The organism is Actinomycetospora sp. 2LY8.5 (genome assembly GCF_057180585.1).
In genome coordinates this window covers 226469-340860 of the sequence record NZ_JBXUHE010000001.1, presented here as the reverse complement: position 1 = coordinate 340860, position 114392 = coordinate 226469, and the positions used below count along the sequence as shown (strand labels likewise).

The following is a 114392-nucleotide window of genomic DNA, read 5'->3' as shown; positions in this document are numbered from 1 at the left end:
GCTGGATGTGCTGGGTGTGGGTTTCGGTCCGTCGAATCTGGCGTTGGCGTTGGCGGTGCAGGAGCACAACGAGCGGTCGCCGGAGTCGGCGCGGGTGTCGGCGTCGTTCGTGGAGCAGCAGGCGGCGTTCGGGTGGCATCGGGGGATGTTGCTCGAGGGCGCGACGATGCAGGTGTCGTTCTTGAAGGATCTCGTGACGATGCGGGATCCGACGAGTCCGCGGTCGTTCTTGAACTATCTGCAGGGTCAGGGGCGGTTGGCGGACTTCATCAACACGAAGACGATGTTTCCGTCGCGGGTGGAGTTCCACGATTATCTGGAGTGGTGCGCGGCGGACGTGCGGCATCTGGTGAGTTACGGGACGCGGGCGGTCGCGGTGCATCCGGTGGTGGGTCCGGGTGGTTCGGTTGATGAGCTCGAGGTGGTGTTGCGGGATGCGGCTGGTGCGGGCGTTCGGGTGGTGCGCACGCGGAATCTGATTCTGGCCACGGGGTTGGTGCCGTGGTTGCCGCCGGGTGTGGAGCGCGGTGAGCGCATCTGGCACAACAGCGAACTGCTGTTCCGGTTGGCCGACCTCGCGCCCGCCCCGCCGCGCAGCCGCCGCTTCGTGGTCGTCGGTGCGGGGCAGAGCGCCGCGGAGGCGACCGCGTACCTCCACGACCGCGAGGACGCGGCCGCGGTGCACGCGGTGTTCTCGCGGTACGGCTACAGCCCCGCCGACGACACCTCGTTCGCCAACCGCATCTTCGACCCGGATGCCGTGGACCATTTCTACGAGGCGCCGGGCGAGGTCAAGCAGATGCTCATGGACTACCACGCGAACACGAACTACTCGGTGGTCGACCCGGAGCTGATCAACACCCTCTACGCCCGGGCGTACCAGGAGAAGGTCGCCGGGACGCAGCGCCTCCACGTGCACGGCGCGAGCCGCGTCGCGGGGATCCCGACGGCGTCCGCCGGGTCGACCGGGTTCGCGGTCGACGTCGAGTTCCTGCCCACCGGGCAGACGCACACGATCGACACCGACATCGTCGTCTACGCCACCGGCTACCGGCCGATCGATCCCAGCGGGCTGCTCGGTGACGTCGGCGCCTGGTGCCGGCGCGCCGATGACGGCGAGCTGCTGGTCGAGCGCGACTACCGGCTCCACACGGTCCACCCGCTGCGGGCGGGGGTCTACCTGCAGGGACCCACCGAGCACACCCACGGCATCAGCTCCACGCTGCTGTCGACCACGGCGGTGCGCGCCGGGGAGATCCTCGACTCGGTGCTGGGACACCGCCGGCCCGAGCCCGACCGAAGGGTCGCGCACGACGCGGCGGGCGCGCCCGCGTCGCTGGGCAACGGCTTCGGCGATCCGGGAGTGATCACCTCGTGATGGGAGACGTCGAGCAGCGGAGCTCGACCCGGGCGATGGGTGCGGCCCTGGTCACCGGGGCGGCCGGTGGGATCGGGGCCGCGGTGTGCCGCCGCCTCGCCGACGCGGGCGCTCCCGTGGCGCTGCTCGACCGCGAACCCGACGCCACCGAGGCCGCCGCCGACGCGCTGCGCGCCCACGGCGCCACCGCCGTCGCGGTGCCGGCCGACGTCACCGACGTCGGCGCGGTGGAGAAGGCGGTCGCGGCGGCCGAGGACGCGCTCGGAGCCCTGGGGACGCTGGTCAACGTGGCCGGCGTGCTGCGCGTCGGCGCGGTCACCGAGATCGACGACGCCGACTGGCGCCACTGCCTCGACGTCAACGCCACCGGGGTCATGCACGCCTGCCGCGCCGTCGGGGGTCGCTTCGCCGAGCGGGCCCGCGGGTCGGTCGTCACGGTCGCGTCGAACGCGGCCGGCGTGCCCCGCACGGGCATGGCCGCCTACGCCGCCTCGAAGGCCGCCGCCGTGGCGGTCACGCGATGTCTGGGCCTGGAGCTCGCCGGGCGGGGGGTGCGGGCCAACGTCGTGTGCCCCGGGTCGACCGACACCGGGATGCTCAGTGCCATGGGGGCGACGGGCGACCTGCCCGCCGACCACGCCACCCTCGTCCGCGGCTCGGCGGAGACGTTCAAGCTCGGCATCCCCCTCGGCCGGGTCGCCGCCCCCGAGGACGTCGCCGAGGTGGTCGCGTTCCTCGCCTCGCCTGCGGCCCGTCACGTGACCTTGCAGACCGTCTACGTCGACGGTGGCGCCTCGCTCGGTCCCTGACCGCGCTGTTCTCGCACGACCACCCCGCCCCGCAGTGTGAGAGGACACCCATGACCAGCATCCCGACCAGCGCCGGTCCGGATCCCGACGTGTCGGTCGACGTCCCGCCCGGCCCGGGCTCCGGCCCGGGCGCCTTCCTCTTCTCGACCCGCGAGATGACGCTGCGCACGACCGGGGTGCGGACCCGCGTGCCGGGCGCCGCGCCGGGCTCGGTCGGCGCCATCGCCGCCGCGACGCTCGCCGCCGAGCGCACGGCCGGCAACCCCGACCCGCTCGTGGTGGGCGCGGTCGGGTTCGCGCACGGCGAGGCCCGCCTCGTCGTCCCCGCGCGCGTCCACCGCACGCCCACCGTGGCCCGCGACGAGGGTGACGCGCCGCCGGTCCCGCCGCTGGTGGCGCCGCCGTCGGCGCCCGCGTCGGTCGGCACCCGGTGGGACTTCCGCGCCGAGCCGCCCCCGCCCCGGTACGCGGCGGCCGTGACCCGCGCGCTGGAGATGATCGCCGAGGGCGACGTCGAGAAGGTCGTGCTGGCCCGCGCGGCGACGCTGACCGCGCCCGAGCCGCTCGACGTCGCGGCGGTGCTGGAGCGCCTCGCCGCCCGCAGCCCCTCCGGGTACGTGTTCGCCGCGGACGTCACCGACCCGGAGGTGGACGGCTGCCGCACCCTGCTCGGCAACAGCCCCGAGCTGCTCGCGGCCCGCCGGGGGAACGTCGTCGTGTCGCATCCGCTCGCCGGGACCGCCCCGCGCAGCCCGGACCCCGAGGAGGACGCCCGCCGCGGGGAGATCCTCGCGCGGTCGACGAAGGACCTGCGCGAGCACACGCTGGTGGTCGACCGCGTCGCCGAGCGCCTGGAGCCGTTCTGCACCTCGCTCGACGTCCCCTCCTCGCCGAGCGTCACCCGGACCGCGTCGCTGTGGCACCTCGGCACCCGCATCGAGGGCGAGCTCCGCGACCCCGCGCCGACGTCGCTGCAGCTCGCCGAGGCACTGCACCCGACGCCCGCGGTGTGCGGGGAGCCGACCGACGCGGCACGCGCGGCCATCGAGGAGCTCGAGGAGTTCCCCCGCGGCTTCTACACCGGGCTGGTCGGGTGGTGCGACGCCGCCGGCGACGGCGAGTGGGCGGTCACCATCCGCTGCGCCGAGGTCGCCGGGCGCGCCGTGCGCGTGTACGCGGGGGCGGGCGTCGTCGAGGGCTCGCGTCCGGAGGCCGAGCTCGCCGAGACCGCCGCCAAGTTCCGCACGCTGCTCACGGCGCTGGGGCTGGAGGCCACCCCGTGAGACGGGCCAGGGGTGTGGTGGCCGAGGGCGTCGTCCCGTACCCCGCCGAGTTCGCCGAGCGCTACCGCGCGGTGGGGTACTGGACCGGGCAGACGTTCCCCGACCTGCTCGACACCGCCGTCGCCGAGCACGGCGGGCGGACCGCGGTGGTCGGCACCGGCCCGTCGGGCGCGCAGCGCTGGACCTACGCCGAGCTCGACGCCCGGGCCCGCGGTCTCGCCGCCGGTCTGGCCGAGCTCGGCGTGGCACCCGGCGACCGGGTCGTGGTGTGGCTGCCGAACGTCCCCGAGTACCTGGAGACGATCTTCGCGCTGTTCCGGCTCGGCGCCCTGCCGGTGTTCGCGCTGCCCGCGCACCGCGGCAGCGAGATCCGCTACTTCGCCGAGCACGCCGAGGCGGTCGCGATCGTGACCGTCGCCCGGCACGACCGGTTCGACCACGCCGCGGCGGCCGCCGAGGTGGCCGCCGCCGTGCCGAGCGTGGGGCACGTCGTCGTCGCGGCGCCGGCCCGGAGCGATGGGGAGGACACCGGGCTGCCGGGCGGCGCGCTCCCGCTCTCGGCGCTGCGCCGCACCCCGCGCGACGCGCTGCCCGGCGACGACGTGGACCCGTCGTCGGTCGCGTTCCTGCAGCTCAGCGGCGGGACGACCGGCCTGCCGAAGCTGATCCCGCGCACCCACGACGACTACCTCTACAGCGTGCGGGCCAGCGCGGACATCTGCGGCCTGTCGTCGGAGACGATCTACCTCGCCGCCCTGCCGGCGGCGCACAACTTCACGATGAGCTCGCCGGGCCTGCTCGGCGTGGTCCACGCGGGCGGGACCGCGGTGCTCGCGCCGTCGCCGGACGCCGACACGTGCTTCGGGCTGATCTCCTCCGAGCGGGTCACGCTGGCCGCCCTGGTACCGCCGCTGGCGGCGGCGTGGGTGCAGGCGGCCTCGAGCACGACCCAGGACCTCTCGAGCCTCGCGACGCTGCAGGTCGGCGGGGCCAAGTGCGCGGCCGAGCTCGCGCGCCGCATCCCCGTGGCGCTGGGCGCCCGCCTGCAGCAGGTGTTCGGCATGGCCGAGGGGCTCGTCAACTACACCCGCGACGACGACCCCGACGACGTCGTCGAGCAGACCCAGGGCCGCCCGATCTCCCCGGACGACGAGATCCGCGTGGTCGACCCCGCCGACCCCGACGAGCACGAGGTCGCGCCCGGCGAGGTCGGGGCGCTGCTCACCCGCGGTCCCTACACGATCCGCGGCTACTACCGCGCCGCGGAGCACAACGCGACGGCCTTCACCGAGGACGGTTTCTACCGCACCGGCGACCTCGTCCGGATCACCGAGCGCGGCGACATCGTCGTCACGGGCCGGGTGAAGGAGCAGATCAACCGGGGCGGCGAGAAGATCGCGGCCGAGGAGGTCGAGAACCACCTCCTGGCGCACCCCGACGTCGTCGACGCGGCGATCGTCGGTGTCCCGGACGACTTCCTCGGCGAGCGCACCCACGCCTACGTCATCCCGGTGCCCGACCGGGACGCGCCGCGCCCGGGCGCCCTGCGCCGCTTCGTGCGCGAGCGCGGCGTGGCGGCCTACAAGGTGCCCGACACCGTCGAGGTCGTCGACGCCTTCCCCGTCACCGGTGTGGGCAAGACCAGCCGCCGCGCGCTGCGCACGGCGCTGGCCGCGCGAGCCACCGAGAACCAGGCCGAGCAGGCAGAGAAGGAGAGCCCGTCGTGAGCATTCCGTCGATCGCGCCCTACCCGATGCCGCGGTCGCACGAGCTGCCGTCCAGCGGCCCCGACTGGTCGCCGGACCCCACGCGGGCGGTCCTGCTCGTGCACGACATGCAGCGCTACTTCCTGGCCCCGTTCACGCGGGACCAGGAGCCGGTGAGCGTCTGCATCCAGAACATCGCGACGCTGACGGCCCGTGCCCGCGGGCTGGGCGTGCCCGTGGTCTACACCGCGCAGCCGGGGGAGCAGCCGCCCGCCGACCGCGGCCTGCTCGACGACTTCTGGGGCCGCGGCCCGGCCGCCGCCTACCTCGAGGATCCGGGCGTCGTGGCGATCGTCGACGAGCTCGCCCCGGAGCCCGGCGACGAGGTGCTGACGAAATGGCGCTACAGCGCGTTCCAGCGCAGCTCGCTGCAGGACCTGCTGGCCGAGGCCGGGCGCGACCAGCTGCTGATCACCGGGATCTACGCGCACATCGGGTGCATGGTCACCGCGGTGGAGGCGTTCATGCGCGACGTCCAGCCGTTCCTCCTGGCCGACGCGCTCGCCGACTTCTCGCGCGCCCACCACGAGCAGGCGCTGACCTGGACCGCCCAGCGCTGCGGGGTCGTGCTCCCGACCGACGCGGTGCTCGGGGCGTTCGACCACGCGGCGCGACGGGCGCCGGCGTGACGATCGACCTGCCCCTCACCGGGGCGCAGGAAGGTATCTGGTTCGCCCACCAGCTCGACCCGGCCAACCCGATCTACACCACCGGCGCGCGGGTCGACATCACCGGCCCGCTCGCGGGCGAGGTGCTCGCCGCGGCGATCCACGATGCGGTCGAGGAGACCGAGGCGCTGCACGTGCGGTTCCTCGTCCGCCACGGGCGGCCGCGCCAGGTCCCGCTGGCCCCGGACGAGCGGGCCGCGTGGGCCGTGGAGCGGGTGGACCTGCGCGACGAGCCCGACCCGGAGACGGCGGCGCAGGCGTGGATCGAGCAGGCCCTGGGCGCACCGTCGGACCTGGACGACGGGCCGCGTTTCTCCCACGCCCTGCTGCGCCTGGACGAGGGCCACCACGTGTGGTTCCACCGTTACCACCAGGTGGTGATGGACGCGTACGGCTTCTCCCTGATCGCCCGGCGCGTCGCGACGCTCTACGGGGCGCGCCTCGCGGTCGACGCGGCGCCGCCGTCGCGGGCCGGGACCCTGCCCGAGCTGGTGGCCGCCGACGCCGAGGCCCGGCAGAAGGCGGTCGACGACGACCGCGCGTTCTGGACCGAGCGCTTCCCGGGGCCGCCGGAGCCCGCCACCCTCGCCGGACGCACGCGCCGCGTGACCCGCACGCGGCTGCGCCGCAGCAGCACCCTGCCACCCGAGGTCGTCGTGCGGATGGAGGCCGCGGCCGACCGGGGCACGGGGCACTGGCCGGAGATGGTGCTGGCCGGCGTCGCGCTCTACCTCCACCGGCTCGCGGTCGGGCGGGGCGCCCCGGACGTCGTGCTCGGGGTGCCGATGATGGGACGGCTCGGCACGCCGGGCGCGCCCGCGGCCCGGACGCCGGGGATGCTCGTCAACATCGTGCCGCTGCGCGTGGCGCCACGGCCGAGGGCCACGGTGCGCGAGCTCGTCGCCGAGGTCGTCGTCGAACTGGCCGCCGTGCGCGCGCACCAGCACTACCGGTTCGAGGACCTGCGCCGCGACCTGCGGCTCGACGCCGCCGACGGCACCCGCGGGGAGGCCGCGCTGGTCGGCCCGTGGGTCAACGTGCGGCCCCCGGATCTGCTGCGCTTCGGTGCGCGGACCACCGGTGTCACGCGCCCCGTCTCGGGCGGACCGGTGCACGACGTCGCCGTCCACGTCCAGCGGCTCCCCGACGGCGGGCTCGCTCTCGACGTGGACGCCAACCCGGAGACCTACGACGTCGCCGCCCTCGAGAGCCACCAGGCCCACCTCGACGGGCTGCTGCGCTCGCTGACCGAGGCCGCGCCCGACACGCCCCTGGCCGCCGTGCCGCTGCTCGACGCCGAGGAGCGCGCGGCGGTCGTCGCTGCGGGCCGGGGAGCGCCCGCCCCGGTCCGCGACCTGGCTTCCCTGCTCGGGCCGGTGGACGGCCTGGCGACGCGCGTGCGCGAGGCGGGCGCCGGTCCCGGGACCACCGTGGCCCTCGCCCTGCCGGCCGGTGCCGAGCGCGACGCCGCGGCGCGGGCCGTCCTGCACGCGGGCGCGTGCGTGCTGCCGGTCGACGTCGACGCCCCGCCGGCCCGGTCGGCGTCGTTGCTCGCCGAGGCGGCCCCGGTGCTCGGTCTGGTGAGCGCGGCGACGCGCGACGTGCTCCCCGCGGGTCTGGCGACGCTGGACGTGGGGGAGCCGCTTCCCGAGGCGTCGCTGCGACCGGAGGCCGACGACGCCCATCCGGCGCTCGTCGTGCCCGTCGCGGCGGGACAGGGCCGACCGGTCGGGCTCGTGGTGTCGCGGGCGGCGCTGCGGGGGGCGCTCGGCCTGTCGTGGGACGGCTCCTGGCTCGCCCCGGACGGGCGTCCGCGGCCGGGGATCACGACGCGTGTGCTCGACCGGGCGTTGCAGGACGTGCCGAACGGCGCGGCGGGGGAGCTCTACGTCGGGGGCGCGGGGCTCCCGGAACGCTACGCGGGGCTCCCCGGGCTGACCGCCGCCCGGATCGTCGCCGACCCGACGGGCGTGCCGGGGGCGCGCATGACGCGCACGGGCGAGCTCGTGCGCCGCGACCACGACGGCACGCTGCACCCGCTCGGGCGCGTCGACGGGCTGCTCACCGTGGGCGGTCGGGTCGTCGAGCCCGGCGAGGTCGAGGCGGCGCTCGAGGCCCTCGACGGCGTCGCGGCGGCCGCGGTGTCGGTGCGCGACGACCGGCTGGTGGCCCACGTCCTCGGCGAGGCGCCCGCGGACGTCCGGAACCGCCTCGCCGCGGTCCTCCCCGCGGTGCTCGTGCCCGCGGACGTCGTGGTCGTCGACGCCTTCCCGCGCACGGCCGACGGGCGCGTGGACCCGGCGCGCCTGCCCGCCCCGACCCCGCGCACCGAGCCGGAGGACCGCACGCAGGGGCGGCTCTGCGCGATCGTCGCCGAGGTCCTGGGTCTCGACGCGGTGGGTCCCGACGACGACTTCTTCGCCCTCGGCGGGCATTCGCTGCTGGCCATGGTGCTGATGTCGCGCGTCGGCGAGGAGCTCGGCGTGACCCCGTCCGTGCGCGACGTCTTCGATGCGCCCACCCCGGCCCGCCTCGCCGACCTACTGGCGGCGCGCCTCACCCCGGCCCGGGACCTGCGCGCCGCCGAGCCCGTCCGCGCGACCTGACCGGCGCGGGGCGGCGCGTCGGAGCATTACTGGCTGGTATCGCTCGCCCAGCGAGCGATACCAGCCAGTAACCGCAGGTCGGGTGAGGTCAGCCGGCGGCGTCCATGCGCTCCACGAGGCTGCGCGGGCGCATGTCGGTCCAGTGCTGTTCCACGTACTCGAGCGCGGCGGCGCGGTCGGCGCCGGGCTCGCCGTCGGTTCCCTCGGCACCGAACACCACCGTCCAGCCGGCGGGGACGTCGGCGAACACGGGCCAGAGGCTGTGCTGGCCCTCGGAGTTCACGAGGACGAGAAAACGGCCGTCGGGATCGTCGAAGGGATTCGTCATCGGATCACGCTCCGTTGAACAGGCGGCTCCAGGCCGCGACGGTGGGTTCCTCGGCGAGGTCGACGAAACCGATCTCGGAGCCGGTCTCGGCGCGCCACTGCTCCACGAGGCTCATGAGCCGGATCGAGTCGAGGCCGAGGTCCATGAGGTCGTCGTCGTCGCCGACGTCCTCGGGTGCCTCGCCCAGGGCCGCCGCGATGTCGGCCCGGATCCGGTCACGGTCGAGGCTCACCGCCTCCGCCGGTTCCGCCATGGCTGGTTCCTTTCTCGTCGAGCGTGCTGGTCAGGAAGGGTCGGGCGCCAGGGGCTCGTGCTCGGCGTCACCCACGGCGTCACCGGCAGCGACCTCGGACCGCCGCCGGCGCCGCCGGACGGGCACGCACATCGGCGTGTGCTCCTCCGGATCGGGCACGATCCGCACGTCGAGCCCGAACACCGTGCGCACCATGTCCGCGTCGACGATCTCGGCGGGCGGCCCCTGGGCGTGGATGCGTCCCCGGTGCATGGCGACGAGGTGGTCGGCGTAGCGCGCCGCCTGGTTGAGGTCGTGCAGCACCATCACCACGGTGCGGCCCTGGTCGCGGTTGAGGTCGGCGAGCAGGTCGAGCACCTCGACCTGGTGGGCCATGTCCAGGAAGGTCGTGGGCTCGTCGAGCAGCAGGGTCTCGGTGTCCTGCGCCAGCGCCATCGCGATCCACGCGCGCTGCCGCTGGCCCCCGGAGAGCTGGTCGAGCGCGCGGCGGCGCAGCCCGACCGTGTCGGTGACCTCGAGAGCCCACTCGATGTGGTCCTGGTCGTCGCGGGAGAACTGCTGCAGCCACGACTGGTGCGGGTAGCGGCCGCGCGCGACGAGGTCCTCCACCGTCAGCCCCTCCGGCGCCGCGGGGGACTGCGGCAGCAGGCCGAGCCGCCGGGCGATCTCGCGCGTCCCGAGCTTCGCGAGCTCGGCGCCGTCGAGGAGCACCGCCCCGGAGCGCGGCGCGAGCAGGCGCGCCAGCCCGCGCAGCAGCGTCGACTTGCCGCACGCGTTGGCGCCGACGATCGCGGTGATCGCCCCGGGAGGCAGCTCGAGGGAGAGGTCGGCGACGACCGGGTCGCCGCCGTAGCCCAGGGTCAGCTCACGAGCGTGCAGACCCGACGCTCCGCTCCGCGTCTCCTCGCTCACGTCGACCTCAGCCTCCTCGGACCGGACGGTTGGCGCGCCGGAGCAGATACAGGAAGAAGGGCGCGCCGACGACGGCGGTGACGACACCGACGGGCAGCTCGAGCGGGGCGAGGACGAGCCGGGCGACGAGGTCGCACACCATCACCAGCACCCCGCCGACGAGCGCGGCCGCGGGGAGCACGGCCGCGCCGGTCAGCCCGGACAGGCGCCGGGCGATGTGCGGGGCGATGAACGCGACGAACCCGATCGGCCCCGACGCGGCCACCGCGAACGCCGCCAGCGCCGCCGCCACGACCACCAGGCCGAGGCGGGCGCGCTGCACCGGCACGCCCAGGGCGACCGCCGACTCCTCGCCCAGCGAGAGGGCGTCGAGGGCGCGGGTCAGGGCGGCGGTGGCCGGGAAGAGCACGAGCAGCCCCAGCCCCAGCGGCCACAGCTCGTCCCAGGTGGCCCCGTTGAGGCTGCCGATCAGCCACACCGCGGCGCGCTGGACGTCGATGAGCTCGCCGACCACCAGGAGGTACTGCGTGCCGGCCGTCGTCGCGGCGGCCAGCGCGATGCCGACCAGGACCAGCCGGTACGGGGAGAGCCCGCCGCGCCAGGCCAGCGCGTAGACCAGCGTCGCCGACGCGACCGCGCCGACGAACGCGCCCACGGGCAGCAGGGCGGGCGGCGCGCCGAGGATGAGGATCGCGACGCCGGTCAGGCTCGCGCCGCCGGTCACGCCGATGATGTCGGGAGCCGCGAGCGGGTTGCGCACCAGCGTCTGGAAGATCAGCCCGGACACCCCGAGCGCCATGCCGCAGCCCAGCCCGACCAGCGCCCGCGGCAGCCGGAGCCCGACGATGATGAACTCGTCGGTCCGCGAGCCCGCCCCGACCAGGGTCGCGGCGACGTCGCCGAGCGGGATCGCGAACTCCCCGAGGCTCACCGACAGCGCGGTGGCGACGATCCCGATGACGACTGCCCCGGCGCACACCGCGAGCAGGCGGAGATCGACCAGCCGCGAGAAGCCGCGCGAGCGCACGGGCACCCGGCGCGTCACGGTGCCCGTCACAGCTGCACCAACTTCCCGCGGCGCACCAGCCAGATGAACACCGGCGCGCCGATGACGGCCATGACGATCCCGACCTGCAGCTCGCCCGGCGACACGAGGACCCGGCCGAGCACGTCGGCGACCAGGAGCAGGATCGGGCCCATGACCAGCGCGTACGGCACGATCCACCGGTAGTCGGGCCCGACGAGGGCCCGGGCCGCGTGCGGCACGACCAGGCCGACGAACCCGATCGGTCCCGCGACCGCGACGGCGCCGCCCGCGCAGCAGACGACCGCGAGCGCGGCGAGCGCCCGGGAGAGCGCCACGCGCTGGCCCAGCGAGCGCGCCACGTCCTCGCCGAGGGCCAACGCGTTGAGCACCCGGCCGGAGGCGAGGGCGAGCAGCAGGCCCCCGAGGATGAACGGCCCGGCGCCGGCGAGCATCCCGAGGTCGCGCCCGGACAGCGAACCCACCACCCAGAACCGGAACGCGTCCAGGGTGCCGGCGTCGAGCAGGGCCATCGCCGAGATCAGTGCCATCAGCAGTGCGGTCACCGCCGCGCCCGCCAGGGCCAGGGTCACGGGGCTCGCCGCGGCCCGGCCCGACGCCCCGAGGGCGTAGACGACCACCGCGGCCACGCCCGCCCCGACCAGGGCGAACCACACGTAGCCGGTGACGGCCGTGATGCCGAGGACGTAGATCGCGGTCACCACCGCGAACGCGGCCCCGGCCTCGATGCCCAGGATTCCGGGGTCGGCCAGCGGGTTGCGGGTGACGCCCTGGATCACCGTGCCGGCCGCCGCCAGCGCCGCGCCGGCGGCGATCCCGATCAGCGTGCGGGGCAGCCGCAGCTCCCGGACGGCGACGTGCGCGTCGGTGCCGGCCCAGTCGGTGAACGCGCTGATCACCTGGGCCGGCGAGACCGGCAGCGCGCCCACCGCGAGTGACAGCAGGACCGCCACGACGAGCAGCGCCAGCCCGACCAGCAGGCCCGCCGCACGGGCGGTCCCTCCGGCCAGGGGCGGCGCGCCGCGCTCCGCGGCGGCCGGTGCTGCCGTGCTGGTCATTCGAGGTAGTCGCCCATGCGACGGAAGTAGTCGCCGGCGACGTGCTCGGTCCCGTCGGAGTCGAGGACCCGTTGCAGCACCAGACCGTGCTGCCCGCCGCGCCACGACTCCGGACCGGCGACGACGATCACGCCGCGGCCCTCGCGGGCGAACACCCGCCCGTGCGTGCCACCGGCCTTCTCCCGCGACACCGACGCCTCGAGCACCCGCAGCCGGCGCCCCTCGTGGAGGCACCAGGCGTTGGGGTACGGCCCGGTCTGGGCGCGCACGAGGTTGACGAGGTCCCGCGCCGACCGGTCCCAGTGGATCCTGTTGTCCGGATCGGCGCGCTTGTGGAAGAAGGACGCGTGCTCCGGGTCCTGGTGCAGCCAGTCGTGCGGACCGTGCTCGATGCGGTCGAACGCGTCGAGCGAGAGCGGCCCGAACAGCTCCACGGTGCGGTGGAACAGGTCCTCGGTGGTGTCGGTCGGCGTCACGGGCACCGTGCGCTGGGTGATGATGTCGCCGCGGTCGAGATCGGCGTCCATCCAGTGCGCGGTGACGCCGACCTGGCTCTCACCGTTGATCAGCGCCCAGTTCAGCGGCGAGAAGCCCGCGTACTTCGGCAGCAGCGAGTCGTGGGTGTTCACCGTGCCGCGCTCCGGCGCCGAGAAGACCTCCGGGCTGATCCAGGTCCGCCAGTTGCAGGCCAGCCCGATCTCGGCGCCGGACTCCTTGATCGTGGTGACCAGCTCGTCGTCGACCGCCTTGTCGCGGTAGACGACGGGGATGCCGTGCCCGCGGGCCAGATCGCCCATCGACTCGGAGAAGATCGCGGGCGCCCACTCGCCCTCCTCGGGGTGGCTGATCGTCAGCACCACCTCGTGGCGGGACTCGAGCAGCGCGGCCAGCAGCCGCGCTCCCCACTTCTGGTAGCCGAACAGGACGACGCGCATCGGGATCCTTCCTCCTCGCAGCGGTGCTCAGCGGAACAGGGTCGCGAAGGTGTCGAGCGTGCTCATCGCCCCTCGGTAGTCCGGACGGAAGCTCGTCGAGGGCACCTCGTCGGCGTTGCCGCTCGCGACCGCCGGCAGGCGCGCGTAGACGGGGTTGGTCCGCAGCTGGTCGAGCGGGACCTGCCCGATCGGCAGGAAGATCGCGGTGGGCGCGTCGGCGACCTGGGGGAGGAGCTCCTGGCTGACCTCGAACGAGTCGCCGGTGCCGAACAGCGGCGGGTTGTTCGCCTTGCGGATGACGTCGTCGGGTGTGAAGCCGAGGTCGGTCGCGATCCGCGGCAGGGCCGCGGTCGGCGTCACGACGTAGGACTTGCCGTCGCGGGCCTGGTAGAGGAAGACCGTCGGCTGCGGGGGCAGGCGCAGTGCACCGCGGACCTGCGCGGCCTTGTCCTGGTAGGCCTGCAGGAGGCCCGGGACGCGGTCGGAGCGGCCGACGACCTCGGCGATCCGCGTGAGCTGGTCCTGCCACTGCGTGAACGCCGGGAGCAGGACCGTCGGCGCGATCTCCTGCAGCTGCGGGTAGGCGTTCGCGGCCTGCGCCGCGGTGAAGCCCTGCCCGCCGCCGATGATCAGGTCGGGACGGGCCGCGGCCACCTGCTCGATCGACAGGCCGGCGCCCTCGCTCGCGAGCCGCTGCGTGCCCTGCTGCTGGGCCTGGGCCGACCAGCTCGGCGGGAAGCCGGAGGCGTCGGCCTGGACGCCCAGGACGCGCGGGTCGGCCGCGACCACCGGCGCCTCGACGGTGAAGAGGTCGCCGGCGAGGCTGCCCGAGAGCACGGCGACGCGCTGCGGAGCGGCGGGGACCTCGATCGGGCCGCGCTCGGACTGCACGGTGCGTGTCTCGCCGCCGCCGGACGCGCCGCCCGGCTCGCCGCCGCCGCAGCCGGCCAGCACCAGGAGTGCGGCCAGCCCGGCGAGCAGCGCCCGCAGGGTGGGCCGTCCGCCCGACGTCGCTCCTCGGACGGCTGCGGCGTCTCTGCCCACAGGGCCCACGGATCCTCCCTCTCGTCGACCAGCCTCGTCGTCGACGGAGGTTAGGGCAGCCTTGCATCAGTGCACCAGCCGGGTGATCGCCCGACGTGGCGTTTCGGGCACCAGGAGTGACCTGGCCGACGCCCCCGTCGCTTGCGTGGGTGTCCCCGAGATGGTGAATTAGGGTTGCCTAACCAGATTCGGCAGTGGGGACGACTCGGGCAGGGGTCGACGATGCCCGTCCCCCGTGGGACGGGAGGACGGGTTGAGCACTGCTGTCCGGGCGCAGGCCGAGCTACTGGAGCTGACCGGTGCCCAGCTGGGCATCTGGAACGCGCAGTGGCTGGAGCCGGACTCGCCGCACTACCTCGTCGGCGACGTCGTCGAGATCGACGGCCGCGAGGTCGTCGACGTCCTCGACGTGGGGGCGCTCGCCGAGTCCGTCCGCCGCACCACCGACGAGGCCGAGACGCTGCGGCTGCGGTTCCACGAGACCCCGTCCGGACCGCGCCAGACACTCACCGACGAGCCCGCCCGTCCGCCCGAGGTGATCGACCTGCGCGGCGATCCCGACCCCGTCGCCGCTGCGCACGCCGCGGTGGCGTCGATCCGGGCGCGGGCCGCCGAGGCCTGCCGCGGGATGGTCGACCGCCGGCTGGACAGCCAGACGCTCCTGCGTCTGTCCGACCGCGCGGTGTGGTGGGTGCAGCTCTACCACCACGTGATCATCGACGGGTATTCGGCGGCCATGATCGCCCGCCGGGCCGCCGCGCACTACACCGCCCTGGTCCGGGGTACCGGGCCGCCGGCGCCCGAGTTCGGCGCGATCGCCGACCTCGTCGGGGCCGACCAGGAGTACCGCACCGGCGAGCGCTACGAGCGCGACCGGGCCTACTGGCGCGACCGGCTCACCCCGCTGCCCGAGCCCACCGGTGCCGCGCGCACCGCGTCCGGGGCCCCCGAGCGCACCGTCGCCGCGTCCGTCGTCGTCGACGCGGACACGGTCGCCCGCCTCCGCGCCTTCGGGGAGCAGACGTCCAGCACCTGGGCGGACGTCCTCATCGCCTGCTTCGCCGCCTTCCTGCACCGCGCGCACGGCGAGTCCGACGTGGTGATCGGTATGCCGCTGATGTGCCGCGTCGGCAAGGCCGCCCTGCGCACGCCGGCGATGGCGGTGAACCTGCTGCCGCTGCGGGTCGCCGTGCGCGGCGACGACCGGCTCGACGCGCTCAGCCGCCGGGTCGCCGAGCGGATGAAGGAGATGCGCTCGCACCAGCGCTTCCGCGGCGCCGACCTGCCGCGCGAGCTGGGCGTGCCCGGGCTCGGCGCCGTGCTCGTCGGCGGGATCAACCTCAAGGCCTTCGACTACACGATCGACTTCGCCGGCTCCGCCGGCGTCATGCGCAACGTGGCGGGCGGCCCGCCCCAGGACTACGAGCTCACCGCGACGCCCACCGCCGACGGCGGGCTGACGCTCGGCTTCGAGGTCGACGACCGTCTCACCGACCAGGCCGGCGTCGAATGGCGGGCCCGGTCGCTGCTGCGGGTGGTCGACTCCCTGACCGCGCCCGCCGCCCCGGCGATCGGCGCGGTCGACCTGATCGGCCCCGACGAGCAGCAGCGGTTGCTGGCGGACTGGTCCGGACCGGCCGCGGACATCCCCGAGGACGTCGCGACGGTGATCGATCGGCTCGGCGGGGGCACGGCCCTGGTCTGCGGCGACGAGCGGCTCACGGGGACCGAGCTCGCCGCACGGGTGCACCGCACCGCGCGGGCGCTGCGGGCGCGGGGGATCGGCACCGACGACGTGGTGGCGGTCGCGCTGCCGCGTGGGGTCGACCTCGTCGTCACGCTGCTCGCGGCGCTCGACGCCGGGGCCGCCTACCTGCCGCTGGACCTGGCGCACCCCGCCGCGCGGCGCCAGGAGCTGATCGACGAGGCCCGCCCGGCCCTGGTGGTCGGCGAGGCCGGGCTCGACGTCGCCGACCTCCGCGCCGAGGCCGACGCCCAGCCGCCCACCGCACCCGAGGCCCGGTCCCTCGCGCCCGACCGGCTCGCCTACGTCATCTTCACCTCCGGCTCGACCGGCAAGCCCAAGGGCGTGCTGGTCCGCGCCGGGGGACTGTCCGGCCTGCTGGCGCATCACCCGGCCACTGCTCCCGAGCTCGCCGACCGGGGTGCCCTGCGCGTGGCGCACACCTACTCGTTCGCCTTCGACGCCTCGGTCGACCAGCTGCTCTGGCTGCTGCACGGCCACGAGCTGCACCTCTACGACGCCGACCTGACCAAGGACGCCGAGGAGCTCCTCGCGGCCTTCGGCGCCGACGGCATCGACGTGGTGGACACGACGCCCTCGATGGCGACGCAGCTCGTGGACCTCGGCCTGCTCACCGGCGCGCGCCCGCCGGCCCTGCTGATCCTCGGCGGCGAGGCCACGCCGCCCGCGCTGTGGCAGCGGGTGGTCGAGTCCGGGGTGGCCGCGCGCAACGTCTACGGGCCGACCGAGGCGTCGGTCGACGCCACCGCCGCGGCGCTGACCCCGGGCGTCCCCACGATCGGCGGACCGCTGCCGGGCACCCGCGTGTACCTGCTCGACGTCGCCCTGCAGCCGGTGCCGCACGGCGCGGTCGGCGAGCTCTACCTGGCCGGACCGCACCTGGCGCGCGGCTACCTGAACCACCCCGGGACCACCGCCGAGCGCTTCCTCGCCGACCCGTTCGGCCCGGCCGGCGAGCGGATGTATCGCACCGGGGACCTGGCGTGCTGGGTGCCGGGCCGCGGGCTCGACTACCTGGGCCGCGGCGACGGCCAGGTGAAGATCCGCGGCTACCGGATCGAGATCGGCGAGGTCGAGGGACAGCTCGCGGCTCTGCCCGGCGTGCGCGCGGCGGCCGCGACGGTGCGGACGGACGCGGGTCGTCCCCAGCTGGTCGGCTACGTGGTGTCGGATCGAGCGCCCGACGAGGTCCGGCGCGCCCTCGCCGACCGCGTGCCCGAGCACATGGTCCCGTCGGTCGTGGTGGTGCTCGACGAGCTGCCGACCACGACCAGCGGCAAGCTCGACCGCCGCGCCCTGCCCGCGCCGCCGTCCGCCCGCTCGGGGCGCGCCCCCGAGACGCCGTCGGAGCGGGCGCTGGCCGCGGTGCTCGCCGACGTCCTGGGCCTCGAGAAGGCGGGTGCTCGAGTCAGCACCGACGACGACTTCGTGGGCCTCGGCGGCGACAGCATCACCGCGATCGCGGTGTGCTCGCGGCTGCGGGCGCACGGTCTCGAGCTGCGGCCGCGCGAGCTGCTCGCGGCGTCGGATCTGGCGTCGCTGGCGTCGCTGGCCCGTCGCGGCGAGGAGGCCGGCGCCGAGGACGAGGCGCTGCCGGACCCAGACGTCGACCCTGACGTCGCCGCTGTCGTCGACCCGGCCGGCGTCGACTTCGACGGCGACATCCGCGAGGCCCTCCCGGCGACGGCGCTGCAGGCCGGGCTCGTGGTGCACAGCCTCGCGCGAGAAGCCGGGGACGCCGAGGTGTACCTCGTGCAGGGCGTCCACCACCTCACCGGCGCCCTCGACCCGGCGCGCCTGCGGGAGGCCGCCGCCGAGCTGCTGCGCCGCAGCCCCGCGCTGCGCAGCGCGCTGACCACCGCCGCGTCCGGCGAGGTCGTCCAGGTCGTGCCCGTGGACGTGGAGCTCGGCTGGTCCTCGGTCGACCTGTCCTCTCTGCCCCCCGAAGAGCAGGAGCGGGCCGTCACCGACGCCGCCCGCGCCGAGAGGGACCGCGACTGGCACCCCGCCCGTCCGCCGCTGATCCGGTTCGCCCTGCTCACGCTGGGCGGGACGGATCACCGGCTGGTCGTCACCAACCACCACGCACTGCTCGACGGCTGGTCGATGCCGCTGGTGTGCCGGACGCTCTTCGCGATCTACGACCAGCTCGGCGGCGGCGCCCCGGCGCCCGTCCTGGCCCCGGTGACCGACTACCTGCGCTGGCTCGCCCGCCAGGACCGCGCGGCGTCGCTCGCGGCGTGGCGCGACCGCCTCGCCGGCGTCGACGAGGGCACCCGGCTCGCGCCGGCGGCCACGGGCGCCGGCCTCGAGCGCCCGGCGCGTCGGCAGACGACGCTCGACCGCGCGCTCTCCGACGACCTGCGGGCCTTCGCCCGGGCCCGGGGCGTCACGCTGGCGACGGTCGTCCAGACCGCGTGGGGCCTGCTGCTCGCGCGGCTCACGGGCCGCCACGACGTCCTGTTCGGCACGCCGGTCTCCGGGCGCTCGGGCCAGGTCGACGGCATCGAGACGATGATCGGCCAGCTCGGCAACACGGTCGTCGTGCGCCTCGCCCACCGCGACGGCGACACCGTCGAGCAGGTGCTGGCGGCGATGCACGAGCAGTCGGTCGCGATGACCGACCACCACCACGTCGGGCTCGCCGAGGTGCACCGGGCGGTCGGGGTGGGCGACCTGTTCGACACGCTGCTGGTCACCGAGAACCTGCCGATGTCCGCGCGGACCGGCGTGGCTCTGGCTCCCGGCGTCCAGCTCGACGGCGTCGACACCGACGACGGCACCCATTACCCGCTCAACGTCGTCGTGCTGCCGGAGCCGTGCATCGTCGTCCGGTTCGGCTACCAGCGGCACGCGTTCGACGACGCCGCCGTGCGCGACATCGGCGACCGACTGTGCGCCCTGCTCCGCGACATGGTCGAGCACCCCGGGCGCGCGGTCTCCCGGCTGCGGCTGCTCGAACCGGAGCAGGAGGCCCTGGTGCTGGCGGCGGGCACCGAGCACGTCGCCGGCCACCGCGTCCGCGGCGGCTGCCTGGAGGAGTTCGCGGCCCAGGTCGCGGCGCGGCCCGACCAGGCTGCCGTCGAATGTCGGGACCGGTCGCTGACCTACGCCGAGCTCGATCGGCGCGCCAACCGCCTCGCCCGCGCCCTGCTGGCCCGCGGCGTGGCGCCGGAGCAGCCGGTCGCCGTGCTGCTGCGCCGCGACGTCGAGATGGTCGTCGCGATCCTCGGGATCTTCAAGGTCGGCGCGGTCTACGTGCCGATGGACCCGGACTACCCCCGCGACCGGTTGGAGTACATGGCGCGCGACGCGCACGCGGTCGCCGCCGTGACCACGAGCGACGTCCCGTTCGACCTGCCGCTCACCGACGTCCCCGTGCTGCAGCTGGACGATCCCGAGCTGGTCGAGGGGGCCGAGGACACCGACCCGGTCGAGGCCCGCCGCGGCCTGACCGACGACGCTCTCGCCTACGTCATCTACACCTCGGGCACCACGGGCCGGCCGAAGGGCGTCGCGGTGAGCCACAGCGGCTTCGCCGGCCTGATCGCGCTGCAGGAGGACGTCGTCGGCGTCGGGCAGGAGCGCTACCTGCACTTCGCGACGACCAGCTTCGACGTCGCGATGTGGCAGACGATGCTGCCGCTGCTCTCGGGCGGGACCTCGGTGATCGCGCCGGAGGAGGTCCGGCTGCCGGGGCCCGAGCTGCTGGACTACGTCACCGAGCACCGGGTCACCGGGATCAACCTGCTGCCGTCGTTCCTGGCCGCGATGCCCGACGACGCCCGGATCGACCCCGACGTCTTCATGGTCGTCGGCGCCGAGCGGCTCGACCCCGCGCTCGCGCGGCGCTGGGGCGACGGTCGCCGGGCGCTCTTCAACGCCTACGGCCCGACCGAGGTCACGATCAACGCGGTGACCTGGCGCTACGAGCCCGCCGAGCCGGCGCTCGACACCGACGAGGGGACGCTGCCGATCGGGCGTCCCGATCCCGACGTGCGTGCCTACGTCCTCGGCCCCGGGCTGCGGCCGGTCGGCGTCGGCATGGTCGGCGAGCTCTACCTCGCCGGGCGCGGCCTGGCGCGCGGCTACCTCAACCTGCCCGGGCAGACCGCCGGGGCGTTCGTCGCCGACCCCTTCGGACCCGCCGGCGAGCGGATGTACCGCACGGGCGACCGTGTGCGCTGGCGCGCCGACGGCCAGCTCGTCTACCTCGGGCGCACCGACGACCAGGTGAAGGTTCGCGGCGTGCGGATCGAGCCCGCCGAGATCGAGGCGGCGCTGGCCCGGCATCCCGCCGTGCGCGCCGGGGTCGTCGACATCCGCGAGGACCGGCCCGGCGAGCGTCGCCTGGTCGGCTACGTGGTCCCCGTCGACGGGGCGGACCTCGACCCGGTGAGGCTGCGGGCGGACCTCGCGGCGGTCCTTCCGACGGCGATGGTGCCGACGGCGATCGTGCCCCTCGATCGCCTGCCCCTGGGCCCCAGCGGGAAGCTCGACCGGGGCGCGCTGCCCGACCCCGGGCACAGCGCGACGCCGTCCCGGACGCCGAGCACACCCGCCGAGTCGGTGCTGCTCGGTGTGCTGCGGGAGGTGCTGGAGAACGACGCGATCGAGCTCGACGACGAGTTCGTCGACGTCGGCGGCGACAGCATCGTCTCCCTCGCACTCGTCTCCCGGGCGCGGCGCCAGGGCGTCGAGCTGTCGGTCCGTGACGTGCTCGAGGGCGGCACCGTCGCGGGGATCGCGGCCCGGGCCACGATCGGGACGTCCGGTGGTCCCGACGCCGACGTGATCGATCTCCCTCGCGCCCACGTCCTGCCGCTGCGCCGCTCCGGCTCCGCGGCGCCGCTGTTCTGCGTCCACCCCGCCGGCGGGTTCGCGACGGTCTTCACCGGGCTGGTGCGCGAGCTGCCCGCCGACCGGCCGGTCATCGGGCTGCAGCTGCCGTCCCTCGACGGAGCGGAGGTGACGGCGACGACGATCGACGAGCTCGCGGCGAGCTACCTCGCGACGATCCGGGAGATCCGGCCCGCGGGCCCGTACCACCTGCTCGGCTACTCGTTCGGCGGCAACGTCGTGCACTCCCTGGCGGCTCTGCTCTCCGCGGCGGGGGAGGAGGTGGCCTTCGCGGGGATGATCGACTCCGGTCCGCTCGCGGCCGAGCGCGCCGACGGGCGGGGTCCGGACGCCGACACCGTCGAGCGCGAGCTGCGTGCCGCCCTGCCGCCGGGGTCCGCGCAGGACGTCCCGGAACTGCTCGCGACGGTGCGCCGGGCGGTCGAACGGACGGTGGCGATCCGGACCGCGTCGCACGCCCCGACCTACGACGGCACCCTCACCCTGTTCGCGGCGACGGAGGGGCCGGAGGGCGCGCAGGGCGACGGCGAGCAGCTCGCCGAGGCCTGGCGCTCGCTCGTGGGCGCCCGGCGCCTCGTCGCCCACCAGGTCGAGGGCGACCACGGGGCGATGGTGTCGCCGCGGGGGTGGGCCGCGATCGGGCCGGTGATCGCGCGGGCGCTGGCGTGAGGGCTCAGGCGTGGGCGTGCCCGTGACCGTGACCGTGCCCGTGCGCCTCCCCGTCACCGGGGTTGTGGTCCTCGTCGAACATCGCGAGGCCGAGCTTCCAGTAGCCGGTGATGGAGACGTCGGCGGCGTCGAGGCCCAGGTCGTCGCGCACCCAGCGGCGCAGTGGCTTGATCGACCCCGCCTCGCCGGCGACCCAGACGTAGACCGACTCGCCGGGCGGCACGGTGAGGGCGCGCACGGCGCTCGCCAGGACGTCGCTGCGTCCCGGCGCGACGCCGTCGCGGTGCAGCCAGGTGACCGTGACGCCCGCGGGCGCACCGAGGTCGACCTCCTCGGCCGCGTCGGCGACCTCGACGAACACCCACCCGCGGGTGTCCGGCGCCATGTTCTCGACCCAGCGCTGGATCGCCGGCAGCGCGGTGGTGTCGCCGGCGAGCAGGTAGTGGTCGTAGCTGCCGGGCACCGCGAGCCCCGCGGGCGGGCCGGCGACCCACACTCGCTCGCCGGGCTGCGCACGCGACGCCCACTCCGAGGCGAGCCCGCCGGGGTGCAGGACGACGTCGAGGTCCAGCTCGCCGGCCTCGGGGTCGTGGCGGCGGACCGTGTAGTCGCGGGTCGGCGGCATCGGCCGGGGCCAGGAGAGCACCAGCCCGTCCTGCTCGGGCACACGCAGCCCGCCGTCGTCGTCCGGGAAGATCAGCTTCACGTGCTCGTCGACGACGCTGTGGCTCTCGAAGCCCGCGAGCTCGGGACCGGTGAGCGTCATGCGCAGCATCGCCGGACCGACCATGCGGGTGCCGGCGAGCTCGAGGCGGCGGACGCGGATGGGGTAGGGCACCTTCGCCCCCGCCGCGCCCCGCAGGGCCTCCGCGACGCGCTCCCGGGGTCGATCCCGATCCACCATGCCCCGTCCTTCCTCTCCTCGACGATCACCTCGACCCTGCCATAGTTAGGTAACCCTTGCCTTGACTGCCGCCGACCCGGGAAGAACCCCGCCCGTGACCGACCCACCGGCTGGTCCGACAGCGATCGACGCGCGCCTGCTGCGCACCGCCTTCGTGCTGGTGCTCGGCACGTTCATGGCGACGCTCGACGCGACGATCGTGAACGTCGGCATCGACACGCTGGCGCAGGAGTTCCGGGCCACGGTCACCGAGATCCAGTGGGTGACCACGGCCTACCTGCTCGCCGTCCTGCTGGCCGTGCCGTCGTCGGGCTGGATCGTCGACCGGTTCGGGGGCCGGCGGACGTGGATCGGCGCGGTCGTCCTGTTCCTCGTCGGCTCGCTGCTGTGCGCCCTGTCGTGGTCGATCGAGAGCCTGATCGTCTTCCGTGTGATCCAGGGTCTGGGCGGCGGGCTCCTCCCGCCGGTCGGGCAGGCCCTCGTGGCCCGCGAGGCCGGACCCCGGCGGATCGGGCGCATCATCAGCATCGTCGGGGTCGTCCCGCTGCTCTCCCCGGTGATCGGGCCGATCGTGGGCGGCTCGATCCTCGGCGCCGCCGACTGGCCGTGGCTGTTCTGGGTCAACCTGCCGATCGGGATCGTCGCCGCCCTGCTGGCCCTGCGGTTCGTCGCGCCGAACCCGCCGGCGGCTCAGGGCGCGCCGTTCGACGTCCGCGGCGCGGCCCTGCTCCCGCCCGGCGTGGCCGCGCTCGTGTTCGGGCTGACCGAGCTCGGCAACGGGCGCGCGTTCGGCTCCGCACCGGTGCTCCTCGGGCTGGTGGGTGGAGTGGCGCTGCTCGCGGGATACGTGGTGCACGCGCTGCGCATGCGCGGTGTCCCGCTCATCGACCTGCGGCTGTTCACGCGGTCGCCGTTCGGGGCCGCCGCGAGCGCCCTGATCATCCTGGGCGCCTCGGTCTACGGCGCGATGTTCCTGCTGCCGCTGTACTTCCAGATCGGGCGCGGCCTCACACCGTTCGCGGCGGGCCTGCTGCTCGTCCCACAGGGCATCGGGGCCGCGGTCGGCTCGATCGTCGTCAACCGGACCGTGGACAAGGTCGCGCCGCGCACGCTGGTGCTCACCGGGATCGGGCTGATCGCCGTGGGCACGGTGCTGTTCACCCAGCTCGGCAGCGTGCCGTCCGACCCGCTGATCGTCGCGTCACTGCTGGTGCGGGGGATCGGGCTCGGCATGATCGGGGCGCCGGTGATGAGCATCGTCTACTCGTCCATGCCGCACGCGCAGCTCCCGCGGGCCTCGAGCGCGCTGAACCTGCTCAACACCCTGGGCGGGTCGGTCGGGACGGCGGTGCTCGCCGTGATCCTGCAGAGCAGGCTCGACGCGCGTGGTCCGCTGGGCGAACCGGGGGTCGCGCTTGCCTTCGCCGACACGTTCTGGTGGACGCTCGCCTTCTGTCTCGTCGCCGTCATCGGGGCGACGAGACTGCCCCGCCGGGCGCCGACGGCGGGGACGACGGCGGGGACGACGGCGGGGCAGCGCTCGTAGTTCTAGTGCCCGCCGCCCTGCCCGCCGCCCTGCCCGCCGCCCTTGCCGCGGAACTTGTTCAGCGCGTCCTGCGCCTTCTGGCGGTTCTTCGGGTCCTGCGCGTAGCGCTTGGCCTGGTCGGCGTACTTGCGTCCCTGCGGGCTCTTCAGGAACTCCTGGATCTTCGAGAACAGACCGGGCACGACGACTCCTCACGGAGGGCGAGGCGGTCTTTCCGCCCCGTGTTCGACCAGGATATCGCCCGAATCGGGCGCTCCGTTGTTACCGGGCGGTAGGGGCCTACACCCTACTAGCGAGTAACAAGAGAGGTGTACGCCACGCTGCCACCGCGCACGGAGCGTGGGAGAGTCGGGGCAGGAGGTAAGTTACCGACGGGTACCTTACTGAGCGGTAACAACGTCCCGCCGGGACGGATGCGAGCACAGGAGGTCGCAGAAGGCCCATGAACATCGTCGTGCTGATCAAGCAGGTGCCGGACACCTGGTCGGAGCGCACCCTCTCCGACGCCGACAAGACGCTCGACCGCGCGTCCTCCGACGCGGTGCTCGACGAGATCAACGAGCGCGCCGTCGAGGAGGCGCTCAAGATCAAGGAGTCGGGCGACGCCGAGGTCACGGTCCTCACCGTCGGCCCGGACCGCGCCACCGACTCCGTCCGCAAGGCCCTGTCGATGGGCGCGGACAAGGCCGTCCACGTCAACGACGAGGCGCTGCACGGCTCGGACGCCGTGACCACCGCCAAGGTGCTGGCCAAGGCCATCGGCACCGTCGGCGAGGTCGACCTGGTGCTCGCGGGCAACGAGGCGACCGACGGCCGCAGCGGCGCGATGGCCGCGATGGTCGGCGAGGTCCTCGGGTGGCCGTCGCTGACCCACGCGGGAGCCCTGACCGTCGAGAACGGCTCCGCCAACGTCAAGCGTGAGACCGACGAGGGCACCTGCGACGTCACCTCGGCGCTGCCCGCCGTCGTGAGCGTCGGCGAGAAGATCAACGAGCCGCGCTACCCCTCGTTCAAGGGGATCATGGCCGCGAAGAAGAAGCCGGTCAGTGCCCTCGGCATCTCCGACCTCGGCCTCGACGCCGGAGAGGTCGGCCTCGCGGGCTCGCTGACCCAGGTCGACTCCTTCGCCCCGCGCCCGCCGAAGTCCGGCGGTCAGAAGATCTCCGACGAGGGCGACGGCGGCTCGAAGATCGCCGAGTTCCTCGTGGGCCAGAAGCTCATCTGATCACCCCGGACCACCGAAGAGGAGCAACCGCACATGAGCGAAGTGCTGGTCCTCGTCGACCACGTCGACGGGGAGATCAAGAAGAACACCTACGAGATGCTCACGGCGGCCCGCCGGCTGGGCGAGCCGTCGGCCGTCGTCGTCGGCACGCCGGGCACCGCGGCGAAGCTCGCCGAGGGCCTGGCCGCGCACGGCGCGGAGAAGGTCTACGTCGCCGAGTCCGACGACGCCGTGAACTACCTGTCGACCCCGCAGGTCGATGCGCTGGCCACGCTGGTCGAGCGGGTCTCGCCGCCGGCCGTGCTGATCGCGGCGGGCGCCGACGGCCGCGAGGTCGCGGGCCGCCTGGCCGTACGCACCAACTCCGGCTGGCTCAACGACCTCGTCGACATCGACGGCGAGCGCGAGGGCACCCACTCGATCTTCGGTGGCGCCTTCACCGTGCAGTCCCGCGCGACCACCGGCACCGCCGTGGTCTCGTGGCGCGCCGGCTCGATCGACCCCGAGGAGAACGCCGGGGCGGGCGCGCAGGAGACCGTCGAGGTCCCCGCGATCGACGAGGCGACGTCGGCCAAGGTGTCGAACCGCCAGCCGATCGTCGGCGGCGACCGCCCGGAGCTCACCGAGGCGAACGTCGTCGTCGCCGGGGGCCGCGGTGTCGGCTCGGCCGACAACTTCTCGGTCGTCGAGGGTCTGGCCGACTCGCTGCACGCCGCGGTCGGCGCCTCGCGTGCCGCCGTCGACTCCGGCTACTACCCCAACCAGTTCCAGGTGGGCCAGACCGGCAAGACGGTGTCGCCGCAGCTCTACATCGCGCTCGGCATCTCCGGCGCGATCCAGCACCGCGCCGGCATGCAGACCTCGAAGACGATCGTCGCGGTCAACAAGGACCCCGAGGCCCCGATCTTCGAGATCGCCGACTTCGGTGTCGTGGGCGACCTGTTCTCGATCAGCCCGCAGCTGACCGAAGAGGTGCAGAAGCGCAGCTCCTAGGGGTGGTGCGCGAGCCGTTCCGACCGAAGGGCCCCTTCGCTCGATCTAGTCGAGCGAAGGGGCCCTTCGGTCGGTTCTCGGGCTCGCCTCACCGGCGCGCAGCCGGCGTCCGCCGATCTCGGTGTCGGCGAGGACCGTGCGGGTGTGCGAGCGCGTCGGCGTCGCGAGGCGCAGGAGCTCCTCGAGGGCGTCCGGGATGCGCTCGGGAGCGGCGCGCACCTCGTCCTGAAGCTCCGGGTGCTCGGCGAGGAGCAGGAACACGAAGCTCATGGAGCTCGCGGTCGTCTCGAAGCCCGCGGGCAGCAGGATCACGCAGTAGTCGAGGATCTCCTCCTCGGTGAGCGGGCGCCCGTGGACCGTCGCGGTGGTCAGCGCCGAGACGGGGTCGTCGGCGGGCTCCCGGTGCTTGGCGGCGGCGAGGCCGGTGAAGTACGCGGAGATCTCGTCGGCCTGGGTGCTGCCCTCGGCGCGGCCCCGGACGAGCGCGACGGCGAGGTCGGCGAGCCGGTCCCGGTCGGGCTCGGGCACCCCGAGCGCGTCCATCAGCGCGTGCGCGGTCATCGGGTTGCACAGCTCCCCGAACAGCTCGCAGCGCCCGCGGTCGGCGAAGAGGTCGCGGGCGACCGTAGGTCCGGCGACGGCGGGTCGAAGTGGTCACGGACGTGCTCGGGGTCGTCGTGGGCTCCGGCGGGGCACTGCGGTGCCCCGTAGCCCGTGCGCTCGGTCATACGGTCTCCAGCGGCGGACGGGCGTGACCGGCCGCGACGCCAGTGCTCCGCTGCGTCACACGACCAGGTCATCGGAGCGGAATCGTGACAAGCCGTCCGAAGCACGAGCCCGCCTCGCTCCTCCGTCGCGCGGCGTCCTCCTGCCGGACGGTGGCTGGGGAGACCTGTCGCGCACGAGGGGATTACGCTGGTCGGTCGATGACCTACCTCGACCACGCGGCGACCACGCCGATGCTGCCCGAGGCGGCGGCCACTCTCACCGAGGCGCTCGGGCGCGTCGGCAATGCGTCGTCGCTGCACTCGGCCGGGCGGCGGGCGCGGCGTGCGGTCGAGGAGTCCCGCGAGGCGATCGCCGAGGCCGTGGGCGCGCTGCCGTCCGAGGTCGTCCTGGCGACCGGCGGCACCGAGGCCGACAACCTCGCGCTCAAGGGCCTGTACTGGGCCCGCCGGGCCGCCGACCCCCGTCGCACCCGGGTCGTCGTGTCCGCGGCCGAGCACCACGCGGTCCTCGACGCCGGCGAGTGGCTCGCCGAGCACGAGGGCGCGGTGCTCGACGTCCTCCCCGTCGACCCGGAGGGCCGCGCGGACCCCGCGGCGCTCAAGGCCCTGCTCGACGACCACGGTGAGGAGGTCGCCGTCGTCAGCGTCATGTGGGCCAACAACGAGGTCGGCACCGTCAACGACGTCGCGGCGCTGGCAGAGGTCGCGCACACGCACGGCGTGCCGATCCACACCGACGCCGTGCAGGCGGTCGGCGCGGTGCCGGTCGACTTCGCCGCCAGCGGGGTCGATGCCCTCTCGCTGACCGGGCACAAGCTCGGCGGTCCGGTGGGTGTCGGCGCCCTGCTGCTGCGCCGCGACACCGCGTGCACGCCGCTGCTGCACGGCGGCGGGCAGGAGCGCGACGTGCGCTCGGGCACCCTCGACGTGCCCGGCACCATGAGCCTCGCGACCGCCGTGCGCGCCGCCGTCGCCGACGTCGAGCGGCGCGCCGCGACGATGACCGCCCTGCGCGACGACCTCGTCGCCCGCATGTGCGCCGAGGTGCCCGACGCTCGTCTCAACGGCGTGCCCCTCGACCGCCCCGGCGAGCGCCTGCCCGGCAACGCGCACCTGTCCTTCCCCGGCTGCGAGGGCGACAGCCTGCTGATGCTGCTCGACGCCCGGGGCATCGAGTGCTCCACCGGCTCGGCCTGCACCGCCGGCGTCGCCCGCCCCAGCCACGTCCTGCTCGCGATGGGCCTCGACGAGGACCTCGCCCGCGGCTCCCTGCGCTTCTCCCTGGGCCACAACTCCACGGCCGCCGACGTGGACGCGGTGGTCGAAGCGATCGGCCCCGTCGTCGAGCGCGCGCGCCGGGCCGGGGACGCGCTGGCCCGATCGTGAGCGCGTCGTGAAGGTCCTGGCCGCGATGAGCGGCGGCGTCGACTCGGCGGTCGCGGCCGCGCGGCTGCGCGACGCGGGGCACGACGTCACCGGCGTGCATCTCGCGCTGTCGGCGAAGCCCGCCACCATGCGCGAGGGCGCGCGCGGCTGCTGCTCGGTCGAGGACTCCCGCGACGCCCGGCGCTGCGCCGACGTCCTCGACATCCCGTTCTACGTCTGGGACATGGCGGCCCGGTTCCGCGACGACGTCGTCGAGCCCTTCGTCGCCGAGTACGCCGCGGGGCGCACGCCGAACCCGTGCCTGCGGTGCAACGAGAAGATCAAGTTCTCGGCGGTGCTGGAGCGCGCGCGGGCCCTGGGCTTCGACGCGGTGGGGACGGGGCACTACGCGCGGCTGGCGGGCGGCGAGTTGCGGCGGGCGGCCGACCCCGACAAGGACCAGTCCTACGTGCTCGGTGTCCTGCGCCCCGACCAGCTCTCCGGTGCGCTCTTCCCGCTCGGCGGCAGCCCGAAGACCGAGGTGCGCGCGGAGGCCGCCGAGCGCGGGCTCGTGGTGGCCGAGAAGCCCGACAGCCACGACATCTGCTTCATCCCCTCCGGCGACACCCGGGGCTTCCTCGCGGAGCGGATCGGCGAGGCGCCGGGGGAGATGGTCGACCCGGCCGGCGAGGTCGTCGGCCACCACCGCGGTGTCCACGACTTCACCGTCGGCCAGCGCCACGGCCTCGGCATCCGCCGCCCCGCCCCCGACGGGCGCCCGCGCTACGTGCTCGGGCTCGAGCCGGTGAGCCGGACGGTGCGCGTCGGGCCGGCCGAGGCTCTCGACGTCACCGGCCTGTCCGCGTCGTCACCGGTCTGGCTCGTCGACCCGCCGGCGAGCGACCTGGTCTGCGTGGTCCAGGTCCGCGCCCACGGCGGGCTGGCGGGCGCGACCGTGCGGGTGGTCGACGACGGCGTCGCGGTGACCCTCGACGAGCCGCTGCGCGGTGTCGCGCCCGGCCAGGCGGTGGTGTTCTACCGGCCGGAGTCCGGCGGCGACGTCGTGCTGGGCAGCGCGACGATCGCGTCCACCGCGCCCTGAGCCCGGGTGCTCCGGGGACCAGTGGCGTCCTGGTCCCCGGAGACCTTCGAGCCCCTCGCGGCGCCGTCCTCCGTATAGCGTGAGGAGTAGAATCGGCGTGAACATGAGCACCGTTTGCGTCGGGTGCGGCCGCGAGATCCCCGCGGAGCGCGCCGAGCTGGGATACACCTACTGCACGGCCCCGGCCTGCCAGGCGCGGTTCCGTCAGGGCCCGACGGTCACCGCGGTGGCGGTCAACAAGAGCGGCGACGCCTACCGGGTCGCCGCATCCGACGACGCCGCCGACGACATCGCCGCGCGCGCCGCCGCCGGTGAGTTCGGCCGGAAGAACACCGGCCTCGGGACGGAGCACGTCGATGTCCCGCGGGTGCCGGCGCCGCGACGTCCCGTGACCCGTCGGCCGACGCGTCGGGCCGAGCCCGCCTGGACCCCGGCCCAGGAGAACGTCGTCCGCCTGTACGCGGACATGGGCCTCTCGCCGCGGCAGATCGCCGAGCGGGCGCGGCAGAACACGCCGCGGCTGAACATCACCGAGAACCTCGCGGTCCGCGTCCTGTCGTCCCCGCGCCGCTAGTGTCCCGGCCCATGGGCTTCGAGGCGGAGAACATCCGCGACTGGCAGGGCAAGGCGATCGTCGACCCCGCCGGCGGGAAGATCGGCACGCTCGAGGCGGTCTACGTCGACACCGTCACCGACGAGCCGGCGTTCGCCACGGCCGTGGTGGGCATCGTCGGGCGGCGGCGCCTGACCTTCGTCCCGCTGGCCGGGGCCACGGTGGCGCCCGACCACGTGCGGGTCACCGTCGCGAAGGACCTCGCCAGGCACGCCCCGTCGATCGACACCGACGGGGAGCTCGCCGCCGAGGACGAGCCGGCGATCTTCGAGCACTACGGCCTCGCCGCGTCCTCGCCCGGCGCCGCCCGGCGGCTCGCCCGGCGCTGACGTCGTGCCGATCCGCCTCGAGGACGACGCCACCGACCCGCGCGTCGCGTCATCACCATCGACCGCCCCGAGGCCCGCGACGCGCTCGACCCCGAGCACCAGGCGGCGCTCGGTGACGCCGTCCTCGCGCTACGAGGGCCGCTGAAACAGACGCCGGAGGCGGGCGAGCAGGGCGGCGAGGGCGAGGCGTAGCGGACTCGAACGGTGGCTCGGTGCCTCGCCGGTGCGGGCCGCCTCGTCGACGGCGTCCGCGAACTGCTCGAACAGCCGCCGGGACACGTCGCCGGCCAGCGCCCGGCCGAACTGGGCGACGCGGCCGGTGAGGTGCACGTCGGCGTCGGCTCGCAGCGTCGTGCCGCCGCCGTCGCTCGGGGCGGCGGCCAGTCGGATGACGGCCTGGGTGGACGAGCCGCCGCGGTCGGCGCCCTGCGCGAGGACGCGCATCCGGCGCGCCGCCGGATCGTGCTCGACGACGTGCGCGAGGCCCTCGAAGCGCAGCGACACCGGTCCGAGGGCGACGACCGCACGCCCGCGGTAGCGGTCGTCGCCGAGGTCCTCGGTCATCTCCGCGCCGGGCAGGCAGGCGGCGAGGCGCTCCATGTCCGCGAGCACGGCCCAGACGTCGTCGACGCCCGCGGCGAGCTCTCGGCGCACGTCGACCGTCGCCGTCGGAGGGCCCGAGGGAACCGCGACTTCTTCGATCGAGCGCGTGGCGTTACGGACGTTGGATGTCTGCGACGCCACGCCGCTGACATCGCCGAGGCGCCCGGTGAGCGCCGGGGGGACGGCGGCGCGGGGTGGGGGGACGCCGTCGGGGTGCTCGCGGGCGACGTCGGCGACGGCGGCGAGGATGCCGCGGTAGCCGGTGCAGCGGCACAGCACCCCGGACATGTCCTCGGGCAGCGACTCCTCGGCGTAGGTGCCGCCCGCGAGCAGGTCGTAGGCGCTCATGAGCATGCCGGGCGTGCAGAAACCGCACTGCAGGCCGTGGTGGTGGGAGATCGCCTGCTGCAGCGGGTGCTGGTCGTCGGCGCTGCCGAGCCCCTCGACCGTGGTCAACGAGGCGCCCTCGCACTGCACCGCGAACAGCAGGCACGCGCGCACGGCCTCGCCGTCGAGCAGCACCGTGCACATCCCGCACACGCCGTGCTCGCAGCCGACGTGGGTGCCGGTGAGCCCGAGGCGGTCGCGGAGCACGTCGGACAGGGTCGTACGCGGCGACACGGCGAGCGTCACGGTGCGCCCGTTGACGGTCAGGGTCACGTCGACTCCTGCGTCGGCCTCGATCCTCATCGGTGGGCCTCCCGGTGCGCGCGTGCCAGCTCCCGGGCCGCGAGCACACCCAGCAGGCGCGCCCGGTAGCCGCGCGAGCCGTGGGCGTCGCCCTCGGTGTCGACGACCTCGTGCGCCAGCGCGTCGGTTCGCTCGCGCAGTCCGGCCTCGGTGGGGTCGGCGTCCAGCGTCAGCTCGCGGACCACGGGCCGGTCGGACACCCCGAACGCCGCGAGCGTCGCCTGGTCGCCGCGCACCCGCACCGCCACCCCGGCCAGCGCGAAGTCCCCGTGACGGCGCGCGATCTCGGCGAACCCGAAGCCCTCGCCGTCGTCCGCCACCGGGAAGCGCACGCCGGTCACGAGCTCGTCGGGGCCCGCGGCCGTCGTCATGGCGCCGGTGACGAACGCCCGGGCCGGCACCACCCGCTCCCCGCGCCGGCCCCGGACCAGCACCGACGCCCCGAGGCACGCGGCGACCGCGGGCAGCTCGGCGGCCGGGTCGGCGTGCGCGAGGCTCCCGCACACCGTCCCGCGGCTGCGGAGCTCTCGGTGGCCGACGAAGGGCAGCGCGCGCCCGATCAGCGGGACCGCCGCGACCTCGGCCGACCGCTCGATCGCCCGCTGGCGCACCGCGGCTCCGACGTGGAGCTGCCCGTCCTCCACCACCAGGCCGTCCAGGCCCGGCAACCGCGTGATGTCCACCAGCGTCCCCGGTCGCCCCAGGCGCATCGCGAGCACGGGCACCAGCGACTGGCCGCCGGCGAGCACTTTCGCGTCGCCGCCGGCGAGCACGTCCACCGCCTCGTCGACGGTGTCCGGGCGGCAGTAGGCGAACGGCGCGGCTTTCATCGCCCGGTGAACTCCGGCGCCCGCTTCTCCCCGAACGCCGCGACGCCCTCGGCGAAGTCGTGGCTCGAGCGCAGCATCGCGTAGGCCTTTCGCTCCAGCTCGATCCCGGAGGAGAGGGGCGCGTCGACGCCGCGGTCGAGCACCTCCTTGGCGGCGCGCAGAGCGAGAGGCGAGAAGCCCAGCATCTTGGTCACGAGCGCCTCGGTGGCCTCGTCCAGCGCCGCGCGGTCGGGGTGCAGCTCGGCCACGACGCCCCAGTCCGCGGCCTCCTGCCCGGTGATGCGCTTCGCGGTCATGATGTGGTGCTTGGCGCGCGAGAGTCCGATCAGGCGCGCGAGCCGCTGCGTGCCGCCGGACCCCGGGATCATGCCGAGGTTCATCTCGGGCAGGGCGAAGCGGCTGCGCTCGGTGGCCAGCCGGATGTCGCAGGACAGGACCAGCTCGAGGCCCACGCCGAAGGCGTAGCCGTCCACGGCGACGATCACCGGCTTCGGGCTGCGGGCCGGGGCGGTGACGTTGTGCCCGAGGTCGGTGAAGTCGATGGGGTCGACCTCCATGAACCCGGCGATGTCCCCGCCCGACGAGAAGTGCTCGCCGTCGGAGCGGACGACGACGACCTGCACGCCCTGGTCGCGGTCGATCTCGGCGAAGCGTTCGGCCATGAGCCTGCGCATCTCCCACGTGATCACCGTGTACGGCCCGTGGGACAGCGTCACATCCGCGACGCGGCCGTCGTGCGAGCGCTCGAGCCGGACCTCGCCACCGGTCAGTGCCATGGGTCGTGTGCCTCTCGTCGTCGGGGTATGTGAGCACTTTCCGGGCCGATAGGCCCGGAAAGTGCTCACATGAGGAGGTCGTGGATCACGGAGCCGTGCAGGGGCAGGGAGTCGATCGCGACGCCGGCGGGGGCCAGGGCGTCGGCGACGGCGTTGGCGTACGCGACGGGCAGGCTCATCGAGCTGCCCTCGCCGCAGCCTTTCGCGCCGAGCGGGGTCAGTGGCGAGGGCGAGGAGAGGTGGTCGGAGACCAGGTCGAACGCGGTCTCGGCGCTGGTCGGGCACAGGTAGTCGAGGAACGTCGCCGACGTCGGCTGGCCGGCGGGGGAGTAGCGGAACTCCTCGTACGCCGCCCCGCCGAGCCCGTGCACGAGCGCCCCGAGCACCTGGCCCTCGATGAGCACCGGGTCGAGCACCGTGCCCGCGTCGTGCACGGTGGCGACACGGTCCAGCGTCACGACGAGCGTGTCCGGGTCGATGCGCACGCCCACCATCTCGGCCACGAAGCCGTAGCAGAGCGAGGAGTTGATCTTGTCCTCCGCGCTCGCCGCGACGGCCTCGGGCGGCACGAACTCGCCCTCGGTCGCCAGCCGCGCGGGCGCCCCCGCCGGCAGGGCGCCCGGATCCCAGTGCACGACGCCGGCCGCGTGCCGGAAGAGGCACTCCCGCCCCGAGACCGGGTCCCGCACGCTCCCGGCCGCCAGCTCCAGCCCGGCGGCGTCGACACCGAGCAGCACCGAGGCACCCGCGCGCACCGTCTCCGCCAGCCGGTCCACCGCCGCGACCACCGCGCTCGTGACCAGCGGCGCGAAGCGCGACGAGTAGCTGCCCGAGGTCACCGTCCAGGGCGTCGACGCGGTGTCCATGTCGACCACCACGCGCACCTGCTCGACGGGCAGCCCCAACCGGTCCGCCGCCACCCGGCGCGCCACCGTCGCGTGCCCCTGGCCCTGCGGCACCGAGCCGAGCAGCACCGTCACCACGCCCTGCAGGTCCACCGACGCGCGCACGATCTCGGTCGACCCCGACTTGTCGCGCCCGGGCTTGCGCTCCGCCGCGGGTGTCGCCAGCCCCACGTAGCCGATGTTGGTGCCCGACGGGTCGACCACCAGCGCCAGCCCGACCCCGTAGTACGCGCCCTCGGCCCGCGCGGCCTCCTGGCGCGCGCGCAGCTCGTCGTAGCCCCCCTTGGCGAGCAGCAGGTCCAGGGCCGCGGAGTAGTCGCCGGAGTCGTAGAGCCCGCCGGTCGCGGTGCGGTGCGGGAAGGAGCGCACGAGGTTGCGGCGGCGCACCTCGGCGACGTCGAGGCCGGTGCGCGCGGCAACGGCGTCCATCAGCCGCTCGAGCCCGAAGTAGAGCTGCTGGCCCCCGAAGCCCCGGTTGAGGCCGGTCGGGGCGCGGTCGGTGACCACGGCGCGGGCGCGGATCGCGACCGCGGGTACGTCGTAGGCGCCGGTGATGTTGCCGAAGCAGCGGTAGAGCGTGCTCGGTTCGGGCGGACGCAGGTACGCGCCGACGTCGTCGACGAGGTCGACGCGCAGCGCCTCGACCGTGCCGTCGGACGAGACCGCCGCCGAGAACTCCATCACCCGCCCCGCCCCCGACGAGCTCGCCAGCAGGTGCTCGACGCGGTCCTCGTTCCAGCGCACGGGACGCCCGGCGTGCTTCGACGCGAGCGCCATCAGCACCACGTAGGGATAGATGCCGGACTTGATCCCGAAGCTGCCGCCGATGTCGGCGGGCACGTGCAGCCGGAACCGCGAGACCGGGACGCCCAGCGCGCCCGCCGCGACCGGCACCATCGTGAACGGTCCGTGGAAGTTCGCCCACACCTCGACGGCCTCGACCCCCCAGTGCGCGACCAGCCCGTAGCACTCCATCGGCACCGACGAGTAGCGCGGGAACGTGTACTCGCCGCTCACCACATGCGCGGCCCGTGTGAACGCGCCGGAGACGTCGCCGAACGCGAACGTCCGGTCGGTCGCGACGTTCGTCCCCGCCTCGGGGTGCAGCAGGACCGCGTCCGGTTCCAGCGCCGACCGGGTGTCGACGACGACGTCGAGCGGCTCGTAGTCGACGGTCACCAGCTCGCACGCGTCCTCGGCGACGTAGCGGTCGCTCGCGACCACCACGGCCACCGGCTCCCCGACGTAGCGCGTGACGTCCACCGCCGAGGGCAGGTAGGGCATCGGGGTCGCGGTCGAGAGCGGGAACGGCCGCACGGCCGCGCGCACCTCGTCGGGCCCGATCACGGCCGCGACCCCGGGGTGCGCCCGCGCCCGCTCGAGCTCGACCGACCGGATCCGCGCGTGCGGGTGCGGGCTGCGCACGACGGCGGCGACGAGAGTGCCGGGCAGCGGGTCGAGGTCGTCGACGAACCGCCCCGCGCCCGCCACGAGGGCGGCGTCCTCGTCCCGCGCGGGCACCCAGCTCACCGCGTCCCCCGATCCGACCGAAGGGTCCCGTCGGTCGATCTCTCCGACCGAAGGGGCCCTTCGGCCGGAACACCGGCGGTGTCGGCGAGCGCGGTGTAGTCGCCGCCGACGAGCACGCGGCGCAGCGTCTTGCCCACCGCCGAGCGCGGCACCGCGTCGACGGCGATGACGCGCTTCGGGCGGCGCAGCGAGGGCAGCGTCTCCCGACCCCACACGTCGGCCGCGGCCACCGCCTCGGCGGGCGCGACGCCGGGCGCCGGCACCACGAACGCCGTGACCGCCTGGCCCCACCGCTCGTCGGGGAGCCCGACCACGACGACGTCGGCGATCGCCGGGCAACGCACGAGCGCGGCCTCGGTCTCGTCGGGGTGGACGTTCTCGCCGCCCGTGTTGATCATGTCGTCGACGCGGCCCGCCACCCACAGGTCGCCGTCGTCGTCGGCCACCGCGAGGTCGCCGGTGAAGTACCAGCCGCCGCGGACGGCCTTCGCGGTCGCGTCCGGGCGCAGCCAGTAGCCGGCGAACGCCTCGGGGCTCGCCATCGACACGACGACCTGGCCCTGCTCGCCCGGCGCGACCTCGTCGTCCGGGGACGCACCCGGCGACGGGTCGACCAGGCGCACGCGGCTGAACATCCCGGCCCGCCCCGCGCAGCCGGGCTTCGCCGCGACGTCCGGGCCGATCGTGAACGTGTAGATCTCGGTCGAGCCGAAGTGGTTGACGAAGGCCTCGGGCGCCACCGCGTCGACGAGCCGCTCGGTGAGCGCGGGCGCCATCGGCGCGCCCGCGTAGGCGAGCCGGCGCACCCCGGCGAGCGCGGCGGGGTCGGCGTCGCGCAGCAGCGACCAGTACATCGTCGGCACGAGGTAGAGCGACGTGACCCGCTCCCGCGCGATCAGGTCGGCGGCCTCCGCGGCGTCGAACCGCGCCAGGGGCACCCACGTCCCGCCCGCGACGATCGTGGCGAGCAGGGTGCGTAGGCCCATCGTGTGGAACAGCGGCATCACCCCGAGGACGACGTCGCCGGGGCGCCCGCCGGTCTGCACGAGGTGCGCGACGGCCGCGGCGTGCTCGGCGCGGTGGGTGCGCGGCACGCCTTTCGGGCGGCCCGTGGTGCCCGACGTGTAGAGCATGACGCTGAGGTCGTCCGCGGTCGGAGGGTCGGACGGCGCGGTGTCGGGCCGGTCGAGGGCCTGGCGCTCGACCTGCTCGAGGTCGAGGTGCGCGACCGGTCGGATGCGCTCGTCGGTCAGGGCCGCGGCCGCCGCCTGCTCGGTGGCGGGCTCGCTGATCACCAGCGCGGGGGCCGCGTCGGCGAGGCAGTGGGCGAGCTCGGACGGGCCGAAGCGCGGGGACAGCGGGGTGGCGACGGCGCCGAGCCGCTGGGCCGCGAGGTGCAGCGCCGCCGCCGGCTCCCCGCCGCGTAGGACGAGGGCGACGCGGTCGCCGCGGCGGACGCCGAGCGCGAGCAGGGTGTGCGCCAGGCGGGCCGTGCGGGCGTCCCACTCGGCGAAGGTCATCGGCCGCGGGCCGCCGACGGCGCGCCGCGTCGGGAAGCGCTCGACCGCCCACGCCCAGACCGTCGCGAGATCCACGGCCCGCCTCCCGATCATGCTCCGACGCATACCATCTGTTTCGGACGGTATGGGACGTATCGCGGAGCGGCAAGGGTCGGTACGCTCCGCGGCCGTGGCCGACCGGCTCTCCCCGACCTCCTACGTCGTGCTCGGCACGATCGCTCTGCGCGGCCCGTCGACGTCGTACGACCTCAAGCGGGCCGTCGGACGTTCCATCGGCTACTTCTGGCACTTCCCGCACGCGCAGCTCTACTCGGAGCCGCAGCGCCTGGCCGAGCTCGGCCTGCTGGAGGCCGAGACGGAGGAGGAGGGCCGGCGTCGCCGGACCTACCGGCTCACCGACCAGGGGCTCGGCGAGCTCAAGGCATGGCTGGCCGAACCGACGCCCGAGCACTTCCAGATGCGCGACATCGCCGAGCTCAAGCTCTTCTTCAACGAGGTCGGCGAGCCCGGCGACGTCGAGCGGCTGGCGCGCGAGCAGATCGCCGCGCACCGCGAGCGCATCGCGGTCTACGAGGACATGCGGGACCGGTACGCCGACCTCGACGCCGTCGCCAAGCGCATGATCACGCTGCGGCTCGGTCTGGAGATGGAGCACGCCGCCCTGCGGTTCTGGTCGGCGCTGCTGGACGAGGTCGGCGCTCAGTCCATCCCGGACGCCGCGAGCGGGTCGTAGCCCGACGCGCGGAACAGCTCCTGGAGCTGGCGGCGGCGCACGCCGATGTTGCTGCCCTCGATGACGGGGTAGGCGAGCGCCTCGTCGAGGTACTCGATGATCGGGAAGCATGCGTCGTACGCGGTCACGCCGACCAGCTTCACGAGGTCGTTGATCACGTCGACGCCGGTCTCGGAGCCGAACACCTTCGAGTGCAGCGCCAGCTCGGCGGCCGAGGGGTGCTGGGCCAGGACGGCGTCGAGCGCGCGCCAGGCGAGCAGCCGGGTGGCCTCGATGCGGCCCTTCGCGTCGGCGAGGACGTCGGCCACCGCCTGGTGGTCGATGATCGGCGTCGGGCCGCCACGGGTCTCGGTGGTCGCGAAGCGCCAGGCGATGTCGAACGCCCCCCGCATCGCGGCGACGGCGAAGACGCCGATCGAGGCGCCGCTGGGCAGGAACGCGTGACGGGTCAGCGCGGCGCCCTGTCCCTCGGCGCCGAGCAGGTTCGCCATCGGCACGCGGACGTCGTGCAGGCGCACCCGCGAGGTCAGGCAGCCGCGCAGGCCGGGCAGGTCGAGATGCTCCTCGACCTCGACGTGCCCGGCGAGGTGCTCACGCTCGGCGACGATCAGCGAGATGCCGCCCGGTGCGCGGCAGACGATGGTCATGAGGTCCGGGCCGTCGCCGTCCCACCCCGACAGGTGCGACGCCCACGCCTTGCGGCCGTTGATGACGTAGTGGTCGCCGTCGGGCTGCGCGGTCGTCCGCGTCCCCGTCGGGGTGTCGAAGTTGGCGCTGCCCTCCGGCTCGCTGTAGGCCATCGCCGCGAGCGGCGCCCCGGAGTCGGCGAGGAACGGCGCGACGAACCGCGCGACCTGGTCCGGGGTGCCCGCCTCGTAGACGGGCGCGAGCGCGATGAGCGGGCCGGCCATGGAGATCGTGAAGTCGGGGCTGTGGACCGCCCACTCCTCGACGAAGATCGCGGCGTCGACGCCGTTCGAGGCGGCGCCGCCGACCGGCGCCGGGATGAGGCCCTTGAGGAAGCCCTGCCCGACGGCCTTCTCGAACACCGGGCGGGCGAGCAGGGCGCGGGTGAGCGGATCCGGCTCCGCGCGGACGGCGGCGGCCAGGTCGCGCAGGTGGTCCTCGGCGAAGGCGCGGGCGGCGGCCTTGAGCTGCTCTTGCGCGGGGCTCAGCAGGAACGACACGGTCATACCCGTCGAGCGTGGCCTGCGCTCCCGGCCCCGTCTCGGCTTTCCGGGCACGGACCCGTGCCGTACGTGCACCGCTCCGACGGGCGCATCTCCCGCGGCGAGACCCCGAAGCGGCGGCGGAACGCCCGGGCGAACGCCGTCGGGTCGTCGAAGCCGTGCGCGCGGGCCACGGCGGTGACGGTGGCCGTGGTCGCGGGGTCGGCGAGCGCGGCCGCGCAGCGCTCGAGACGGAGGCGTCGCACGGTCGCGGCGAACGATTCGCCGGCATCGGCGAACAGGTTGTGCAGCGTGCGCGGAGAGATGGCGAAGCGCCGGCACGCCCCGGCGACGGTGAGGTCGCGGTCGCCGAGGTGGCGCTCGACGTACGCGAGGACCGCGGTGCGGGTGACGCCGGCGCGGGCGCCCGTCCCGGGACGCTCGGCTCGTTCCGCGATCGCCGCCGCGACCGCCGTCGTGAACGACTCGGCGAGCTCGCCACCCCCGGGACCGTCGGCGTCGACCGACCACAGCGCGGGCATCAGGGCGGCCACCGCGGCTCCGGCGCCGGCCGGGGCGACGGCCCCGCCGAGGCGTGCGCGGCGACCGTGCAGCTTCGCGTCGAGATCGTGGTGCGGAACGCGGAACGACAGCATCTGCCAGGGCCGGTCGAGCTCGAAGAAGTAGGGCTCGGCGGTGTCGACGACGACGAGCTCACCGGCCCGGACGACGCTCGTGCGCTCGCCGACCGTGGTGATGCAGCGCCCGGCCAGCTGCAGGTTGACGAAGTAGTACGCGCCGTCGGTGCGGGCCACCTCGCGCGGGCCGTGGTCGGTGCGCTGGGGGCGCGAGCGCAGCCGCGCGCGGTTGAGGCCCGCGAGCCTGCGGGTCTCGACCTTCGCCGCGAACCCGTCCTCGTCGGTCGTGCGGTGGGGTGTGAGCGGGACGAAGGCCTGGCAGATCACCTCGTGCCAGTACGAGAACTGGTCCCGTGCCGGCAGCGTCGAGATGTCCCAGACGGCCACCACGATGACGCTAGCGCCGCCCGGCACACTCGGGCCACGGTCGAGGCCGTGTCCACGGAGAGGAGGCCCGGATGACGACGCCGGACGGGCACGACGCGGACCTGGTGGCCGGGGAGCCCCGCCGGGTGCTGCGCAAGGCGCTCGCACACCTGTCGACGCAACGGCGCGAGGACGGTTCGCTCGAGTTGCTCGGCGACGTGCCGCCCGATCTCGCCGACCCGCTCCTGCGTGCGATGAGCCGGGTCACCGAGGAGCTCGCGGCCGACGACGAACGCCGGGGCGAGGTGCCCCGCAGCGGCGGGCGGCTGCACGCGGACGCGTTCGTCGCCCTGCTGCTGCGGGTCACCGACACGCCGCCGGAGCAGGCCTGAGGACGTGGCCTGAGGACGTGGCCTGAGGACGAACGAACGGCGCGTTCGCTGCTTCCGGGCGAATTCGCCCCGACGCAGCGAACGCGCCGTTCGTTCCCGCCGGCGTCAGCCCTGGCGGGCCTTCCACTTCGGGTTCTGCTTGTTGATCACCAGGGTCTTGCCGTGCCGCCGCACAACGCTCGATCCCGGCTTCTGCTTGAGGGCCTTCAGGGAGGCACGCACCTTCATCTCGACTCCTTCACCAGCTGGATTTCGGGACGCCCGGCAGGAACCCGGCGTGGGCGTACTCCCGCAGCCGCACCCGTGAGAGCCCGAACGCGCGCAGGTGTCCGCGCGGGCGCCCGTCGACGGCGTCGCGGTTGCGCACCCGTGTCGCGCTGGCGTCCCGCGGCTGGGCGCGGAGCTCGCGCTGCGCCGCGGCTCGGGCGGCGTCGGACGTCGCCGGGTGCTGGATCAGCGCGGTGAGCTCTGCGCGACGGTCGGCGTAGCGCGCGACGGTCTCCCGGCGGCGGGCGTCGGCGGCGATCTTCGACTTCTTCGCCATCAGATCCTCTCCCCGGCGGCGCGCAGGCGGGCCACGACGGCGTCGATGCCGTCGCGGTCGACGGTCTTGATCCCCTTGGCCGACAGGCGCAGCCGGACCGTGCGGCCGAGGCTCGGGACCCAGTAGCGGCGGTCCTGGACGTTGACCCCGAACCGGCGCGGGGTGCGGACGTGCGAGTGCGAGACGTTGCGCCCGGTGCCGGGCGAGCGTCCGGTGACCTGGCAGCGACGCGCCATCGTCATCCCTTCCCGGAAACGGAGGAGTAGGGCAGTAGCGCCATCTCGCGCGCGGTCTTGATCGCCGCGGCGACCTGGCGCTGCTGCTGTCCGGTCAGCCCGGTGACCCGCCGCGAGCGGATCTTCCCGCGGTCGGAGACGAACCGGCGCAGCATCGCCACGTCCTTCCAGTCGACCGCGGCGACGTCGCGCAGGGGGTTGGGCTTGCGGCGCTTCGGCGGCCGCGGCGCCCGGCTCACCGCTCCTCGCGGAAGTCGACGTGGCGGCCGGCCCTGGCGTCGTACTTGCGCAGCACGAGCCGGTCGGGGTCGTTGCGGCGGTTCTTGCGGGTGACGTAGGTCGTGCCGGTGCCGGCGGTCGAGCGCAGCTTCACGATCGGACGGATGTCGTTCCGGGCCACTGTTCCCCTCCTTGTTGGCAATGATTATCGTTCACGATAACGCCGACGGAGGGAGCGTTATGCCTGAGGGTCCGGAGACCGGACTGACGCTGGTGTGCGGCGCCGACCGGGCCGCCGCCGCGGCGGTGGCGGGATCGGTGCGAGGCCGGCACGGGGTGCTCGTCGCCCACGACCTGCGCGGACTGGGCGAGGGCGTCGTGCACCGGCGGGTGGTCGACGACGACGGCGCACGGGACTCGGTGCTCGAGCTCGCCCACGGCTGCGTGGCCTGCACGCTGCGCGAGGACCTCCTGCCCTTGCTGCTGCGCCTCGCCCGCGACCCCGCGGTGCGCCACGTCGTGCTGCTGCTCGACCCCGGCATGGAGCCCGAGGCGGCGGCCGAGGCCCTGCACGCGCTCGTGCCCGCGGGTGCCGACGGCCCGGTCACCGACGTGCTCGCCCTGCGCGGCGTCGTCGGCGTGATCGACGCGGAGACCTGGCTCGACGACGCGGGGAGCGACGAGGCGCTGGGGGAGCGCGGCCTCGGGCTCACCGGCGACGACGAACGCACGGTCGCGCAGATGGTGGTGGCGCAGGCGGAGTTCGCCGACGTCCTCGTGGTCGCCGGGCGCTGCGCGACGCCCTGGGACCGCGTGCGCCTCGACGCCGTCCTCGACCGTCTGGCCCCGCGCGCCGAACGCCTCACCGTCGCCGACCCGCCCGGCGGCGCGCCGGAGATCGCGGCCGAGCTGGGCGCGGAGGTCGTCACCCGGCTCGCGGAGCTCGGCCCGGACGCCCGGCGCGGCAGCCCGGAGGACGCGCACGCCCCGCTGCTGCGCGGCCAGCCGCCGCTGGCGCGCGACGCGGGAGTGTCGCTGCTGCACGTCGGGCACCGCCGCCCGTTCCACCCCGAGCGCCTGCACGCCGCGATCGACGTCCTGCTGCACGGCACGATCCGGGTGCGCGGGCGGGTCTGGGTCGCCTCGCAGCCCGAGCACGTGCTGTGGCTCGAGTCGGCGGGTGGGGCGCTGCAGATCGGGTTCGCGGGGACGTGGCTGGCGGCCGGCGACACCTGGGACGACGTGGACGACGAGCGCCGCGCCGCCGCGGCCCTGCGCTGGGACGAGCGGTTCGGCGATCGCGAGCAGCAGCTCGTGGTGCTCGTCCACGACGCCGACCCGGCCGGGATCGTCGAGGCCCTCGACGCCGCGCTGCTCACCGACGACGAGCTCGCGCGCGGGGAGGCGGCGTGGCGCCGGTTCCCCGACCCGTTCGAGCACCGGCACGTCGACCCGTGCGCCGAGCTGCCCGGCGTCGTCGACGAGGCGTTCGAGGGCACGGAGGGGGAGCGATGACCGACACCGTCGGGTTCACCGCGGTCTACTGCGGCGCCGCCGACTGCCCGCACCACCAGCGCCCCGCGCTCGGGCGCGAGGACGTGAGCGAGGCGCTGCGCGGCGCGGTCCGCCGGTGCCCGCACGGGGTGCTGGTCAGCGCGCCGTGCCTGACGACCTCGGCGTGCGGGCAGGGCACGGCGCCCCACGGGGCCGGCGCGCTCGTGCTCGTCCAGCCCTGCGACCGCGCGCGGAGCCCCACCGGGCCCGCGGTCGTGGCCGGGCCGCTGCACGAGCACGCCGACGTCGACGACCTGTGCGCGTGGCTCGCCGGCGGCGTCGAGCACCCGCCGCCGGATCACCTGCGGGCCGGCTGACTCCGTGACAGCGTCGAGGGGTGAGGGGGACACGCGCTGCTACCCGCACCCGGGCCGACGCCGTCGCGATGGTCCTGGTCGGCCAGTTCTCGGTGCAGTTCGGTGCGACGGCGGCGACCGGGCTGTTCGCGCGGGTCGGCCCCGTGGGCGCGGTGTCGTTGCGGCTGGCCTTCGCGGCGCTGGTGCTGCTGGCGGTCTGCCGGCCGCGGATCCGCCGGCTCAGCGGCCGTGACCGGGCGACGGTCGTCGGCTTCGGCGTCGCGCTCGCGGGTATGAACTCCCTGATCTACGAGGCCATCGCCCGCATCCCGCTGGGGGCCGCGGTGACCCTCGAGGTGCTCGGTCCGCTCGTGCTCTCCGTCGTCGCGTCGCGGCGCGCGTCGAGCTGGTTGTGGGCCGCGCTCGCGCTCGCCGGGGTCGCGCTGCTCGGGCGCGCCGGACTGTCCGGGCTGACGTTCACCGGGGCGCTGTTCGCGCTGGGCGCGGCGACGATGTGGGCGGCGTACATCCTCGCGTCCCGCCACGCCGGCGGGCGCTTCGAGCGGCTCGACGGGCTGGCGCTCGCGATGACCGTCGGCGCCGTGCTGACCGTCCCGTTCGGCGTGGTGCAGGGCGGAGCGGCGATGGTCGACCCCGTGGTGCTCGGGTGGGGCGCGGCGGTGGCGCTGCTGTCCTCGCTCGTGCCCTACAGCCTGGAGCTGCTCGCGCTGCGCCGGATGCCGACCTCGACGTTCTCGGTGCTCATGAGCCTGGCGCCGGCGATCGCCGCGACCGCCGGGTTCGTGGTCCTGGGCCAGGAGGTCACGGTCGTGTCGGCGCTCGCGATCGCGATGGTGGTCGTGGCGAGCATCGGGGCGGTGCGGACCTCACGCCCTCTCGCGTGAGCCGATCGCGTCGAGGAGGCGTTCCCGCAGGTCCGCGCTGCGCTCGGCGAAGCCCTGCTGAGCGGCGGCGTACGCGGCCTTGCCCTCGGCGGTCTCGATGCGCACGGGTTCGTAGCCGAGGTCGGCGAGGTCGTAGGGCGAGGCGCGCATGTCCAGGACGCGGATGTCGTGGGCCAGCGTGAACGTGTCCAGGAGCAGCTCGCCGGGCACGAGGGGCCCGAGCTTGTCCGCCCACTTGTAGAGATCCATACCGGCGTGGAGGCAGCCGGGCTGCTCGAGCTCGACCTGGCGCTCCCGGGTCGGCGTGACGGTGTTGCGGGGCGCGGCGGCGTCGGTGAAGAACCGGTAGGCGTCGAAGTGCGAGCAGCGGATGCGGTGGGACTCGACGACGGCGTCGGTGCCGGCGGCGCCGAGGCGCAGGCGGACGGGGTGTCGAGTGTCGGGGTCGCGGTAGACCATGGCCCACTCGTGCAGCCCGAAGCAGCCCAGCTGGGCGGGGCGCTCCGCGGTCGCGCGCAGCAGGCCCGCGACGAAGGCGAGCGTGGTGGCGCGCTCGCTCTCGAGGGAGGCATGGTCGACGCGGACACCGTGGTCGTCGGCGATGTAGTGGCGCCAGTCCGCGCGCTCGTCGGCGTCCTCGAGCACCACCCCGGCGCCGGGGTGCCATCGCCGCAATCGGCTGGGGCGCGTGGGGTAGTAGGTGTAGAGGAAGTCCTCGACGGGGTGCGCCTCGCCGCGCGCCTTCCGCGCCCGGTGCCCGGCGGTCAACGCGTCGGCGCGCTCGGCGTGCGCCGCGGCCCGCGCGCGCCACTCCCCGCTCGCCAGCACCTCCACGCGCCCCATGCTGCCAGCGCGCGATGTCAGCGGCGTGGCGCCGCAGACGTTGAGTGTCCGTATCGCCACGCGCTCGATCCGGCCGCTGGACCGTTCGGCGCACACTGCACCGTCGCGCCCCTCCCGTCGGAATCCACGGAGACCGGGGAGACGTCGACAGGGCCCGGGCTCGGCCGTCGAGCTCGGCCGGGGGCTCGCCGCCCACCGACGACCTCCTCGTGCGCGGCGGGCCCGAGCGCGCGATCACCCAGGAACCGGCCGACGGTGCCGCCGACGTGGAGGCCGACCTCGCGGCCCGGGCGCGGCTGATCCGGGGGCGCACGCCCGACGACGCGGCGCGCCTCGTCGCTGCGTCCGGCGCGGAGCGTCTCGCTCGCGTCCGCACCCTCCTCCCGGCGCTCCGGCCGTGGGCGCCCCTCGCTCATCGACGCGACCGAAGGGGCCCTTCGGTCGGCACCCCGGGGCGGCCCCGCCGCGCGCGCAGGTGGATCCTGGTGCCGTGAGCGAGACGAGCGGGACGGTGGCACCGGAAGCCCGCGAGCCCCAGCCCGGCGACCGGGCCACAGGGCTCGGATCCTGGCCCGGTACCGACGTGCGCGAGGCCGCGCGCACGATCGTCGGCGAGGTGCCCGGGCTCCCGTACGTGCCCGAGCTCCCCGCCCGCGGGGCCGGCGCCGACATGATCGGGCGCACCGCCGCGCTGCTCGTCGACCTCACCGTCGAGGTGTGGCCGTCGGGCTGGCGGGTCGCACGCAGGCCCGGCGGCGACCACCGCCGCGCCGAGGAGCTGCTCGCGCGCGACGTCGACGCGCTCGACGAGGCGCTGGGGGAGGCGGGCGCGCGGCCGCCGGCGGTGAAGTGCCAGGTCGCCGGGCCGTGGACGCTCGCCGCCGGCATCGAGCTGCGGTCCGGGCACCGCGTGCTCACCGACCGCGGCGCGCTCGCGGAGTTCGCCGCCAGTCTCGGAGAAGGCCTGCGCACGCACGTCGCCGAGCTGACGAGACGCACCGAGGCCCCCGTCGTCGTCCAGATCGACGAGCCGACCCTGCCTGCCGTGCTCGCCGGGTCGCTGCCGACGCCCTCGGGCTACGGGACGGTCGGCGCGGTGCCGGGCGCCGAGGCCCGCGCACTCCTCGAGCAGACGGTCCGGGCAGCACGAGACGCCGGCGCGAGCACCGTCGCCGTCCACTGTTGCCACCCCACCCCGCCGCTCGCGCTGATCCGGGCGACACGACCCGACGCGGTCGCCGTCGACCTCGGAGCCCTCGGCGGACCGGACGCTCCGAAGGAGGTCCTCGACGCCCTCGGCGAGATCTGGGAGGCGGGCACGGAGCTGTGGCTGGGCATCGTGCCGGCCACGGACCCCGGGACGAGCCCGGAGCTCTCCGACCTCGCCCGCCCCGCCCTCGATCTCGCCGACCGCCTCGGTTTCGACCGCGCCCACCTCGCCGACCGCACCGTCGTCACCCCGACCTGCGGCCTCGCCGGCGCCACCCCGGGCTGGGCGCGGCGGGCGACCGGCATCGGCGTCGAGCTCGCCCGTGCCTTCGTCGACCCGCCCGAGGGCTGGAGATAGGAGATCAGGTGCGGATCGGACTGGTGGGCGGTGGGTTCGCCGCCCTGCGCGGGGCCCTCGAGACGGCGTTCGACGAGGTCGGCTGGACCGGCATCGAGATCGTCGGCGTCCCGGTCGATGTCCCGGACGACGGCGTCGAGCACGTCGACGTCCTGTGCCCCATGGGCAGCACGGTCTCCGGGGCGCTCATGGACGCCACGACGCCGCGCCTGATCCAGCAGTTCGGCGTCGGGCTCTCCGGCGTCGACCTCGACGCGGCTGCCGCGCGCGGGCTCGAGGTCGACAACGTCTCCGGCGCCGAGTCCGGCAACGCCGTCGCCGTCGCGGAGGTCGCCCTCCTGCACCTGCTCGCGCTGCTGCGCCGCTTCGAGGAGGCCCGGGCAGGAGTGGCGAAGGAGCTCGTCGGCGAGCCGTCCGGCCGCACCCTGTCCGGGCGCACCGTCGGCGTGCTCGGCGTCGGCGACATCGGCGCCGAGGTGATCGTGCGCCTGCGCGCCTTCGGTGCCGTGCCCGTCGGGATCGGGCGTCGCCGGCGGGCCGACACGCCGAGAGCGGCCGACCTCCTCGACGACACCCACTACCACCTCGTCGACGACCTGCTCCCCGCCCTCGCCCGCTGCGACGACCTCGTCGTGGCGTGCCCGCTGACCCCGCAGACGCGCCGGATCGTCGGCGCCGCCGCGCTCGAGGCCCTGCGCCCCGGCGGGTATCTCGTCAACGTCGCCCGCGGCGGCGTCGTCGACAAGGACGCCCTGCACGCCGCCCTGCGCGACGGCCGCCTCGCCGGCGCGGGTCTCGACGTCACCTGGGTCGAGCCGATCGACCCCGACGACCCGCTGCTCGCCGAGAACGTCGTCGTCACCCCGCACGTCGGCGGCGTCACCGAGACGTCCTATGCCGGCATCGCCACCGGCTTCGTCGCCTCGGTGGAACGGCACCTCGGACGACACGGGGAGTGATCGGGAAGGCGACCACGGTGCGATCACGTGCGCTCGCCGGGGAGGCTGCGCACGGCGGGTGGGCCCCGGCCGGGCGCGGGGCCCCGCGCGGACGGCGGTGGGCCCGGACGGCGACGGCGATCCTGGACCGCGCCGGACCGCGCCGGACCGCGCCGGACCGCGCCGGACCGCGCCGGACCGCGCCGGACCGCGCCGGACCGCGCCGGACCGCGCCGGACCGCGCCGAACCGCGCCGAACCGCGCCGGGCCGCCGCCGGGCCCCGACACGGTCGAGTCACGGTTCACTGTCGGGGTGCGCGGTTAATCTCGGGCCCGTGACCAGCACGGAACACGCCCCCGAACGCGGTGGGGTGCCCACTCATCTGGCTCAGCGCCACCGCGAGCTGTCCGAGGTCGTGGCCGACCACCAGTTCCGCTACTACGTGCTCGACGCCCCGATCGTCACCGACGGCGAGTTCGACGAGCTGTTCGGCGAGCTGCAGCGGCTCGAGCAGGACCACCCGTCGCTGGTCACGCCCGAGTCGCCGACGCAGCGGGTGGGCGGCGGGTTCTCCACCGACTTCGTCGCGGTCGACCATCTCGAGCGCATGCTCTCGCTCGACAACGCGTTCACCGCCGACGAGCTGCGCGAGTGGGTGCTGCGCGTGCAGCGCGAGCTCGACTTCCCCACCGAGGAGCTGCTCTACCTCTGCGAGCTCAAGATCGACGGGCTGGCGGTCAACCTGCTCTACGAGAACGGCCACCTCACCCGGGCACTCACGCGCGGCGACGGGCGCACCGGCGAGGACATCACGCTCAACATGCGCACCCTCGCTGACGTCCCCACCGAGCTCACCGGCACCGACGAGTTCTCGGTCCCCGAGCTCATGGAGGTCCGCGGCGAGGTGTTCTTCCGCCTCGCGGACTTCGAGGAGCTCAACGCCGGGCTCGTCGCGGCCGGCAAGCAGCCGTTCGCCAATCCCCGCAACTCCGCGGCCGGCTCGCTGCGCCAGAAGGACCCGCGGGTGACGGCCACGCGGCCGCTGCGGCTGATCTGCCACGGCCTGGGCAAGCGGCGCGGCTTCACGCCGGAGCGCCAGTCGCAGGCGTACGACGCGCTGGCGGCGTGGGGGCTGCCGGTGTCGTCACACACGCGTGTGATCCACGGTGTCGACGCGGTGATCGAGCACGTCGCCTACTGGGGCGAGCACCGCCACGACGCCCAGCACGAGATCGACGGTGTCGTGATCAAGGTCGACGACGTCGCGCTGCAGCGCCGGCTGGGCTCCACGTCCCGGGCGCCGCGCTGGGCGATCGCCTACAAGTACCCGCCCGAGCAGGCCACCACGACGCTGCGCAACATCAGCGTCAACGTCGGGCGCACCGGGCGCGTCACACCGTTCGCCGAGATGGACCCGGTGCTCGTCGCGGGGTCGACGGTGTCGCTCGCGACGCTGCACAACGCGGGCGAGGTCGAGCGCAAGGGCGTCCTCATCGGCGACCGCGTGATCATCCGCAAGGCCGGCGACGTCATCCCCGAGGTGCTCGGGCCGGTCGTCGAGGCGCGCGACGGCAGCGAGCACGCGTTCGTCATGCCGACCCACTGCCCCGAGTGCGGCACCGAGCTGCGCCAGATGCGCGAGGGCGACAAGGACCTGCGCTGTCCCAACGCCCGCTCCTGTCCCGCACAGCTGCGCGAGCGCCTGTTCCACGTCGCGGGCCGGGGCGCCTTCGACATCGAGGTGCTCGGCTACGAGGCGGCCACCGCGCTGCTCGACGCCGGGGTGGTGGCCGACGAGGGCGACGTCTTCCGGCTCACCGAGGACGACCTCATCCAGGTCGACCTGTTCCGCACCAAGGCGGGCAACGTCTCGGCCAACGGGCGCAAGCTGCTCACCAACCTCGACACCGCGAAGCACCGCCCGCTGTGGAAGGTTCTGGTCGGCCTCTCGATCCGCCACGTGGGTCCGACGGCGGCGCAGGCGCTGGCGCGGCACTTCCGGTCGGTCGACGCCATCGACGCCGCCACCGAGGAGGAGCTGGCGGCCGTCGACGGCGTCGGGCCGACGATCGCGCGTGCGGTGCGGGAGTGGTTCTCGGTCGACTGGCACCGCGAGGTCGTCGAGAAGTGGCGCGCCGCGGGGGTGGAGCTCGCCGAGGAGGCCGACGACTCGGTGCCGCGCACCCTGGAGGGCCTCTCGATCGTCGTGACGGGCTCGCTGCCGACGTTCTCCCGCGACGAGGCGAAGGAGGCGATCCTCGCCCGCGGCGGGCGCGCGGCGGGCTCGGTGTCGAAGAGGACGGCGTTCCTCGTCGTCGGCGACGAGCCGGGGTCGAAGTACGACAAGGCGGTCTCGGCCGGTGTCCCGATCCTCGACGAGGACGGCTTCCGGGTGCTGCTCGCCGACGGACCGGAGGCGGCCACGGCGGCCGCGGTCGACCCTTCGGCGGGGGGTGCGGGCGAAGCCGACGCGGACGCCTGACCGGCCACGGAGGCGTCACGAACCGGGCGGTATGCGTCCCTTCGGCGGCATCGGGCACACTCACACCGTCGGGTGACCACGCCTGCGTCCGTCCGGGTGGCATCGATGTGGGATTTCCGACGTCGTCGGCTTGGCGTTGCCCTCGCCGTCGGCAGCGTCGAAGCTGGACACCTCGGTCCGGGGTCGCGAGAGGGGAGGACGCCGCGGTGCTGCAGTGCTGCCCCAACGGTGCCCGCCCCGCCGACGTGTACCCGGCGGTCCCGATGAGCCCGCGTCACCTGGCCCGTGACGCCCGTGCTGTGACGGCCCTCGGGGTCACGAGCCTGCACGTGCACCCCCGCGACCGGGACGGCCAGGAGAGCCTCGACCCGCGCGTCATCGGCACGGTCGTCGACGCGATCCGCACCGAGGCGCCGGAGATGGAGATCGGCGTGACCACGGCCCGCTGGGTCGAGCCGGATCCCCTGAAGCGCACCGAGATCATCGGGCAGTGGGGACGCCTGCCGCGCCACGCCCGCCCCGACGTCGCCTCGGTCAACGTCCACGAGCGCGGCTGGCAGCGCGTCTGCGCGGCGCTCGACGCGGTCGGCATCGGCGTCGAGCTGGGCGTGTGGACCACCGGCGACGCCGTGCAGCTCAAACAGGCCGGCCTGCCGCGCGGCACCGTGCGGGTCCTCGCCGAGGTCACCGTCACCGATCCGGACACCGCGGTCGCCGAGGCCGTCCGCATCCTCAAGGCCCTCGGCCCGGTCCCCGCGCCGATCCTGCTGCACGGCGAGGAGGCGGGCGCCTGGCCCGTCCTCGAGTACGCGAAGCGCAACAACCTCGACACCCGCATCGGCTTCGAGGACACCCTCAAGGGGCCCGACGGCACCTGGCTGGCGACGGGCAACGAGGAGCTCGTGCGCTACGCGCTGGGCCACGACGTCGGCGGACGCTACGAGCGCCGCCGCAACGGCGGTCGCGGCGGCCTGCGGGGGTCGGGGTTCTGGCCGGGGTCGCGGGCCGACCACCGCCGCTGAACTCCCGTTCGCGTCCGATATCTCACGCGGCGTGACCAAATGGCGCTTCACTTTCTGAACCGCTCCGCCGTGCGACTCGTTCAGGGCGGCGCCTGATACGCCGCGTCGCCGTGCCGTGGTGGTCCACTGGGTACGGGGCTCCTACGGCGCGACGTTCGGCCGACTCCAAGGATCAAGGCCGTCTACGACCCGGAGAACCTGTTCCACCGCAACCCCGACATCTCGCCGGCGGCCTGACCACGCCTACCCGGTGATCGTCGCGACGATCCCGGCGAGGTGGGAGAGCCGGGCGAGCTCCGAGGGCCGGAAGGCCGGCCCTCCGGGGCGTCCGACGACGACGGCGCGTTCCGGGTGCCCCAGCGGCGCCGCGGCGAGCTCGGTGTCGAGGTCGGTCCAGGCCTCGGGGACCGTGTGCCCGCCGGCCGGGTCGAGCACCGTCGCCTTGTCCAGCGGCAACCAGGGGAGCTCCGCGGCGTCGGTCTCCGGGGCCGCCGCGCTCGAGGCGACGCGGCGGACGCGGGTGCCGTCGCCGGTCCTCTCGGCGATCAGCGCCCAGGCCGACCGGAACAGGCGGGGCACTCCCTCGGCCAGCAGCGCCAGGCCCTCCTCGGGCCGGGCGGTGATGGCCTCGACCAGCTCCAGCTCGCGGGTGGTGTCCAGCCCACCCGCGAACGGCCGGACCGACTCGACCACCACGCCGTCGACGGCCTCCGCGGCGGTGATGAGCACGTCCGGCAGCCGGGAGCTGGGCATCTCGACGACGAGGTCGTCCACCGCCGAGCCGCCCCCGCGCTCGACGACGTCGACGGAGAGGATGTCCGCTCCCTCGGCCCCGAGTGCGGACGCGAGCGCCCCGAGGGTGCCCGGACGGTCCGGCAGCACCACGCGCAGCAGGTAGGTCACGGCCCTCCTCGACTCCCGGGACTCCCGACGGCTCCGGCGTGCTCTCGCGGCGTGGGCACGTGGCTCGACCCGCTCGCCGCTCGGCGGCGCCGCGCCCCCGGGTGCCCACCGAGGGCCCCACCGACGGGACCGGCGCATCCTCGCAGTCCGACCCCCGTCCAGGCGAGGGATGATCAGACGTGACCGCCGGAAACCTCCTCGGGGCCGGTCCTAGACTGGACGTTCGCGCCGGGAGACGCAGCGAAGCGGAGCTCGACCCGTGTGGCCGGGAGACGCAGCGAAGCGGAGCTCGACCCGTGTGGCCGGGAGACGCAGCGAAGCGGAGCTCGACGGAGATGAGGGCACGACAGAGGTCCTCGACGCGCTCGACAGTGCACGACCCCGGAGGGACATGTCCGACATCACCCGCGACGACGTCGCCCACCTCGCCCGCCTGGCCCGGCTCGCCGTCTCCGACGTCGAGCTGGACGTGTTCTCGGGACAGATCGACGCCATCGTCGACACCGTCTCCCGGGTCGGCGAGATCCCCGACGACGTCCCCCCGACCGCGCAGGTCGTGCCGCAGACGAACGTGCTGCGCCCGGACGCGGTGGAGCCGTCGCTGCCCCGTGACGTCGCGCTCGCCGAGGCCCCGGCCGCCGAGGAAGGCCGCTTCCGCGTCCCGCGCATCCTGGGGGAAGAGCTGTGAGCGCCGGGAGGGGAGCGGGAGCAGCGGGAGGCGAGCTGATCTCCCTCGACGCCGCGGAGCTCGCGCGCCGCATCCACGCCCGCGAGGTGTCGTCGGTGGACGTCACCCGCGCGCACCTCGAGCGCATCGAGGCCGTCGACGGTGACGGCGGGCCCGACGGCGTGCACGCGTTCCTGCACCTCGACGCCGAGGGCGCGCTGGCCGCGGCCGAGGCCGCCGACCGGGCGATCGCCGACGGCGCGCCCGCGTCCCCGTTGGCCGGGGTGCCGGTCGCGGTCAAGGACAACCTGACCACCACCGACATGCCCACGACGTGCGCCTCGCGCATCCTCGAGGGTTGGCGGCCGCCGTACGACGCGACGGTGGTGTCCCGGCTGCGCGCCGCCGGCCTGGTGCCGCTGGGCAAGACGAACCTCGACGAGTTCGCCATGGGCAGCTCCACCGAGAACTCGGCGTTCGGGCCCAGCCGCAACCCCTGGGACCTCTCGCGGATCCCCGGTGGCTCCGGTGGCGGGTCCTCGTCGGCGGTCGCCGCGGGGGAGTCGCCGCTCGCGCTCGGCTCGGACACCGGCGGCTCGATCCGCCAGCCGGGCGCGGTCACCGGCACCGTGGGCGTCAAGCCGACCTACGGCACGGTCTCGCGCTACGGCCTGATCGCGTTCTCGTCGTCCCTGGACCAGGTCGGCCCCTGCGCCCGCTCGGTGCTCGACGCCGCCCTGCTGCACGAGGCCATCGGCGGTGCCGACCCGCGCGACCAGACCTCGGTCAGCGCACCCCTGCCGCCCGTCGTCGAGGCCGCGCAGGCCGGCGCCCGGGGCGACCTGTCCGGCGTGCGCGTCGGGGTGGTCACCGAGTTCTCCGGCGAGGGCTACCAGCCCGGCGTGCTCGGGGCGTTCACCGACGCCGTGCGGGTGCTCGGCGAGCTGGGCGCCGAGGTCGTCGAGGTCTCGTGCCCGTCGTTCGGCTACGCCCTGCCGGCGTACTACCTCATCGCGCCGAGCGAGGCGTCGAGCAACCTCGCCCGCTTCGACGCCATGCGCTACGGCCTGCGGGTCGGTGACGACGGCGAGCACGCGGCCGACGAGGTCATGTCGCTGACGCGCGAGGCGGGCTTCGGCGCCGAGGTCAAGCGCCGCATCATGATCGGGACGCACGCGCTGTCGGCCGGGTCGTACGACGCGCTCTACGGCAAGGCGCAGAAGGCGCGCACGCTGATCGTCCGCGACTTCACCGCGGCGTTCGAGACCTGTGACGTGCTGATCTCGCCGACCACGCCCACCACGGCGTTCCCCATCGGCGAGCGGGCGGACGACCCGCTGGCGATGTACCTCGCCGACCTCTGCACGATCCCGTCGAACCTGGCCGGCAACGCCGCGCTCTCGGTGCCGTGCGGCCCGTCCGCGGACGACGGCCTGCCCGTCGGCCTGCAGATCATGGCCCCGGCCCTCGCCGACGACCGTGCCTACCGGGTGGCCGCCGCCTACGAGGTCGCCCGCGGCGACGCCGGACCCCGCATCCCGGAACTGCGTGCCCTGGAGACCTCGCGATGACCGCTGTGTCGACCACCTCTGGCGTGGAGTCCGCCCCGTACACCGTCGAGGAGGTCTGCGAGCGCTTCGACCCCGTCATGGGGCTCGAGGTGCACGTGGAGCTCAACACCGCGACCAAGATGTTCTGCGGCTGCGCCAACGCCTTCGGTGCCGAGCCCAACACGAACATCTGCCCGGTCTGCCTCGGCCTGCCCGGCTCGCTGCCGCGCCTCAACGGCACCGCCGTCGAGTCGGCGGTCAGGATCGGGCTGGCGCTCAACTGCCACGTGCGGGAGCGCTCCGGCTTCGCCCGGAAGAACTACTTCTACCCGGACATGCCCAAGAACTTCCAGATCTCCCAGTACGAGGACCCGATCGTCTTCGACGGGCACCTCGACGTGCCGCTGGACGACGGCTCCACGTGGCGCGTGGAGATCGAGCGCGCGCACATGGAGGAGGACACCGGCAAGTCCCTGCACATCGGCGGGGCCACCGGGCGCATCCACGGCGCGGACCACTCGCTGCTCGACTACAACCGCGCCGGCGTGCCGCTCATCGAGATCGTCACCAAGCCGATCATCGGGGCCGGCGTGCGCGCGCCCGAGGTCGCCCGCGCCTACGTGACGGCGCTGCGTGACGTCCTGCGCGGGCTCGGCGTCTCCGACGTGCGCATGGACCAGGGCTCGATGCGCTGCGACGCCAACGTGTCGCTCAAGCCGACGGGCACCGAGGCGTTCGGCACCCGCACCGAGACGAAGAACGTCAACTCGCTGCGCTCGGTGGAGCGCGCGGTGCGCTACGAGATGGGCCGCCACGCCGGCGTCCTGCTCTCCGGCGGCACCGTCACCCAGGAGACCCGGCACTTCGACGAGCAGTCCGGGACGACGTCGGCGGGCCGGCCGAAGGAGACCTTCGCCGACTACCGCTTCTTCCCCGAGCCCGACCTCCCACCGCTGGAGCCGTCGCGCGACTGGGTGGAGACGCTGCGCGCGGGGCTGCCCGAGCGGCCCTGGGAGCGTCGGGCGCGCATCCAGACCGAGTGGGGCCTGTCCGACGAGGAGCTGCGCGACCTGGTCAACGCGGACGCGCTCGACCTCGTCGCCGACACCGTCGAGGCCGGCGCACCGCCCGAGTCGGCCCGCTCCTGGTGGGTGTCCTACCTCGCCCAGCAGGCCAACACGGCCGGGGTGACGCTCCCGGAACTCGCGATCACCCCGGCACAGGTGGCGCGCGTGGTGGCGCTGGTCGCCGACGGCACGCTGACCAACAAGCTGGCGCGCCAGGTCGTCGACGGCGTGCTGGCGGGAGAGGGCGAACCGGACCACGTCGTCGCCGGCCGGGGTCTCGCGGTGGTCAGCGACGAGAGCGCGCTCGCGGCGGCCGTGGACGAGGCGCTCGCCGCGCAGCCCGACATCGCCGAGAAGATTCGCGCGGGCAAGACGAAGGCTGCCGGCGCGATCGTCGGGGCTGTGATGAAGGCCACTCGCGGTCAGGCCGACGCCGCCCGTGTGCAGGAGCTGGTGCTCGAGCGCTGCCAGTAGGGCGTCGTCCGAAGATCTGGATCATGTTTCCTGTGATCTGGCCGTAACCCGAATGAGATCCCTCCGTTGGGTGATTCAGGGAGCAGCGTGTAGCGGCTTCTTGACCGGGCGTCACAGCGTGCCATCGCTCGGTCGTATCCCCCGACGCCACACGAAGTACTGGAGGGTTCCGAATGGGTGCACACAGTGCCCGGCAGACCAGCACGGTCGGCAAGGTCGCCGGTCGCGGCGCGCTCACCGCTGCCGCTGCGCTCGCGCTGACGGGCGGCACCGCCTCGTTCGCGTTCGCCGACGCCCCGGCGGACTTCGACAACACCGCGAGCACGCTGCAGGACGTGGCCTCGAGCAACGTCGAGAGCCTCGCGGCGCTGCCCGACACCGACGTGCCGACCACGATCAAGGGTGGCGAGGAGCTCGTCGGCGGTCACGTGTCCGCCGCTCAGCACGACGTCAGCCGGATCACCTCGGCCGTGACCTCCGACGTGCAGACCGTCGCCAACGCCCATGGCGCGGGCCTCGGCAGCTCGGTCACCGACGGCGAGCAGGAGATCACCGGCGCGGTGTCGCAGGCCTCCGGCAAGATCCACGACGCCACCGGCGCCGGCGCCCTCACGCTCGACGAGGCCGCCTCGCAGGGCTCGAGCGTGCTCTCCTTCGGCGGCCACGCCGACAGCGACGACGAGGACGCCTGACCCGCTCCCCAGGTCAGGCGAGCCCGCGGCCCCGTTCCTCCCCACCCCGAGGAGGAGCGGGGCCGCTGGTGCGTCCGGGCAAGTGTCAGCGGCGTGGCGTCGCTGACGCCCAGTGTCCGTAACGCCACGCGCTCGATCGCGGACGTCGGGGTGCATCGACTCGCCGGCGACCCCGGAAGACCTCGACCGCGAGCCCGCAGGCCGTTCGGCGTGCGGTCGTCGTCGAGCTGACCGGGCTAGTGCTGCGTCAGGAAACGTTGAGGCCGTAACCGAGACTTGATCAGGATCTTGAGGGGTTGGAGGCTGTTGCCCGGGAGGTGGGCGATGGCACGGCCTGCAGAGGTGTTCGCTCGGGAGCTGTCCGAGGCGGAGGCGGAGCGCCTGGTCAAGATCACCAGGACGACGAAGGACCGGGTGCGGTTGCGGCGGGCGGGGATCGTGCTGGCCTCGACCCAGGGGCGTAGCGCCACCGACGCGGCGGCGATGTTCGCCGCGACCGCGGCGTACGCGCGGGAGGTGATCCACGCGTTCAACGACCAGGGGTTCGCAGCCTTGGACCCAAAATGGAGCGGGGGCCGACCTCGTAGGTTCGGCCCCCGGTCCCGCGAGACGATCGCCCAGCTCGCCAAGACCGCCCCGGCCCAGCTCGGGCTGCCCTTCACCACCTGGAGCCTGACCAAGCTCGTCGAGCATCTCGCCGTGGCCCACCGGATCGCGGTGAGTACCGAGACCGTGCGCCAGGTGCTGCGTGCCGCGGGGATCAGCTGGCAGGCCACCAAGACCTGGAAGGGCAGCCGCGACCCCGAGTTCAGCACGAAGAAGGACCGCGTCCTCGAGCTCTACGACCAGGCCGCCGCCGGGCAGCTGCCCGTCGGCGGGCGGGTGGTGTGCGTCGACGAGTTCGGGCCGTTGAACCTGCAGCCCCGCCCCGGCCACGGTTGGTTCCCCCGCCGGCGGGCAGCGCGGCTGCGCGCGACCTACACCCGCACCGGCGGGGTGCGGCACATGTACGCCGCGCTCGACCTCGCCAGCGGGCAGCTGTTCTACCGGTTCCGCGACCGCAAACGCAGCCAGGAGTTCCTCGGGTTCCTGCGCCAGCTCCGGACTCGGTTCCCGACCGGGCGGCTGTTCGTGGTGTGCGACAACTTCTCCCCGCACCGCCACCACCGGGTCACGGCCTGGTGCGCCGCCCACGACGTCGAGCTGGTCTTCACCCCGACCCACGCCTCCTGGCTGAACTGGATCGAGGCCGAGTTCACCGCGCTGCGCTACTTCACCCTCGACGGCAGCGACTACCCCAGCCACACCGCCCAGCAAGCCGCGATCGCGGGCTACGTGCGCTGGCACAACCGCCACGCCACCCCGAAACGCCGCTTCGCCGCCAACTCCAAGATCCGCAGACCCTGTTACCTACCCAACGTTGCCTGACGCGGCACTAGCTGACCGGGCTAATCGGGGCTAATCGGCCCCGCTCGCCCCGCCCGACGGCGGGCGGATGCGCACGACGCGGTCGTCGGTCGGGGTCACGGGGCCGCCGCCGCCCTTGTTGGCCGTCGTGAACCAGATGAGCCCGTCGGAGGCCACGTCCGTGCCCGTGATGCGCCCGTAGGTGCCCGCGAGGACGGACTGCGGGTTGCCGACGAACGACCCCTGCGGCGTCGGGCGCAGCACGAACATCGCGCTCGAGCCCTCCAGGCCGACGACGAGCGTGCCCGGCAGCGCGGCGCACCCGGCGACGCCGGGCCGGTCGGGCCAGGTCCACGCCGGCGAGGTCGCGGCGGCCGCGCCCGGCGCCTCGCCGGGCCGCACGGCGAGCAGGACGTCGCGCGGCCCCGCCTGGTCGGTGATCCAGCTGACGCCGGTGGTCGGGTCGGCGCACACGTCGCCCGGGGCGTGCAGGCCGCCGCCGACGACCGGTGACGTCGGGTTCGGCGTTCCGCGGGCGGGCCTGCCGAACGGGTCGATGCGCAGGAGCTTGCCGGCGAGCGAGGTCGCCGATGCCGCCGCCGCGCGGTCCCCGCCGTCGCCGGTGGCGACCAGCAGGGTGCCGTCGGACTCGACGCCGATCGCGCCGCTGTTGCCCGACGGCCCGCTCGGGATGCCGCCGAGCACGGTCTTCGGGACGTCGCCGGGCGCGACACGCATGACGGCGTTGCCGTCGCCGGTGGTGGCGTAGACGTAGACGAGCTGGTCCTCGGCATAGCTGGGGGAGAGCGCGATGCTGGTGAGCCCGCCGTCGCCGGTCGCGTTCACGGGGACCGTCGCCACGGTCTCCGGCTCCTCGTCGGGCGCCACGCGCAGGATGCGGCCGGTGGTGCGCTCCGCGACCAGCGCCGCCGCGCCGCCCGGCAGCGTGACGATCGCCGAGAGCGGCTCGAGGCAGGTGGCGACGACCTGCGGGTCCGGGTCGACGCACGGCGGGGGCGTCGACGGCGGGCCGGAGTTCGGCGCGGGCGTGGGCTCACCGGTCTCGGGCAGCTGGGGCTGCGGGGCACGTTCGGCGCCGAGGTCGGGGCGCTCCCGCCACGGCTGCTGGCCCGCGTCCGGGAACTGGGCGCATCCGGCCAGCAGCGCGGCGAGCACGACGAGCAGCAGCGCCACCCGCCGGGGGACGCCGCGCGCCGGACCGATCACGGTGGGACACACTAGGCGTGCCCGGCTGTGCCGGCCGTGAGACGGGGTCGCTCCCGGTGCACTACCCTCCGCCGACCGTGGCTCCGGAACCCGTGACCGTCCTCGTCCCGCACGCCGAGGGCGAGACCGCCCTCGCCGACATCGACGGGCTCGAGCTCGTCCGCTACGACGAACAGGCCGACGAGCTACCTGACGCCGCGCAGCGCGCCGCCGTGCTCATCCCCGGCTTCCTGGCCACCGGCGAGGCGCTGAAGCTGGTGGAACGCTGCCCGCAGGTGCGCCTGGTGCAGCTGCTCTCGGCGGGCGCGGAGCTGTGGGTGGGGCGGCTGCCCGAGGGCGTTCAGCTCTCGGACTGCCAGGGCGCGCACGGCGGCGTGACCGCGGAGTGGGTGCTCGCCGCGACCCTCGCGGTGCTGCGCGAGATCCCCCCGTTCGTGCGGGCCCAGGACGAGGGCCGCTGGGACCAGCACATCACCGACACCCTCACCGGCAAGCGGGTGCTGCTCGTCGGCGCGGGCGATCTCGCCGAGCAGACCGCCCGGCGGCTCGAGACCTTCGACGTCGCCGCGATCACGCGCGTCGGGCGGCGAGCCCGCGACGGCGTGCACGCGACCTCCGAGCTGCCCGACCTCCTGCCCGACCACGACGTCGTCGTCCTGCTCGTCCCGCTCACCGAGGAGACGCGCGGGCTGGTCGACGCCGCGTTCCTCGCCGCGATGCCCGACGGCGCGCTGCTGGTCAACGCCGCGCGCGGACCGGTGGTGGACACCGACGCCCTGCTCGCCGAGCTGCGCTCCGAGCGCCTGCGCGCGGCCGTCGACGTCGTCGACCCCGAGCCGCTGCCCGCGGACCACCCGTTGTGGTCGGCGCCCAACCTGCTGATCACCCCGCACGTCGGCGGCAGCGTCCCCGGTCACCTCGACCGGGCCTACCGCGTGGTCCACGACCAGCTGGCGGCCGTCGCGCGCGGGGAGGACCCGCCGAACCTCGTCCGCAACGGATACTGAGGTACTTGCCAGTTGACACGCAAGTATGTAGAACGGTGGGATACGCCCACGCATCCCGACGTGGACGACATCTCCGGATCGAGGTGCGCCATGACGGCGTGGACGAGCGTGAACGTGGGGACGGGCGAGGAGATCATGTCCGTGCACGTCGAGGACGGCGACCCGTACGCGGTGCTGGCACTGGGCCGTCACAGCGCGGTCCTGACGCGCGACGAGTGCCGCCGGGTCGCCGACGCGCTACGCGCCGCGGCACTGCGTCACCCGCCGCGATGGGGCGGGTGACGTGACCGTTCGCGGCGTCCGGGCACTGCGTCGGTCGAGGCGGAGCTAGACCGAGCGCACCGCGCCCGTCGCGCCCGAGGTGACGAGCTTCGCGTAGGCGCGCAGGGCGCTCGTGAGGTGGCGGTTCCGCTCGGCGGCGGGCTGCCACGGGCGCTCCGAGGCGTTCATCTTGGCGCGGCGCTCGGCGAGCACCTCGTCGTCGACGAGCACCTCGATGCGGCGGGTGTCGACGTCGAGGAGGATCTCGTCACCGTCCTGCACCAGCCCGATCGTGCCGCCGGCGGCCGCCTCGGGGGACACGTGACCGACCGAGATGCCGCTCGAACCGCCCGAGAACCGGCCGTCGGTGACCAGCGCGCACACCGCACCGAGGCCCGCGCCCTTGAGGAACGCGGTCGGATGCAGCATCTCCTGCATCCCCGGCCCGCCCGACGGGCCCTCGTAGCGCACGACGAGCACGTCGCCGGGCTGCACCTGCTTGCCGAGGATGACCGAGACGGCCTCCTCCTGGCTGTCGACCACCCGGGCCGGGCCGCGGAAGCGGCGCCCGTCCTCGGGCAGGCCCGCGCTCTTGATGACGGCGCCGTCGGGGGACAGGTTGCCGGTCAGCACCGCGAGCCCGCCGTCGGCGGAGAAGGCGTGCGCGACGTCGTGGATCACGCCGTCGGCGGCGTCGGTGTCGAGCGAGGACCAGCGGTTGGTCGTCGAGAACGGCTCCACCGTGCGGACACCGCCCGGCGCCGCGTGGAACAGCTCGACGGCCTCGTCGGACGGGGAGCCGCCGCGGATGTCCCAGGTGCCCAGCCACTGCTCGAGCGACGGCGCGTGGACCGCGTGCACGTCGCGGTGCAGCAGGCCGGCGCGGTCGAGCTCGCCGAGGATCGCGGGGATGCCGCCGGCGCGGTGGACGTCCTCCATGTGGTGCGACGAGTTCGGCGCGACCTTCGAGAGGCACGGGACCCGCCGGCTGACCGCGTCGATGTCGCCGAGCGCGAAGTCGAGCTCCGCCTCGTGGCCGGCGGCGAGGATGTGCAGGACGGTGTTGGTCGAACCGCCCATGGCGACGTCCAGGGCCATCGCGTTCTCGAACGCGTGCTTGCTCGCGACGTTGCGGGGCAGCACCGAGTCGTCGTCCTCGGCGTAGTACCGCCGGGCGAGGTCGACGACCGTGCGCCCGGCGTCGAGGAAGAGCTGTTTGCGCGCGGCGTGCGTCGCGAGCGTCGACCCGTTGCCGGGCAGCGAGAGACCCAGCGCCTCGGTCAGGCAGTTCATCGAGTTGGCGGTGAACATCCCCGAGCACGACCCGCAGGTCGGGCAGGCGGAGCGCTCGACCTCGGTCAGTCCGTCGTCGGTGACCTGCGACGACGCCGACGCGGAGATCGCGGTGATGAGGTCGGTCGGCGCCTGGGCGACACCGTCGACGACCACCGCCTTGCCGGCCTCCATCGGCCCGCCGGACACGAACACCGTCGGGATGTTCAGCCGCATCGCGGCGTTGAGCATGCCGGGGGTGATCTTGTCGCAGTTCGAGATGCACACCAGCGCGTCGACGGCGTGGCCCTGCACCATGTGCTCGACCGCGTCGGCGATCACCTCGCGCGACGGCAGCGAGTGCAGCATCCCGCCGTGGCCCATCGCGATGCCGTCGTCCACGGCGATCGTGTGGAACTCCCGCGCGATCCCGCCGGCCTCGCGCACGGCGCCCGCGACGAGCTCGCCCAGCTCCTTGAGGTGCACGTGCCCGGGCACGAACTGCGTGTAGGAGTTGGCGATCGCGACGAGCGGCTTGCCGAAGTCGGAGTCGGTGAGGCCGGTGGCGCGCCAGAGGGCGCGAGCCCCGGCGGCGTTGCGGCCCTGGGTGGTGACGCGCGAGCGCAGCGGCGGCACGGCAGACCTCGCAGGGATGTGATCAGTGGTGGACCACCGGTGACATTACGCCCGGTCGTCGGCGACCTCGGTGGTCGACTCCTCACTCGAGGCGTCGGACGCCCCGGACGCCCCGGACGCCTCGGCCTGCCGCTCGCGCAGCCGCGCGATCCGCATTCGGGTGGCTTCGAGCTCGCGCTGGTGCTCGCGGGCCTCGGCGACCTCGTCCGGGGTCGGCATGTCGATCCGCCCCTCGCTGGCGTGGGCGACACGGCCCAGGTCGCGCGGCCGCACGCCGACCAGCGCCACCTCGTCGCGGTCGTGCGCCTCCGGCGCGGCAGCTCCCGCTCCGCTGCGTGCCGCCCCACGCACCGCCCGCACCCAGCCCCGCTCGGCGACCCGCAGCGTCACGACGTCGTCCCACGACACCCGCTGCGACCCGAACGCGGACAGCACCTGCAGCGACGTGCCGTCGACGACCGTGCGCGTGCGCAGCAGCCACCAGGCCGGCGCCAGCGGGAGCAGGAACAGCAGGAACCAGGCGCCGCCCTGGAAGGCGATCGGCGAGATGCCGATGACCACGAACCCCACGGCCACCAGCGCCACCAGCGGCACGGGCCGGAAGGTCGCCGGCCCGGACGCTGCCGTCACCGGGCTGTCGGTGGTCTGTTCGCTCGTCACGCTCCGATGGTGCCACCCCGTTTGACGCCGTCCAGATCGGCCACCTACCCTGATCGTCGTGATCCAGCGGCGAATTCTCGTAATCCCGGGGCGCGTCAGCGCCTGACGGGCCACAGGTCTCGCTCTCTGTGCCCGCCGCGAGAACCTGCTGACGCGCCTGCCCTCTCCGCCTCGAGGCGGTGGGGGCTTTTTCATGTTCGGCCCCAGTCTCCGTATCCGGATCGACCCACCGAGGTGGACCACCCGATGACCACAGCCAGACCGGCGCCCCCCGGCACCACGGGTCCGGCCGCGAACGGCGCCGAGACCCGGCGCCCCACCCCGCGGACCGGCGCGCCCACCGAGCAGCAGGACACCGCCCTGCAGGCTCCCGTGCAGGAGGGCGCGACCCGCCCCACGCACGTCGACCCCTCGCCGGCCACCGGCGCCCAGTCGCTGGTGCGCTCGCTCGAGGCCGTCGGTTGTGACGTCGTCTTCGGGATCCCCGGCGGGGCGATCCTCCCGGCGTACGACCCGCTGTTCGACTCCCGACTCGTGCGCCACGTCCTCGTGCGCCACGAGCAGGGCGCCGGGCACGCGGCCACCGGCTACGCGCAGGCCACGGGCCGCGTCGGGGTCTGCATCGCGACCTCGGGGCCCGGGGCGACGAACCTCGTCACCCCGCTCGCCGACGCGATGCTCGACTCGGTGCCGATCGTCGCGATCACCGGTCAGGTCGGCCGCAAGCTGATCGGGACCGACGCGTTCCAGGAAGCCGACATCTGCGGCATCACGATGCCGATCACCAAGCACAACATGCTGGTGACCGACCCGGCGGACATCCCGCGCGCGATCGCCGAGGCGTTCCACATCGCGATGAGCGGGCGTCCGGGCCCGGTCCTGGTCGACCTGCCCAAGGACGTCCTGCAGGCGCAGACCACCTTCAGCTGGCCGGTCGAGACGCAGCTGCCCGGCTACCGGCCGACCACCCGGCCGCACAGCAAGCAGATCCGGGAGGCCGCCCGCCTGTTCGGCGAGGCGCGTCGTCCCGTCCTCTACGTCGGCGGCGGTGTGATCAAGGCCGAGGCCTCCACCGAGCTCCTCGACCTCGCCGACGAGACCGGCGCGCCCGTGGTCACCACCCTCATGGCCCGCGGCGCCTTCCCCGACGGCCACCGCCAGAACCTGGGGATGCCGGGCATGCACGGGACGGTCGCCGCCGTCGCCGCGATGCAGAAGGCCGACCTGCTGATCGCCCTCGGTACGCGGTTCGACGACCGCGTCACGGGCGACCTGTCGACGTTCGCCCCCGAGGCGAAGGTCGTGCACGCCGACGTCGACCCCGCCGAGATCGGCAAGAACCGCGTCGCGGACGTGCCGATCGTGGGCGACGCCCGCGAGGTCATCATCGAGCTGACGGCGGCGCTGCGCGGCGCCGACGACGGTGGCCGCGACGCCCGCGCCGAGCGCCTCCTGCCCTGGTGGGACCAGCTCGAGAAGTGGCGTCAGACGTTCCCGCTGGGGTACGACGACCCCCCCGACGGCACGCTCTCGCCCGAGTACGTCATCGAGCGGATCGGGGCGATCGCCGGCCCGGACGCGGTCTACACGGCGGGCGTGGGTCAGCACCAGATGTGGGCGGCGCAGTTCATCCGCTACGAGAAGCCGCGCACGTGGCTCAACTCGGGCGGCGCCGGGACGATGGGCTACGGCGTGCCCGCCGCGATGGGCGCCAAGGTCGGCGTGCCCGACGCGACCGTGTGGTGCATCGACGGCGACGGCTGCTTCCAGATGACCAACCAGGAGCTCGCCACCTGCGCGATCGAGGGCATCCCGATCAAGGTCGCGGTCATCAACAACGGCAACCTCGGCATGGTCCGCCAGTGGCAGACCCTGTTCTACGAGGAGCGCTACTCCAACACCGAGCTCGGCACGCACAAGCACCGCGTGCCCGACTTCGTGATGCTCGCGCAGGCGCTGGGCTGCGAGGGGTTGCGCTGCGAGTCGCGCGACGACGTCGACCGCGTCATCGCGCAGGCCATGGCGATCGACGACCGCCCCGTCGTCATCGACTTCACGGTCGGCGCCGACGCGCAGGTCTGGCCGATGGTCGCCGCCGGCACCGGCAACGACCAGATCATGGCAGCGCGCGACATCCGTCCGCTGTTCGACGACCCGGAAGCGGGCGGAGCGGACGAGGTCGCCAACGAGGAGCGGGGCTCAGCGTGACCACGACCCACACGTTGTCCGTTCTCGTCGAGGACAAGCCCGGTGTGCTCGCGCGCATCGCGGGGCTGTTCTCCCGGCGCGGCTACAACATCCAGTCACTGGCCGTGGGCCCCACCGAGGAGGAGGGGATCTCGCGCATGACCATCTGCGTGACGGTCGACGACTTCCCCCTCGAGCAGGTCACCAAGCAGCTCAACAAGCTCGTCCACGTCATCAAGATCGTGGAGCTGGAGCCGTCGACGTCGGTCCAGCGCGAGCTCGTCATGATGAAGATCCGGGCCGACGCGAGCGTGCGCTCACAGGTCCTCGAGGTGACGCAGATGTTCCGGGCCAAGGTCGTCGACGTCTCGCCCGAGGCGGTCACCGTCGAGGCCACCGGCACCGAGGACAAGCTCAACGCGCTGCGCCGCATGCTCGAGCCCTACGGGCTCCGCGAGATCGTGCAGTCGGGGATGGTGGCGCTGGCCCGTGGGCCGCGCTCCATCGCCGCGCACCACCGCTAGATTCGTTCTCCCAGCTACGAGATATCTGCCAGCCGTATCCGGAAGGAAGTAGTCCCGCTCATGAGTGCCCAGACCACCGGCGCTGTGTCCACAGGATCGGCGGAGGTCTTCTACGACAGCGACGCCGACCTCTCGATCATCCAGGGGCGCAAGGTCGCCGTCATCGGCTACGGCAGCCAGGGCCACGCCCACGCGCTGTCGCTGCGCGACTCGGGCGTCGACGTGCGGGTCGGCCTGCCGGAGACGTCGAAGAGCCGCGCCGACGCCCAGGAGGAGGGCCTGCGCGTCGTCACGCCGGCCGAGGCGTCCGCCGAGGCCGACGTGATCATGATCCTGGCGCCGGACACCAAGCAGCGCACGATCTACGCCGAGGACATCGCGCCGAACCTGCAGTCGGGCAACGCGCTGTTCTTCGGCCACGGCTTCAACATCCGCTACGACCTGATCGCGCCGCCCTCGGACGTCGACGTGGCCATGGTCGCGCCGAAGGGCCCGGGCCACCTGGTCCGCCGCCAGTTCGTCGACGGCAAGGGCGTGCCGTGCCTCATCGCCGTCGAGCAGGACGCGTCCGGCGGCGCCCAGGCGCTCGCGCTGTCCTACGCCGCGGCCATCGGCGGCGCGCGGGCCGGCGTCATCAAGACGACCTTCACCGAGGAGACCGAGACCGACCTCTTCGGCGAGCAGGCCGTGCTCTGCGGCGGCACGTCGGCGCTGGTCCAGGCCGGGTTCGAGACCCTCGTCGAGGCCGGCTACCAGCCCGAGATCGCCTACTTCGAGTGCCTCCACGAGCTCAAGCTGATCGTGGACCTCATGTACGAGAAGGGCATCTACGGCCAGCGCTGGAGCTGCTCGGACACCGCCGAGTACGGCGACCTCACCCGCGGCCCGCGCATCATCAACTCCGCGGTCAAGGAGGAGATGGGCCGCGTGCTGTCCGAGATCCAGGACGGCACCTTCGCCCGCGAGTGGGTCGCCGAGGACGACAACGGCCGCCCCAACTTCACCAAGCTCGAGGAGGAGGGCAAGGCCCACCAGATCGAGCAGGTCGGGGCCAAGCTCCGCGGCCTCATGCCGTGGATGGCGCGCCCGACCACGTAGTTCGCCCGATCCCGGGGCGAACGGGTATCTCGCCGCTTCTATGCGCGCGAAGTCCCCGTTCGCCCGGGGGCGCGGCCATGTGAATCGGTTCACGACCGGTCGGTAGGCTCCGCGTCAGTGCGGGACAGTGTCCTGCGAGCACGTCGGCGTGTTTGACATCAGCAGGTGCAGGGGCGTCGGCGGCATCGAGACCGACCGACCGTCGACCCCCCGGGAGCGATCACACGTGACCACCGCCGCCAGCAAGCCCGTCGTCCTGATGGCCGAGAAGCTCGCACCATCGGCAGTCGAGGTCTTCGGCGACGAGGTCGAGATCCGCACCGTCGACGGCACCGACCGGGCGGCGCTGCTCGAGGCCGTCGCAGGCGCGGACGCACTGCTCGTGCGCTCCGCGACGCAGGTCGACGCCGAGGTCTTCGGCGCCGCCAAGCAGCTCAAGGTCGTGGGCCGCGCGGGTGTCGGGCTGGACAACGTCGAGGTCCCTGCCGCCACCGCCCACGGCGTCATGGTCGTCAACGCGCCGACCTCGAACATCGTCTCCGCAGCCGAGCACGCGCTCGCGCTGCTGCTGGCCACCGCGCGCCACATCCCGCAGGCCGACGCGAGCCTGCGCGACGGCCGGTGGGAGCGCAGCAAGCTCTCCGGTGTCGAGATCCAGGGCAAGACCGTCGGCGTCATCGGCCTCGGCAAGATCGGCCAGCTGTTCGCGGCGCGGATCGCGTCGTTCGGCACGCACGTCATCGCGTACGACCCGTACCTGCCGCAGAGCCGCGCCACGCAGATCGGCATCGAACTGGTCGACCTCGACGAGCTGCTCGCGCGCGCCGACATGATGACGATCCATCTGCCGAAGACCCCGGAGACCCAGGGCCTCATCGGCAAGGAGGCGCTGGCGAAGACCAAGCCCGGTGTCATCATCGTCAACGCCGCGCGCGGCGGCCTGGTCGACGAGGAGGCGCTCGCGGAGGCCGTGCGCTCCGGGCACGTCGCCGGCGCCGGCATCGACGTCTACGTCACCGAGCCCACCACCTCGAGCCCGTTGTTCGAGCTGCCGCAGGTGACGGTCACGCCGCACCTGGGCGCGTCGACCGCCGAGGCGCAGGACCGCGCCGGCACCGACGTCGCCCACTCCGTGCTCGCCGGCCTGCGCGGCGACTTCGTCCCGGACGCCGTGAACGTCTCCGGTGGCGCGGTCGGCGAGGAGGTCCGTCCCTGGCTGGGCATCACCCAGAAGCTGGGCATCCTGCTCTCCGACCTGGTCGGGGCGCCGAGCGAGCTGCAGGTGCAGGTGCGCGGCGAGCTGTCCCACGAGGACGTCTCGGTGCTCTCGCTGGCGGCGCTGCGCGGGGTGTTCGGCGAGGTCGTCGACGAGCCGGTCACCTTCGTCAACGCCCCGGCGCTGGCCGAGGAGCGCGGGGTCACCGCCACCGTCGAGACGGTGACCGAGAGCCCGAACCACCGCAGCCTCGTCACCCTGCGCGCGGTGCGCGACGGTGCCGATGCGGTCACGGTGTCCGGCACGCTGACCGGTGAGGACGAGGTCGAGAAGCTCGTCGAGATCAACGGCCGCAGCTTCGACCTGCGCGCCGAGGGCCACGTGCTGCTCTTCGAGTACTCCGACCGCCCCGGCGCCATGGGCACCGTCGGCACGATGCTCGGCGAGTCGAGCGTCAACATCGAGGCCGCCCAGCTCTCGCAGCAGCGCGACAAGTCGTCGTCGATCATGCTGCTGCGTGTCGACCAGCCCGTGGCCACCGAGGTGCTCGAGCCGATCGGCAAGGCACTCGGCGCGCGGACGACGCGGCTCATCAGCTTCGGCTGAACCGTCCGAAGCGAGGACCCGCGGTCGCTCCGCGCCCGTGCGTCCTCGCCGGACGGGGGTTCGGCGGACGGGGGTTCGGCCGAGCTGCTGATCATCGTTCGGCCGAGCTGCTGATATTCTGGCTCCGGCGGGGCGGCCGTCCCCGATGTCAAACCCCGCCGGGCGCAGCAACCCCGTCGGACGTCGCGTTCCTACGATCCGGCGATCCGGTTCCGTGATCGCCCGATACGCCTAGTAGTCTCCCCGGGTCGGCCCCGGTCACCCCGTCGCGGGGCGACCCGCTCGTGGAGGTTGGTAGGGATGCGACTCGCGGTGGTGCCCGGCGACGGCATCGGTCCCGAGGTCGTCGGCGAGGCGCTCAAGGTGCTGGACGAGGTCGCCCCGTCGGTGGAGACCACCCAGTACGACCTCGGCGCCGCGCGGTGGCACTCGACGGGTGAGCTGCTGCCCGAATCGGTGCTCTCGGAGCTGCGCGAGCACGACGCGATCCTGCTCGGCGCGGTCGGCGACCCGTCGGTGCCCAGCGGCATCCTCGAGCGCGGGCTGCTGCTGCGCCTGCGCTTCGAGCTCGACCACCACGTCAACCTGCGCCCCGCCCGGCTCTACCCGGGGGTGCGCGGACCGCTGGCCGGCAACGCCGAGATCGACCTGGTCGTCGTCCGCGAGGGCACCGAGGGGCCGTACGCGGGCACCGGTGGCCTGCTGCGCAAGGACACCCCGCAGGAGATCGCGACCGAGGTCAGCGTCAACACGGCGTTCGGCGTCGAGCGGGTCGTGCGCGACGCGTTCGCCCGCGCCGCGGCGCGCCCCCGTCGCAAGCTGACGCTGGTGCACAAGACCAACGTGCTGACCCACGCCGGGTCGCTGTGGTCGCGCGTGGTCGAGGAGGTCTCCCTCGAGCACCCGGACGTCTCGGTGGACTACCAGCACGTCGACGCGACGACGATCCACCTGATCACCGACCCGTCGCGGTACGACGTGATCGTCACCGACAACCTGTTCGGCGACATCCTCACCGACCTGGCGGCGGCGGTCACCGGCGGCATCGGGCTCGCGGCCTCGGGCAACCTCGACGTCTCGCGGGCCAACCCCAGCATGTTCGAGCCGGTGCACGGTTCCGCGCCGGACATCGCCGGCAAGGGCATCGCCGACCCGACCGCGGCGATCCTGTCGGTGGCCCTGCTGCTCGACCACCTGGGTGAACCCGAGCTCGCCCGCCGCGTCGAGGCGGCCGTGGCCTTCGACCTCGCCACCCGCGACCACGCCAATCCGGGCGGCACCCACGCCGTCGGCGATCGCCTCGCGGCCCTGGTCTCCTCGGCCGCCGGCACCCGCACCCCGGCCTGATCCCGAGGGATAGGGTCGGCGGCCGTGCGCCTCGCCCGGATCGCCCACGCCGACGGAGTCTCGTTCGCCGCGCTGCAGTCGCCGACCACGGCCGGCGGTGACCCCGAAGGCGGAGACGTCTGCGCCGAGATCGCCGAGCACCCCTTCGGTGATCCGACCTTCACGGGACGGACCTGGCCGCTCGCCGACGTGCGGGTGCTCGCCCCGATCCTGCCCACCAAGGTCGTGTGCATCGGCAAGAACTACGCCGCGCATGTCGACGAGATGGGCGGCGAGGCCCCGCCCGCTCCGCTGATCTTCATGAAGCCCTCGACCAGCGTCATCGGGCCCGGCCTGCCGATCCAGCTCCCGCCGGACTCCCAGCGCGTCGACTTCGAGGGCGAGCTCGCCATCGTGATCGGGATGCCGTGCCGTGACGTCCCCGAGGCCCGCGCCCGGGACGTCGTGCTCGGCTACACGGTCGCCAACGACGTCACCGCCCGCGACCTGCAGCAGGCCGACGGTCAGTGGACGCGCGCCAAGGGCTACGACTCGTTCTGCCCGCTCGGACCGTGGATCGAGACGTCGGTCGACCCGAGCGACCTCGCGATCCGCACCGAGCTCGACGGTGAGGTCCGCCAGGACTCCCGCACGCACCTGCTGCTGCACCCGATCGACGAGCTCATCGCCTACATCTCGCGGGTGATGACGCTGCTGCCCGGCGACGTGATCCTCACCGGCACCCCGGCGGGCGTCGGGCCGATGAGCGCGGGCCAGCAGGTCAGCGTCACCATCGAGGGCGTCGGCACGCTCACCAACCCGGTCCAGGCGCGCTAGCGGCTCGTATCCTGGGCCGGATCGATCCGTTCGAGAAGGGGCACGTGCAGGTGGTGGAGACGGCCGGGACACCGGAGCCGGACTGGGTGTCGAAGATGGCCGACGAGGTGATCGAGGCCGCCGCACGACGCAACCCCGGCGGAAAGATCGTGTGCGCCTCGGGACTGTCCCCGTCCGGCCCGATCCACCTCGGCAACCTGCGCGAGGTCATGACCCCGCACCTCGTCGCCGACGAGATCCGCCGCCGCGGGCACGACTGCGAGCACCTGATCTCGTGGGACGACTACGACCGCTTCCGCCGCGTGCCCGCGGGCGTCGACCCGGCGTGGCAGGAGCACGTCGGCAAGCCGCTCTCGGCCGTGCCGGCCCCGTTCGGCAGTCCCTACGACAACTGGGCCGACCACTTCGAGGCGCCGATGATCGCCGCGCTCGAGGAGCTCGGCGTCCCGTATCGCGGGATCAGCCAGACCGAGATGTACACCGCCGGCGCCTACCGCGATCAGGTGCTGCTCGCCATGCGCGAGCGCGCGCGGATCGACGCCATCCTCGGCCGCTTCCGCACCAGGAAGAAGGACGCAGCGGGCGACGACTCCGACGACGGTGACGACGTCGTCACCGGCGCCGAGTACTTCCCCTTCAAGCCCTACTGCGGCGACTGCGGGCGCGACGACACGACGATCACCGCGTACGACGACGACACCACCGAGATGACCTACACGTGCGCGTGCGGGGCCAGCGAGACGGTGCTGCTGCGCGAGTTCACCCGCGGCAAGCTCGTGTGGAAGGTCGACTGGCCGATGCGCTGGGCCTACGAGGGCGTGCACTTCGAGCCCTCCGGCGTCGACCACTCCTCGCCCGGATCGTCGTTCCAGGTCGGCGGGCTGATCGTGGACGAGGTCTTCGGCGGCGAGCAGCCGATCGGGCCGATGTACGCGTTCGTCGGGATCAGCGGCCAGGCGAAGATGTCGAGCTCGCGCGGCTCGGTCCCGACGCCCGGTGACGCCCTGGAGATCCTCGAGGTGCCGGTGCTGCGCTGGCAGTTCGCGCGCCGGCGGCCGAACCAGGCCATCAAGGTCGCCTTCGACCAGGAGATCCACCGCCTCTACGACGAGTGGGACGCCCTCGAGCACAAGGTCGCCGCGGGCACGGCGGGCGGTATCGAGACCACCGGCCACGTCCGCGCGGCCACCACCGCCGAGCGCGAGCTGCCCCGGACCCCGGAGCCGGTCGCGTACCGGACGCTCGCGTCGGTCGTCGACGTCACCGCGGGCGACCCGGCCCAGCTCGAGCGCATCCTCGCCGGGCTCGGCGCCACGCTCGACGGCGCCCGCCCGCGCCTCGACCGCGCCACCCGGTGGGTCGAGAACTACCTGCCCGACGACGCCCACACCCGCCTGCGCGACGAGCCCGACACCGCGCTGCTGGCGTCGCTCGAGGAGCAGGACCGCGAGGCCGTGGCGATGCTGCGCGACCACCTCACCGACGACTGGTCCCTCGAGGGCCTGACGTCCCTGGTCTACGGCGTGCCCAAGAAGCAGGCCGGCCTGCCGCTCGACGTCAAGCCGACCGACGAGCTCAAGGCCGCCCAGCGCCGCTTCTTCGTCGTCGTCTACCAGCTGCTGGTCGGCGCCGACACCGGCCCGCGCCTGCCCACGCTGCTCCTCGCGGCCGGCCCGGAGCGTGTGCGCCGCCTCCTCGGCGGCTGAGGTCGCGGAGCGAGGGACGCCCTGACTGCGCCCCACGCAGCCAGGGACGCCCTCGCTCGAGAGCTCCCGGCGCCCCGCCGAGGTGCGAGGGACGCCCTGGCTGCGTCCCACGCAGCAAAGGAGTCCCTCGCTCCCGGGAGGCCCGGCGCGGCGCCGGGCGGTCACCGCAGGAAGCTACCCAGCACGCCGCCGACGCCGTTCTGGCCGGCCTGGCCGCCGCCGCCCTGGCCCCCGACGCCGCCCACACCGCTGTTCAGCGGCACCTCCTCGGACGGCTGGACGATGACGAAGCCGTGGCCGGAGAAGCCCATCGTGAACGCCTCGCCGGTGGTGCGGCCGATGAGCGTGCCGAGGCCGAGCCTGTCGGCGCGGTGCACCCCGGTCTGGAGGCCCGCCGACCAGGCGACCGCGGCCTGGGGGTCGGCGTAGGTGGGCTGGTCGACGGTGAGGACGACCGGCGTGCCCCGGCAGGTGATCGCCAGCCGGCCGCGTCCCGAGAAGACGCAGTTGAACAGGCCCGCGCCCGACATCGAGGCCGCGCCGTTCACCATCTGGATGTCGTAGGACAGCGTCGGCTCGAAGGCGAGGACGTTCTTGCCGTTGATCGACAGCGCGTCCTGCGGGCCCTCGAGGTCGATGAGGTGCACGTCCGAGGCCGCGTCGGCGAGGAAGACGTCACCCCGGCCCGCGACCTTCATCAGCGGCACGCCCTCGCCGGTGAGCTGCTGCTTGATGAACTGGCCGATGCCGCCCGAGCCTCGGGCCTCGAACCGCACGTCGCCCTGGAAGGCGACCATCGATCCCTGGCGGGCCAGGCACTCGCCGTCGAGCTCGATCTTGAGCATCTTCGAGTTCTGCAGGCGCAGGCCCGGCTGCGTGGACTCCTGCTCCTGGTTCTCCGGGGCGAACAGGTTGCTGCGCATGCTCCGGAGTGTGTCAGCGCGGTGGGGCGAGGACGACGACGTCGTCGACGTACGAGCGGGTCTGCGGGGGCGAACGGCCTGCCGCCGGTGACGAGGCGCAGCGCGCCACAGGGGCACCGCGCGAGGATGTGACGGGGAGGGCACGATCAGCGCATGCCCGACCCGCGGCCTCTCCCGCTCGACGGCGTCCTCGTGGTGGCCTGCGAGCAGGCCGTGGCGGCCCCGCTCGCGACGCGCCATCTCGCCGACCTCGGCGCCCGCGTCATCAAGATCGAGCGCCCGGGCCGGGGCGACTTCGCGCGCGACTACGACACGGTCGTCGACGGTCTCTCGAGCCACTTCGTCTGGCTCAACCGCGGCAAGGAGAGCGTGACGCTCGACCTCAAGGACCCGGACGCGATCGCCGACCTGCGGCGCATCCTCGCCCGCGCCGACGTCTTCGTGCAGAACTTCGCACCCGGCGCGGCCGAGCGCCTCGGGCTCGGCGCCGAGGAGCTGCGCCGCGACCACCCGCGGCTCGTCCACTGCAGCATCTCGGGCTACGGGTCCGCCGGCCCGTACCGCGACGCCAAGGCCTACGACCTGCTGATCCAGGCCGAGGCGGGCCTGGTGACGATGACGGGGACGCCGGAGCACCCCGCGAAGGCGGGCATCCCCGCGGCCGACATCGGCGCCGGGATGTACGCGTTCTCCGGGATCCTCGCCGCGCTCTACGAGCGGGAGCGCACGGGCGAGGGGAGCGCGCTCGAGGTCAGCCTCTTCGACGCGCTGAGCGAGTGGATGGGCTTTCCGCTCACGTACGCCGCCGGGGCCGGGCGCGCCCCGCAGCGCGCGGGCACGTCCCACCCCGCCATCGCGCCCTACGGCACGTTCACCGCGGGCGACGGCACCGAGGTCGTGCTCGCGATCCAGAACGAGCGCGAGTGGGCGCGCTTCTGCGCCGAGGTCCTCGGCGACGAGGCGATCGCGACCGACGAGCGCTTCGCCACCGGATCCGCGCGCCTCGAGCACCGCGACGACCTGCACGCGACGGTCGACGCGGTGCTCGGCGGGCTGGACGGTGAGCAGGTCGTCGCCCGCCTCGTCGGTGCCGGCATCGCGCACGCCCGCCGCCGCGACCTCGTCGGCGACGACGGCGTGCTCACCCACCCGCAGCACCTCGCCCGCGACCGCTGGCGCACCGTCGGCTCGCCGGCCGGCGAGGTGCCCGCGCTCGTCCCGCCGATCGGCCTGCCCGCACGCCCCCTGCGGATGGGTGCGATCCCCGACGTCGGCGAGCACACCGACGCGGTCCTTTCCGAGTTCCGGAAGACCTGACGCCTGCCGCTTGTCCTCGGCTCGGAGGTGCGCTTCCCTCGCACCCCATGGCCGGTCCCTCGCGTCGGAGCATCTTCACCGCGAGCTTCGTCGGCACGTCGATCGAGTGGTACGACTACTACATCTTCGGCACCGCCGCGGCGCTGGTGTTCGGGAGCCTGTTCTTCCCCCAGTTCTCCTCGGTGGCGGGCACGCTCGCCGCGTTCGGCACCTTCGCGGTCGGCTTCATCGCCCGCCCGCTGGGCGCGGCGGTGATCGGCCACTTCGGCGACCGTCTCGGTCGCAAGGCCATGCTCGTGCTCACGCTGCTGCTCACCGGCGTGGCGACGGCCCTCATCGGCCTGCTGCCGACCTACGCCGCGATCGGGATCGGCGCCCCGCTGCTGCTCGTGCTGCTGCGCCTCCTGCAGGGCTTCGGTGTCGGTGGGGAGTGGGGCGGCGCCGTGCTCATCGCCACCGAGCACGCCACGAGCAGGCGCCGCGCGGTCTACGGCAGCTTCGCGCAGTTCGGCGTGCCCATCGGCGTGCTGACCTCCAACCTCGCCTTCCTCGCCGTGGCCGGCCTGCCCGACGAGGCGTTCCGCTCCTGGGGCTGGCGGATCCCGTTCCTGCTGTCGGTCGTCCTCGTCGTGGTCGGCTTCGTCGTGCGCAGCCGCCTGCAGGACGCGCCGGAGTTCGAGGCGGTCAAGGCCAGGCGCGAGACGAGCACGGTGCCCGTCGCCGAGCTCGTCCGCCGGCACCCGAAGACCCTCGTGCTCGCGAGCCTCGCCTCGATCGCGCCGCCGGCGATCGGCTACACCGTGATCGTCTACATGCTGAGCTACGGCACGACGGCGCTCGACTACGAGCGCACCACCCTGCTCACGCTGATCATGCTGCCGACCGTCGTCTGGGTCGCGACGATCGTCGCGGCGGCCGTGCTGAGCGATCGCTACGGCTCGCGGCCGGTGTACGTGATCGGGGCGCTCACCGCCGTGATCTGGCCGCTGCCGATGTTCGCGCTGGTCAACACGGGCTCGGCCGCCCTCGCGGGGCTCGCTTTCGCGGTCGCCGCCGTCGTCCAGGGCATCATGGCCGGCGCCCAGGGCGGGCTGTTCAGCGAGATCTTCCCGGTGCGCGTGCGCTACAGCGGGATCTCCATCGCCTACCAGATCGGCGGGATGGTCGGCGGCGCCGTCACCCCCATCGTGGCCACCGCGCTGTTCGGCGCCACCGGCTCGTCCACCCCGATCGCGCTCTACGTCGCGGCGCTCTCGCTGCTGACGCTCGTCGCGGTGTTCGGCCTGAGGGAGGGTTCGGCCCGGACCCAGGACGCGCCCGAGCATCAGCGGAATTGATGCCCGGCATTCCCGATCGCTGTTTCTCCGCCTGCCGACGCCATTTCTACGATCGGCTTCGTGCGGATCGCGGTGTCACGGCTCGACGAGTTCCCCCCGGGGGAGCGTCGCATCGTCGAGGCGGGCCGGCGCTCGATCGGCGTGTTCCGGGTCGGTGACCGCTTCTACGCCGTGAACAACCACTGCCCCCACCAGGGTGGGCCGCTCTGCCTCGGGCGCACCGTGCCGCGGGTCAGCTCGAGCACGCCCGGCGACTATCGGGTGGACGGCGACGACGCCCTCGTCGCGTGCCCGTGGCACGGCTGGGAGTACGACCTCGCCACCGGGCAGTCGTTCCTGGGGCCGGGGGAGCCGCCGGTCCGCACCTACGGGGTCTCGGTCGGGGCCAGGGAGACGGCCAGGGAGACGGCCAGGGAGCCGACCAGGGAGCCGGGCCCCGGAGTTCCCCTCGCTGCAGCTCGTGCTCGTCGAGGGCGGCATCGCCTGGGCCGGGCCGCTGCTCTGGGCGCTCGACCAGGCGTGGGCGAGGCTGCGCGAGGACGTTCCGCACCTGCGCCGGCCACCGTCGGAGATCGTGCGCGAGCACGTCTGGTTCACCACGCAGCCGATCGAGGAGCCCGAGGACCCGACCCACCTCGAGCTCGCGCTGCGCCACCTCGACATGGACGACCGCATCCTGTTCGCGTCGGACTACCCGCACTGGGACTTCGACTCGCCCCAGCACGCGCCGCGCGATCGTCTTCTCGGTGATCGGCGCGATCGTGGGGGAGTACCTCGGCGGCAACGAGGGCCTCGGCTTCCTCGTCGTCTCGAGCCTCAACGCCCTCGACGCGCCGGCGTTGTTCGCCGTCATCGTGCTGCTCGCCGCGGTCGGTTCCGTGCTGTTCTTCGCGGTCAACGTGGCGAAGCGTCTGGTCATCCCGTGGCACGAGTCGGTGAGCGAGAGGGAGTTCGCGTGACTCAGGCGGGCCTGCGGGCGAGGTAGCCGACCACGGGGAGCTCGGCGCGCAGCGGCAGCCCGTCGCGGACGTGCTGCTCGGCGACGGTCACGGCGGCGTCGTGGAACGCCTGCTCGCCGACCGCGCGGATCGCCTCGTAGGCGGGACCGGTGGAGGCGAGCGCCCGCGCGTAGCCCTGGGGGTCGGGGGCCTCCCAGGAGAAGCGAACGTCGACGCGGCGGACGTCGGCGAACCCGTGGGAGGCGAGCAGCTCCTCGCCGGCGCCCGGTCGCCCCAGCGCCACCATGGCCGCCTGGTTGGCGACGGCGGGTTCGTCGGCCAGGCGGAAGGGCGCGAGCATCCACGCCCCGGGCGAGATCTTCAGGTGGCCCCACACCGTCAGCCCGACGCGCCCGCCGGGTGCGAGCACGCGGTGGACCTCGGCGAGCGCCTCGGGCGTGGTGCCCCAGATGCCGCGGAAGCTGGTGACGACGTCCTGGCTGCCGTCGGCCCAGGGCAGGGCGTGCATGTCGCCGATCCGGACGTCGGCGTCGGGATTGCGGTCGCGGGCGACGGCGACGAGCCGGGCGGAGGCGTCGATGCCGGCGCACGTCGCGCCGCGCAGCGCAGCGAGCTCGAGCGCGAGACCCGAGCCGCAGGCGATGTCGAGGAGCCGGTCACCGGCGTCGACGCCGAGGTGGTGGTGCATCGCGACGTACTCGCGGCAGTTGCTGGGCTCGCAGAGCGTCGCGAAGTCGGCCGCCCGGCGCCCCCAGCCCTCGTCGACGAGGGTCCAGTCGTGTGTGGTCACGGCCATGACCAGCAGTGTCGGGGTCTCCGTGCCCGAACGGTAGAGCTGCGCCCCTGGCCCGGGGGACGAGAACGCCCGTCCTGGCTGCTGCCGATGGGGCCGAGCCGACACGGTTTGCCCAGCGCGGGACCCTGGGTCCTCGGCACGATGTGCGAGCCGGACGGGTTGATGAAGCGGGTGATCGGGGATCGGTCAGCCCAGAGCCTCCTCGGAGATGCCGGGCACCTCGTCCCGGAGGACGCGCTTGAGGACCTTCCCGGATACGTTCTTGGGGAGCTCCTCGCACACGTGGACGGCCTTGGGGAGCTTGTAGCCGGCCAGGTGGTGGCGGGTGCGGGCGATGATGTCGCTGGTCTCGGCCTTCTGCCCGCTGCGGAAGGTGACGAAGGCGTGCACGGCCTCGCCCCAGGTCGGGTCGGGCACGCCGAGCACGGCGACCTCGGCGAGCTCCGGGTTCGCGGCGAGCAGGGCGAGCTCGACCTCGAGGGAGTAGATGTTCTCGCCGCCGGACTTGATCATGTCCTTCTTGCGGTCGACGAAGAACAGATAGCCCTCCTCGTCGCGGTAGGCGAGGTCCCCGGTGTGCAGCCAGCCGTTCCGGAGCACGTCGGCGTTGACGTCGTCGCGCTTGTAGTACCCGCGGAAGACGTTGGGGCCCTGGATCACGATCTCGCCGACCTCGCCGGCCGGTACCGGGTTGTCCTCGTCGTCGACGATCCGCACGTCCAGGTACCACGCGGGACGCCCGAGAGTGTTCTCGCGGTCGGCCATCTCGCCGACGTACTCGGTGACGCTGACCATCGGTGCGGCCTCGGTCAGCCCGTACGCGAACCACAGGTGCTGTAGCGACAGCCGGTTCATCACCGTTGCGGGGAACTCCCGGGTGTACTTGGCTGCGGCGGTCAGCACGGAGCGCAGCGAGCTGAGGTCGTGCTGCGACAGCTGCCGGTAGTCGAGCAGCTGCTGCATCGGGGCGACCAGTATGCAGGCCTGGGTGACCCGGTGGGTCTCGATGAGGCGGCAGGCCTCGCCTGGTTCCCACTGGCGCATGACCACGATCGGCAAGGCGCGGACGAAGTAGGCGTTGACGATCATGTGCAGGCCGCTGACGTGGTTGGTCGGCATGCTGAGCAGGGTGCAGTCGCCGTGCTGGGGCGGAGCGTACGTCAGGTAGCAGACCGCGTCCCAGCAGATGGCGCCGTGGGTGAGGACGGCGCCCTTGGGGAGTCCGGTCGTGCCGGACGTGTACATGATCAGGGCTTCGTCGTCACTGCCGACCTCGATACCGGGATCCTCGGTGGACGCGCCCCTGCGCAGCTCCTCGTAGTCCAGCGCGTCGGGGATGGTGGCGGGCCCGTCGTAGACGACGAGGGTGATGCCCGCGAGCTCGTCGCGGACGGCCGTGACGACGTCCTGGTAACCGGCTTCGACGAACAGCACCTTCGCGTCGCCGTCGGTGACGATGAACGAGATCTCCTTGGGCGCCAGGCGCCAGTTGATGGTGCCGAACACAGCACCGATCCGGCCCGCCCCGTGGCAGAGCTCGAGGTACTCGACGGAGTTCCGGCCCAGGACGGCGACGTGCTCGCCGAACCCGACGCCGAGCCCGAGCATCAGGTTCGCGGCCTGGTTGACCCGGTCGTCGTACTCCGCGTAGGTCCAGCGCCGTCCCTCGTAGATGATCGCCGTGCGGCGAGGGTGGTTGGTGGCGGCCCGGCGAACCACCGAGGCCAGCGTCAGTCCGTCCATGGTCGCGTCGACCTCCGTGTCATCGCTGGGGAATCGCTGGAAACGTCAAGTCGGGCGAGATCGAACGCGAGGTTGTAGCGGGCGCGCCCTTCGAGGCGCACACGGCACTCCGGAGTCGCGTAGACGGAGTCGCCGTGCAGGAGCCGCTCGAGCACGTCGCGCGCCGCGACGCCGGCGTAGTCCTGCGGGGGACGCCCGAGCGGCGTGAGCAGGATGTCGACGAGGACCGCCCCGTCGGGGTCGTCGTCGAGAAGGGGCCGGGCGCGCCACGGGTCGAGCCCGCACAGGCGATGGACACGGTCGTCGTCATGGCCTGTCGCCTCGCGGTCGGGTGAGCTCAGGACCAACGCGGCGACGCGCACGGGATCGGGATGGTCGGCGCGGTGCTCGAGCTCGTCGAGCCAGAACTCGACAGCTGGTCGATGGGCCGTCGGGGCGGGGTCAGTTCGGGTCATCGGCGATCCCGTCCAGCACGACGCGGGCGTAGAACCGGCCGATCTCGCGGGCTGTCATCGCGCCGGGGTGGTACCAGTGGTACGTCCAGGCGCTCATGCCGATGAGCCCGAACGTCATCACCTTCGCCGAGGGCACGGCGCGGAACTCGCCGCGCGCGACGCCCCGCTCGATCATCCGGACGACCCGGCGCTCGAACTCGTTGCGCTTGGCCTTGACCGACTCGAACCTCTCGTCGGTCAGGAAGCGGTGCTGCTCGTAGAAGATGCGCTGGTGGGGCTGGTACGTCTCGACCCCGACGACGATCTCCTCGATCAGCTCGGCGAGGCTCTCGCGGACGGGCCGGTCCCCGGTGTTGATCGAGTCCAGGACCTCGAGCTGATGGTCGATGAAGATGTCGTGAATGACCAGCAGGACGTCTTCCTTGCTGTCGAAGTGGTGGTAGAAGGATCCCTTGGTGACCCCGGTAGCCTCGACGATCTGCTGGACCGAGGTCGCCTCGTAGCCCTGCTTGTCGAAGAGCTCCACCGCGGAGGTCACGATCCGCTCCCGGGCCTCGCCCGGGCGCCCGCGGGCCGTCATCGCGCGTCCGCCGTGGTGCCGCGTCGCCGGACGACGGACTCCTGGCCGGTCGAGCCGCGCGCGACGCCGACGAGCCCGCGCGCGGCGGGGTCGCCGCCGATGGTGTCGCCGACCCACGGGCCGGCGGCGGTGACCCCACCGTCGACGTTGATCGACTCGCCGGTGACGAACCCGGAGTCGGGCCCGGCCAGGAACGCGATCACCGAGGCGACGTCGGTCGGCTCCCCGATCTCGGGCCAGGGCTGGACTTCGCCGAGGAGCCGGTCCATGTGCTGCCCGCCGCGTCCCAGGATCGGTGTTCTGATGAAGCCGGGGCAGACGCTGTTGACCCGGATGCGGTGCGGGGCCAGCTCGACGGCCACGGCCCGCGTGAGGCCGACGACGGCGGCCTTCGCGGCGGAGTAGGCCTGCGGTCCGGCGCCGCCGCTGATCGCGGCGAGCGAGCCGAGGTTGACGATCGCCCCGCCCGCCGGGTTCGTCTTCATGGCCCGGGCGGCGTGCTTGATCCCGAGGAAGCTACCCCGGCCGATCACCGCGAAGGTGTAGTCCCAGTCCTCCACCTCGAGCTCGGTGATCGGGCCGAAGGCGCCACCGACGCCGGCGTTGTTGACCATGGCGTCGAGCGCTCCGAACCGTGCGACGGCCCGCGCCACCGCGGCCTCGACGTGCTCCTCCTCGGCGACGTCGGTGCGGACGAGCTCCAGTCGGTCGGCGTGGTCGTCGAGCTCGCGCAGCAGGGACTCCCCGTTGGCCTGGTTGAGGTCGGCGACGAGCACGTTCCAGCCGTCGCGGAGCAGGCGCTCGACGGTCGCCCGGCCGATCCCGCTCGCGCCGCCGGTGACCAGGGCGGTCCGTCCGTGTGCGGTCACATCGTCTCCTGCATGACGGGGGAGGGCGTCGACGCGCGGACGGTCGCCGCGGTGATCTGGTGGTGGAAGTCCTGCAGCCCGATCTCGTTGCGGCCGTAGACGATCTCGTCGAGGACCCCGGCGGCCAGGTTGCGCTGGATGTTCGCCATGGTGGCGAAGTCCTCGCCGTACACGGTCTCGAGCGTCTTGTCCCAGTTGCGCTGCCAGTGCCGCTTCGCGCCGGCGGTGGTGGGCTCGGCGTCGGTGAGCAGCCACAGCGCCGCGTCGCAGGCGGTGTCGTCGCCGGGACGCGGCGTGAACCGCCACAGCTCGAGGTGATCGAGCTGCCAGACGAACACCGTGTTCGGGAAGAGGACGTAGACCAACGTGCAGTGGGGGAACAGGGACCGCTCGTCCTCCGGGCGGGTGAGCATCTCGGGGAAGGTGCTGCGCACGACCGTGAGCCGCTGGTGAGGCGCGTAGGAACGGAACGCCGAGACGTTGCTGATGAACGCCTTGCCCAGCGACACCTTGTGCAGGAACCCGAGGTGGAACAGTTCCTGGAAGGTGTTGACCCCGAACTTCCAGTTGAACGGGAACGGGTTCGTCTCGCCGCGGAACACGTGCGCGGCGTGGGAGGTGAACCCGGCGAGCTCGGCGTCGAGCTCGCCGCCCAGGTAGTCCGCGACGTCGATGACCGCGTCGCGGCGCGGGACGAACCAGATCAGGCCGTGGCGCTCCTCGCTCGGGAACTCGCGCAGACCGAAGTCCGAACGCTCCAGGCCCGAGAACCCGTCGCGGTCGACGAACGTCCGGAGGTTCCCGGAGCGGTCGTAGGCCCAGGCGTGGTACGGGCAGGAGAAGATCCGGCGGTTCCCCGCGGCCTGCTCGCATACCCGGTTGCCGCGATGACGGCAGGCGTTGAGGAACACGCGGGCGACACCGTCGTCGCCGCGGACCACCAGCAGCGACATCCCGGCGATGTCGTCGGTGACGAAGTCGCCCGGCTCCGGGACCGCCGCGGCCGGCCCGACCACCAGCGGGTAGCGGCCGAAGAGGATCTCCGACTCCAGGGCGGTCCGGGGGCCCACGAGGTCCGACGCCTGCACGCGGGCGACCCCGGGGGCCATCGCGGTCGTGCCCCCGGCCAGCAACCCCCCGATCTCCTCGATCAATCCCAGCTCGGTGGACCGGTTCATCCGCAACCCTCCTCGTCGACTCGTCCGCTGCCGTACCGGACGGTATGAGATTTCGTGGTCCGTGCCACACTGCTCCTAAGAAGTCCTAGCACCGGTCGACACACCGAGCAAGAGCGCCGCTTCAGTTGTCCATACCGGTCGGTCTGGCTACCGTGGGCGTGCCGCCGGTGACCGGCGTCGACGGACACCGCCAGGGAGGCGTCGTGCTCGAAGATCCCGCTCCGGATCCCCGTCTCGACCGGGCCCGGCTCGCGGACGCCGTGGCCGGAGGAAACCTCCCGGCGCTCCTGATGGTCCTCCACCAGCTGACGGGGGACCGGCGCTGGCTCGAGGAGCCGTACCGCCCGACCCGCGCCCGGGGCCTCGACGACAACGACGACGCGGGGCTCGCGCCCGCCGTGCAGTCGGAGGTTCGCGACGCCGTGGTCGAGGCGGTCCTCGCCTGGCACCGCGGCCGGGAGGCGGCGCTGCCGACGCCGACGGCCGAACAGCTCCAGGAGATGATGAGCACCTGCATGGGCGAGCCCGTGCCGGCCGAGTACGCCACCATGATGCTCGTCGAGATGGGCTTCGTTGGTGACGAGACCCCGACCGCGCCGTGGCCCACGGGCGAGGCGGCGGGCGGGTCGCCGTTCACGGTCGCCGTCATCGGGGCCGGGATGGCCGGGCTGATCGCCGGCGCCCGGCTCCGTGCCGCAGGCATCCCGGTCGTCCTCCTCGAGAAGAACGACGACGTCGGCGGGACCTGGCTGGAGAACCGCTACCCGGGCGCGGGGGTGGACACCCCCAGTTACCTGTATTCGTTCTCCTTCTTTCGGCGGAACTGGTCGACGCACTTCGGTAAGCGTGACGAGGTCTGGTCCTACGTCCACGACATGGCCGTTCACTTCGGGCTGCGCGAGGTGATCCGCTTCGGATGCGAGGTGACCTCGGCGCGGTTCGACGAGGCCCACCGGCGATGGACGCTGACCTACGTCGACGGCGACGGCGTCGTCGACACCGTGACGACCAACGCGGTGATCACCGCGGTCGGGCTGCACAACCGCCCGAAGGTCCCGGACGTGCCGGGAAAGAGCACGTTCATGGGTCCCTCGTTCCACACCGCGCGCTGGCCCGACGCTCTCGACCTCACCGGCCGTCGCGTCGCGGTCATCGGCACCGGGGCCAGCGCGATGCAGGTCGTGCCGGCGGTGGCCGACCGCGTCGCTCACGTGACCGTGTTCCAGCGGTCACCGCAGTGGGTCGCGCCCAACGCCAACTACTTCGCGCCGGTCGGCGACGACGTGCACTGGCTGATGAGCCACGTCCCCTATTACCACTCCTGGTACCGGTTCCGGCTGGCGTGGAGCTTCAACGACAAGAACCACGCGGCGTACCAGAAGGACCCCGCATGGCCGCATCCCGAGCGATCGCTCAACGCCGCCAACGACCGTCACCGCCGGTTCTTCACGTCCTATCTGCGGGACGAGCTCGAGGGGCGGCCCGACCTCGTCCGGAAGTGCCTGCCTTCGTATCCGCCGTTCGGGAAACGGATCCTGCTCGACAACGGCTGGTTCGCCGCCCTGCGCCGCGAGAACGTCACCCTGGTGGCCGAGCCGGTCACCGAGGTCCTCCCGACGGGTGTCCGGGGTGCGGACGGCGCGATCCACGATGCCGACGTCCTGATCTGGTCGACGGGCTTCCAGCAGCAGCGGTTCCTGCACCCGATGGACATCGTCGGACGTGACGGAACGAACCTGCGGGACTTCTGGGACGACGACGACGCACGCGCCTATCTCGGGATCACCGCGCCGCGCTTCCCGAACCTGTTCTTCACCTACGGGCCCAACACCAACCCCGGTGGTGGCAGCACGATCTTCATCCTCGAGGCCCAGGTCCACTACATCCTCGACCTGCTCACTGTCATGAGGGAGAAGAACCTCGCGTCCGTCGAATGCCGGCCCGAGCCCTACGAGCGCTACAACCACGACGTCGACACCGCGCACGCCGCGATGATCTGGACCCACCCCGGGATGGACACCTATTACCGCAACGCCCGGGGGCGCGTCGTGACGAACATGCCCTGGCGGGTGGTCGACTACTGGCACATGACACGCCACGCCGATCTCGACGACTACGCGACGACGCCGTCCGACGATGAGCTCTGAGTCGCCGGGAGGCGCCTACCGCCTCGAGCACCTCGACGGGGTCCTCGTGGTGACCTTCGACCGGCCACCGGTCAACGCGTTCGACCTCCGCGCCTACCGGGACCTGACCCGAACGCTGGCCGAGAGCGACGGCGCCCCCGACGTCCGTGCGATCGTCCTGACCGGCGCGGGGGAGCGGGCGTTCACCGCCGGGACCGATCTCGCCGACCTCCGGCGGCCCGACCTCCTCGAGGAGCTGACCGCCGCCTCCCTGGCCTTCTTCGAGACCCTGGCCGGTCTCGACACACCACTGGTCGGAGCGCTCAACGGTCCCGCCGTCGGCGGCGGCGCCATGATCGCGGCGGACTGCGACGTCCTGATCGCCGTGCGCGCCGCCAGGATCGGGGTGCCGGAGCTGCAGCTGGGTTTCCCGGGCGCCGCCAGCCATCTGAAGCGGCTCGTGCCCCGGCCCGTGGCGCTGCGCATGCTCCTGCTCGGCGAACAGCCCGACGCCGATCGGCTCCTCGAGCTCGGAGCGCTCGCCGAGGTGGTCCAAACCACACAGGACCTGCATGTCGCGGCACTCTGCCATGCCGGGCGCATCGCGGCGCTCGACCCCGCCGGCGTCGCGACCGCGCGGCGGGTCGTGCGCGAGGACGAGGACGCCCGGGCGCTCGCCGGCTACCGCGCGGAACTCGCTGCGCTTCGACGGGCCCTCGCGTCGCGGCCGCCCGGCCGCCCTCGTCTGTCTCCCGCGCCCTGAGGGGTTCACGCGTCGCCTTCCGTCACCGAGGTCGGCACCTCCGCGAGAGGGAGGGAGGTCGAGAGCGCCCTCGGCCCGGTCGGACTCGGCCTGGACGGTCGAACACGACGCGGGTGGGCATGACATGGGTCGACGCGAACTGCCTGGGTGGCAGGGCGAAGATGCGAAGCGTTGTGGACTTCGTATGTCTCTGTATACGGTGGCGTCCTCCGGTGTTCGGCTAGCGACGTTCGCTCTGTCGCGCACGAAGGCCGTGTGTTCGTGTCGTTGTCGCAGGGAGGCGAGTGGCGTGAGCGTGGAAGACCACCCGGCGGAGCGTGCCGTCGCGGCGACCGCGGACATCCCGCCGAAGACGCCGGTCAGGGCGGCGCTGTCAGCCTTCCTGGGGACGGCGGCCGAGTACTACGACTTCATCATCTACGGGACGGCCGCGGCTCTCGTCTTCGGGCCGGTGTTCTTTCCAGAGACGAGCGCGGCGGCGGGCACGCTGTTGTCCCTGTCCACTTTCGCCGTCGCGTACCTCGTGCGGCCGCTGGCGTCGATCTGGCTCGGGCACCTTGGCGACCGGTTCGGGCGCAAGCGGCTCCTGGTCGCCACGCTGGCGTTGATGGGCCTCTCGACGCTGGCGATCGGGCTGCTGCCCGGGTACGACACCATCGGGATCGCGGCGCCGCTGCTGTTGGTGTTCTGCCGGATTCTGCAGGGCATATCGGCGGCGGGGGAGCAGGCGGGCGGGGCGTCGATGGCGCTCGAGCACGCCCCGGACGGCCGCCGCGGCTACTTCGCGAGCTGGACCCTCAGCGGCGCCAACGGCGGGCAGGTGCTGGCCATGCTCGCCTTCCTCCCGGTTGCGGCGCTGCCGGACGAGCAGCTCCTGTCGTGGGGTTGGCGAGTACCGTTCTGGGCCAGCGCGCTGGTCTTCGCCACCGCGCTGTGGGTCCGGCGGTTCACTCCGGAGACTCCGGAGTTCGAGCGGAACCGGCTCGGTGAGACCATCGTGCCCAATCCGGTGGCCGTGTTGGTCCGCCGGCAGTGGCGCGACGTCCTGCGGGTCGCCGGCTGCGCGATCATGGCCACGGTCAGCAGCGTGGTGTCGGTGTTCGGGCTGAGCTTCGGCACCGCGAGCGGCGTCGACCGGCAGACGATGATCTGGTCGGTACTGGTCGCCTACGCGCTGTCGATCGTCACCCAGCCCGCGTTCGCGCTGCTCTCGGACCGGGTGGGTCGCAAGCCGGTGTTCGTCGGCGGCACGCTGGGGTGTGCGGTGCTGGTGTTCGGCTACTTCCTGGTCGTGACGACGGGGAGCCCGTTGCTCATCGTCGCGGCGACCGTCGTCTTGATGGGACTGGCGTTCGCGGCGGCGAACGGGGTGGCCCCGTCCTTCTACCCGGAGCAGTTCGATTCGCGCTACCGATTCTCCGGCATGGCCATCGGCACGCAGTTCGGGTTCGTGATGGTGGGGCTGGCGCCGGTGATCGGAGCCGCGATCGTCGGGACCGGTGAGCTGGGCTGGGTGCCCGTGGCGGTATACAGCGCTGTCTGCTCACTGGTGGCCGCCGGCGCCGCGCTGGTGAGTCGCGAGACCGCCCATGTGCCGGCGAGAGAGCTCGGGGCAGCACCGAGCTGACGGGCCCGGCCTGCCCGAGTTCGCCACCTCTCGGCCCGGCCTTCTCTGTGTATACATCTGCGTCCAGATCATGACGAAGACGGAGAGCTCATGAGCACCTCACGCATCGAGGTCGACTTCGACCACTATTCCGCTGAGTACGCCAAGGATCCCCAGGGCATGAACCGGCGAATGCTGGAGTCCGCGGGTCCGTTGGCCTACAGCCACCATCACGGCGGCTTCTGGGTGGCCCTCGGATACGAGACGGTCCGCCGGATCGCCCGGGACGACGACACGTTCACCTCTACGCACGACCTGCCCAACGGCACGTCGCCCAACGGTGGCATCAATCACCCGCCGGCCCCGTTCCGCCTCATCCCGCTCGAGCTGGACCCACCCCAGTTCAACGTTTGGCGGCGACCGATGGGTAGGCACTTCGGGCCGCCGGCCATCGAGATGTGGAAGCCGAAGATGCAGGAGTACGCCACCTGGTGCCTGGACCAGGTCATCGAGTGCGGCAGTCTGGACTTCGTCACCGACTACGCGAATCCGGTGCCCGCGCTGCTGACGATGGAGCTGTTGGGCATCCCGATGGCGCGGTGGAAGGAGTTCGCCAAGGCCACCCATGCCCAGGCGGCGCTGCCTGGCGGATCCCCGGAGAAAGATCGGGCGCTGGCCACTTTCACCGAGATCGTCCAGTCGGTGATCCCGGTGGCCCATGACCGCCGGCAGAACCCCACGGACGACTTCCTGTCCAACATGGTCACCCTGGAGATCGACGGCCGTCGCCCGACGGACGAGGAGATCCTCTCGATCTGCCTCACCTTCGTCGGCGGCGGCGCCGACACCACGACTTCTCTCGTGTCCAGCACGTTGCACCATCTCGGCTCCCATCCGGAGGACCGGCAGCGGCTGATCGACGATCCGTCCCTGCTGGCGAGCGCATGCGAGGAGTTCCTTCGCTTCTACAGCCCGGTCCAGATCCTCGCCCGCACCGCCACGAAGGACATCGAGGTCGAGGGACAGCTCATCCGCGAGGGAGACCGGGTGCTGCTGTCCTGGGCGGCCGCGAACATGGACGCCACGGTCTTCGACGAGCCGGAGAAGATCAAGATCGACCGTTTTCCGAACCGGCACGCCGCGCTCGGCTTCGGGGTGCACAAATGCATCGGCACGCACCACGCTCGAGCCGACTTCGACATCATGGTGAGCGAGGTGCTGCGCCGGATCCCGGACTACACCGTGGACGAGAATGCGGTCGAAACCGCGCAGTCTGCCGGCGTGACGTGGGGCTACGTCAGCCTGCCCGCCACATTCACCCCGGGCGAACACTCCGGCCGGGTCAGTTCACTCGACACCACGCTCGCTGGCGCCTGACCTCGTCGGCGGACTCTCACAAGGAGAACCATGACCACACCGAGTCTCACCGGCCAAGTCGCGCTGATCACCGGGGCCGCGCGCGGGCAGGGCCGGTCACACGCCCTGCGCCTGGCCCGCGAGGGCGCGGACATCATTGCGATCGACGTCCCGGGCGATATCGCCAGCGTTCCCTATCCGATGGGCACCACGGAGGACCTCGCCGAGACGGTGAAGGGTGTCGAGGCGCTGGATCGCCGCGCCGTGGCCGTGCAGGCCGACGTGCGGGACGAGGGCCAGGTCGAGAAGGCCGTCATGCAGGGGCTGGAGGCCTTCGGCACGATCGACATAGTCTGTGCCAACGCAGGCATCCTGTCCTACGGCCCGGCGTGGGAGACCACGTCCTCCCAGTGGAAGGACACGATCGACACCAATCTGAACGGTGTCTGGTACGCCATCAGGGCCGCGCTTCCGGCCCTGATCGCTGGGGGCGGCGGCAACATCGTGATCACCAGCTCGATGGTCGGGGTCAAGCCTGGGGCCAATGCCCTGCCCTACGTGGCTGCCAAGTCCGCGCTCCTCGGGATCACCAAGTCGCTGGCGATCGAGCTCGGCCCCAAGAACATCCGGGTCAACGCGGTGGCCCCGACCACTGTGAACACGGACATGGTTGCCAACCAGGCGACCTACGACCTGTTCCGCCCGGACCTCACGAAGCCCACCATGGACGACTGCGTGGACGGCTTCTCCGGCATGCAGGCACTGACCATCCCGTGGATCGAGCCCGGCGACGTGAGCGCCGCGATCGCCTGGCTCGTGTCCTCCGAGGCCCGCTACGTCACCGGTGTCTGCCTCCCGGTCGACGGCGGAGCGTCGATCAAGTAGACGTCGGGCCACTACCCGAGACGAGGAACGCCATGACCACTGTGGAGAGCGCCGACATCGCCGTGCGCGCTTACCGGACCGTCAATCCCGCTACCGGAGAGGTCGTCACCGAGCACCCCGGTCTCGACCGTGGCGAAGCAGCTGAACTGCTCGACCGGGCGCACACCGCGTACGCGCGGTGGCGGTCCACGCCGATCGCCGAGCGCGTGGCCTGCTACCGCCGCTTCGCCGACCTGTACGAGTCGAAGGCAGATGAGTTCGCCCGCCAGGTCAGCATCGAGATGGGTAAGCCCCTGGGGCAGGCGGTCGCCGAGTCCGGGATGGTCCCCGAGATGTTCCGCTTCTACGCCGGCCGGGCAGAGGAGCTCCTCGCCGACGAGGAGGTGCAGGTTCCCGGCCTGTCCCACGCTGTGATCCGCCGCGAGCCCATCGGCGTCGTGCTGGGCATCGAGCCCTGGAACGGGCCGCTGTACCAGGCCATGCGGGCCACCGTGCCCAACCTGATCCTCGGGAACACGGTGGTGCTCAAGCCGTCGGAGATCAGTGCGGCCTCCACGTTGATGTTCGACGCACTGTTCCGCGAGGCAGGCTTTCCGGACGGCGCATTCCAGACGGCCCTGTTGTCGATCGACCAGGTCTCGGACTACATCGCGGACCCGCGTGTGCGTGCCGTGACCCTGACCGGGTCGGACCGGGCCGGAGCGGCCGTCGGCCAACAGGCGGGCCGGCACGTCAAGCCGGTCGTGTTGGAGCTCGGAGGGTCGGACGCGTTCATCGTCGCGGATTCCGCGGACGTCGACGCCGCGGTGGCCACGGCGGTCGCCTGCCGACTGTTGATCACCGGGCAGGCGTGCATCTCGCCCAAGCGGATCATCCTCACCGAGGCGGTCGCCGACCGTTTCCTCGCGGGCTTCCTCGCGCAGCTCGACGGCCAGGTGCTCGGCGACCCGTTCGACCCGGCGACCACGGTGGGGCCGATGTCGTCGGGCGCGGCAGCTGACCTGCTGCAGGAGCAGTACCAGGACGCGGTCTCCAAGGGGGCGACCGTCCTGAGGGCGGGAGGCCGCGTCGACGGGCCCGGCGCCTTCTTCGAGCCGGCCGTGATCACCGATATCTCCCCCGGAATGCGGGTCTACACGGAGGAGGCGTTCGGGCCGCTGGCCATGATCTACCGAGTGCCGGACGCGGCCGCTGCGATCGAGTTGGCCAACACCACGCCGTACGGCCTGGGCGGGACGGTGTTCGCCCAGGACCCCGACGAGGCGGACACGATCGCCCGCGGGCTCGACACCGGTGGTGTCGGCATCAACGGCTTCCTCGGTGCCCGGATCGAGCTGCCGTTCGGCGGCACCAAGAAGTCAGGTGTCGGTCGGGAGCTCGGCCGGTCAGGCCTGGACCCCTTCGCGAACATCAAGACCTACGGGTGGGCGTGAGCGCGACCGAGCTGCTGGAGAACCGCGGATGAGGATCGAGCTGGACCGGTCACTGTGCATGGGCAGCGGTGCCTGCGAATTGGTGAGTCCCGATCTCTTCTCGCTCGACGAGTGGGGATTGGTCGTGGCGGGGACCCCCGAGGTCGACTCCGGGAGGGAGGCGGATGCCACCGCGGCGGCGGAGGCGTGCCCGAACTCGGTGATCACAGTGGTCGAGTGAGCCGAGGAGTCACGACGGAGGGCCGGTCCGGATCGGGCCGGCCCTCCGTCGTCCGCGTGGGGTCACGCCCTGGCGATGGCGAGCATTCGATCTCGGCTCCAGACCTTGACTCTCTCGCGACCGGGCTGTCCGGCTCGACGCTCGTGTCCGTCGATCCGCAGCCAGCCGTTCCAGGTCACCGGCTCGATCCCGCGCGTACGCAGGGTGTCGAGGAGGTCGGGACGGGCGCCGTCGGGGGCTTCGCCAAGATCCGCGAGCACGTGGTTGATCGTCTCCTGGGCGTCCCCCTTGGTGTGCCCGATCAGGCCGACCGGCCCCCTCTTGATCCAGCCGGTGACGTACGCGCCGGGCACCACCATGCCGTCGGGAGAGAGGACACGGCCCTCGGTGTTGGGCACGGTGGCGGTGTCCGGGTCGTACGGCAGGCCCGGGACCGGTCCGGAGGCGTACCCGGTGGCCCGATACACCGCAGTGACCGGCCACTCCCGCACGGCAGAGGCAGGGGCGACCGTGCCGTCGCCCCGGAGCTCACCACGGCGGGTCCGCAAGCCCGTGACCGCCCCCTCGGTGACGGCGACCTCCAGAGGATCCTCGAGAAAGTGGAGGTGGACGAGGGTCTCGCCGGGCTCGGGGACGGGTGCGGCCGGCGCTGCGCAGGCCTGGAGCCTGGTCACCACCATGGCCTGGACCCGGTTTGCCGCCAGGAGCGCCTCCGAGCCCTCGTCGAGGACGACGTCGGTCTCGTCGACGTGTACTCGGACACCGGGCAGCGAGGTCAGCTCCCGCAGTTCGCCCGGGCTGAACTTGCAGTGGGCGACCCCGCGCCTGCCGAACACGTGCACGACACGTGCCCGGTTGGCGCGCAGACCGGCTTCGACATGGGCGGGGATGTCCGTGGTGGCGAGCTGCTCCGCGGGGCGGGCCAGGATCCGGGCCACGTCCAGCGCCACGTTGCCCACACCGACGACGGCCACCTGCTCGTCCTTCAACGGCCAGGTCTCCGGCGCGTCCGGGTGCGCGTTGTACCAGGCCACGAAGTCTGCTGCTCCGTGCAGGCCGGCAGCGGCCGGACCCAGGCCGCTGGGCCTGTCGAGCTCGGCGCCGGTGGCGATGACCCAGGACGGGTAATGCAGGGCCAGGTCCGCGACCTCGACGTCCCGACCCAGCTCGACGTGACCGAGGAACCGGACACGGGGATCGGACATCATGTCCGACAGCGACGTGACGACGTTCCGGATCCGCGGATGGTCGGGCGCGACCCCGTAGCGGATCAGCCCGAACGGCACGGGCAGCCGGTCCAGGACGTCCACCCGCAGTGTGGGATGTCCGGAGAGCAGACCGTGCGTGGCGAAGATTCCCGCCGGGCCGGCCCCGACGACCGCGACTGTGAGGCTCACAGGCCGGCCGTGCGCTCGTCGAGCAGCTCGGCGAACTTCTCCACCGCGCTCGCCCGCCGGGTGGGAACGTGCTCGCTGGGCACGTCCCGCGGGGTGTACTCGCGGAGGATCCGGCGAGCCACGCTGACCTTGTGCACCTCGTCCGGACCGTCGTAGATGCGCGACGACCTGGCGAAGCGGTACATGTACTCGAGCGGCAGGTCCGTGGTGAAGCCCAGCGAGCCGTGCACCTGGATGGCCCGGTCGATGACGTTGTAGAGCACCTGCGCGCCCCAGAATTTGATCATTGCGATGTCGTTGAGGGCCGACTTCACGCCGTAGGTGTCCATCTTCCAGGCGGCGTGGAGGGTCATCAGCCGGGCGGCTGTCATCTCCGCCGCGGACGTGGCGACCCAGTCCTGGACCATCTGCTTCTCGGCGAGCGGGGTGCCGAACGTGTGTCGGCTCACCGCGCGTTCGCAGAGCATGTCGAACGCCCGGGCGGACTGGCCCAGCCAGCGCATGCTGTGGTGGATCCGGCCCGGCCCGAGCCGTCGCTGTGCCAGGCGGAAGCCACCGCCGACCTCGCCGAGGACGTTCTCCTCCGGTACCCGGACGTCCTCGTAGAGGATCTCGGCCTGGCCGTCGGCCCGGCCGGCGCGGTCGTCGGGCTCGTCCATGGTGGGGATGTCCCGCACGATCGTGACGCCCGGGGCGTCGGTCGGCACGACGATCATCGAGGCGCGGTCGCGCGGGGCGGCCTCGGGGTCGGTCACCGCCATCACGATGAGGAAGTCCGAGCCGGTGGCCGACGAGGTGAACCATTTGTGCCCATTGATCACGAACTCGTCGCCGTCGCGAACCGCCGTCGTGGTGAGCATCGTGGGGTCGGATCCCGCGTTCGGCTCGGTCATCGAGAAGGCGCTGCGTTGGGCACCCTCGAGCAGCGGGAACATCCAGCGTCGCTTCTGCTCCTCCGTGCCCGCGAGAGCAATGAGCTCCGCGTTGCCGGAGTCCGGTGCGGAGCAGCCGAAGACGGCGGGCGCGAGCTGGGTGCGGCCGATGATCTCGTTCATCAGCCCGAGCCGGACCTGGCCGAAGCCGCTGCCTCCCAGTGCCGGGGGCAGATGAGCGGCCCACAGGCCGTGCTCCTTGACCTCCGCACGCAGCGGCTCGGTGGCACGCCGCAGTCGCACCGCGTCGAGCCGCAGCGGCTCCAGCGGGATCACCTCGGTGTCGATGAAGTCGCGCATCCACACGAGCTGCTTCTCGAACTCGGGGTCGGTGGAGAAGTCCCAGGCCATCGGGGGATCCCTTTCGGGTCGGTGAGGGCTAGCGCAGCCGCGCGACGGCCTCGACCGCGCGCTCGGTCTCGCTGTAGCCGGAGGCGTCCAACAACGTCAGGCGGTCGCGGTAGCCGTCGTCGGCCATGACCCCCGCGCGGTAGCGGGCGGTCACCCCTAGCTGGATGCAGGCCAGCCGCCAGATCGCGAACGCGGTGTAGTAGCCGATGCTGACCGGATCCGTCCCGGTGCGGGATACGTAGCGGGCGGTGAGCGCAGCCCGGTCCGGGAAGCCGGGGACGAGACTCGGCGGCGGGTACAGCGGGCTGAACGACTCACCGGGCTCCCGCCATGTGGCGAGCAGCCAGCCGAGATCGGCCAGAGCGGGTCCTGTCGTCGCCAGCTCCCAGTCGAAGACGGCGATCACGTCGCCCGCCGGCGAGAACGCGAGGTTCCCCGGGCGCAGGTCGCCGTGCAGGATCGCGCGGCTCTCGTCGGGCACGGCCTCGGCCAGCGCATCGTGCACACGCAGGAGGGTGGTCGCCTCCGGCCCGCCGTCGGCGCGCAAGCGCTCCCCCCACAGCCGCAGCTGGCGGGCAACGTAGCCAGGTCTGTCGGGCTTCTCGGGCAGCCCGAGCGCCGTCGGGTCGAGGGTGTGCAGCGCGACCATCACGTCGATCACCTGCTCGCCGGCGCGCCCGCGGACATCTGCGGGCAGCGCCGAGACGGCGTCCGGGCTGTCCAGGACGACGCCGTCCACCATGTCCATGACGTAGAAGCCGGCGCCGGTCACGCTGGCGTCCGCGCAGTAGGCGACCGGGGCCGGCACCGGGATCGCGGTGTCTCGGAGACGCACGAGCCAGTCCCACTCGCGACGCATGTCGTGGGCGGAGGTCGTGACCATCCCGGTCGGCGGGCGGCGGAGCACGCGGTCGCACCCGTCTGCATCCGTCACCCGGTAGGTGAGGTTCGACCGGCCGCCGGAGAGGACGGTGAACGAGTACGGTCCGCGCCCCACGCCGTGCGCCGTCAGCCATCCCGAGACCGCGGGGACGTCGAGCCCCCGGAGAACGTCCGGCGAGGAGGAGGTCACAGGGCCTCCGCGGAGCCGAAGAGGGCCGAGGACGTCATCTCCGACGACGGGCCGCCGGTGAGTAGCGACACGGTCGCGTCCGGCACCTGGTTGCACGACTGGCCGCGGAGCTGCCGCACGGCCTCGAGGCCCAGCGCCATACCGTGGACGAACCCTTCGGCGAGGTCGCCGCCGCTGGTGTTGACCGGCAAGGCCCCGCCCGGCGCGGTCAGGTTCTCGACGGTCATGAACTCGCCCGCCGTCTCGGCCGTGCAGAAGCCGTGGTCGATCAGCGACATCGCGCCGGGGCCGGTGAAGTTGAGGTAGACCTGGGCCACGTCGACGTCCGCGGGTCCCACGCCGGAGGAGGCCCACAGCCTGCGGGCGATCTCGAGCTGGCCCGCCGAGGTGTAGGGCTCGTGGTTCTCGTCCAGCTCGCCCCAGCGTGCCGGAGCGCCCATTTCGGCGGCCAGGAGGTAGGCGGGCTCCTGACGCAGGTCGCGGCCCCGCTCGGCCGAGGTCAGCAGGAGCGCGGCCGCGGCGTCGTTCTCGCGGCTGGAGTCGTAGAGGTGGAACGGCTCGGCGATCCACCGTGACTCGTCGTAGGTCTGCTCGTCGAGGCCGACGTCGCGACCGATCGCCCGCGGGTTGTTGGCCGCGTGCCGATAGGAGGCGATGGCCAGTGCGCGCAGTGCTGAGCGCGGCACCCCGTCGTGCTCGAGCAGACGCTGGGAGCGGATGCCCAGACACTGGACGGGGGAGTCCATGCCGTGCACGGTGTAGTTCGGCCCGAAGTAGCCGGCGCTGACTGCTCGCAACAACCGGCCGCTCTGCGACTCACTGCTCGCTCGATAGACGACGACGTAGTCCGCCTGCCCGGCCACGATGGCGCTGGCCGCCATCGCGATCGCGCCGCCGGTACCGCCGCCGCCTCCTCCGAAGACCATGCTGGACCAGCGCATGTTCCGGGTGCCGAGCGGTCCGATGAGCCTGGGGCCCTCGTTGACGTCCGCGCCGTAGGACGCGAAGCCGTCGACGTCCCGCACGTCCACCCCGGCGTCCTCGCAGGCCGCGACGATCGCCTTCAGCAGCAGGAGTCGTTCAGGATCGGGCGAGCGGCCTCGCTTGTAGATGGGCGTCTCACCGATGCCGACCACGGCAACCTTGCCACGGAGGCCCTCTCCGGCCACGGGTGTCTCCTTCGTCGGGATGGGGTCGGGGGGGTCAGGCCAGGCGCCAGCGCAGGGCGGGCAGGCCCTGGGTCCGGTCGGACGGTGCCTCGAAGACCCCGTGGACCTCGGCCCCGATCCGGACGTCCGCGTCGGGCCCGACGAGCAGCCCGAGCAGCCGCACGTCCCCGGCGTGCGGGAGCCGGACCAGGACGTTGACGTAGGGCACCAGGTCGTCGTACGCAGGCACGAAGCTCAGGTGATTGCGGATCCAGCTGTGCACGACGCCCGTCGGCTCGACGCGCTCCCAACCGAGCTCGAACGAACCGCAGTTCCAGCAGCGGAAATCCGCGGGCACGAACCACCGTCCGCAGCGGGGGCAACGCTGGATCTCGAGCCTGCGCTCGCCGAGCGCACTCCAGAAGGGGGCGTCGACGCGACGCTCGAAATCGACGGCTTCGTCGCGGTGAACTGGCATCGGCCACCTCGGGTCGCAGGGCCCGGGTCCTCGACGCCCGGTGGTGGGCGACGGTATACGGCTGCATCCAGACGGGCAATGCGGGACTTCCCGCGGCCGTATCGGTTCGTATACAGTTGTGTTCAGACGAGAGAACGGAGGCCGGCGTGGGTGACTTCGCCACGGGCGGGCTCATCGAGCCCGGCCCTCGTGATCCGCTCGCAGCCATCGCTCACGAGCGGGACGAGCTCGTGCGGATCGCTCGGGAGCTCGGAGCCGAGGACTGGGCGGCGCCGAGCGACTGTGCGGGCTGGTCGGTCAAGGACGTCTATGCCCACCTGTGGCTGGGCTTCGAGCAGATCCTCAACCCCGCGCTGCTGGTCCCCGCGTTTCCGGACGACATCGAGGCCACCTTGCACGCGTGGGTGGCAGACGAGCGGGAACGTCCTGCCGCAGCCGTCGCGGCCTGCTACGCGAAGAGCAGCGAGCTCGGTCTGCGCCGGATGCGGAAGTTCCGCGAGGGTGCGGTCGGGGACTCGGCGGTCACGCTGCAGAACCTGGGCTCTTACGCCCTGCGGGATCTCGCGGACGCCACCGCCTTCGACCACTACGCCCACCTCCGCGTGGACCTGCTGGGGCCGACCGGGCCGCTCGACGCAGTGGCCGCGTCCGCGGACGACCTGGTCCTGCCGCCCACCATCGTCTGGATGGTCCGCGGGCTGCCGCAGATGTGTGCCGCCGCGCTCGCCGGGGTGCGCGAGCCGGTGACCCTCGTGCTCGAGGGCCCGGGTGCCGGTCGCTGGACCTTCGCGGGCGGGGTGCCCGTCGAGGAGCCGGTGGACGTCGCGTGCGAGGTGCGTTCGAGCACCGCCGACTTCGTGGTCTGGGGCACGCGGCGCAGGCCGTGGCGGGACCGGGCGGTCGGTCTCGAGGGCGACGAGGAGGTGGGGCAGCGCTTCTGCGATGCCGTCAACGTCGTCTGATCGCCCCACCCCGTACGCCCTTCGAGGAGTCCGCTCATGTCCGCACCGGCCACCACCGACGTCGACTACCAGTTCCTGCGCTACGAGGTGCTCGACGACGGCGCGATCGTCCGTGTGACCCTCGCCCGGCCTCGGCAGCGCAATGCGCAGAACCGGGGCATCATCGTCGAGCTCGACGCGGCGTTCGCCCGTGCCGAGGCCGACGACGACGTCCGCGTGATCATCCTTGCCGCTGACGGCGACACCTTCTCCGCGGGCCATGACCTCGGCACCGCCGAGGACCTGGCGGAGAAGGGCGACGGCCCCGGGCAGCACCCGACCTACGCCTGCCACGGTGGCACCCTCGGCGGCGCCGAGAACCGCACCCGCCAGGAGTGGCACTACTACTTCGCCAACACCGTCCGCTGGCGCAATCTGCGCAAGATCACTATTGCGCAGTGCCAGGGCAAGGTGCTGTCGGCCGGCCTGATGCTGGCCTGGGCCTGTGACCTGATCGTAGCCGCCGACGACGTGCTGTTCGCGGACGTCGTCGGGACTCGGCTGGGGATGTGCGGGGTCGAGTACTTCGGACACCCGTGGGAATTCGGCGCCCGCAAGGCCAAGGAACTCCTGTTGACCGGGGACGCGCTCGATGCGGATGAGGCCCACCGGCTCGGCATGGTGAGCAAGGTGTTCCCGCGCGGAGAGCTGGAGGACAAGACGCTGGCGTTCGCGCGACGCGTCGCCCGGGTGCCGTCCATGGCCGCCCTACTGATCAAGGACTCGGTGAACCAGTCGCAGGAGGCGATGGGGTTCACCGCCGCGCTGAACTCGTGCTTCAGCATCCATCAGCTCAACCATGCGCACTGGAGCGAGGTGTCCGGCGGCGAGGTGTACATCGGCACCGCCGACTACGGCCTCGACGACTGGCGCGCGTCGCCACGGATCCCCTTCGCGGAGAAGTCCGTCCCCTGACGGTCGGCGGGCTGGGCGCGCGCGCTCATGCCGCATCTTCCGAATACCGATGTATTCACCGCATGCGCCGGTGGACGGCAAGGAGCACCATGATCCCCCATCTCGATGACGACCATCGAGAGTTCGCCCGCTCGGTCGGCGACTACGCCGACCGCAAGCTCGCCGACGGCGCGACCGCCCGGGCACGTGCCGCCGGGCTCGACCGTGATCTCAATCGCGCCCTCGCCGCCCAGGGCCTGTTCGGCCTCGCCTCTCCCGAGGAGGCGGGTGGTCAGGGCGGCGACCTGCTGAGCGCCGTGATCGCGCTCTACGAGATCGCCTTACGCTGCCCGAAGAGCGCGGACCTGGTGCAGGCGGGCAACTTCGGCGCGAGCCGGACGTTCGTCCAGTACGCGTCGCCCGCTCAGCGGGAACGTTGGCTGCCCGGCCTGTTCTCCGGCGACCTCGTCATGGGACTGGGCATGTCGGAGCCCGAGGCCGGCTCGGCGGTCACGTCGCTGACCACGTCGGCCACCCCGGACGGCGGTGGGTTCCGGCTCAACGGCACGAAGGTCTTCGGCACCCACAGCGTCGACGCGGACGTTTTCCTGGTCTACGCGCGGTTCGGTCCCGGCACTGGCGGGATCGGATCCGTGCTCGTCCCGCGAGATGCCCCCGGGCTGACCTTCGGCGAGCCCAGCGAGTTCATGAGCGGCGAGGAGTGGTGCCAGCTCTACTTCGACGACGTCCCGGTCCCGGCGGAGGACGTGCTGCTCGGTGAGGGTGGTTTCAAGCGCCAGATCTCGGGCTTCAACGTCGAGCGGCTGGGCAACGCCACGCGGGCACTCGCCGTCGGTCGGCTGGCCTTCCGGATCGCGCGCGACCATGTGTCGACCCGCGAGCAGTTCGGCCGTCCGCTGGCGGAGTTCCAGGGACTGCAATGGCGCTTCGCCGACTGCGCCGTCGAGCTCGACGCGGCGGATCTGCTGCTCGACCGGGCGGTGAGGGAGCTGGACGCGGACGGTCTGCCCACGGCCTACAACACCGCCGCGGCCAAGCTCGCCGCGAACCGGGCGGGCTTCCGCGCCGCGGACCTCGCCGTCCAGGCGATGGGCGGCACCGGGTACAGCCGCGAGTCCATCGTGGAGTACTGCTTCCGGCGCACCCGTGGCTGGATGATCGCGGGCGGATCGATCGAGATCCTGCAGAACCGGGTCGCCGAGTCGGTCTTCGGTCGCCGTTTCGACCAGCGGAGCGGGTGAGGAGCGTGGCCGTGCCGACGGGTCGGGTGCCGACCGCTCCGAGCTTGGCCGAGGCCGTGCTGGCGCCGCGCAGTGTCGCCCTGGTCGGCGTGTCCGACGACGGCGCGCGCACCACCGGACGTCCGCTGGCCTTCCTGCGGGCAGCATCGTTCGGCGGCTCCGTGTACCCGGTCAACCCGCGCCGCGACACCGTCCAGGGCGAGCGGTGCTGGCCCTCGGTGTCGGCGCTGCCCGAAGTGCCCGACCACGTGTTCGTGATGATCGGGACGGACGGGGTCGCCGGTGTCATCGACGAGTGCGGCCGGCTCGGTGTCCCGGTGGCCACGGTCCTGGCGGGCGGGTTCGCCGAGTCGGGTGACGGGGGCGTGCGGCGGGAGCGCGAGCTCCTGCGCCTCGCGGTACGCCATGGGATACGGGTCATCGGGCCGAGCAGCATCGGGGTGGTCAACACCCGCAACGGTCTGCTTCTCACGGCCAACGCGGTCTTCCGCGAGCCCGGGCTGCCCACCGGTTCAGTGCTGGTCGCCTCCCAGTCCGGGTCGATGATCGGGTCGCTGGTCTCGCGCGGCAAGTCGCTGGGCCTCGGCTTCGCCGGGTTGGTGTCGACCGGGAGTGAGAGCGACGTCACGATCGGGGAGCTCTGCGCGGCCACCTTGGACGACCCCGGGATCGCCTCCTACCTGTTGTTCCTGGAGAACCTCAAGGGCGCGCGCCATCTCGCGGACTTCGGCCGGGCCGCCGCGGAGCGCGGGAAGCCCGTGGTGGTCTACAAGCTGGGGCGGTCTGACGCCGCCGCCGAGCTGGCCGCGTCGCACACCGGTGCGCTGGCGGGCGCAGACGACATCGCCGAGGAGTTCTTCGCCGCGCACGGCATCGCCCGGGTCGACACGCTCGACGGGCTTCTGGAGGGCATGACGCTCGCGCCGCGGCTGGCCATCCGTTCCCGCGCTGCCAGCGCGCCGAGGATCGGCGTGGTCACCACGACCGGCGGCGGTGCGGCCATGGTCGTCGACCAACTGGCTATTCGCGGCGTCGACGTGGCTCCGCCGAGCGGCGCGGTGTTCGAGGACCTCGCGGCGGCGGGGGTGGCCGCGTCGCCCGGCCGGATCGTGGATGTCACCCTCGCCGGCACCCGGTACCCGCTGATGAAGGCCACGCTCGACATCGTGCTGGACAGCGGGGAGTTCGACCTGGTCCTCGCCGTCGTCGGGTCCTCGGCGCGCGCCGAGCCCGAGCTGGCGCTGCAGGCCGTCGTCGACAGCGGTACGCACCGTGTGCCACTGGCGTGCTTCCTCGTCCCGGACGCACCCGGTGCGCTCCCGCTGCTGGGGGGCGCCGCGGTCCCCACCTTCCGGACCCCCGAGGCGTGCGCGGACGCGGTCTCCGCGTTGTTCGGACGCCGACCACCGGTCCCCTCGGTGCCGCGGGCCGTGGGCCTGCCTGCCGCACGCAGCCGCACCCTCGACGAGGCGTCCGCCTACGCCGTGCTCGACAGGCTCGGTATCCGCCGGGCGACGTCCACCGTGCTGGAGGTGCCCGCCGACCCAGGCGCTGTCGACGTCGGCCCAGTGCCGGAGGGCGGCGGGCCGTACGTGGTGAAGGTGGTGTCCGCGGACATCCCCCACAAGTCCGAGGTCGGCGGCGTGGTGCTCGACGTGCACGGACACGCCGGGGTGCGGGCGGCGGTGGTGCGTATCGCCGAGTCCGTGTCGGCCAACCTGCCCACCGTTCCGGTCGACCACGTTCTGGTCCAGCCGCAGCTCTCCGCACTGGGTGAGGTGCTGGTGGGTTACCACACCGATCCGGACGTCGGTCCGATCGTCATGGTGGCGGCGGGCGGCGAGCTCGCCGAGATTCACCGCGATCGCAGCATCCGGATGGCGCCGGTCGACACGGAGACGGCACGGGAGATGGTGGACGAGGTCGCCAGCCTCAGGCAGTTCCGCGGCTTCCGTGGTCGGCCGTGCGGTGACCTCGACGCCCTGGTCGAGGTCATGGTCGCGCTGTCCCGACTGGCGCTGGATCCGGAGGTCGCCGTCGTGGACGCCGAGATCAACCCGTTGTTGGTGTGCCCCGAGGGCGAGGGAGTCGTGGCGGTGGACGCGCTCGTGACGATGCGGAGGCCCTCGTGACCGTGCCGCGCCTTCCCCGCGCCGAGGAAGATCGCCTCGGAACCGCCCCCTCCTCGAACGGAAGCCTGCGATGATCCCACTCTCGGCCAGGCTCGACGCCCTGGGGCGCCACGCGCCCGGCCTCACTCGGCTGGCCCCGCGGCTCGACGTGACCTTCCTGCTGCGCTCCGGGTCGGACGAGGCCCTGGTCGAGGTCCGGCACGGGGTGGTCGACCGCGCTGCGCCGGGACCTTTCGTCATGCCCGCCTGGACCTTCGCGTTGTCCGCCGCCCCCGACGAATGGGACGCCTTCTGGTCTTCGCGACCCGCCCCGGGCCATCACGACCTGTTCGCCATGATCAAGCGCCGGGCCCTGCGCGCCGAGGGCGACCTGCATCCGTTCATGTCCCACCTCCGCTACTTCAAGGAACTGCTCGCCCTGCCCCGGGGAGGTCGCCCATGAGCGCCTTGTTCGACGCCGTCACCGGTCGCTATCTGCTGCTGAACCTCGACGGCGACGCCCTGCGCGTCTACGTCGAGGAGGCTGGATCGGGCATTCCGCTGGTCTGCCTCCACACGGCGGGCGCAGACACCCGCCAGTACCGAGGGCTGATGAACGACCCGGATGTCACCGATCGGTTCCGTGTGATCTCCTTCGATCTCCCCTTCCACGGCAAGTCGTCGCCACCCGCCGGCTGGCAGGACGAGGACTATCAGCTCACCAGCGCGCGCTACGTCGCGCTCGTGATGGCCGTGATCGAGGCGCTGGAGCTGGCCCAGCCGGTCGTGATGGGCTGCTCCATCGGCGGCCGGGTCGTGCTGCACCTCGCGCTGGAGCACGCGGACGCTCTGGGCGGGGTCATCGGGCTGCAGTCCGGTGCGCACGTCGAGCCCTACTACGACCTGAGCTGGCTGCACCGCCCGGACGTGCACGGCGGTGAGGTCTGCTCGGCGGTGGTCTCCGGTCTCATCGGCCCGGACGCGCCGGAGACGGACCGTTGGGAGACGCTCTGGCACTACGCCATGAGCGGGCCGGGCGTGTTCAAGGGCGACCTGCACTTCTACAAGGTCGACGGAGACATCCGGGACCGCATCGCGGCCATCGACGTCACCCGCTGTCCGGTGCACCTTCTCACCGGGGAGTACGACTATTCCTGCACCCCGGAGGACTCGCGGGCGGTCGTCGCCGCCGTGCCCGGAGCGACTCTCGAGGTCATGGACGGGCTCGGGCACTTCCCCATGTCCGAGGACTACGGCCGGTTTCGCGAGTACCTGCTACCGGTTCTCGCGCGGCTGCGTGAGGACCGGACGGCAAGCGTCCGATGACCGCGGTGGACAGCCCGGTGCCGGCGCGGTCGGACGGGGCGGCCGCCGAGCGGCGCGCGAAGGCCGAGGGCCGGTACGGCGGCCTCGCCTCGGTCGTGGACGGCTGCCCGGTCACCGTTGCCGAGGACGTTCTGCCGGTGCTCGACCCCGCGACCGGCCGCGAGCTCGGTGCTCTGCCGCTGCTTCCGCCCGCCGAGATCACCCGCGCGGTCGACGTGGTGGCCGAGGCTTTTCCCGGATGGGCCCGGACGCCTGCCTCGGAGCGTGCCGCGACCCTCCTGCGTGCGGCGGACCTGTTGCGGGCACGTGCCGTGGCCATCGCCGAGACGATCACTCTGGAGCTCGGCAAGCCGGTGCCGCAGGCCGAGGCCGAAGTCCGACAGGCGGCGGCAATCGTCGCGTGGAACGCCGAAGAGGCCACCCGCGGCTACGGGCGCACCCTGCCCCCGGAGGACGCCGCCCGTCGCTGGGTCCAGATGGAGCCGGTCGGTCCCGTGCTGGCCCTCGCCTCCTGGAACGCCCCGTTGCAGACTCTCGCCCGCAAGACGACCTCCGCCCTGGCGGCCGGATGCACCGTCGTGGCCAAGCCCGCCGAGCAGACCCCGGCCACAGCGCTGGCGCTCCTCACCGTGCTGCACGACGCCGGCGTCCCCGGTGACGCCGTGGCCGTCGTCTTCGGCAGGCCGGAGACGGTGAGCAGGACCATCCTGGCCCATCCCGCGCTGCGCGCGGTGACCTTCACCGGGTCCACGGCCATCGGCAGCGGGCTGGCAGCCGAGGCCGCGGGGCGGCATCTGCGGCTGGTGCTCGAACTGGGCGGACACGCCCCGGTCGTGGTCCTGCCCGGCGTCGATGTGTCCGACCTGGCCCGCAGCGCTGCGACGGCCGCGTTCCGCAACGCCGGTCAGGTCTGCACGTCCCCCTCGCGGTTCCTGGTGCACCACTCCCTGCACGACGAGTTCGTCGGCTGCTTCAACGCGGAGACCGCGGGACTGCGCGTGGGCGACGGGTTCGCCGCGGTCGACGTCGGGCCGCTGGCGCATCCCGGCCGGATCGCGTGGGCCCAGCAGCTGGTCGCGGACGCCCGTGAGCGCGGACTGGAGATCCCGGTCGGTGGGCACCGGTTGGCGGGCCCGGGTCTGTTCCACGCGCCGACGGTGATCCTGGATCCGGCGGCATCGGCCCTGGCCTCGACCGAGGAGCCGTTCGGGCCGCTGGCCACGGTCACGGCCGTCGACGACGTCGACCACGCGATCACGCTGGCCAACCAGCTGCCGGCCGCGCTGGCGGCGTACGCCTTCGCCACCGATCACCGGGAGGTCTCCCGGCTGGTCGACGGGCTGAACTGTGGCGCGCTCGCGGTGAACGGCTGGCGAGTCTCCGCCGCGGACACCCCGTTCGGTGGCCGCGGGGCGAGTGGGCACGGCGTCGAAGGCGGCGTCGAGGGCGTCGCGGCGTTCCGGCAGCAGAAGTTCGTGGCCGCATGGTGACCGCGGTGGACGGGGCGAGAGCGGCGGTGCTGCGGGAGGTGGGCGCGCCGCTCGAGGTCGTGACCGGTCTGTCGGTGGAGGCGCCGCACGCGGGCGAGGTCCTGGTCCGGATGGTCGCCTCCGGGATCTGCCACACCGACCTCACCGCGCTCCGCGGTCTGGTGCCGGTGGGCGAGCTGCCGGCCGTGCTGGGGCACGAGGGCGCGGGAGTGGTCGAGGCCGTCGGGCCGGGCGTTGTGGACGTGGTCGTGGGCGACCATGTCGTGATCTCCTGGGTGCCGCGCTGCGGGCGCTGTTACTTCTGCATGCGGGACGAGCCCCACCTCTGTGAGGTGGGCGGCGCCTCGAGCACGGCGGGCACTCTCCTCGACGGCGGGACCCGCAGCGCGATCGACGGGATCCCGGTACGGCAGATGTGCGGCGCGGGAACCTTCGCCGAGTACACAGTGCTGCCCGCGAGCGCGGTCGTGCCGATCCCCGCGGACGTCGACCTCACGGCGGCCGCGCTGGTCGGCTGCGGTGTCCTGACCGGCGTCGGGGCAGCGGTCACGACGGCACACATCCGGCCGGACGACGTCGTGGCCGTGGTCGGATGCGGCGGTGTCGGACTGAACGCGGTGCAGGGCGCGCTGATCGCGGGGGCGGGGCTGGTCGTGGCCGTGGACGTCCGGGAGGACGCGCTGGCTCTCGCCCGCCGCCTCGGTGCGGGCGAGACCGTCGAGGCGGAGGGCAAGGACGCGATCAAGGCCGTCCGGGCGCTCACCGGCGGCCGGGGTGCGGATGTGGTGCTGGAGGTCGCGGGACGCGCCGACACGATCGGTGCCGCCGTGCGCATGAGTAGGCGGGGAGGAGAGGTCGTCCTGGTCGGCGTCCCGCCCGTCGACGTGCGGTTGGACGTGCCCGTCCTCACCGGCATCGTGGCGGCGGGCCGCCGGGTGGCGGGCAGCTGGTACGGCGATACAGACGTCCGGCGGGACGTACCCCGCATCCTGGAATGGTTCGGCGAGAACCGGCTGGCGCTCGATGCGCTGGTCGCCCATCGCTGTGCCGTCGAGCAGGTCGGGGTGGAGCTCGATCAGCTCGGGCACAGGGGCCCGGGCAGAGTGGTGGTTGAATACACGTGAACACCGGAGCATCAGAGCGAGCTGTCGCGTCAGCGGGGAGGCCACGCCGTGCCCGATACAGACACCCAGGACCTGGGCCGCAGGCGATTCGTGCCCAAGACAACCCTGGTCTACGAGCAGCTCCGCGAGCAGATCGCCGAGGGCGCCTGGGAACCCGGAGAACGGTTGCTCGAGGTGGATCTCGTCAAGCGGTTCGAGGTCAGTCGCACCCCGGTCCGGGAGGCTCTCGTTCGGCTCGAGCAGGACGGACTGGTGACCAGGCAGGGGACGACCGCGTCGGTTCGACAGCGCAGCCCGGACGAGGTGTTGGACATCTATGCGGCCCGAGTTCTGATCGAAGGAAGCATCGCCCGGTCGGCCGCCGCCCGGCGGGTCACCACCGATCTGCTCCGGCTCGAAGCGGCGGTTGCCCGCTGCGTGGGCGCGGACCCGACGGATCCGTTTCAGCTCCAGCAGGTCAACCGGGAGTTCCACAGCGCACTCATGGTGGCCGCCCGCAATCCCACCCTGGAGGACATCCAGGGGCGGTTGACCAGACAGGTCCTGCGGCTGCCATCAACGACCTTGAGCTACCCGGGTCGTTGGGCGCGTGCCTGCGCGGAGCACGAGGCCATCGTCGACGCGGTCCGCGGGCAGGACGGGGACACGGCGGAGCAGCTGGCGCGGGCGCATATGCAGGAGGCGGCGGACATCCGGCTGCGGCTGATGGCCGAGGAGTTCGCCGCAGAGTGAGCCGTGGTGTGAACCCCGGCGGGAGCGGGGGGCGCGGCCGATGACCGGATACGACCTGCTCCGCGGGGTCCGTGTCGTCGAACTGGCGCAGCTCGCCCCTGCGGGCGTCGGCGGACACCTGGCCGATCTGGGCGCGGACGTCGTCCACGTCGAGCCGCTGGCGGGAGATGTCACGCGACACGCGGGCGGCGACGTCGTCGGGCCCGACGCGGTGGGCATGCTGCACCTCCGATGGAACCGGGGGAAGCGGAGCCTCGCGATCGACCTACGCACCCCGCGCGGCCGCGAGATCGTGTCGGGACTCGTCGACGGGTCGGACGTGTTCGTCGACGGCTTCCGGGCGGGGGCGGCGGGACGGATGGGTCTCGACGCGGCCACGGTGCTCGAGCGCAACCCGGGCCTGGTGTACGTCTCGGTCTCCGGCTACGGCGCGCAGGGACCGTACGGAGGGTTGGGCTCGCACGGTCCGGCCTTCGACGCGTTCGGCGGCCTTCTGCCCCCGGTGCGCGACGCCGGCGGGGACCCGCAGCCCGGCTCCTGGACCCCGGTGGGCATGCACGGGGTCGGCCTCTACGCGGCGATGGGCGTGTGCGCGGCGCTGGTCAAGGCGCGTGCGTCCGGGCGGGGCACGGTGCTGGAGATCGCAGCGGCCGACGTCAGCGCCTCGTGGCTCCCGGACAAGGTCGACGCGGAACTGAACCGTGATGTGGTCCGCAGGAACGGGACCTACCTCCCCGACGGCAGGCTCACACTCTGGCCTCGCCTGACCTACTACGGCACCAAGGACGACCGGGTGCTGTTCTTCCAGCCGTACGAGGAGCGGTTCTGGGTCGCCTTCTGCGCGGCCGTGGATCGGCCCGATCTGGCCGGGCATCCGCTGGACATCGGCGGCGACGCGGCGACGGCCGACGACCTGTGGCGCCGGTTGCGGGATCTGTTCCGCACCCGCACGTACGACGAGTGGATGGACCTCTTCGTCGCACACGACGTGCCGACGGGTCCGATCAACACCGTGGAGTCGCTCCCCGCGGATCCGCACTTCCGAGCCCGTGCGAGTACCTACACGACCGAGCTGGAGGGGGCCGGGGCGCTCACGCTCACCACCGCACCCCTGCGCGTCGTGGGCCAGGAGTTCGCGCCGCGAACGGCTCCGCGCCGCGGCCAGGACACGGTTGACGTGCTCCGCGGCCTGGGCCTTGCCGAGTCCGAGATCGAAGCGCTCGAGCGGGAGAACGTCATAGGGAGCTGACTCCCATCGGCAGTGGCTCGGCCAGGAGCAATCCTGTATACGTCGGTAGCCAAACAGATACGGAGGCGCTGTCATGGATGTGCACGGAGCGGTCGCGCTCGTCACCGGCGGGGCCGGTGGCCTCGGCAGGGCGACCGTGGAGCGGCTGGTGGCCGACGGGATGCGGGTCGTCGTGGCGGACGTCGACGAACGAGGCGAGAAGGTCGTCGCCGATCTCGGGGGATCCGCCCACTTCGTGCGGACGGACGTGACGGACGAGGACTCGGTGGCGGCCGCCGTCGCAGCCGCCGCAGAGCTCGGTCCCGTGCGCGCCGCGGTGTGCGCCCACGGAGGTCCGGTGGCCCTCTCCCGCATCCTGGACCGGGCGAACCAGCCGTACGACATGGGCCTCTTCACCCGCACGATCGACGTGTACCTGACCGGAACGTTCCGGGTGTTGCGCGCTGCCGCGGCCGCGATGGCCGACACGGAGCCGCTGGAGTCCGGTCAACGCGGCGTGATCGTCACGACGGCGAGCATCGCGGCGTTCGAGGGGCAGATCGGTCAGTCGGACTACTCCGCGGCCAAGGGCGGTGTCGTGGGGCTCGGCCTGGTCGCCGCGCGGGATCTCTCCGCCGTCGGCGTGCGGGTGATGACCATCGCCCCCGGCACGTTCTACACACCCGCGTTCCCGATGCCCGAGCACGAGGCGCAGGAGCGTTGGGGCTCGGCCGTTCCGAACCCGCGCCGGATGGGCAGGCCCGCCGAGTACGCCGCCCTGGTGTCGTCGATCGTCGCGAACGACTACCTCAACGGCGAGGTCATCCGTCTCGACGGTGCCCAGCGATTTGCGCCGAAGCCGTGAGCAAGATGGCGCTACCTCTCGACGGGCGGATCGCGCTCGTCACCGGCGCCGGCTCGGGGCTCGGCCGTGCCATCGCGGTCGAGCTGGCGCGCCGCGGCGCGCGGGTGCGCTGCGCGGACCGCACGGGAGCACAGGAGGAGACCGCGAGCCTGATCGGCGGGTCGCCGATGCGGTTGGACGTGACGTCGGCGGACCAGTGGGCGGACGCCGTCGAGACGGCCCGCGCGGAAGACGGCGAGATCGACGTCCTCTGCAACGTGGCCGGCGTCCACGGGCCGCAGGCAGCGGTCGGCGAGTACCCGGTTGCCGAGTGGGACAGCGTGTTCGACGTCAACGCCCGAGCGGTCTTCCTCGGCATCCGCGCCGTGCTGCCGCACATGGTGGAGCGTCGCTCGGGAAGCATCGTCTCGGTCGGCTCGATGGCCGGTGTGCGGTCCGTCGTTCCGTTCACCGTCCCGTACGCCGCCGCCAAGGCGGCGGTGATGACCTTGACCCAAGGGGTCGCCGCTGAGTACGGCCCGGCCGGAATCCGCGCGAACTGCGTGGCCCCCGGCACGATCACCACCCCGATGAACCCCGACAGCGACAGGACGGCCTTCGTGGTCGGCCAGGTGCCGCTGCGTCGCAAGGGGGAACCGAGCGAGATCGCCACGGCAGTGGCGTTCCTCGCGGGGCCGGACGCGTCGTACGTCAACGGCGAGACCCTCGTCGTCGACGGGGGCTACACCGTGAAGTTCGCGGGCTCCAATCCGCGCAACTCGGCCGTCGACTGACGCCGGGGTCGTTGATGCCACGAGGAGCACTGATGAGAGCCTTGCACGAGGACCGGCGATGAGCGGCGATCTCGCCGGCTTCCTGCGATTCTGGGCCGGGCGGATTCCGGACCGGGACGCCGTTCGGGCCGAGACCGGCCGGCTGACCTGGTGCGAGCTGGACCGAGCCGCCGACCGTGTGGCGGCGGGGCTGCAGGCGAGAGGCACCGGGCCGGGCGGCACTGTCGGAATCCTCCTGGACAACCGGCCCGAGTTCGTCATCGCGCTGCTCGGGATCCTGCGCACCGGCGCCGCGGCCGCGTTGCTGAACCCCCGGCTCACGGCGGAGGAGATCGGTTTCCAGCTCCACGACAGCCGCGCGAATCCGGTGTTCACCTCCACCGCGGCCGTACCGGTGGACGTCGAGACCGTCCGGGTGGACCGCGAGGAGTGGACTGACTTCGGCCGGGACGCGTGCCTTCGGGCTGTCGACATCGACCCCACCACGACCGCCCTGCTCAGCTACACCTCGGGCACCACCGGCACCCCGAAGGGTGCGCTGCTGACCCACGCGGCGATCATCGCTGCGGCGTATGCCCGGATCCTGCCCGACGCGATCTGCTCCGACGACGTTCAGCTGATCACTACGCCACTGGCGCTGGCGGGCCCGGTCAGCTACCTGCTGCGCGAGGGGATCGTGTCCGGCTCCACCACCGTGCTGGAGCGTGCGGTGGACGGAGCCCGGTTGCTGGAGGTCGTGGAACGGGAGCGGATCACCAATTTCGGGGCCGTCCCCGTGGTGTTCGAGCGCATGCTGGCGAGTCCCCGACTGGCCTCCACCGACCTGTCCAGCCTGCGCTGCGTCCAGGTCGGAGGGGCACCCGTCGGACTGGAGACGATCAAGGCATGGCAGGCGCTCGGAGTGCGGATGCTGCTGGGCTACGGGCAGACCGAGACGGCGGGAGCGTGCGTCACGATCCTCTATCCGGACGAGGCCGAACGAAAACTCGGTACCTCGGGGCGACCGATCATGCATCACGAGATTCGGATCGTGGGTGCGGACGACCAGCCGCTCCCGGTCGGCGAGATCGGTGAGATCCACGTTCGCGGCCCGGCGGTGATGACGCGGTACCACGAGCGGCCGGAGGAGAGCGCCGCAGCGCTGACGGACGGTTGGCTGCGCACTGGAGACATCGGCCTCGTGGACGACGAGGGCTACTTGACCGTCACCGGCCGCGCTCGAGACGTGATCATCTCGGGGGGGATGAACGTCTATCCGGCGGAGATCGAGCTGCACCTGGTCGGGCGCGCCGGCATCGACGAGGGAGCCGTGGTCGGCGTGCCGGACGCGACGTGGGGTGAGGTGCCCATGCTGGTCGTCCCCTCGGTCCACGGAGTTGACCGCGAGGAGCTGCGAACCGTGTGTGAGCAGAACCTGGCGCGCTACAAGCATCCCCGTTACCTGCTCGAACTCGGGCAACCGCTGCCACGGAACAGCCACGGCAAGATTCAGAAACCGGAGCTCGCCGAGCGCAGCCGAGCACTCGTCCCATGGGCGGAGCCGCTCGGGTCAGCCCCCGAGCCACGGCAGGCGAACGAGCTCGAACGAGCCCGTCAGGTCACGAGAGGAAGGACCACGCCATGACGGCGAGCACCCGGAACGCCGATGTCGCCGAACGCCTGATCGAGTACATCGAGCAGGGGACGACCGATCTCGCCGAGCACGACCTGCGGGTCCCCGTGGCGCACTATGTCGATCCTGAGCGGCTTCGCGCCGAGCTCGCCCTGATGCGCACCCTGCCGTTGATCGTCGCGCACACATCCGAGGTGGGCAGGCCCGGCCAGTTCGTCACGCGGACCGTGCTCGGCACTCCGCTGATCATCGCTCGACAGACGGACGGCACCGTCGCCGCCTATGTCAACGTGTGCCGACACCGCGGAGGGACGGTCGAGAAGGAGCCCGCCGGCAACCGGCGATTCTTCACCTGCCGCTACCACGGTTGGACGTACGCGCGGGACGGCGGCACCCTGCGCGGCGTTCCTTACGAGGAGTCCTTCGAATCGATCGATCGTGCCTGTCACAGCCTCCGGACCGTCGCGGTGGAGGAGGCCCACGGCTTCGTCTGGGCGACGCTCGAGGGTCAGCCCGCCGGCCCCGTGAGCGAGTACCTCGGCCCGGACGTGATCGAGCAGCTCGAGCCTTTCCGGCTGGAGAAGACCACCGTCCACCTGGAGCGAGTCTTCGACCTCGAGATCAACTGGAAGATCGTCGTCGACGGAGCACTGGACACCCTGCACCCCAAGTTCCTGCACCCCACCGGGGTCGGGAAGCTGCTCGCCACCAACACCACGATCTGGCGGGACTTCGGGCGCCACGGCCAGCTGTTCAGCCCGCGGATGAAGCTCGCCGACAAGGCGCGCGAAGGAGTGTCGCTCGAGCAGCTGTGGCGCTACGTCGGCATGAACATCTTCGTCTACCCCAACAACATGATCATCGCTGCGCCCGACCACGTGGAGTTCTGGTCCGTGTGGCCCCACCCGTCGGATCCTGGGAAGTGCACGGCGCACATCCGCTTCCTGATCGACCCCGACCGGGTCGACGACGCCATGGCCGCCAGATTGGCCAAGAGCGCGGAGATCCTCGAGGACGCGGCGCTCAATGAGGACTTCCCGATGGAGGAGTCCATCCAGCGGAACTCGGCGGCGGTGCCCGACGGTGAGTACCTCTACGGCCGCAGCGAGCTCAACACCCAGCACCTGCACCTGCAGCTGGCGCGGGACCTGGGTTCGTGACGGCCGGCACCCGCCCCGAACGCTCCGCGGAGGACCCCGCCGTCGCCGAGGGGAGGGACGTCACCGTTCTGCGGCGCGTGCAGGTGGCCGACGGGGTGGTCGCGCTGACCCTCGGCCCGGGCGAGTCGGGGGAGCTGCCTGGCTGGGCGCCCGGCGCGCACATCGACGTGCGGGTCGGAGACGGCTCAGTCCGGCAGTATTCGCTCTGCGGGGACCCGGCGGAGGCGGGCACCTACCGCATCGCGGTGCTGCGCGAACCGGACGGCCGCGGCGGGTCGGCCTGGGTGCACGACGAGGTCGCCGAGGGGGACACGCTGCGCATCGCGGGTCCCCGCAACCAGTTCGAGCTCGAAGCCGGTCCGGAGACGCTTCTCGTCGCAGGCGGGATCGGTGTCACTCCCTTGCTCGCCATGGCCCGCGGGCTCGCGGGGGAAGGCCGGCGCTGGCGAATCGTCTACGGCGGTCGCTCTCGGTCGTCCATGGCATTCGTCGACGAGCTCACCGAGCTGGCGGGCCCCGGTCTGCGGCTCTACCCGCAGGACGAGGTTGGCCTCATCGACCTCCCCGCCGAGCTGGCGGAGTCCCCTGAGGCCATCGTGCACTGCTGTGGACCCGAGTCCCTGCTGGTGGCGGCGGAGCAGGCATGCGCCCTCGCGGGACGAGCGCTCCGGCTGGAGCGGTTCGCTCCCAGAGAGCCGGCCGACGAGGGCCCTGACACCTCCTTCACGGTCGAGCTCGCGCGTTCCGGTCGAACGGTCGAGGTACCCGCCGGGGCCAGCATGGTGGACGCTCTCGCCGCCGCTGGGATCGACGTCCCCACCTCCTGCCGCGAGGGCGTCTGCGGCACCTGCGAGACGGCGGTTCTCGGAGGTCTGCCGGACCACCGTGACTCGCTGCTCACGCCCGAGGAGCAGGAGGTGGCGGATGTGATGTTCCCCTGCGTGTCTCGCAGCCGCTCTCCCCGACTCGTCCTCGATCTGTGACTCACTGGAGGACGTGATCCGGGGCTGTGTGGCCAGGCGGGAGAACAGACCCTCGACATCGCGTGCACCGCGGCACTGGCAGCGGACCGCCCTCGGTCGGTGACCGGCGTGACGATGGACCGGCAGTGCGGGTCGTCGCGGCAGGCTGTTCACTTCGCCGTCGTAGGCCTGATCGCCGGCCAGCACGACATGATGGTCGCCGGTGGAACACATTCGTGACAGCCGGATCCCGTACGGCCTGCAGGGCATGTGCGAGGGCGGCGGTCAGGCGAACGCGACCATCCTCGAACTGCTCTGAGACCTCCGGTCCGCTTCCGCGCGCACGCTCGACGTCGTCACCGGACAAGGGAAGCACAAAAGGTGCTTCTTAAAAAGGGTTGACCTTTTTAGGATGAGGCGTGAGTCTCATCAGCGCCCGACCGATCGGGCCGCTGATCCTGGAGGAGACGCCGTGACTCGCTCACCCCAGCTCGGTGCTCCCGGTGGAGCGGAGATCGCGACCGCGAACGGTCCGGACGACGTCGACGCGTTCGTCCACCTGATCGCGAACGGTCTGGAGGAACCGGGCTGGGCCGAGTATCGCGGCACGGGAGGCACGAGTGCGTCCGCGCGATCGAGGCGGGGGCGGCGGTTGCAGGCTGCGCTGTACGCGGCGGGATGGGCCGGGCGCGGGTGGCCGACATCGGTCGGCGGCCTCGGGGGAGGAGCGCTCCACCGCGCGGCGCTCTACGACGAGCTCGAACGCGCAGGTATCCCGGCGCCCGAACCGAACGTCATCCTCGAGGTCGTCGGACCGGCTCTCTGCCGTGCCGCGCCCGAACTCGCCGCCGAGTACCTCCCGCCCGTGCTGCGCGGCGAGGAGGTCTGGTGCCAGGGCTTCAGTGAGCCCGGCGCAGGCAGCGACCTCGCGGGGCTCACGTGCCGAGCGGTACCGCAGCCGACGGGTGGCTGGGTCGTCACGGGGCAGAAGACCTGGACGACGCTCGGGGTCGACGCCGATCGGATGGTCCTGCTCGCCCGCACCGGAAACAGCGAGAGCCGTCACCGCGGACTCACGATGCTGCTCGTCGACCTCGACACCCCGGGGGTGGACGTCCGGCCGATCAAGTTCTCGAGCGGTCGGGACGAGGTCGCGGAGGTCTTCTTCAGCGAGGTCGTGGTGCCCGCGAACCGCCTCATCGGTGAGCAGGACGCGGGCTGGGCGGTCGCGATGGACCTGTTGCAGTACGAGCGTGGCATGTACGCCTGGATGCGTCAGGCGGCACTGCATCGCCGGTTGCGGGAGCTCGCGGCCGCCACGGTGTCGTGGGGGGTCGACGAGACGACGTCCGCAGAAGTCCTCGGCTCGGCTCGGCTCGCTGTGAGCGAGGTTCGAGCTCGGTCGCGCGGCACCGTGACACGGTTGCACGACGACGAGAGGGTCGGTCCTGAGGCGAGCGCGGACAAGATCCTGCTTGCCGACGCCGAGCGCGCCGTGCACGACGCGGCGCGCCGCCTCTCGCCGCAGTCCTTCGCGTTCGATCCGTCGGCGGCGGAATGGCGTGCCGACTGGTTCTACTCCCGGGCGGCGTCGATCTACGGTGGTGCCGGAGAGGTCCAGCGTGACATCGTGGCCGACCGGGTGCTCGGCCTGCCACGGGC

103 protein-coding genes and 2 pseudogenes (2 of these 105 running past the window's edge) are annotated in these 114392 nt (G+C 73.1%); 66 read left to right on the top strand and 39 right to left on the bottom strand.

Annotation, left to right across the window (positions count from 1 at the left end):
• The 6 genes in view from AC2A1K_RS01590 to AC2A1K_RS01565 are tightly spaced (at most 50 nt apart) and all read left to right on the top strand, a layout consistent with a single transcriptional unit that may run on beyond the window.
• A protein-coding gene (locus AC2A1K_RS01590; protein WP_483894550.1) for a lysine N(6)-hydroxylase/L-ornithine N(5)-oxygenase family protein crosses the window boundary here: on the top strand, positions 1–1378 show its 3' portion. It extends 44 nt beyond the left edge of the window; the window shows 1378 of its 1422 coding nt (coding positions 45–1422); its start codon lies beyond the left edge, outside the window; the stop codon is at positions 1376–1378.
• Entirely contained in the window at positions 1378–2187 is an 810-nt protein-coding gene (locus AC2A1K_RS01585) for an SDR family NAD(P)-dependent oxidoreductase (RefSeq protein WP_483894688.1), read from the top strand. The genes AC2A1K_RS01590 and AC2A1K_RS01585 overlap by 1 nt, the downstream gene beginning before the upstream one ends.
• A 50-nt stretch (positions 2188–2237) precedes the next feature.
• Positions 2238–3470, top strand: coding sequence for an isochorismate synthase (locus tag AC2A1K_RS01580; protein WP_483894549.1), 1233 nt, complete (start codon positions 2238–2240; stop codon positions 3468–3470).
• Positions 3467–5197: a (2,3-dihydroxybenzoyl)adenylate synthase gene (locus tag AC2A1K_RS01575; protein WP_483894548.1), complete on the top strand. Its 1731-nt coding sequence runs from the start codon at positions 3467–3469 to the stop codon at positions 5195–5197. Before AC2A1K_RS01580 ends, AC2A1K_RS01575 begins: the two co-directional genes overlap by 4 nt.
• Entirely contained in the window at positions 5194–5865 is a 672-nt protein-coding gene (locus tag AC2A1K_RS01570) for an isochorismatase family protein (protein ID WP_483894547.1), read from the top strand. Before AC2A1K_RS01575 ends, AC2A1K_RS01570 begins: the two co-directional genes overlap by 4 nt.
• A complete protein-coding gene (locus AC2A1K_RS01565; protein ID WP_483894546.1) occupies positions 5862–8510 on the top strand; it encodes a condensation domain-containing protein in 2649 nt (882 codons plus the stop codon). The genes AC2A1K_RS01570 and AC2A1K_RS01565 overlap by 4 nt, the downstream gene beginning before the upstream one ends.
• A gap of 88 nt (positions 8511–8598) precedes the next feature.
• Here the strand turns inward: AC2A1K_RS01565 and AC2A1K_RS01560 are convergent, their stop codons facing one another.
• The 7 genes from AC2A1K_RS01560 to AC2A1K_RS01530 are packed head-to-tail and all read right to left on the bottom strand — an operon-like array spanning position 8599 to position 14085.
• Positions 8599–8838 (bottom strand): MbtH family protein, encoded by a 240-nt coding sequence (locus tag AC2A1K_RS01560; RefSeq protein WP_483894545.1) that lies wholly within the window; start codon positions 8836–8838, stop codon positions 8599–8601.
• 4 nt (positions 8839–8842) lie between these two features.
• Entirely contained in the window at positions 8843–9091 is a 249-nt protein-coding gene (locus AC2A1K_RS01555) for a phosphopantetheine-binding protein (RefSeq protein ID WP_483894544.1), read from the bottom strand.
• A 30-nt stretch (positions 9092–9121) separates the two neighbouring features.
• Positions 9122–10003: an ABC transporter ATP-binding protein gene (locus AC2A1K_RS01550; protein WP_483894543.1), complete on the bottom strand. Its 882-nt coding sequence runs from the start codon at positions 10001–10003 to the stop codon at positions 9122–9124.
• Between the two features lie 7 nt (positions 10004–10010).
• The gene (locus AC2A1K_RS01545) at positions 10011–11060 is read right to left on the bottom strand and encodes a FecCD family ABC transporter permease (RefSeq protein ID WP_483894542.1); all 1050 of its coding nucleotides are present in this window, start codon (positions 11058–11060) and stop codon (positions 10011–10013) included.
• Entirely contained in the window at positions 11057–12106 is a 1050-nt protein-coding gene (locus AC2A1K_RS01540; protein WP_483894541.1) for a FecCD family ABC transporter permease, read from the bottom strand. Before AC2A1K_RS01540 ends, AC2A1K_RS01545 begins: the two co-directional genes overlap by 4 nt.
• Positions 12103–13041 (bottom strand): methionyl-tRNA formyltransferase, encoded by a 939-nt coding sequence (locus AC2A1K_RS01535; RefSeq protein ID WP_483894540.1) that lies wholly within the window; start codon positions 13039–13041, stop codon positions 12103–12105. The genes AC2A1K_RS01540 and AC2A1K_RS01535 overlap by 4 nt, the downstream gene beginning before the upstream one ends.
• 27 nt (positions 13042–13068) lie before the next feature.
• Positions 13069–14085, bottom strand: coding sequence for an ABC transporter substrate-binding protein (locus tag AC2A1K_RS01530; protein WP_483894539.1), 1017 nt, complete (start codon positions 14083–14085; stop codon positions 13069–13071).
• Positions 14086–14338: 253 nt separating this feature from the next.
• On the opposite strand from AC2A1K_RS01530, the gene AC2A1K_RS01525 reads away from it, so the two are divergent.
• Entirely contained in the window at positions 14339–21379 is a 7041-nt protein-coding gene (locus tag AC2A1K_RS01525; protein ID WP_483894538.1) for an amino acid adenylation domain-containing protein, read from the top strand.
• Positions 21380–21383: 4 nt separating this feature from the next.
• Here the strand turns inward: AC2A1K_RS01525 and AC2A1K_RS01520 are convergent, their stop codons facing one another.
• A complete protein-coding gene (locus AC2A1K_RS01520) occupies positions 21384–22283 on the bottom strand; it encodes a siderophore-interacting protein (protein WP_483894537.1) in 900 nt (299 codons plus the stop codon).
• Positions 22284–22377: 94 nt separating this feature from the next.
• Between AC2A1K_RS01520 and AC2A1K_RS01515 the strand changes: the two genes are divergently transcribed.
• Positions 22378–23829: a DHA2 family efflux MFS transporter permease subunit gene (locus AC2A1K_RS01515; protein WP_483894536.1), complete on the top strand. Its 1452-nt coding sequence runs from the start codon at positions 22378–22380 to the stop codon at positions 23827–23829.
• Between the two features lie 2 nt (positions 23830–23831).
• Here AC2A1K_RS01515 and AC2A1K_RS01510 read toward each other — a convergent pair whose 3' ends face one another.
• Positions 23832–24011, bottom strand: a complete 180-nt coding sequence (locus tag AC2A1K_RS01510; protein ID WP_483894535.1) for a hypothetical protein — start codon at positions 24009–24011, stop codon at positions 23832–23834.
• Between the two features lie 260 nt (positions 24012–24271).
• Here AC2A1K_RS01510 and AC2A1K_RS01505 point away from each other — a divergent pair, with 260 nt between their 5' ends.
• A complete protein-coding gene (locus AC2A1K_RS01505; protein WP_483894534.1) occupies positions 24272–25054 on the top strand; it encodes an electron transfer flavoprotein subunit beta/FixA family protein in 783 nt (260 codons plus the stop codon).
• 33 nt (positions 25055–25087) lie between these two features.
• Positions 25088–26047: an electron transfer flavoprotein subunit alpha/FixB family protein gene (locus tag AC2A1K_RS01500; protein WP_483894533.1), complete on the top strand. Its 960-nt coding sequence runs from the start codon at positions 25088–25090 to the stop codon at positions 26045–26047.
• A 45-nt stretch (positions 26048–26092) separates the two neighbouring features.
• On the opposite strand, the gene AC2A1K_RS01495 is transcribed toward AC2A1K_RS01500, so the two are convergent.
• Positions 26093–26608: a cytochrome P450 gene (locus AC2A1K_RS01495; RefSeq protein WP_483894532.1), complete on the bottom strand. Its 516-nt coding sequence runs from the start codon at positions 26606–26608 to the stop codon at positions 26093–26095.
• A 365-nt stretch (positions 26609–26973) separates the two neighbouring features.
• Between AC2A1K_RS01495 and AC2A1K_RS01490 the strand changes: the two genes are divergently transcribed.
• From AC2A1K_RS01490 to AC2A1K_RS01475, 4 genes are all read left to right on the top strand, one after another.
• A complete protein-coding gene (locus AC2A1K_RS01490) occupies positions 26974–28161 on the top strand; it encodes a cysteine desulfurase family protein (protein WP_483894531.1) in 1188 nt (395 codons plus the stop codon).
• A 7-nt stretch (positions 28162–28168) separates the two neighbouring features.
• Positions 28169–29242 carry a tRNA 2-thiouridine(34) synthase MnmA gene (gene mnmA, locus AC2A1K_RS01485; RefSeq protein WP_483894530.1) on the top strand — a complete coding sequence of 358 codons (1074 nt, stop codon included), beginning with the start codon at positions 28169–28171 and terminating at the stop codon, positions 29240–29242.
• A gap of 103 nt (positions 29243–29345) precedes the next feature.
• A complete protein-coding gene (locus tag AC2A1K_RS01480; RefSeq protein WP_483894529.1) occupies positions 29346–29816 on the top strand; it encodes a hypothetical protein in 471 nt (156 codons plus the stop codon).
• Positions 29817–29827: 11 nt separating this feature from the next.
• Positions 29828–30184 carry a PRC-barrel domain-containing protein gene (locus tag AC2A1K_RS01475; RefSeq protein WP_483894528.1) on the top strand — a complete coding sequence of 119 codons (357 nt, stop codon included), beginning with the start codon at positions 29828–29830 and terminating at the stop codon, positions 30182–30184.
• A gap of 129 nt (positions 30185–30313) precedes the next feature.
• On the opposite strand, the gene AC2A1K_RS01470 is transcribed toward AC2A1K_RS01475, so the two are convergent.
• The 5 genes from AC2A1K_RS01470 to AC2A1K_RS01450 form a co-directional block, all read right to left on the bottom strand.
• Positions 30314–31447: a xanthine dehydrogenase family Fe-S subunit gene (locus tag AC2A1K_RS01470; RefSeq protein ID WP_483894527.1), complete on the bottom strand. Its 1134-nt coding sequence runs from the start codon at positions 31445–31447 to the stop codon at positions 30314–30316.
• A gap of 26 nt (positions 31448–31473) precedes the next feature.
• Complete coding sequence (locus AC2A1K_RS01465) at positions 31474–32307, bottom strand: FAD binding domain-containing protein (RefSeq protein WP_483894526.1); 834 nt, start codon at positions 32305–32307, stop codon at positions 31474–31476.
• Positions 32304–33083: an enoyl-CoA hydratase/isomerase family protein gene (locus tag AC2A1K_RS01460; RefSeq protein ID WP_483894525.1), complete on the bottom strand. Its 780-nt coding sequence runs from the start codon at positions 33081–33083 to the stop codon at positions 32304–32306. Before AC2A1K_RS01460 ends, AC2A1K_RS01465 begins: the two co-directional genes overlap by 4 nt.
• Positions 33084–33148: 65 nt before the next feature.
• A complete protein-coding gene (locus tag AC2A1K_RS01455; protein ID WP_483894524.1) occupies positions 33149–35518 on the bottom strand; it encodes a xanthine dehydrogenase family protein molybdopterin-binding subunit in 2370 nt (789 codons plus the stop codon).
• On the bottom strand, positions 35515–37113 hold the full coding sequence (locus tag AC2A1K_RS01450) for a class I adenylate-forming enzyme family protein (protein ID WP_483894523.1): 1599 nt from the start codon (positions 37111–37113) through the stop codon (positions 35515–35517). The genes AC2A1K_RS01455 and AC2A1K_RS01450 overlap by 4 nt, the downstream gene beginning before the upstream one ends.
• A gap of 94 nt (positions 37114–37207) precedes the next feature.
• Between AC2A1K_RS01450 and AC2A1K_RS01445 the strand changes: the two genes are divergently transcribed.
• Positions 37208–37771: a PadR family transcriptional regulator gene (locus AC2A1K_RS01445; protein WP_483894522.1), complete on the top strand. Its 564-nt coding sequence runs from the start codon at positions 37208–37210 to the stop codon at positions 37769–37771.
• On the opposite strand, the gene AC2A1K_RS01440 is transcribed toward AC2A1K_RS01445, so the two are convergent.
• Positions 37738–38964, bottom strand: a complete 1227-nt coding sequence (locus AC2A1K_RS01440) for an acyl-CoA dehydrogenase family protein (RefSeq protein ID WP_483894521.1) — start codon at positions 38962–38964, stop codon at positions 37738–37740. The genes AC2A1K_RS01445 and AC2A1K_RS01440 overlap by 34 nt on opposite strands.
• Positions 38961–39965 carry a helix-turn-helix domain-containing protein gene (locus AC2A1K_RS01435; RefSeq protein WP_483894520.1) on the bottom strand — a complete coding sequence of 335 codons (1005 nt, stop codon included), beginning with the start codon at positions 39963–39965 and terminating at the stop codon, positions 38961–38963. Before AC2A1K_RS01435 ends, AC2A1K_RS01440 begins: the two co-directional genes overlap by 4 nt.
• Before the next feature lie 71 nt (positions 39966–40036).
• Here AC2A1K_RS01435 and AC2A1K_RS01430 point away from each other — a divergent pair, with 71 nt between their 5' ends.
• Positions 40037–40336, top strand: a complete 300-nt coding sequence (locus AC2A1K_RS01430) for a hypothetical protein (protein WP_483894519.1) — start codon at positions 40037–40039, stop codon at positions 40334–40336.
• 105 nt (positions 40337–40441) lie between these two features.
• Here the strand turns inward: AC2A1K_RS01430 and rpmJ are convergent, their stop codons facing one another.
• The 5 genes from rpmJ to rpmG are packed head-to-tail and all read right to left on the bottom strand — an operon-like array spanning position 40442 to position 41516.
• A complete protein-coding gene (gene rpmJ, locus AC2A1K_RS01425) occupies positions 40442–40564 on the bottom strand; it encodes a 50S ribosomal protein L36 (RefSeq protein ID WP_483894518.1) in 123 nt (40 codons plus the stop codon).
• Between the two features lie 10 nt (positions 40565–40574).
• Positions 40575–40880, bottom strand: a complete 306-nt coding sequence (rpsN, locus tag AC2A1K_RS01420; RefSeq protein ID WP_483894517.1) for a 30S ribosomal protein S14 — start codon at positions 40878–40880, stop codon at positions 40575–40577.
• Positions 40880–41116, bottom strand: a complete 237-nt coding sequence (gene rpmB / locus AC2A1K_RS01415) for a 50S ribosomal protein L28 (protein WP_483894516.1) — start codon at positions 41114–41116, stop codon at positions 40880–40882. Before rpmB ends, rpsN begins: the two co-directional genes overlap by 1 nt.
• A 2-nt stretch (positions 41117–41118) precedes the next feature.
• Positions 41119–41355 carry a 30S ribosomal protein S18 gene (gene rpsR / locus AC2A1K_RS01410; protein ID WP_483894515.1) on the bottom strand — a complete coding sequence of 79 codons (237 nt, stop codon included), beginning with the start codon at positions 41353–41355 and terminating at the stop codon, positions 41119–41121.
• The gene (gene rpmG, locus AC2A1K_RS01405) at positions 41352–41516 is read right to left on the bottom strand and encodes a 50S ribosomal protein L33 (protein ID WP_483894514.1); all 165 of its coding nucleotides are present in this window, start codon (positions 41514–41516) and stop codon (positions 41352–41354) included. Before rpmG ends, rpsR begins: the two co-directional genes overlap by 4 nt.
• Before the next feature lie 59 nt (positions 41517–41575).
• Here rpmG and mrf point away from each other — a divergent pair, with 59 nt between their 5' ends.
• The 3 genes from mrf to AC2A1K_RS01390 are packed head-to-tail and all read left to right on the top strand — an operon-like array spanning position 41576 to position 44090.
• The gene (gene mrf / locus AC2A1K_RS01400; protein WP_483894513.1) at positions 41576–42850 is read left to right on the top strand and encodes a ribosome hibernation factor-recruiting GTPase MRF; all 1275 of its coding nucleotides are present in this window, start codon (positions 41576–41578) and stop codon (positions 42848–42850) included.
• The gene (locus AC2A1K_RS01395; protein WP_483894512.1) at positions 42847–43206 is read left to right on the top strand and encodes a hypothetical protein; all 360 of its coding nucleotides are present in this window, start codon (positions 42847–42849) and stop codon (positions 43204–43206) included. The genes mrf and AC2A1K_RS01395 overlap by 4 nt, the downstream gene beginning before the upstream one ends.
• A 20-nt stretch (positions 43207–43226) precedes the next feature.
• Positions 43227–44090 carry an EamA family transporter gene (locus AC2A1K_RS01390; protein ID WP_483894511.1) on the top strand — a complete coding sequence of 288 codons (864 nt, stop codon included), beginning with the start codon at positions 43227–43229 and terminating at the stop codon, positions 44088–44090.
• Here the strand turns inward: AC2A1K_RS01390 and AC2A1K_RS01385 are convergent.
• On the bottom strand, positions 44073–44933 hold the full coding sequence (locus AC2A1K_RS01385) for a 3-methyladenine DNA glycosylase (RefSeq protein WP_483894510.1): 861 nt from the start codon (positions 44931–44933) through the stop codon (positions 44073–44075). The genes AC2A1K_RS01390 and AC2A1K_RS01385 overlap by 18 nt on opposite strands.
• Positions 44934–45423: 490 nt before the next feature.
• On the opposite strand from AC2A1K_RS01385, the gene AC2A1K_RS01380 reads away from it, so the two are divergent.
• From AC2A1K_RS01380 to AC2A1K_RS01365, 4 genes are all read left to right on the top strand, one after another.
• Positions 45424–46500 (top strand): uroporphyrinogen decarboxylase/cobalamine-independent methonine synthase family protein, encoded by a 1077-nt coding sequence (locus tag AC2A1K_RS01380; RefSeq protein WP_483894509.1) that lies wholly within the window; start codon positions 45424–45426, stop codon positions 46498–46500.
• 8 nt (positions 46501–46508) lie between these two features.
• Positions 46509–47459, top strand: coding sequence for an NAD(P)-dependent oxidoreductase (locus AC2A1K_RS01375; RefSeq protein WP_483894508.1), 951 nt, complete (start codon positions 46509–46511; stop codon positions 47457–47459).
• A gap of 350 nt (positions 47460–47809) precedes the next feature.
• Positions 47810–49921 carry an NAD-dependent DNA ligase LigA gene (ligA, locus tag AC2A1K_RS01370; RefSeq protein ID WP_483894687.1) on the top strand — a complete coding sequence of 704 codons (2112 nt, stop codon included), beginning with the start codon at positions 47810–47812 and terminating at the stop codon, positions 49919–49921.
• Positions 49922–50127: 206 nt separating this feature from the next.
• On the top strand, positions 50128–50943 hold the full coding sequence (locus AC2A1K_RS01365) for a 3-keto-5-aminohexanoate cleavage protein (protein WP_483894507.1): 816 nt from the start codon (positions 50128–50130) through the stop codon (positions 50941–50943).
• A 243-nt stretch (positions 50944–51186) separates the two neighbouring features.
• On the opposite strand, the gene AC2A1K_RS01360 is transcribed toward AC2A1K_RS01365, so the two are convergent.
• Positions 51187–51846, bottom strand: coding sequence for an ACT domain-containing protein (locus AC2A1K_RS01360; RefSeq protein ID WP_483894506.1), 660 nt, complete (start codon positions 51844–51846; stop codon positions 51187–51189).
• Between the two features lie 391 nt (positions 51847–52237).
• On the opposite strand from AC2A1K_RS01360, the gene gatC reads away from it, so the two are divergent.
• From gatC to AC2A1K_RS01335, 5 genes are all read left to right on the top strand, one after another.
• Positions 52238–52534 carry an Asp-tRNA(Asn)/Glu-tRNA(Gln) amidotransferase subunit GatC gene (gatC, locus tag AC2A1K_RS01355; protein ID WP_483894505.1) on the top strand — a complete coding sequence of 99 codons (297 nt, stop codon included), beginning with the start codon at positions 52238–52240 and terminating at the stop codon, positions 52532–52534.
• On the top strand, positions 52531–54084 hold the full coding sequence (gatA, locus tag AC2A1K_RS01350; protein WP_483894504.1) for an Asp-tRNA(Asn)/Glu-tRNA(Gln) amidotransferase subunit GatA: 1554 nt from the start codon (positions 52531–52533) through the stop codon (positions 54082–54084). Before gatC ends, gatA begins: the two co-directional genes overlap by 4 nt.
• Positions 54081–55604, top strand: coding sequence for an Asp-tRNA(Asn)/Glu-tRNA(Gln) amidotransferase subunit GatB (gene gatB / locus AC2A1K_RS01345; protein ID WP_483894503.1), 1524 nt, complete (start codon positions 54081–54083; stop codon positions 55602–55604). Before gatA ends, gatB begins: the two co-directional genes overlap by 4 nt.
• A gap of 173 nt (positions 55605–55777) precedes the next feature.
• The gene (locus AC2A1K_RS01340; protein WP_483894502.1) at positions 55778–56296 is read left to right on the top strand and encodes a hypothetical protein; all 519 of its coding nucleotides are present in this window, start codon (positions 55778–55780) and stop codon (positions 56294–56296) included.
• A gap of 324 nt (positions 56297–56620) precedes the next feature.
• Positions 56621–57724, top strand: coding sequence for an IS630 family transposase (locus AC2A1K_RS01335; RefSeq protein ID WP_483894501.1), 1104 nt, complete (start codon positions 56621–56623; stop codon positions 57722–57724).
• Positions 57725–57754: 30 nt separating this feature from the next.
• Here the strand turns inward: AC2A1K_RS01335 and AC2A1K_RS01330 are convergent, their stop codons facing one another.
• A complete protein-coding gene (locus AC2A1K_RS01330; RefSeq protein ID WP_483894500.1) occupies positions 57755–58930 on the bottom strand; it encodes a PQQ-dependent sugar dehydrogenase in 1176 nt (391 codons plus the stop codon).
• 77 nt (positions 58931–59007) lie between these two features.
• On the opposite strand from AC2A1K_RS01330, the gene AC2A1K_RS01325 reads away from it, so the two are divergent.
• Positions 59008–59937 (top strand): 2-hydroxyacid dehydrogenase, encoded by a 930-nt coding sequence (locus AC2A1K_RS01325; protein ID WP_483894499.1) that lies wholly within the window; start codon positions 59008–59010, stop codon positions 59935–59937.
• Positions 59938–60027: 90 nt separating this feature from the next.
• On the top strand, positions 60028–60219 hold the full coding sequence (locus AC2A1K_RS01320; protein ID WP_483894498.1) for a hypothetical protein: 192 nt from the start codon (positions 60028–60030) through the stop codon (positions 60217–60219).
• Positions 60220–60264: 45 nt separating this feature from the next.
• On the opposite strand, the gene ilvD is transcribed toward AC2A1K_RS01320, so the two are convergent.
• Together ilvD and AC2A1K_RS01310 are read right to left on the bottom strand one after the other, a co-directional pair.
• A complete protein-coding gene (gene ilvD / locus AC2A1K_RS01315) occupies positions 60265–62106 on the bottom strand; it encodes a dihydroxy-acid dehydratase (protein WP_483894497.1) in 1842 nt (613 codons plus the stop codon).
• 45 nt (positions 62107–62151) lie between these two features.
• Entirely contained in the window at positions 62152–62766 is a 615-nt protein-coding gene (locus AC2A1K_RS01310) for a PH domain-containing protein (RefSeq protein ID WP_483894496.1), read from the bottom strand.
• A gap of 246 nt (positions 62767–63012) precedes the next feature.
• Between AC2A1K_RS01310 and AC2A1K_RS01305 the strand changes: the two genes are divergently transcribed.
• The 7 genes from AC2A1K_RS01305 (at position 63013) to lysS (ending at position 72266) form a co-directional block, all read left to right on the top strand.
• Entirely contained in the window at positions 63013–64974 is a 1962-nt protein-coding gene (locus tag AC2A1K_RS01305; protein ID WP_483894495.1) for an acetolactate synthase large subunit, read from the top strand.
• Positions 64971–65477, top strand: coding sequence for an acetolactate synthase small subunit (gene ilvN / locus AC2A1K_RS01300; protein ID WP_483894494.1), 507 nt, complete (start codon positions 64971–64973; stop codon positions 65475–65477). Before AC2A1K_RS01305 ends, ilvN begins: the two co-directional genes overlap by 4 nt.
• A 60-nt stretch (positions 65478–65537) precedes the next feature.
• Complete coding sequence (ilvC, locus tag AC2A1K_RS01295) at positions 65538–66575, top strand: ketol-acid reductoisomerase (RefSeq protein ID WP_483894493.1); 1038 nt, start codon at positions 65538–65540, stop codon at positions 66573–66575.
• Between the two features lie 259 nt (positions 66576–66834).
• Entirely contained in the window at positions 66835–68397 is a 1563-nt protein-coding gene (gene serA / locus AC2A1K_RS01290; protein WP_483894686.1) for a phosphoglycerate dehydrogenase, read from the top strand.
• A gap of 300 nt (positions 68398–68697) precedes the next feature.
• Complete coding sequence (locus tag AC2A1K_RS01285) at positions 68698–69744, top strand: 3-isopropylmalate dehydrogenase (protein ID WP_483894492.1); 1047 nt, start codon at positions 68698–68700, stop codon at positions 69742–69744.
• Between the two features lie 24 nt (positions 69745–69768).
• Positions 69769–70560, top strand: coding sequence for a fumarylacetoacetate hydrolase family protein (locus AC2A1K_RS01280; RefSeq protein WP_483894491.1), 792 nt, complete (start codon positions 69769–69771; stop codon positions 70558–70560).
• 44 nt (positions 70561–70604) lie between these two features.
• Complete coding sequence (gene lysS, locus AC2A1K_RS01275) at positions 70605–72266, top strand: lysine--tRNA ligase (RefSeq protein WP_483894490.1); 1662 nt, start codon at positions 70605–70607, stop codon at positions 72264–72266.
• Between the two features lie 161 nt (positions 72267–72427).
• Here the strand turns inward: lysS and AC2A1K_RS01270 are convergent, their stop codons facing one another.
• The gene (locus AC2A1K_RS01270; RefSeq protein WP_483894489.1) at positions 72428–73189 is read right to left on the bottom strand and encodes an AIM24 family protein; all 762 of its coding nucleotides are present in this window, start codon (positions 73187–73189) and stop codon (positions 72428–72430) included.
• 153 nt (positions 73190–73342) lie between these two features.
• On the opposite strand from AC2A1K_RS01270, the gene AC2A1K_RS01265 reads away from it, so the two are divergent.
• From AC2A1K_RS01265 to AC2A1K_RS01245, 5 genes and pseudogenes are all read left to right on the top strand, one after another.
• Positions 73343–74506 carry a CaiB/BaiF CoA transferase family protein gene (locus AC2A1K_RS01265; RefSeq protein WP_483894488.1) on the top strand — a complete coding sequence of 388 codons (1164 nt, stop codon included), beginning with the start codon at positions 73343–73345 and terminating at the stop codon, positions 74504–74506.
• 47 nt (positions 74507–74553) lie between these two features.
• The gene (locus tag AC2A1K_RS01260) at positions 74554–75843 is read left to right on the top strand and encodes an MFS transporter (RefSeq protein ID WP_483894487.1); all 1290 of its coding nucleotides are present in this window, start codon (positions 74554–74556) and stop codon (positions 75841–75843) included.
• Between the two features lie 60 nt (positions 75844–75903).
• Positions 75904–76212, top strand: a pseudogene (locus AC2A1K_RS01255) (Rieske (2Fe-2S) protein); the annotation flags it as partial.
• 91 nt (positions 76213–76303) lie between these two features.
• Positions 76304–76507, top strand: a pseudogene (locus AC2A1K_RS01250) (amidohydrolase family protein); the annotation flags it as partial.
• An 82-nt stretch (positions 76508–76589) separates the two neighbouring features.
• Complete coding sequence (locus AC2A1K_RS01245; protein ID WP_483894486.1) at positions 76590–76802, top strand: hypothetical protein; 213 nt, start codon at positions 76590–76592, stop codon at positions 76800–76802.
• Position 76803: 1 nt separating this feature from the next.
• Here AC2A1K_RS01245 and AC2A1K_RS01240 read toward each other — a convergent pair whose 3' ends face one another.
• The 6 genes from AC2A1K_RS01240 to AC2A1K_RS01215 form a co-directional block, all read right to left on the bottom strand.
• Positions 76804–77598 carry a class I SAM-dependent methyltransferase gene (locus AC2A1K_RS01240; RefSeq protein ID WP_483894485.1) on the bottom strand — a complete coding sequence of 265 codons (795 nt, stop codon included), beginning with the start codon at positions 77596–77598 and terminating at the stop codon, positions 76804–76806.
• Positions 77599–77784: 186 nt separating this feature from the next.
• Positions 77785–79341 (bottom strand): long-chain-fatty-acid--CoA ligase, encoded by a 1557-nt coding sequence (locus tag AC2A1K_RS01235; RefSeq protein WP_483894484.1) that lies wholly within the window; start codon positions 79339–79341, stop codon positions 77785–77787.
• Positions 79329–79796 carry a hypothetical protein gene (locus AC2A1K_RS01230; protein WP_483894483.1) on the bottom strand — a complete coding sequence of 156 codons (468 nt, stop codon included), beginning with the start codon at positions 79794–79796 and terminating at the stop codon, positions 79329–79331. The genes AC2A1K_RS01235 and AC2A1K_RS01230 overlap by 13 nt, the downstream gene beginning before the upstream one ends.
• Complete coding sequence (locus AC2A1K_RS01225; protein ID WP_483894482.1) at positions 79783–80376, bottom strand: TetR/AcrR family transcriptional regulator; 594 nt, start codon at positions 80374–80376, stop codon at positions 79783–79785. Before AC2A1K_RS01225 ends, AC2A1K_RS01230 begins: the two co-directional genes overlap by 14 nt.
• On the bottom strand, positions 80373–81245 hold the full coding sequence (locus AC2A1K_RS01220) for an SDR family NAD(P)-dependent oxidoreductase (protein ID WP_483894481.1): 873 nt from the start codon (positions 81243–81245) through the stop codon (positions 80373–80375). Before AC2A1K_RS01220 ends, AC2A1K_RS01225 begins: the two co-directional genes overlap by 4 nt.
• Positions 81242–82423 (bottom strand): aromatic ring-hydroxylating oxygenase subunit alpha, encoded by a 1182-nt coding sequence (locus tag AC2A1K_RS01215; RefSeq protein WP_483894480.1) that lies wholly within the window; start codon positions 82421–82423, stop codon positions 81242–81244. The genes AC2A1K_RS01220 and AC2A1K_RS01215 overlap by 4 nt, the downstream gene beginning before the upstream one ends.
• Before the next feature lie 203 nt (positions 82424–82626).
• Here AC2A1K_RS01215 and AC2A1K_RS01210 point away from each other — a divergent pair, with 203 nt between their 5' ends.
• From AC2A1K_RS01210 to AC2A1K_RS01180, 7 genes are all read left to right on the top strand, one after another.
• The gene (locus tag AC2A1K_RS01210) at positions 82627–84570 is read left to right on the top strand and encodes a flavin-containing monooxygenase (protein ID WP_483894479.1); all 1944 of its coding nucleotides are present in this window, start codon (positions 82627–82629) and stop codon (positions 84568–84570) included.
• A complete protein-coding gene (locus AC2A1K_RS01205) occupies positions 84560–85312 on the top strand; it encodes an enoyl-CoA hydratase/isomerase family protein (protein WP_483894478.1) in 753 nt (250 codons plus the stop codon). Before AC2A1K_RS01210 ends, AC2A1K_RS01205 begins: the two co-directional genes overlap by 11 nt.
• 289 nt (positions 85313–85601) lie before the next feature.
• Complete coding sequence (locus AC2A1K_RS01200; RefSeq protein ID WP_483894477.1) at positions 85602–86939, top strand: MFS transporter; 1338 nt, start codon at positions 85602–85604, stop codon at positions 86937–86939.
• A gap of 90 nt (positions 86940–87029) precedes the next feature.
• On the top strand, positions 87030–88295 hold the full coding sequence (locus AC2A1K_RS01195) for a cytochrome P450 (RefSeq protein WP_483894476.1): 1266 nt from the start codon (positions 87030–87032) through the stop codon (positions 88293–88295).
• A 30-nt stretch (positions 88296–88325) separates the two neighbouring features.
• The gene (locus AC2A1K_RS01190) at positions 88326–89159 is read left to right on the top strand and encodes a mycofactocin-coupled SDR family oxidoreductase (RefSeq protein WP_483894475.1); all 834 of its coding nucleotides are present in this window, start codon (positions 88326–88328) and stop codon (positions 89157–89159) included.
• Between the two features lie 32 nt (positions 89160–89191).
• On the top strand, positions 89192–90592 hold the full coding sequence (locus AC2A1K_RS01185; RefSeq protein WP_483894474.1) for an aldehyde dehydrogenase family protein: 1401 nt from the start codon (positions 89192–89194) through the stop codon (positions 90590–90592).
• 28 nt (positions 90593–90620) lie between these two features.
• Positions 90621–90812, top strand: coding sequence for a ferredoxin (locus AC2A1K_RS01180; RefSeq protein WP_483894473.1), 192 nt, complete (start codon positions 90621–90623; stop codon positions 90810–90812).
• Positions 90813–90874: 62 nt separating this feature from the next.
• On the opposite strand, the gene AC2A1K_RS01175 is transcribed toward AC2A1K_RS01180, so the two are convergent.
• Genes AC2A1K_RS01175 through AC2A1K_RS01155 form a run of 5 tightly spaced genes read right to left on the bottom strand, consistent with a single transcriptional unit; the run spans position 90875 to position 96190 of the window.
• Positions 90875–92209 carry an FAD-dependent oxidoreductase gene (locus AC2A1K_RS01175; protein ID WP_483894472.1) on the bottom strand — a complete coding sequence of 445 codons (1335 nt, stop codon included), beginning with the start codon at positions 92207–92209 and terminating at the stop codon, positions 90875–90877.
• Complete coding sequence (locus AC2A1K_RS01170; protein ID WP_483894471.1) at positions 92206–93492, bottom strand: acyl-CoA dehydrogenase family protein; 1287 nt, start codon at positions 93490–93492, stop codon at positions 92206–92208. Before AC2A1K_RS01170 ends, AC2A1K_RS01175 begins: the two co-directional genes overlap by 4 nt.
• A gap of 28 nt (positions 93493–93520) precedes the next feature.
• Positions 93521–94564, bottom strand: coding sequence for a phosphotransferase family protein (locus AC2A1K_RS01165; RefSeq protein WP_483894470.1), 1044 nt, complete (start codon positions 94562–94564; stop codon positions 93521–93523).
• The gene (locus tag AC2A1K_RS01160; RefSeq protein ID WP_483894469.1) at positions 94561–95733 is read right to left on the bottom strand and encodes a thiolase C-terminal domain-containing protein; all 1173 of its coding nucleotides are present in this window, start codon (positions 95731–95733) and stop codon (positions 94561–94563) included. Before AC2A1K_RS01160 ends, AC2A1K_RS01165 begins: the two co-directional genes overlap by 4 nt.
• 34 nt (positions 95734–95767) lie before the next feature.
• Positions 95768–96190, bottom strand: a complete 423-nt coding sequence (locus tag AC2A1K_RS01155; protein ID WP_483894468.1) for a Zn-ribbon domain-containing OB-fold protein — start codon at positions 96188–96190, stop codon at positions 95768–95770.
• Between the two features lie 146 nt (positions 96191–96336).
• Here AC2A1K_RS01155 and AC2A1K_RS01150 point away from each other — a divergent pair, with 146 nt between their 5' ends.
• The 17 genes from AC2A1K_RS01150 to AC2A1K_RS01070 form a co-directional block, all read left to right on the top strand.
• Positions 96337–97152, top strand: coding sequence for a maleylpyruvate isomerase family mycothiol-dependent enzyme (locus AC2A1K_RS01150; RefSeq protein ID WP_483894467.1), 816 nt, complete (start codon positions 96337–96339; stop codon positions 97150–97152).
• A gap of 36 nt (positions 97153–97188) precedes the next feature.
• Positions 97189–98106, top strand: coding sequence for an enoyl-CoA hydratase (locus AC2A1K_RS01145; RefSeq protein ID WP_483894466.1), 918 nt, complete (start codon positions 97189–97191; stop codon positions 98104–98106).
• An 89-nt stretch (positions 98107–98195) separates the two neighbouring features.
• On the top strand, positions 98196–99347 hold the full coding sequence (locus tag AC2A1K_RS01140) for an acyl-CoA dehydrogenase family protein (protein ID WP_483894465.1): 1152 nt from the start codon (positions 98196–98198) through the stop codon (positions 99345–99347).
• Positions 99348–99358: 11 nt separating this feature from the next.
• Positions 99359–101479: an acetate--CoA ligase family protein gene (locus AC2A1K_RS01135; RefSeq protein ID WP_483894464.1), complete on the top strand. Its 2121-nt coding sequence runs from the start codon at positions 99359–99361 to the stop codon at positions 101477–101479.
• Between the two features lie 70 nt (positions 101480–101549).
• On the top strand, positions 101550–101921 hold the full coding sequence (locus AC2A1K_RS01130; protein ID WP_483894463.1) for a hypothetical protein: 372 nt from the start codon (positions 101550–101552) through the stop codon (positions 101919–101921).
• On the top strand, positions 101918–102784 hold the full coding sequence (locus AC2A1K_RS01125; protein WP_483894462.1) for an alpha/beta fold hydrolase: 867 nt from the start codon (positions 101918–101920) through the stop codon (positions 102782–102784). Before AC2A1K_RS01130 ends, AC2A1K_RS01125 begins: the two co-directional genes overlap by 4 nt.
• Positions 102781–104274, top strand: a complete 1494-nt coding sequence (locus tag AC2A1K_RS01120; protein ID WP_483894461.1) for an aldehyde dehydrogenase family protein — start codon at positions 102781–102783, stop codon at positions 104272–104274. The genes AC2A1K_RS01125 and AC2A1K_RS01120 overlap by 4 nt, the downstream gene beginning before the upstream one ends.
• Before the next feature lie 5 nt (positions 104275–104279).
• Entirely contained in the window at positions 104280–105398 is a 1119-nt protein-coding gene (locus AC2A1K_RS01115; RefSeq protein ID WP_483894460.1) for a zinc-binding dehydrogenase, read from the top strand.
• A 48-nt stretch (positions 105399–105446) separates the two neighbouring features.
• A complete protein-coding gene (locus AC2A1K_RS01110) occupies positions 105447–106130 on the top strand; it encodes a GntR family transcriptional regulator (protein ID WP_483894459.1) in 684 nt (227 codons plus the stop codon).
• A gap of 40 nt (positions 106131–106170) precedes the next feature.
• Positions 106171–107379 (top strand): CaiB/BaiF CoA transferase family protein, encoded by a 1209-nt coding sequence (locus AC2A1K_RS01105; protein ID WP_483894458.1) that lies wholly within the window; start codon positions 106171–106173, stop codon positions 107377–107379.
• A gap of 73 nt (positions 107380–107452) precedes the next feature.
• Entirely contained in the window at positions 107453–108223 is a 771-nt protein-coding gene (locus tag AC2A1K_RS01100; protein ID WP_483894457.1) for an SDR family NAD(P)-dependent oxidoreductase, read from the top strand.
• A 5-nt stretch (positions 108224–108228) separates the two neighbouring features.
• Positions 108229–108996, top strand: a complete 768-nt coding sequence (locus tag AC2A1K_RS01095) for an SDR family NAD(P)-dependent oxidoreductase (protein WP_483894685.1) — start codon at positions 108229–108231, stop codon at positions 108994–108996.
• Positions 108997–109054: 58 nt separating this feature from the next.
• Positions 109055–110620, top strand: coding sequence for a class I adenylate-forming enzyme family protein (locus AC2A1K_RS01090; RefSeq protein WP_483894456.1), 1566 nt, complete (start codon positions 109055–109057; stop codon positions 110618–110620).
• Positions 110617–111768 carry an aromatic ring-hydroxylating oxygenase subunit alpha gene (locus tag AC2A1K_RS01085; RefSeq protein WP_483894455.1) on the top strand — a complete coding sequence of 384 codons (1152 nt, stop codon included), beginning with the start codon at positions 110617–110619 and terminating at the stop codon, positions 111766–111768. Before AC2A1K_RS01090 ends, AC2A1K_RS01085 begins: the two co-directional genes overlap by 4 nt.
• A complete protein-coding gene (locus AC2A1K_RS01080; protein WP_483894454.1) occupies positions 111765–112751 on the top strand; it encodes a PDR/VanB family oxidoreductase in 987 nt (328 codons plus the stop codon). Before AC2A1K_RS01085 ends, AC2A1K_RS01080 begins: the two co-directional genes overlap by 4 nt.
• Before the next feature lie 24 nt (positions 112752–112775).
• Entirely contained in the window at positions 112776–112970 is a 195-nt protein-coding gene (locus AC2A1K_RS01075) for a thiolase family protein (RefSeq protein ID WP_483894684.1), read from the top strand.
• 232 nt (positions 112971–113202) lie between these two features.
• Positions 113203–114392, top strand: partial view of an acyl-CoA dehydrogenase family protein gene (locus tag AC2A1K_RS01070; RefSeq protein WP_483894453.1) — the 5' portion only. 13 nt of this gene lie beyond the right edge of the window; only the first 1190 of its 1203 coding nucleotides appear in the window; its start codon is at positions 113203–113205; its stop codon lies beyond the right edge, outside the window.

Coding starts and splice junctions, on each gene's coding strand:
- AC2A1K_RS01585 (WP_483894688.1), top strand. CDS start 1,378: ATGGGAGACGTCGAGCAGCGGAGCTCGACCCGGGCGATGGGTGCGGCC.
- AC2A1K_RS01580 (WP_483894549.1), top strand. CDS start 2,238: ATGACCAGCATCCCGACCAGCGCCGGTCCGGATCCCGACGTGTCGGTC.
- AC2A1K_RS01560 (WP_483894545.1), bottom strand. CDS start 8,838: ATGACGAATCCCTTCGACGATCCCGACGGCCGTTTTCTCGTCCTCGTG.
- AC2A1K_RS01555 (WP_483894544.1), bottom strand. CDS start 9,091: ATGGCGGAACCGGCGGAGGCGGTGAGCCTCGACCGTGACCGGATCCGG.
- AC2A1K_RS01540 (WP_483894541.1), bottom strand. CDS start 12,106: ATGACCAGCACGGCAGCACCGGCCGCCGCGGAGCGCGGCGCGCCGCCC.
- AC2A1K_RS01535 (WP_483894540.1), bottom strand. CDS start 13,041: ATGCGCGTCGTCCTGTTCGGCTACCAGAAGTGGGGAGCGCGGCTGCTG.
- AC2A1K_RS01520 (WP_483894537.1), bottom strand. CDS start 22,283: ATGGTGGATCGGGATCGACCCCGGGAGCGCGTCGCGGAGGCCCTGCGG.
- AC2A1K_RS01505 (WP_483894534.1), top strand. CDS start 24,272: ATGAACATCGTCGTGCTGATCAAGCAGGTGCCGGACACCTGGTCGGAG.
- AC2A1K_RS01500 (WP_483894533.1), top strand. CDS start 25,088: ATGAGCGAAGTGCTGGTCCTCGTCGACCACGTCGACGGGGAGATCAAG.
- AC2A1K_RS01495 (WP_483894532.1), bottom strand. CDS start 26,608: ATGACCGCGCACGCGCTGATGGACGCGCTCGGGGTGCCCGAGCCCGAC.
- AC2A1K_RS01490 (WP_483894531.1), top strand. CDS start 26,974: ATGACCTACCTCGACCACGCGGCGACCACGCCGATGCTGCCCGAGGCG.
- AC2A1K_RS01480 (WP_483894529.1), top strand. CDS start 29,346: ATGAGCACCGTTTGCGTCGGGTGCGGCCGCGAGATCCCCGCGGAGCGC.
- AC2A1K_RS01475 (WP_483894528.1), top strand. CDS start 29,828: ATGGGCTTCGAGGCGGAGAACATCCGCGACTGGCAGGGCAAGGCGATC.
- AC2A1K_RS01465 (WP_483894526.1), bottom strand. CDS start 32,307: ATGAAAGCCGCGCCGTTCGCCTACTGCCGCCCGGACACCGTCGACGAG.
- AC2A1K_RS01460 (WP_483894525.1), bottom strand. CDS start 33,083: ATGGCACTGACCGGTGGCGAGGTCCGGCTCGAGCGCTCGCACGACGGC.
- AC2A1K_RS01440 (WP_483894521.1), bottom strand. CDS start 38,964: ATGACCGTGTCGTTCCTGCTGAGCCCCGCGCAAGAGCAGCTCAAGGCC.
- AC2A1K_RS01430 (WP_483894519.1), top strand. CDS start 40,037: ATGACGACGCCGGACGGGCACGACGCGGACCTGGTGGCCGGGGAGCCC.
- rpmJ (WP_483894518.1), bottom strand. CDS start 40,564: ATGAAGGTGCGTGCCTCCCTGAAGGCCCTCAAGCAGAAGCCGGGATCG.
- rpsN (WP_483894517.1), bottom strand. CDS start 40,880: ATGGCGAAGAAGTCGAAGATCGCCGCCGACGCCCGCCGCCGGGAGACC.
- rpmB (WP_483894516.1), bottom strand. CDS start 41,116: ATGGCGCGTCGCTGCCAGGTCACCGGACGCTCGCCCGGCACCGGGCGC.
- mrf (WP_483894513.1), top strand. CDS start 41,576: ATGCCTGAGGGTCCGGAGACCGGACTGACGCTGGTGTGCGGCGCCGAC.
- AC2A1K_RS01395 (WP_483894512.1), top strand. CDS start 42,847: ATGACCGACACCGTCGGGTTCACCGCGGTCTACTGCGGCGCCGCCGAC.
- AC2A1K_RS01385 (WP_483894510.1), bottom strand. CDS start 44,933: ATGGGGCGCGTGGAGGTGCTGGCGAGCGGGGAGTGGCGCGCGCGGGCC.
- gatC (WP_483894505.1), top strand. CDS start 52,238: ATGTCCGACATCACCCGCGACGACGTCGCCCACCTCGCCCGCCTGGCC.
- gatB (WP_483894503.1), top strand. CDS start 54,081: ATGACCGCTGTGTCGACCACCTCTGGCGTGGAGTCCGCCCCGTACACC.
- AC2A1K_RS01340 (WP_483894502.1), top strand. CDS start 55,778: ATGGGTGCACACAGTGCCCGGCAGACCAGCACGGTCGGCAAGGTCGCC.
- AC2A1K_RS01335 (WP_483894501.1), top strand. CDS start 56,621: ATGGCACGGCCTGCAGAGGTGTTCGCTCGGGAGCTGTCCGAGGCGGAG.
- AC2A1K_RS01320 (WP_483894498.1), top strand. CDS start 60,028: ATGACGGCGTGGACGAGCGTGAACGTGGGGACGGGCGAGGAGATCATG.
- AC2A1K_RS01305 (WP_483894495.1), top strand. CDS start 63,013: ATGACCACAGCCAGACCGGCGCCCCCCGGCACCACGGGTCCGGCCGCG.
- ilvC (WP_483894493.1), top strand. CDS start 65,538: ATGAGTGCCCAGACCACCGGCGCTGTGTCCACAGGATCGGCGGAGGTC.
- serA (WP_483894686.1), top strand. CDS start 66,835: ATGGCCGAGAAGCTCGCACCATCGGCAGTCGAGGTCTTCGGCGACGAG.
- AC2A1K_RS01285 (WP_483894492.1), top strand. CDS start 68,698: ATGCGACTCGCGGTGGTGCCCGGCGACGGCATCGGTCCCGAGGTCGTC.
- AC2A1K_RS01270 (WP_483894489.1), bottom strand. CDS start 73,189: ATGCGCAGCAACCTGTTCGCCCCGGAGAACCAGGAGCAGGAGTCCACG.
- AC2A1K_RS01265 (WP_483894488.1), top strand. CDS start 73,343: ATGCCCGACCCGCGGCCTCTCCCGCTCGACGGCGTCCTCGTGGTGGCC.
- AC2A1K_RS01260 (WP_483894487.1), top strand. CDS start 74,554: ATGGCCGGTCCCTCGCGTCGGAGCATCTTCACCGCGAGCTTCGTCGGC.
- AC2A1K_RS01240 (WP_483894485.1), bottom strand. CDS start 77,598: ATGGCCGTGACCACACACGACTGGACCCTCGTCGACGAGGGCTGGGGG.
- AC2A1K_RS01235 (WP_483894484.1), bottom strand. CDS start 79,341: ATGGACGGACTGACGCTGGCCTCGGTGGTTCGCCGGGCCGCCACCAAC.
- AC2A1K_RS01230 (WP_483894483.1), bottom strand. CDS start 79,796: ATGACCCGAACTGACCCCGCCCCGACGGCCCATCGACCAGCTGTCGAG.
- AC2A1K_RS01225 (WP_483894482.1), bottom strand. CDS start 80,376: ATGACGGCCCGCGGGCGCCCGGGCGAGGCCCGGGAGCGGATCGTGACC.
- AC2A1K_RS01215 (WP_483894480.1), bottom strand. CDS start 82,423: ATGAACCGGTCCACCGAGCTGGGATTGATCGAGGAGATCGGGGGGTTG.
- AC2A1K_RS01205 (WP_483894478.1), top strand. CDS start 84,560: ATGAGCTCTGAGTCGCCGGGAGGCGCCTACCGCCTCGAGCACCTCGAC.
- AC2A1K_RS01195 (WP_483894476.1), top strand. CDS start 87,030: ATGAGCACCTCACGCATCGAGGTCGACTTCGACCACTATTCCGCTGAG.
- AC2A1K_RS01190 (WP_483894475.1), top strand. CDS start 88,326: ATGACCACACCGAGTCTCACCGGCCAAGTCGCGCTGATCACCGGGGCC.
- AC2A1K_RS01185 (WP_483894474.1), top strand. CDS start 89,192: ATGACCACTGTGGAGAGCGCCGACATCGCCGTGCGCGCTTACCGGACC.
- AC2A1K_RS01180 (WP_483894473.1), top strand. CDS start 90,621: ATGAGGATCGAGCTGGACCGGTCACTGTGCATGGGCAGCGGTGCCTGC.
- AC2A1K_RS01170 (WP_483894471.1), bottom strand. CDS start 93,492: ATGGCCTGGGACTTCTCCACCGACCCCGAGTTCGAGAAGCAGCTCGTG.
- AC2A1K_RS01155 (WP_483894468.1), bottom strand. CDS start 96,190: ATGCCAGTTCACCGCGACGAAGCCGTCGATTTCGAGCGTCGCGTCGAC.
- AC2A1K_RS01145 (WP_483894466.1), top strand. CDS start 97,189: ATGTCCGCACCGGCCACCACCGACGTCGACTACCAGTTCCTGCGCTAC.
- AC2A1K_RS01140 (WP_483894465.1), top strand. CDS start 98,196: ATGATCCCCCATCTCGATGACGACCATCGAGAGTTCGCCCGCTCGGTC.
- AC2A1K_RS01130 (WP_483894463.1), top strand. CDS start 101,550: ATGATCCCACTCTCGGCCAGGCTCGACGCCCTGGGGCGCCACGCGCCC.
- AC2A1K_RS01125 (WP_483894462.1), top strand. CDS start 101,918: ATGAGCGCCTTGTTCGACGCCGTCACCGGTCGCTATCTGCTGCTGAAC.
- AC2A1K_RS01120 (WP_483894461.1), top strand. CDS start 102,781: ATGACCGCGGTGGACAGCCCGGTGCCGGCGCGGTCGGACGGGGCGGCC.
- AC2A1K_RS01105 (WP_483894458.1), top strand. CDS start 106,171: ATGACCGGATACGACCTGCTCCGCGGGGTCCGTGTCGTCGAACTGGCG.
- AC2A1K_RS01100 (WP_483894457.1), top strand. CDS start 107,453: ATGGATGTGCACGGAGCGGTCGCGCTCGTCACCGGCGGGGCCGGTGGC.
- AC2A1K_RS01095 (WP_483894685.1), top strand. CDS start 108,229: ATGGCGCTACCTCTCGACGGGCGGATCGCGCTCGTCACCGGCGCCGGC.
- AC2A1K_RS01090 (WP_483894456.1), top strand. CDS start 109,055: ATGAGCGGCGATCTCGCCGGCTTCCTGCGATTCTGGGCCGGGCGGATT.
- AC2A1K_RS01085 (WP_483894455.1), top strand. CDS start 110,617: ATGACGGCGAGCACCCGGAACGCCGATGTCGCCGAACGCCTGATCGAG.